87 protein-coding genes and 1 pseudogene (1 of these 88 running past the window's edge) are annotated in these 115,343 nt (G+C 72.5%); 42 read left to right on the forward strand and 46 right to left on the reverse strand.

The genetic code is table 11. The annotated features are described in order from the left end of the window. Positions 1-362: 362 nt before the first annotated feature. The 3 genes from ACIQPT_RS00005 to ACIQPT_RS00015 all read left to right on the forward strand — a co-directional run bounded on the left by ACIQPT_RS00005 (position 363) and on the right by ACIQPT_RS00015 (position 2,817). Positions 363-557, forward strand: coding sequence for an antitoxin (locus ACIQPT_RS00005; protein WP_401150607.1), 195 nt, complete (start codon positions 363-365; stop codon positions 555-557). 232 nt (positions 558-789) lie between these two features. Further along, complete coding sequence (locus ACIQPT_RS00010; RefSeq protein WP_401150609.1) at positions 790-2,403, forward strand: sigma-70 family RNA polymerase sigma factor; 1,614 nt, start codon at positions 790-792, stop codon at positions 2,401-2,403. A gap of 36 nt (positions 2,404-2,439) precedes the next feature. Further along, complete coding sequence (locus tag ACIQPT_RS00015) at positions 2,440-2,817, forward strand: VOC family protein (protein WP_401150611.1); 378 nt, start codon at positions 2,440-2,442, stop codon at positions 2,815-2,817. A 150-nt stretch (positions 2,818-2,967) separates the two neighbouring features. On the opposite strand, the gene ACIQPT_RS00020 is transcribed toward ACIQPT_RS00015, so the two are convergent. Together ACIQPT_RS00020 and ctaD are read right to left on the reverse strand one after the other, a co-directional pair. Next, on the reverse strand, positions 2,968-3,309 hold the full coding sequence (locus tag ACIQPT_RS00020; protein ID WP_401150614.1) for a hypothetical protein: 342 nt from the start codon (positions 3,307-3,309) through the stop codon (positions 2,968-2,970). A gap of 45 nt (positions 3,310-3,354) precedes the next feature. Next, complete coding sequence (gene ctaD, locus ACIQPT_RS00025; protein WP_401151560.1) at positions 3,355-5,028, reverse strand: cytochrome c oxidase subunit I; 1,674 nt, start codon at positions 5,026-5,028, stop codon at positions 3,355-3,357. A 371-nt stretch (positions 5,029-5,399) separates the two neighbouring features. Between ctaD and ACIQPT_RS00030 the strand changes: the two genes are divergently transcribed. Continuing rightward, on the forward strand, positions 5,400-6,059 hold the full coding sequence (locus ACIQPT_RS00030; RefSeq protein WP_401150617.1) for an NADPH-dependent F420 reductase: 660 nt from the start codon (positions 5,400-5,402) through the stop codon (positions 6,057-6,059). A 105-nt stretch (positions 6,060-6,164) separates the two neighbouring features. Here ACIQPT_RS00030 and ACIQPT_RS00035 read toward each other — a convergent pair whose 3' ends face one another. Genes ACIQPT_RS00035 through ACIQPT_RS00045 form a run of 3 tightly spaced genes read right to left on the reverse strand, consistent with a single transcriptional unit; the run spans position 6,165 to position 7,803 of the window. Beyond that, positions 6,165-6,503: an Asp23/Gls24 family envelope stress response protein gene (locus tag ACIQPT_RS00035; RefSeq protein WP_401150619.1), complete on the reverse strand. Its 339-nt coding sequence runs from the start codon at positions 6,501-6,503 to the stop codon at positions 6,165-6,167. Beyond that, positions 6,500-7,219: a hypothetical protein gene (locus ACIQPT_RS00040; protein WP_401150622.1), complete on the reverse strand. Its 720-nt coding sequence runs from the start codon at positions 7,217-7,219 to the stop codon at positions 6,500-6,502. The genes ACIQPT_RS00035 and ACIQPT_RS00040 overlap by 4 nt, the downstream gene beginning before the upstream one ends. Continuing rightward, entirely contained in the window at positions 7,216-7,803 is a 588-nt protein-coding gene (locus tag ACIQPT_RS00045) for an RNA polymerase sigma factor (RefSeq protein WP_401150624.1), read from the reverse strand. The genes ACIQPT_RS00040 and ACIQPT_RS00045 overlap by 4 nt, the downstream gene beginning before the upstream one ends. A 323-nt stretch (positions 7,804-8,126) precedes the next feature. Here ACIQPT_RS00045 and ACIQPT_RS00050 point away from each other — a divergent pair, with 323 nt between their 5' ends. From ACIQPT_RS00050 to ACIQPT_RS00070, 5 genes are all read left to right on the forward strand, one after another. Further along, positions 8,127-8,651, forward strand: a complete 525-nt coding sequence (locus ACIQPT_RS00050) for an Asp23/Gls24 family envelope stress response protein (RefSeq protein WP_401150626.1) — start codon at positions 8,127-8,129, stop codon at positions 8,649-8,651. Positions 8,652-8,667: 16 nt separating this feature from the next. Further along, the gene (locus ACIQPT_RS00055) at positions 8,668-8,886 is read left to right on the forward strand and encodes a hypothetical protein (protein WP_401151562.1); all 219 of its coding nucleotides are present in this window, start codon (positions 8,668-8,670) and stop codon (positions 8,884-8,886) included. After that, entirely contained in the window at positions 8,883-9,926 is a 1,044-nt protein-coding gene (locus ACIQPT_RS00060; RefSeq protein WP_401150629.1) for a DUF6286 domain-containing protein, read from the forward strand. Before ACIQPT_RS00055 ends, ACIQPT_RS00060 begins: the two co-directional genes overlap by 4 nt. 4 nt (positions 9,927-9,930) lie before the next feature. Then, a complete protein-coding gene (locus ACIQPT_RS00065) occupies positions 9,931-10,521 on the forward strand; it encodes a hypothetical protein (protein WP_401150632.1) in 591 nt (196 codons plus the stop codon). A 136-nt stretch (positions 10,522-10,657) separates the two neighbouring features. Further along, positions 10,658-11,176 carry an SRPBCC family protein gene (locus ACIQPT_RS00070; RefSeq protein WP_401150634.1) on the forward strand — a complete coding sequence of 173 codons (519 nt, stop codon included), beginning with the start codon at positions 10,658-10,660 and terminating at the stop codon, positions 11,174-11,176. Positions 11,177-11,185: 9 nt separating this feature from the next. Here the strand turns inward: ACIQPT_RS00070 and ACIQPT_RS00075 are convergent, their stop codons facing one another. After that, positions 11,186-12,028, reverse strand: a complete 843-nt coding sequence (locus ACIQPT_RS00075) for a pentapeptide repeat-containing protein (protein ID WP_401150637.1) — start codon at positions 12,026-12,028, stop codon at positions 11,186-11,188. Between the two features lie 193 nt (positions 12,029-12,221). On the opposite strand from ACIQPT_RS00075, the gene ACIQPT_RS00080 reads away from it, so the two are divergent. Together ACIQPT_RS00080 and ACIQPT_RS00085 are read left to right on the forward strand one after the other, a co-directional pair. Continuing rightward, positions 12,222-12,695 carry a hypothetical protein gene (locus ACIQPT_RS00080; protein WP_401150640.1) on the forward strand — a complete coding sequence of 158 codons (474 nt, stop codon included), beginning with the start codon at positions 12,222-12,224 and terminating at the stop codon, positions 12,693-12,695. Between the two features lie 100 nt (positions 12,696-12,795). Continuing rightward, on the forward strand, positions 12,796-13,023 hold the full coding sequence (locus tag ACIQPT_RS00085; protein ID WP_401150642.1) for a hypothetical protein: 228 nt from the start codon (positions 12,796-12,798) through the stop codon (positions 13,021-13,023). 63 nt (positions 13,024-13,086) lie between these two features. On the opposite strand, the gene ACIQPT_RS00090 is transcribed toward ACIQPT_RS00085, so the two are convergent. Next, positions 13,087-14,190 (reverse strand): enoyl-CoA hydratase/isomerase family protein, encoded by a 1,104-nt coding sequence (locus ACIQPT_RS00090; protein WP_401150645.1) that lies wholly within the window; start codon positions 14,188-14,190, stop codon positions 13,087-13,089. A gap of 216 nt (positions 14,191-14,406) precedes the next feature. Between ACIQPT_RS00090 and ACIQPT_RS00095 the strand changes: the two genes are divergently transcribed. After that, the gene (locus ACIQPT_RS00095) at positions 14,407-16,539 is read left to right on the forward strand and encodes a SpoIIE family protein phosphatase (protein ID WP_401150647.1); all 2,133 of its coding nucleotides are present in this window, start codon (positions 14,407-14,409) and stop codon (positions 16,537-16,539) included. A gap of 125 nt (positions 16,540-16,664) precedes the next feature. Here ACIQPT_RS00095 and ACIQPT_RS00100 read toward each other — a convergent pair whose 3' ends face one another. Beyond that, the gene (locus tag ACIQPT_RS00100; RefSeq protein WP_401150649.1) at positions 16,665-17,327 is read right to left on the reverse strand and encodes an LAETG motif-containing sortase-dependent surface protein; all 663 of its coding nucleotides are present in this window, start codon (positions 17,325-17,327) and stop codon (positions 16,665-16,667) included. Between the two features lie 248 nt (positions 17,328-17,575). Here ACIQPT_RS00100 and ACIQPT_RS00105 point away from each other — a divergent pair, with 248 nt between their 5' ends. Beyond that, positions 17,576-18,277 (forward strand): histidine phosphatase family protein, encoded by a 702-nt coding sequence (locus ACIQPT_RS00105; protein ID WP_401150652.1) that lies wholly within the window; start codon positions 17,576-17,578, stop codon positions 18,275-18,277. A 56-nt stretch (positions 18,278-18,333) separates the two neighbouring features. Here the strand turns inward: ACIQPT_RS00105 and ACIQPT_RS00110 are convergent, their stop codons facing one another. From ACIQPT_RS00110 to ACIQPT_RS00120, 3 genes are all read right to left on the reverse strand, one after another. After that, positions 18,334-18,822 (reverse strand): GNAT family N-acetyltransferase, encoded by a 489-nt coding sequence (locus ACIQPT_RS00110; protein ID WP_401150655.1) that lies wholly within the window; start codon positions 18,820-18,822, stop codon positions 18,334-18,336. Between the two features lie 39 nt (positions 18,823-18,861). After that, the gene (locus ACIQPT_RS00115; RefSeq protein WP_401150658.1) at positions 18,862-19,836 is read right to left on the reverse strand and encodes a DUF6397 family protein; all 975 of its coding nucleotides are present in this window, start codon (positions 19,834-19,836) and stop codon (positions 18,862-18,864) included. A 109-nt stretch (positions 19,837-19,945) separates the two neighbouring features. Next, the gene (locus ACIQPT_RS00120; RefSeq protein WP_401150660.1) at positions 19,946-20,359 is read right to left on the reverse strand and encodes a roadblock/LC7 domain-containing protein; all 414 of its coding nucleotides are present in this window, start codon (positions 20,357-20,359) and stop codon (positions 19,946-19,948) included. A 140-nt stretch (positions 20,360-20,499) separates the two neighbouring features. On the opposite strand from ACIQPT_RS00120, the gene ACIQPT_RS00125 reads away from it, so the two are divergent. Beyond that, complete coding sequence (locus tag ACIQPT_RS00125; RefSeq protein ID WP_401150662.1) at positions 20,500-20,928, forward strand: PPOX class F420-dependent oxidoreductase; 429 nt, start codon at positions 20,500-20,502, stop codon at positions 20,926-20,928. A gap of 25 nt (positions 20,929-20,953) precedes the next feature. Here the strand turns inward: ACIQPT_RS00125 and ACIQPT_RS00130 are convergent, their stop codons facing one another. Next, positions 20,954-21,610, reverse strand: a complete 657-nt coding sequence (locus tag ACIQPT_RS00130) for a GTP-binding protein (RefSeq protein ID WP_401150665.1) — start codon at positions 21,608-21,610, stop codon at positions 20,954-20,956. 297 nt (positions 21,611-21,907) lie between these two features. Between ACIQPT_RS00130 and ACIQPT_RS00135 the strand changes: the two genes are divergently transcribed. The 5 genes from ACIQPT_RS00135 to ACIQPT_RS00155 all read left to right on the forward strand — a co-directional run bounded on the left by ACIQPT_RS00135 (position 21,908) and on the right by ACIQPT_RS00155 (position 26,693). Continuing rightward, positions 21,908-22,273 carry an ArsR/SmtB family transcription factor gene (locus ACIQPT_RS00135; protein ID WP_401150668.1) on the forward strand — a complete coding sequence of 122 codons (366 nt, stop codon included), beginning with the start codon at positions 21,908-21,910 and terminating at the stop codon, positions 22,271-22,273. Next, positions 22,266-25,016 (forward strand): magnesium-translocating P-type ATPase, encoded by a 2,751-nt coding sequence (gene mgtA / locus ACIQPT_RS00140; RefSeq protein ID WP_401150670.1) that lies wholly within the window; start codon positions 22,266-22,268, stop codon positions 25,014-25,016. Before ACIQPT_RS00135 ends, mgtA begins: the two co-directional genes overlap by 8 nt. 64 nt (positions 25,017-25,080) lie before the next feature. Next, a complete protein-coding gene (gene tatA / locus ACIQPT_RS00145; RefSeq protein WP_087763773.1) occupies positions 25,081-25,245 on the forward strand; it encodes a Sec-independent protein translocase subunit TatA in 165 nt (54 codons plus the stop codon). Positions 25,246-25,458: 213 nt separating this feature from the next. Next, on the forward strand, positions 25,459-26,034 hold the full coding sequence (locus ACIQPT_RS00150) for a TerD family protein (RefSeq protein WP_401150673.1): 576 nt from the start codon (positions 25,459-25,461) through the stop codon (positions 26,032-26,034). Positions 26,035-26,093: 59 nt separating this feature from the next. Further along, on the forward strand, positions 26,094-26,693 hold the full coding sequence (locus ACIQPT_RS00155; protein ID WP_401150676.1) for a class I SAM-dependent methyltransferase: 600 nt from the start codon (positions 26,094-26,096) through the stop codon (positions 26,691-26,693). 25 nt (positions 26,694-26,718) lie between these two features. Here the strand turns inward: ACIQPT_RS00155 and ACIQPT_RS00160 are convergent, their stop codons facing one another. Beyond that, entirely contained in the window at positions 26,719-27,630 is a 912-nt protein-coding gene (locus ACIQPT_RS00160) for an oxygenase MpaB family protein (protein ID WP_401150678.1), read from the reverse strand. A gap of 195 nt (positions 27,631-27,825) precedes the next feature. Between ACIQPT_RS00160 and ACIQPT_RS00165 the strand changes: the two genes are divergently transcribed. Then, on the forward strand, positions 27,826-28,773 hold the full coding sequence (locus ACIQPT_RS00165) for a hypothetical protein (RefSeq protein WP_401150680.1): 948 nt from the start codon (positions 27,826-27,828) through the stop codon (positions 28,771-28,773). Positions 28,774-28,794: 21 nt separating this feature from the next. Here ACIQPT_RS00165 and ACIQPT_RS00170 read toward each other — a convergent pair whose 3' ends face one another. Both ACIQPT_RS00170 and ACIQPT_RS00175 read right to left on the reverse strand, forming a co-directional pair. After that, entirely contained in the window at positions 28,795-28,977 is a 183-nt protein-coding gene (locus tag ACIQPT_RS00170) for a hypothetical protein (protein ID WP_050362970.1), read from the reverse strand. 81 nt (positions 28,978-29,058) lie between these two features. Continuing rightward, complete coding sequence (locus tag ACIQPT_RS00175; protein ID WP_401150682.1) at positions 29,059-30,129, reverse strand: fatty acid desaturase family protein; 1,071 nt, start codon at positions 30,127-30,129, stop codon at positions 29,059-29,061. A 257-nt stretch (positions 30,130-30,386) separates the two neighbouring features. On the opposite strand from ACIQPT_RS00175, the gene ACIQPT_RS00180 reads away from it, so the two are divergent. The 5 genes from ACIQPT_RS00180 to ACIQPT_RS00200 all read left to right on the forward strand — a co-directional run bounded on the left by ACIQPT_RS00180 (position 30,387) and on the right by ACIQPT_RS00200 (position 39,384). Next, positions 30,387-33,347 (forward strand): DEAD/DEAH box helicase, encoded by a 2,961-nt coding sequence (locus tag ACIQPT_RS00180; protein WP_401150684.1) that lies wholly within the window; start codon positions 30,387-30,389, stop codon positions 33,345-33,347. Next, positions 33,344-34,810, forward strand: coding sequence for an SWF or SNF family helicase (locus ACIQPT_RS00185; protein WP_401150687.1), 1,467 nt, complete (start codon positions 33,344-33,346; stop codon positions 34,808-34,810). The genes ACIQPT_RS00180 and ACIQPT_RS00185 overlap by 4 nt, the downstream gene beginning before the upstream one ends. Positions 34,811-35,168: 358 nt before the next feature. After that, positions 35,169-35,753, forward strand: coding sequence for an N-acetylmuramoyl-L-alanine amidase (locus ACIQPT_RS00190; protein ID WP_401150689.1), 585 nt, complete (start codon positions 35,169-35,171; stop codon positions 35,751-35,753). Positions 35,754-35,863: 110 nt separating this feature from the next. Then, positions 35,864-37,117 (forward strand): GAF domain-containing protein, encoded by a 1,254-nt coding sequence (locus ACIQPT_RS00195; RefSeq protein WP_401150692.1) that lies wholly within the window; start codon positions 35,864-35,866, stop codon positions 37,115-37,117. Between the two features lie 743 nt (positions 37,118-37,860). After that, positions 37,861-39,384, forward strand: coding sequence for an aldehyde dehydrogenase family protein (locus ACIQPT_RS00200; RefSeq protein ID WP_401150695.1), 1,524 nt, complete (start codon positions 37,861-37,863; stop codon positions 39,382-39,384). A 132-nt stretch (positions 39,385-39,516) separates the two neighbouring features. On the opposite strand, the pseudogene ACIQPT_RS00205 reads toward ACIQPT_RS00200, so the two are convergent. The 3 genes and pseudogenes from ACIQPT_RS00205 to ACIQPT_RS00215 all read right to left on the reverse strand — a co-directional run. Continuing rightward, positions 39,517-40,113: pseudogene (locus ACIQPT_RS00205) on the reverse strand (DUF6357 family protein); the annotation flags it as partial. Between the two features lie 89 nt (positions 40,114-40,202). Then, positions 40,203-41,573 carry a serine/threonine-protein kinase gene (locus tag ACIQPT_RS00210; RefSeq protein ID WP_401150698.1) on the reverse strand — a complete coding sequence of 457 codons (1,371 nt, stop codon included), beginning with the start codon at positions 41,571-41,573 and terminating at the stop codon, positions 40,203-40,205. 187 nt (positions 41,574-41,760) lie between these two features. Continuing rightward, the gene (locus ACIQPT_RS00215; protein WP_401150700.1) at positions 41,761-42,651 is read right to left on the reverse strand and encodes a S1 family peptidase; all 891 of its coding nucleotides are present in this window, start codon (positions 42,649-42,651) and stop codon (positions 41,761-41,763) included. 664 nt (positions 42,652-43,315) lie between these two features. Between ACIQPT_RS00215 and ACIQPT_RS00220 the strand changes: the two genes are divergently transcribed. Both ACIQPT_RS00220 and ACIQPT_RS00225 read left to right on the forward strand, forming a co-directional pair. Beyond that, entirely contained in the window at positions 43,316-46,285 is a 2,970-nt protein-coding gene (locus ACIQPT_RS00220) for a family 16 glycoside hydrolase (protein ID WP_401150703.1), read from the forward strand. Between the two features lie 146 nt (positions 46,286-46,431). Continuing rightward, positions 46,432-47,940 carry a RodZ domain-containing protein gene (locus ACIQPT_RS00225; RefSeq protein ID WP_401150706.1) on the forward strand — a complete coding sequence of 503 codons (1,509 nt, stop codon included), beginning with the start codon at positions 46,432-46,434 and terminating at the stop codon, positions 47,938-47,940. Positions 47,941-47,992: 52 nt separating this feature from the next. On the opposite strand, the gene ACIQPT_RS00230 is transcribed toward ACIQPT_RS00225, so the two are convergent. Further along, positions 47,993-48,562 carry a TetR/AcrR family transcriptional regulator gene (locus ACIQPT_RS00230; RefSeq protein WP_401150709.1) on the reverse strand — a complete coding sequence of 190 codons (570 nt, stop codon included), beginning with the start codon at positions 48,560-48,562 and terminating at the stop codon, positions 47,993-47,995. 103 nt (positions 48,563-48,665) lie between these two features. Here ACIQPT_RS00230 and ACIQPT_RS00235 point away from each other — a divergent pair, with 103 nt between their 5' ends. Beyond that, a complete protein-coding gene (locus ACIQPT_RS00235) occupies positions 48,666-49,577 on the forward strand; it encodes an alpha/beta hydrolase family protein (protein ID WP_401150712.1) in 912 nt (303 codons plus the stop codon). A 16-nt stretch (positions 49,578-49,593) separates the two neighbouring features. Here the strand turns inward: ACIQPT_RS00235 and ACIQPT_RS00240 are convergent, their stop codons facing one another. Next, a complete protein-coding gene (locus ACIQPT_RS00240) occupies positions 49,594-49,905 on the reverse strand; it encodes a hypothetical protein (protein WP_401150715.1) in 312 nt (103 codons plus the stop codon). A 132-nt stretch (positions 49,906-50,037) separates the two neighbouring features. On the opposite strand from ACIQPT_RS00240, the gene ACIQPT_RS00245 reads away from it, so the two are divergent. After that, entirely contained in the window at positions 50,038-50,478 is a 441-nt protein-coding gene (locus tag ACIQPT_RS00245) for a hypothetical protein (protein WP_401150717.1), read from the forward strand. Here the strand turns inward: ACIQPT_RS00245 and ACIQPT_RS00250 are convergent. The 10 genes from ACIQPT_RS00250 to ACIQPT_RS00295 all read right to left on the reverse strand — a co-directional run bounded on the left by ACIQPT_RS00250 (position 50,453) and on the right by ACIQPT_RS00295 (position 61,788). Beyond that, a complete protein-coding gene (locus ACIQPT_RS00250; RefSeq protein WP_401150720.1) occupies positions 50,453-51,949 on the reverse strand; it encodes an ABC transporter ATP-binding protein in 1,497 nt (498 codons plus the stop codon). The genes ACIQPT_RS00245 and ACIQPT_RS00250 overlap by 26 nt on opposite strands. Next, entirely contained in the window at positions 51,946-52,731 is a 786-nt protein-coding gene (locus ACIQPT_RS00255) for an ABC transporter permease (protein ID WP_401150723.1), read from the reverse strand. The genes ACIQPT_RS00250 and ACIQPT_RS00255 overlap by 4 nt, the downstream gene beginning before the upstream one ends. Then, a complete protein-coding gene (locus ACIQPT_RS00260; protein ID WP_401150726.1) occupies positions 52,728-53,681 on the reverse strand; it encodes an ABC transporter permease in 954 nt (317 codons plus the stop codon). Before ACIQPT_RS00260 ends, ACIQPT_RS00255 begins: the two co-directional genes overlap by 4 nt. Beyond that, on the reverse strand, positions 53,678-55,273 hold the full coding sequence (locus ACIQPT_RS00265; protein WP_401150729.1) for an ABC transporter substrate-binding protein: 1,596 nt from the start codon (positions 55,271-55,273) through the stop codon (positions 53,678-53,680). Before ACIQPT_RS00265 ends, ACIQPT_RS00260 begins: the two co-directional genes overlap by 4 nt. A 181-nt stretch (positions 55,274-55,454) precedes the next feature. Next, complete coding sequence (locus ACIQPT_RS00270; protein WP_401150732.1) at positions 55,455-56,258, reverse strand: class I SAM-dependent methyltransferase; 804 nt, start codon at positions 56,256-56,258, stop codon at positions 55,455-55,457. 14 nt (positions 56,259-56,272) lie between these two features. Then, positions 56,273-57,538, reverse strand: a complete 1,266-nt coding sequence (locus tag ACIQPT_RS00275) for an MFS transporter (protein WP_401150734.1) — start codon at positions 57,536-57,538, stop codon at positions 56,273-56,275. Continuing rightward, a complete protein-coding gene (locus tag ACIQPT_RS00280; protein ID WP_401150736.1) occupies positions 57,535-58,593 on the reverse strand; it encodes a dipeptide epimerase in 1,059 nt (352 codons plus the stop codon). Before ACIQPT_RS00280 ends, ACIQPT_RS00275 begins: the two co-directional genes overlap by 4 nt. Further along, positions 58,590-59,624: a PLP-dependent cysteine synthase family protein gene (locus ACIQPT_RS00285; protein ID WP_401151564.1), complete on the reverse strand. Its 1,035-nt coding sequence runs from the start codon at positions 59,622-59,624 to the stop codon at positions 58,590-58,592. Before ACIQPT_RS00285 ends, ACIQPT_RS00280 begins: the two co-directional genes overlap by 4 nt. A gap of 77 nt (positions 59,625-59,701) precedes the next feature. Next, positions 59,702-60,535, reverse strand: a complete 834-nt coding sequence (locus ACIQPT_RS00290; RefSeq protein ID WP_401150738.1) for a Rossmann-like domain-containing protein — start codon at positions 60,533-60,535, stop codon at positions 59,702-59,704. Further along, the gene (locus ACIQPT_RS00295; RefSeq protein WP_401150740.1) at positions 60,532-61,788 is read right to left on the reverse strand and encodes an ATP-grasp domain-containing protein; all 1,257 of its coding nucleotides are present in this window, start codon (positions 61,786-61,788) and stop codon (positions 60,532-60,534) included. Before ACIQPT_RS00295 ends, ACIQPT_RS00290 begins: the two co-directional genes overlap by 4 nt. Before the next feature lie 195 nt (positions 61,789-61,983). On the opposite strand from ACIQPT_RS00295, the gene ACIQPT_RS00300 reads away from it, so the two are divergent. Then, positions 61,984-62,529: a GNAT family N-acetyltransferase gene (locus ACIQPT_RS00300; RefSeq protein ID WP_401150743.1), complete on the forward strand. Its 546-nt coding sequence runs from the start codon at positions 61,984-61,986 to the stop codon at positions 62,527-62,529. 65 nt (positions 62,530-62,594) lie between these two features. On the opposite strand, the gene ACIQPT_RS00305 is transcribed toward ACIQPT_RS00300, so the two are convergent. From ACIQPT_RS00305 to ACIQPT_RS00325, 5 genes are all read right to left on the reverse strand, one after another. Then, complete coding sequence (locus ACIQPT_RS00305) at positions 62,595-64,310, reverse strand: aldehyde dehydrogenase family protein (RefSeq protein ID WP_401150745.1); 1,716 nt, start codon at positions 64,308-64,310, stop codon at positions 62,595-62,597. 123 nt (positions 64,311-64,433) lie between these two features. Then, positions 64,434-65,732 carry an MFS transporter gene (locus ACIQPT_RS00310; RefSeq protein WP_401150748.1) on the reverse strand — a complete coding sequence of 433 codons (1,299 nt, stop codon included), beginning with the start codon at positions 65,730-65,732 and terminating at the stop codon, positions 64,434-64,436. Positions 65,733-65,852: 120 nt separating this feature from the next. Next, positions 65,853-66,788 carry a TauD/TfdA dioxygenase family protein gene (locus ACIQPT_RS00315; protein ID WP_401150750.1) on the reverse strand — a complete coding sequence of 312 codons (936 nt, stop codon included), beginning with the start codon at positions 66,786-66,788 and terminating at the stop codon, positions 65,853-65,855. 200 nt (positions 66,789-66,988) lie between these two features. Continuing rightward, positions 66,989-67,591 (reverse strand): TetR/AcrR family transcriptional regulator, encoded by a 603-nt coding sequence (locus ACIQPT_RS00320; protein ID WP_401150753.1) that lies wholly within the window; start codon positions 67,589-67,591, stop codon positions 66,989-66,991. A 110-nt stretch (positions 67,592-67,701) separates the two neighbouring features. Further along, positions 67,702-69,219: a class I adenylate-forming enzyme family protein gene (locus ACIQPT_RS00325; RefSeq protein WP_401150756.1), complete on the reverse strand. Its 1,518-nt coding sequence runs from the start codon at positions 69,217-69,219 to the stop codon at positions 67,702-67,704. A 73-nt stretch (positions 69,220-69,292) separates the two neighbouring features. Here ACIQPT_RS00325 and ACIQPT_RS00330 point away from each other — a divergent pair, with 73 nt between their 5' ends. Both ACIQPT_RS00330 and ACIQPT_RS00335 read left to right on the forward strand, forming a co-directional pair. After that, a complete protein-coding gene (locus ACIQPT_RS00330; RefSeq protein ID WP_401150759.1) occupies positions 69,293-69,898 on the forward strand; it encodes a TetR/AcrR family transcriptional regulator in 606 nt (201 codons plus the stop codon). Positions 69,899-69,971: 73 nt separating this feature from the next. After that, positions 69,972-71,630: an acyl-CoA dehydrogenase family protein gene (locus ACIQPT_RS00335; protein WP_401150762.1), complete on the forward strand. Its 1,659-nt coding sequence runs from the start codon at positions 69,972-69,974 to the stop codon at positions 71,628-71,630. A gap of 18 nt (positions 71,631-71,648) precedes the next feature. On the opposite strand, the gene ACIQPT_RS00340 is transcribed toward ACIQPT_RS00335, so the two are convergent. Continuing rightward, a complete protein-coding gene (locus ACIQPT_RS00340) occupies positions 71,649-72,428 on the reverse strand; it encodes a TioE family transcriptional regulator (protein WP_401150765.1) in 780 nt (259 codons plus the stop codon). A 59-nt stretch (positions 72,429-72,487) separates the two neighbouring features. On the opposite strand from ACIQPT_RS00340, the gene ACIQPT_RS00345 reads away from it, so the two are divergent. The 9 genes from ACIQPT_RS00345 (at position 72,488) to ACIQPT_RS00385 (ending at position 82,208) form a co-directional block, all read left to right on the forward strand. Then, entirely contained in the window at positions 72,488-73,690 is a 1,203-nt protein-coding gene (locus ACIQPT_RS00345) for an erythromycin esterase family protein (RefSeq protein WP_401150768.1), read from the forward strand. Positions 73,691-73,756: 66 nt separating this feature from the next. Then, positions 73,757-74,656, forward strand: coding sequence for a TIGR03620 family F420-dependent LLM class oxidoreductase (locus ACIQPT_RS00350; RefSeq protein WP_401150771.1), 900 nt, complete (start codon positions 73,757-73,759; stop codon positions 74,654-74,656). Positions 74,657-74,781: 125 nt separating this feature from the next. Continuing rightward, a complete protein-coding gene (locus ACIQPT_RS00355; protein ID WP_401150774.1) occupies positions 74,782-75,876 on the forward strand; it encodes a Rieske 2Fe-2S domain-containing protein in 1,095 nt (364 codons plus the stop codon). Between the two features lie 274 nt (positions 75,877-76,150). Beyond that, a complete protein-coding gene (locus ACIQPT_RS00360) occupies positions 76,151-76,912 on the forward strand; it encodes a DeoR/GlpR family DNA-binding transcription regulator (RefSeq protein ID WP_401150777.1) in 762 nt (253 codons plus the stop codon). A gap of 191 nt (positions 76,913-77,103) precedes the next feature. Beyond that, on the forward strand, positions 77,104-78,438 hold the full coding sequence (locus ACIQPT_RS00365; RefSeq protein ID WP_401150780.1) for an ABC transporter substrate-binding protein: 1,335 nt from the start codon (positions 77,104-77,106) through the stop codon (positions 78,436-78,438). Continuing rightward, positions 78,435-79,397: a carbohydrate ABC transporter permease gene (locus ACIQPT_RS00370; RefSeq protein WP_401150783.1), complete on the forward strand. Its 963-nt coding sequence runs from the start codon at positions 78,435-78,437 to the stop codon at positions 79,395-79,397. The genes ACIQPT_RS00365 and ACIQPT_RS00370 overlap by 4 nt, the downstream gene beginning before the upstream one ends. Further along, the gene (locus tag ACIQPT_RS00375) at positions 79,394-80,281 is read left to right on the forward strand and encodes a carbohydrate ABC transporter permease (protein ID WP_401150785.1); all 888 of its coding nucleotides are present in this window, start codon (positions 79,394-79,396) and stop codon (positions 80,279-80,281) included. Before ACIQPT_RS00370 ends, ACIQPT_RS00375 begins: the two co-directional genes overlap by 4 nt. Continuing rightward, on the forward strand, positions 80,278-81,267 hold the full coding sequence (locus ACIQPT_RS00380; protein WP_401150788.1) for a zinc-dependent alcohol dehydrogenase family protein: 990 nt from the start codon (positions 80,278-80,280) through the stop codon (positions 81,265-81,267). The genes ACIQPT_RS00375 and ACIQPT_RS00380 overlap by 4 nt, the downstream gene beginning before the upstream one ends. Continuing rightward, complete coding sequence (locus ACIQPT_RS00385) at positions 81,264-82,208, forward strand: carbohydrate kinase (RefSeq protein WP_401150790.1); 945 nt, start codon at positions 81,264-81,266, stop codon at positions 82,206-82,208. Before ACIQPT_RS00380 ends, ACIQPT_RS00385 begins: the two co-directional genes overlap by 4 nt. A 118-nt stretch (positions 82,209-82,326) precedes the next feature. On the opposite strand, the gene ACIQPT_RS00390 is transcribed toward ACIQPT_RS00385, so the two are convergent. The 8 genes from ACIQPT_RS00390 to ACIQPT_RS00425 form a co-directional block, all read right to left on the reverse strand. Continuing rightward, positions 82,327-82,404 carry a 50S ribosomal protein bL37 gene (locus ACIQPT_RS00390; protein ID WP_370454205.1) on the reverse strand — a complete coding sequence of 26 codons (78 nt, stop codon included), beginning with the start codon at positions 82,402-82,404 and terminating at the stop codon, positions 82,327-82,329. A 182-nt stretch (positions 82,405-82,586) separates the two neighbouring features. After that, entirely contained in the window at positions 82,587-82,973 is a 387-nt protein-coding gene (locus tag ACIQPT_RS00395; RefSeq protein ID WP_401150793.1) for a VOC family protein, read from the reverse strand. A gap of 49 nt (positions 82,974-83,022) precedes the next feature. After that, positions 83,023-83,451, reverse strand: a complete 429-nt coding sequence (locus ACIQPT_RS00400; protein WP_401150795.1) for a DUF4190 domain-containing protein — start codon at positions 83,449-83,451, stop codon at positions 83,023-83,025. An 86-nt stretch (positions 83,452-83,537) separates the two neighbouring features. Then, positions 83,538-84,095: an FABP family protein gene (locus tag ACIQPT_RS00405; RefSeq protein ID WP_401150797.1), complete on the reverse strand. Its 558-nt coding sequence runs from the start codon at positions 84,093-84,095 to the stop codon at positions 83,538-83,540. Between the two features lie 101 nt (positions 84,096-84,196). Beyond that, positions 84,197-85,918: an ABC transporter ATP-binding protein gene (locus tag ACIQPT_RS00410; protein ID WP_401150799.1), complete on the reverse strand. Its 1,722-nt coding sequence runs from the start codon at positions 85,916-85,918 to the stop codon at positions 84,197-84,199. Beyond that, positions 85,911-87,629 (reverse strand): ABC transporter ATP-binding protein, encoded by a 1,719-nt coding sequence (locus ACIQPT_RS00415; protein ID WP_401150801.1) that lies wholly within the window; start codon positions 87,627-87,629, stop codon positions 85,911-85,913. The genes ACIQPT_RS00410 and ACIQPT_RS00415 overlap by 8 nt, the downstream gene beginning before the upstream one ends. Further along, positions 87,626-88,504, reverse strand: coding sequence for an alpha/beta fold hydrolase (locus ACIQPT_RS00420; protein WP_401150804.1), 879 nt, complete (start codon positions 88,502-88,504; stop codon positions 87,626-87,628). Before ACIQPT_RS00420 ends, ACIQPT_RS00415 begins: the two co-directional genes overlap by 4 nt. An 8-nt stretch (positions 88,505-88,512) precedes the next feature. Then, positions 88,513-89,238 (reverse strand): siderophore-interacting protein, encoded by a 726-nt coding sequence (locus ACIQPT_RS00425; protein ID WP_401150807.1) that lies wholly within the window; start codon positions 89,236-89,238, stop codon positions 88,513-88,515. A gap of 312 nt (positions 89,239-89,550) precedes the next feature. Between ACIQPT_RS00425 and ACIQPT_RS00430 the strand changes: the two genes are divergently transcribed. Next, positions 89,551-90,441 carry an ABC transporter substrate-binding protein gene (locus ACIQPT_RS00430; RefSeq protein ID WP_401150810.1) on the forward strand — a complete coding sequence of 297 codons (891 nt, stop codon included), beginning with the start codon at positions 89,551-89,553 and terminating at the stop codon, positions 90,439-90,441. 94 nt (positions 90,442-90,535) lie between these two features. Here ACIQPT_RS00430 and ACIQPT_RS00435 read toward each other — a convergent pair whose 3' ends face one another. After that, a complete protein-coding gene (locus ACIQPT_RS00435; protein WP_401150812.1) occupies positions 90,536-106,060 on the reverse strand; it encodes an amino acid adenylation domain-containing protein in 15,525 nt (5,174 codons plus the stop codon). Beyond that, positions 106,057-115,343, reverse strand: partial view of an amino acid adenylation domain-containing protein gene (locus ACIQPT_RS00440; protein ID WP_401150814.1) — the 3' portion only. Its footprint extends 6,298 nt past the window's final position; the window shows 9,287 of its 15,585 coding nt (coding positions 6,299-15,585); its start codon lies off the right edge, out of view — the gene reads right to left on this strand; the stop codon is at positions 106,057-106,059. The genes ACIQPT_RS00435 and ACIQPT_RS00440 overlap by 4 nt, the downstream gene beginning before the upstream one ends.

The following is a 115,343-nucleotide window of genomic DNA, read 5'->3' on the forward strand; positions in this document are numbered from 1 at the left end:
ACCCGCTATGACAAAACCCGCGAGTCCTACCAGGCAGCCATCACCATCGCCTCAATCCTGCTCTGGATCTGACTTTTGAAGACGATCTCTAGGGCCTGGCCGGGGTCAGTAGGGCAGGGGGCGGCCGGACGGTGTGCGCAGATCGAGCGGCGGCGGCCCCGAAGGGGGCGGGGGACGACGGACGACGACTCGGATGCGGCCCATTGCCACCACCTCCTCCTGGTCAACCGGTATGTGCCCAGTCGGAGCGGCTTCACACGTCCCGCCCGCGCGCGCCCTCGCGGCCTCCCGGCGCGGATGCGGGCCGGGCCCGGTGCGGTGACCCTTGATGTGGGGGGGCGCTGAGTCGAGGAGGAGCCCGTATGTCCGCACTGGACAAGATCAAGAAGATGCTCAAGGGCCACGAGGGTCACGTCGACAAGGGCGTCGACAAGGCCGGCGACATGGTCGACGACCGTACGAAGGGCAAGTACAAGGGCCACGTCGACACCGCCCAGGACAAGCTCAAGCAGCAGTTCGGGGCGGACCGCGACCAGGACGGGCCGCCCCGCACCTGAGCCGCCCCCGCCGGGGACCGGGCGACCGCCGGCCGGTCGCCGCCCGTCCCGCACACCCGGTCCGTGCCACGGAAGGTGATCCGTGGCACGGACCGGGTGTGCGCGGATATAGGCCTTTATGGGCGGGAAGGTTTCCGGGGTTGCCCACCGGATTCTTGTTATTGTCCCGCCCGCACCCCATCTCCCGAGTGTGGGAAGTGACAGCACCCGACCCCGGAAGAGTGAGCACAGCATGGGCAAGGATCACCCGTCGGTCTTGATCGCGGCGGCGCAGGGCGGCGACCAGCAGGCCAAGGACCAGCTCGTCTCGGCGTACCTGCCGCTGCTGTACAACGTCGTCGGACGCGCGCTGGACGGTCATGCGGACGTGGACGACGTGGTGCAGGAGACGGTGCTGCGCATGCTCCGGGGCCTGCCCGAGCTGCGCGACCCGGAGCGTTTCCGTTCCTGGCTGGTGGCGATAGCCATGAACGAGATACGCACGCACTGGCGTGAGAGGCAGTCGGGGGCGATACCGGCGGACCGGCTGGACACCGCGTACGACCTGCCGGATCCCCGCGCGGACTTCGTCGAGGTGACGATCCTGGAGCTCGGCCTGACCGGTCAGCGGCGGCAGGTGGCGGAGGCGACGCGCTGGCTGGACGAGGACGACCGCGCGCTGCTGTCCCTGTGGTGGCTGGAGACCGCCGGGCATCTGTCCCGGGCGGAGGTGGCCGCCGCTCTCGAGCTCTCCCCGCAGCACACCGCCGTACGGGTGCAGCGGATGAAGGCCCAGTTGGAGGCGGCGCGGGTCGTGGTGGGCGCGCTGGCGGCCGAACCGCCGTGCGTGCTGCTGGAAGGCATCACCGCCGGCTGGGACGGCGTCCCCTCCGCGCTGTGGCGCAAGCGGCTGGCCCGCCACGCCCGCGAGTGCACGGTGTGTTCGGGGCACGGTTCGGGCCTGGTGCCCGCCGAGGGACTGCTCGTGGGCCTCGCGCTGGTCCCGGTGGCCGCGGCGGCGGGGGCGGGGGCGGGGGCCGCTCCCGATCTGCTCGCCACCGCGACGCATCTGCAGGCCCCCTGGCCGGGTGCGGACAACACCGGGGCGGGACGCGCCGAGCGCAGACGGGTGCAGGCCCGGCGCCGCCGCCGCAACTCGGCCGTCGCCGCCGTGGTCGCGGTCGCGGCGCTGGGCACGGGCGGCGCGGCGGTACACCTCTACACCGACGGCGACGAGCGGGACGCGACGACCGTCACGGCCGACGCTCCGGCGCCCCGTTCGCAGGCGGCCGCACCGGCCTCACCCACCTCGTCCCCGTCTCCCTCGGCATCCGCGTCCGCTTCGGCGTCGCCCAGCGTCTCCCCGTCGCCGAGCCCCTCGCGTACGCCCAAGGCGAAGCCGAAGAAGAGCACCCCGCCGCCCGCTCCCAGCTCCGCCGCACCGGTGCCGAAGCCGGCCCCGCCCGCGCCCGCGCCGCCCGCCCCGGCGGGGACCGCCGGGCAGGTCACGGAGCTGGTCAACGCGGAACGGGCCAAGGAGGGCTGTGGTCCGGTGACCGTCAACGACCAGCTCAACACGGCTGCGCAACGGCACTCCGCCGACATGGACGCCAACGACTACTTCTCGCACACCTCGCAGGACGGCAGGGACCCGGGCGACCGGATCACCGCCGCCGGATACCGGTGGTCCACCTACGGCGAGAACATCGCCAAGGGGCAGCGGACCCCGGCCGATGTGATGCGGTCCTGGATGGACAGTCCGGGACACCGCGCGAACATCCTCAACTGCTCCTTCAAGGAGATCGGCGTGGGGAAGGTGGATTCCGGCGGCGGTCCGGTGTGGACGCAGGTGTTCGGGGCCCGCTGAGTCCGCGTGGCACACGGCCACGCTTACGATGCGTTCATGATCGCTGAACTGGAGTGCGTGGTCCTGGACTGCCCGGACCCGAGGGAACTGGCCGGTTTCTACGCGTCGTTGCTCGGGGGCGAGGTCGACCGCCCCGACCGGCGGTGGGGGTGCGACGCGGACTGGTCCACGCTCCACACGCCCGGTGGCCTCGTCCTGGCCTTTCAGCGGGTGACCGACTACCGGCCGCCTCGCTGGCCCGGCCAGGACTCGCCCCAGCAGTCTCATCTGGACTTCGGCGTCACCGACCAGGAACGGGCCCACGACGAGGTCCTGGAGTCCGGGGCGTCACTGCTCGACGCCGGGGACGAGGGGCGCGGCTGGCGGGTGTACGCGGATCCTGCCGGGCACCCCTTCTGCCTCGTGCGCCACTGACCACCCCCGGCACCACCCCCGGCACCGCTCCCGCGTCCCGGGCTCGTCCGGTGCGGCCGCTTGTCAGCCGCACCGGAACCTCACCGGAGCCCCGTGGAAGCCCGCCGGAACCCACCGGAGCCCACCAGAGCCAGCCGGAGCCCGCCAGGGTCAGCGCAGGACCAGCGTCAGCGCCGTGCCCAGGCAGGTCGCCGCGCCCACCGCGCCGGCCGAGACGGCGACGCAGCGGGCGCGGAGCCGGGCATAGCGCCCGGTGTACTCCTCGCGGAGTTCGTCCGCGCGGTCGCGGATGCGGGTGAGCGACTCCCGGGATGCGGTGACGCGTTCGGCGATGAACACCCGCTCGACGTCCTCACGCTGCGCCGTGGTCAGCCAGGGCAGCTGGTCGGTGAATCGGCGTGCCTGCCGTCGCGCCCGCTCGACCTCGGCGTTCCACAGCAGAAAGCCCTCCAGTTGGGCCAGGCCCCGGGCACTGTCCTTGTCGGGTTCCACCCGTCCTCCTCCTCTCCGTCGGGGCCGTCCGGGCCGGGGTCGTCTTCACTCGTGCTGGTCCCCCGGGGCAATGATCGTGGAGTTCCCGGGGCGGTTGGTGGCTTCCTCCAGGGAGCGGACCGCCGGGTGGTGCAGGTCGAACGCAGGAGATTCGGAACGGATCCGCGGCAGGGTGACGAAGTTGTGCCGGGGCGGCGGGCAGGAGGTCGCCCACTCCAGCGAACGGCCGTAGCCCCATGGGTCGTCGACCTCGATCTTCTTTCCGTACTTGGCGGTCTTCCAGATGTTGTAGAAGAACGGCAGGACCGACAGTCCGAGCAGGAAGGAGGAAATGGTGGAGATCGTGTTCAGCGCGGTGAATCCGTCGGCGTCCAGATAGTCCGCGTAACGCCGCGGCATGCCCTCGGCGCCGAGCCAGTGCTGAACGAGGAACGTTCCGTGGAATCCGACGAAGAGTGTCCAGAACGTCGCCTTCCCGAGCCGTTCGTCCAGCATCTTCCCGGTGAACTTCGGCCACCAGAAGTGGAATCCGGCGAACATCGCGAACACCACCGTGCCGAACACCACGTAGTGGAAGTGGGCGACGACGAAGTACGAGTCGGAGACATGGAAGTCCATGGGCGGTGAGGCGAGGATGATTCCGGTCAGGCCGCCGAACAGGAAGGTGACCAGAAACCCGATGGCCCACAGCATCGGGGTCTCCAAGGAGATGGACCCCTTCCACATCGTGCCGATCCAGTTGAAGAACTTCACACCGGTCGGCACCGCGATGAGGAATGTCATGAACGAGAAGAACGGCAGCAACACAGCGCCCGAGACGAACATGTGGTGTGCCCATACGGTCGCGGACAGACCCGCGATGGCAATCGTGGCCGCGACCAGGCCGATGTAACCGAATACTGGTTTGCGGCTGAAGACCGGAAAGATCTCGGTGACGATGCCGAAGAACGGCAGGGCGATGATGTAGACCTCGGGGTGGCCGAAGAACCAGAACAGATGCTGCCACAGCAGTGCGCCGCCGTTGGCCGCGTCAAAGATATGTGCGCCGAATTTACGGTCGGCCTCCAGCGCCAGCAGGGCCGCGGCGAGGACCGGGAAGGCCAGCAGGACCAGGACGCCGGTCAGCAGGACGTTCCAGACGAAGATCGGCATGCGGAACATCGTCATGCCGGGTGCGCGCATGCAGATGATCGTGGTGATGAAATTGACCGAGCCGAGGATCGTTCCGAATCCGGAGAAGGCCAGACCCATGATCCACATGTCGGCGCCGATGCCCGGCGAGCGGACCGCGTCGTTGAGCGGGGCGTAGGCGAACCAGCCGAAGTCCGCGGCGCCCTGCGGGGTGAGGAAGCCCGCCACCGCGATGAGCGAGCCGAAGAGATACAGCCAGTACGCGAACATGTTCAGCCGCGGGAACGCCACGTCGGGGGCGCCGATCTGGAGCGGCATGATCCAGTTCGCGAATCCGGCGAACAGGGGCGTCGCGAACATCAGCAGCATGATCGTGCCGTGCATCGTGAACGCCTGGTTGAACTGCTCGTTCGAGAGCAGTTGGATACCGGGCCGGGCCAGTTCGGCGCGCATCACCAGGGCCAGGAGCCCTCCCACGCAGAAGAACGCGAAGGAGGTGACAAGGTAGAGCGTGCCGATCGTCTTGTGGTCCGTCGAGGTCATCCACTTGATGATGACGTTGCCGGGTTCCCCGCGTCGTACCGGCATTTCGTCCTGTTCGGCGGTATCGGTCTCCACCGGTTGCGAGATGCCCCTCGTCGTCACTACGACGCTCCTTCGATCGACGGCCCGTGTGGACTCGGCGACCAGAATGGACCCATGGCGATCGGTGCGGTGGGACATCCTTCCCCGTCCGGCGCGAGCGGCCGACAAGGACACTCAAATGGCCTACGGCGAACGCTCCGACCTCGCCCGGGGGGCAACCCGAGAACGCATGTCAACGTCCGGGGGCCGATCGGATATTCCCTCACGGAAAACGGAATAGCGCCTCTGCCCCCGGAGTTGGTGAACCGACAGAACCACTTGGCTCCCCTTCTCTCCCTCTCTCCACTCGGCAAGCTTCGGAAGGTCGGATCTCCATGAAGATCGGCATCATCGGCGCGGGCAACATCGGCGGCAACCTGACGCGGCGTCTGACCGCTCTCGGCCACGAGGTCTCCGTCGCCAACTCCCGTGGTCCCCACACACTGACGGCCCTCGCCGAAGAGACCGGAGCGAGGCCGGTGACCGCGTCGGAGGCCGCACAAGGCGCCCAGGTGGTCGTGGTCACCGTCCCCCTCAAGGCCGTGCCCGACCTGCCCGACGGATTTCTCGAGGGCGCGGCGGAGGGCGCCACGGTCATCGACACGGGCAACTACTACCCGCAGCAGCGCGACGGCCGCATCGCCGCCATCGAGGACGGCCTGCCCGAGAGCCGGTGGACGGAGCAGCAGATCGGCCACCCTGTGATCAAGGCGTTCAACGGCACATACGCCCAGGACATCCTGGACCGCGGCCGTCCGCAGGGCACTCCGGGGCGGCAGGCGGTCCCGGTGGCCGGCGACGATCCGACGTCCAAGCAGGCGGTGCGTGACCTCATCGACGAGCTGGGCTTCGACACGGTCGACAGCGGTGGCCTGGACGATTCGTGGCGCCAGCAGCCCGGTACGCCGGTGTACGGCAACCGGGGCGAGGTCGACGCCATCGTGAAGGCCCTCTCGGAGGCATCGCCGGAACGCACGGCGGAGTGGCGCGCCTGACCGCAGGCGTCATGCGGCAGGGACGACCGGGAGAAGACTCCGGCCAGGCGGGAAACGGGGGTACCCGCCCGGCCGGGTCGTCGGCCGTCCTCTGAGCGCCCCTTCTCAGACCACCCCCGTCACGGTGATCCGCACCGATACCGACGCCTCCTCGGGCAGCGCGGCGAGGACCGCGGCCCGTACGGCCCGGGTCACGTCGAGCGCCCGGTGATCGCGTTGCAGGACGAGCCGGATGTCGAGGTGCCAGCGGTCGCCCGCGTCCCGGCTGACGCGCACTCCTGGCGCCTTGTTCCCGGTCGACGGGGTGCGACGCGGGGTGCGGTCGGCGATCCGGGTGCGCAGCAGATCCGCCACGCCGGGGCGCAGGAAGGCGACGCCCGGTACACCGCGAGCGGCCTCGGCGGTCGCCCCGGCCATCCGGTCCCGGCGTGTGTCCGCGGTCATCGCGTTGCTCCCGTCCCGTGTCCGTCGGCCCGACCGTCCGCGTGATGGCCGATGGCCGTACCCGTACCGCCCTCCCCGTCGCCATTCCCGTGCCGGCGGTGCCCGTCATCCTCGTAGTGGATGTCGAGGGTGTCGAGAATGTCGACGACGAAGACGTCGGTGGTGACGAGGCGGATCCCGATGTCCCGGTCGGCGACCTCGGCGATCCGTGCGCGCACGTCGTCGGCCAGATCCGGCATGGACCGGTCGAGGCTCGCCGCGACCTCGACCCGGACATGCAGCTCGCCGGCGGGGTCCGTCGGTTCGACGGGGGCGATGCGGCAGCTTCCGGCCCGCACCCCGGGCAACCTGTCGACCGCCGCCCGCAGCATCCGGGCGACCGCGGCCTCGACCATCCAGTGGTCCTCCCCCGGTTCCCCGAGCGGCAGTGGGCGCCCCGGGCGCAGTTCGAGGCGTACGAGGTCCATGACGCGGGCCGTTATGGCCGTGGCGTCCGGTGGGCCCGGCTCCTGCGCACAGGTACGGCGCACCGCGTCGCCGAGGCCGCTGAGGTCGGCCAGGGCGGCCGAGCAGAAGGGGCAGTCCACGAAGTGGGGATCGTCCGCCGAGCGGCCGGTGTCCCAGGCCTCCCAGACATCGGTGAGGAGCCGCCCGCAGGCGAGCCGCTCGTCCTCCTCGTGCCGGCTCTCTTCCGGCCGGTCCGGATTGGCGCTCATCGCCATGCGCTCATCGCCTCCGTCAGGTAGCGGCGGGCGCGGAAGACCCGGCCGCGGACCGCCTGCAGACTGATTCCGACCGTCTCCGCGATGCTCTCGTACGACAGTCCCTGCATCTCGCGCAGCACCCAGCACACGCGTTGTTCGGGTGAGAGGCCCGCCATCGCCTCGGCCAGCGCGACTACGGCGGCCCGCGACTCCACCGCACGGGCCGGGGACGACTGGTGCTCGGGGGCGGCCTGCTCGGGCACCGAGTCGAGGTCCACCGCCGGTCTGCGGGCTCTGAGCCGGTTGAGGCAGCGGTTGGTGACGATGCGGTAGAGCCAGGTGGGGAAGGAGGCGTCCCGGCGGAACTCGGGGAGTTTGCGCCAGGCGTTCACGAAGGCGTCCTGTACGGCGTCCTCGGCGTCCGCCCGGTCGCCGAGAAGCCGTATCGCCAGGTGCAGCATCGCCGGGCCGTGCCTGCGCACCAGCACCTCAAAGGCCTCGTCGTCGCCCTCCCCGGCCCGCGCGACCAGCAGCGCCTCGTCGGACGGCACGACGTCCGGCGCGCGCTCCGTCAGCTGATTCCCGTCACCGGGCACGGACCAACTCCTTCCCCGCTCGTTTCCACGACGCTCACTCCTGTTCGGTACGCGTCCGGTGCACGGCTCTCCACGCGTCTCTCCACGTACCTCTCCATGCACATCTCCACGCGGCCTCATGACCGCTTCTCCTGGTTGGACACCTCCCGGGGCCGAATGTCACGCACTCGCCCACCTGTATGTCCGGGCACGGTGTGACGCCGCCTCCCGTCGTCCGCGTCCGGCTTCCAGGAAATATCGGCGAACCCGCGTGACGAATCGGCGGGCAGCGTGTCCAACGAAATGTCAGGCAGAACGAGCCGAGCGAGACGCGAGGAGTTTCCATGACCACCACCCAGGCTGCAGCAACCGTTCCCGCCGCGAGCGCCTCCGCGCGGACCGACGTGACGAAGCCGAGCGGTTCCGCGGGCGGGACGACCACCCTCGGCAGCGGGGCAACCGGGGCGGCCGAGCCGGCGGCGACGCGGGGCCGCACCTCCATCGCGGACACCGTCGTCGTGAAGATCGCGGGGATGGCGGCCCGGGAGATCCCGGGCGTCCACGACATGGGCGGCGGCCTCTCCCGCACCCTCGGTGCGGTCCGCGACCGGGTGCCGGGCGGCCGGCCGAACGTGGGGCGGGGTGTCAAGGTCGAGGTGGGCGAGCGCCAGACGGCCATCGACCTCGATCTCGTCGTCGAGTACGGGGTCGCGATCACCGATGTGGCGCACGACGTCCGGGAGAACGTCATCGCCGCGGTGGAGCGCACCACGGGCCTTGAGGTCGTCGAGGTCAATGTGACGGTCAACGACGTGCATCTCCCTGAGGACGACGACGAGGCCACCCCGTCCGAGACCCGCGTGGCGTGACAGCGTGAGACGGAGTATGGACGAATCCGGCGCGGCCGGCGGTGCGTCGCCGGGCCGGGGCGTGCTCGGGGCCGCGGCGGGCATGGCGCTGGGATTCGCGGGCTGGTTCGGCGGGTTCGGGGCATTCCTCGTGGTCGCGTCGCTCGGCGCGGTGGGCTGGTTCGCCGGGCACCTCGTGGACCGGGGCACCGGCTTGCGCGAGTTCCTGGACGCGGTGGCGGGGCGGCGGCCATGACGATCCCCGCCGGTGGGCGTGGCACGACGACGGTGGCTCCCCGCGCTGTCCGGCGGATCGCCGAGCGGGCGGCGGCCGAGGCGCTGCCCGACGGCGGCGCGGTGACCCGCGGTTCGGCGTCGGTGCGCGGCTCCTCCGCGCGGGTCACGGTCGGCGTGCGGCTGCCGTATCCGCTGCGGGCCGATGAGACGGCCCGGCGGATCCGTGAACGTGCGCAGACCCGGACGGCGGCCCTGACGGGCCTGTCCGTACCGCGCGCCGATATCCGGATCGACGCGCTCTCGCTGCTCCCGGTGCCACCCGGCGGGAAAGCGGACGGTGAGTTCCCGTGGGCCGACGACACGGCACGCGGGAAGGATCAGGCCGCCCCGAGCGGTGGCCGGGGCGGTCGGATCCGGGCGCAGCGCCGGATCCCCGCGACCATGACAGCGGCCGTGGGGGCCGTCGGCTGCGCGCTGCTCCTGGTGGACCTTGTCGCGGTCCGGCTCGGCGGCACGCCCGCCGCCTGGCGGACCTGGCTGGTCGACTGGGCCTCGACGCACGGCCCGGCGGAGACGGCGGTCCGGGCCGGTGGAGTGCTGGCCGCGCTGACCGGCCTCTGGCTGCTGGGGTGCGCCCTGTTGCCGGGGCTGCGGCGCGGGCTCGAGATGGCTGTGCCCGCGCCGCGGCTGCGGGCCGCGCTCGACCGTAGCGCCGCCGCCCGGGTCGTCCAGGACAGGGCCACCGGCGTACCCGGGGTGGTTCGGGCCCGGGTAAGCGTAGGGCGGCGGCGCGTGCGGGTGCTGACAGACGTGGGGTTCGGCGACCCGGAGCGGGTACGGGCCGAGGTGGTCCGGGTCGTCGACGCGGCCTTGCCGGAGCTGGGTCTGGCGCGGACGCCCACGCTGCGGGTCCGGGCCCGGGCCCGGGTCCGGCCCGAACCGCACGGGCAGCGCCCGTCCACCGAGGGACCGACGGAATCCACGGCGGCTTCGACGACAGCGGCTTCGGCTTCGGCTTCGGCTTCGGCTTCGGCTTCGGCCGAGCGGAAAGAGGTGTGAGGGGATGTCGGTGATCAGGCGTGGCATGGTCAACCGGTCGCTGCTCGGTGCCGCCGGGCTGGTGCTGGTAGCCGGCGGCGGCTGGCTGGCCATGGGCGACGGTTCGGCGTGGGGCGCGGTGGGAGACCGTGTGCCGCGCTGGTGGCCGGCGCCTGCGGCGGACGGAGTGCTGCTGGACCGAGAGCTTCCGGCACGGCTCCGGGAGAACGGCTGGTGGAGTCCCGCGATGATCGCCGGGCTCACTGTCGTACTGGCTCTGTTGGTGTGGTGGTTGGCCCGTCAGGCGCTGTCGGGCGGGCCCCGGTGGGCGGCGCTGCCGCGGACCGGGCAGGTGCTGCGCAGGCGCGCGTGGGAGCGGGCGATGACGGCGCAGATGGCGGCGTTCGACGAGGTGGCGCGTTCCCGGGTGCGTCTGGTGGGCCGACCGCTGCGGGCGGAGGTGACGGTGGTCGTGGAGCCCGGGGCCCGGCCGGCGGGAGTCATACGGGAGGTGGCCGGGGTCGTCGCGGACGCCCGGGCCGGCAGCGGCGTACAGAGCCTGTCGGCCGACGTACGGATCCGGGTCGCGAACCACCGGGAGCGGCGGACACGTTGAGCCTCCGCTGCCAAGCGCCAACCCGCCGCCCCACAGAATCTACCCAAGAGTAAGGTATGGCCTCCGGGATGTCGGCCCACGGTCCGTACGGCACCCGGGCGTGGTCCGTCGACGGCCGTGGACAAGGAGTCGCGCTATGCCCCGCACCATGTCCGTAGCGGACAGCATCATCATCGACGCCACCCCGGCACAGGTCTACGAGCAGCTCAGCGACCCCACGGCGATGGGGCGTTGGAGCCCCGAGAACCGAGGCGCGACCGTGCACGGCGATCGGCGCGGCGCCTATGTCGGCATGGTCTTCGACGGCCGGAACAAGCGCGGCGGGGGGAGCTGGACGACACGGTGCACGGTGACGGCGGCCGATCCCGGCGAGCGGTTCGCCTTCCGGGTGCACGCGATCGGTCTGCGACGCCCTCGGCTCCCGGGGCCGATCGCCACCTGGGAGTACCGTTTCGAGGCGGTGGACGGTGCGACCCGGGTCACCGAGACCTGGACCGACGACCGCCGTCGCTGGCCGGACTTCCTCGCCAACGGCTTCGACCGTGTCGCGACCGGCGGGAAGACGTTCGCGCAGTTCCAGGTCGGCAACATCCGTACGACGCTGGAGCGTCTCAAGGCGGCGCTGGAGGCAGACACTCCGGGAACCGGAAGCTAGACGCCGGTCCTAATCGGCCCAGTGAGAGGGGCGGCTCAGAGATGCGGGGAGCGCTGTCTTCGCATTGCCCTTGGCTGCGTTGAGCTGGGCCTGCGTGAGGAACAGGCTTCCTGTGAGGTCGGCGCCCGAGAGGTCGGCGTCACGGAAGTCCGCACCAATGAGGTCGGCCAGGCGGAGGTCGGCGCCGGTGAGGTCGGCGGCGATCAGATAGGCCCCGCGGAGGTCCGCTCCGCGCAGGTCGGCGCCCCGCAGCCGCGCCCCCATGAGGTCGGCGCCGCGGTGGTTGCGCTTCTTGCGGCGGGGCGCGGTGGCCCGGACGAGTTCGCTGGTGCGCAGAAGCAGTCCGGCGACCCGGTCACGGTGACCGGCGACGTCCAGTTCCGCGAAGTCGACGGCGGGGCGCGCGGTGTGCCGTTCCGTCGCTTCCAGGGCGCGGCGGAGCTCCGGATGCAGGGGACGTGCGGCCGGCAGCGTCAGGGCTTCGGTGAGGTACCACAGCAGTTCATGGAGCTGGCGCATGACGGGGAACACCTGGAACATCTGCGCGGCGAGGTCGGGGGACGAACGCCAGTCGCGGCCTCCGTAGGTCTCCTGGGAGACTTTCTGCCCGGCGCCGAAGCAGTCGTACACCGTGCAGCCGGAGAAGCCCTTCGGGCGCAGCCGGGTGTGGATGCCGCAGCGGAAGTCGTCCTGGAGGTTGGGGCAGGGCCGTCCGGCGTCCTTGTCGATGGCGAAGTCCGACGAGGCCGTCAGCGTGAGTGCGACGCAGCACAGGGCGAAACAGTTCGTGCAGTCCGCGCGCAGAGCCTCCCGTCCGTTGTCGGGCACGACGGTCGGATCGTTCTCGGGCACGGGTGGCGGGTCCTTGCGTGGATGGTGTTGCGGAAAGTACGGATGCAGAGCACACGAGTGTACCGAGGCGACGCCGGGGAGCGACGCTCCCGTCGGTCTCCGCGTCTTCTGCCGGCTTCTGTCGACTTCTGCCGCTTCTACCGGCTCTGCCGCCGGTGCACACTGGGCGCGGTACGGACGACGAGGGGAACGCATGGGCACGGAGGAGGGCACCGGGTTCGAGCCCGCGACCGGCGACGGCCCACCGGCTGCCGAACCCGCGGCGGCGCGGGCCGCTTCGGTGCGGACCGCGTTCGAGGGACTGCTGCAGATCCGTCGCCTCACCGGCGCCGGGCGGCCCGACCCCGAGGCCGCGCCTGCCCTGTGGGAACTCAACCGCCCGGTCAGAGCGGTGGCGTTGGCACTGGAGAGCTCGGGGGCGACTCCTTCGGCCGTCGACGCGTCGGGGCTCCGGGTGTCGGCCGGATACCGGGTGAGCGACGGGGAGTCGGCGGGTTCGGTACGGGTCGAGTGGACCGGGCCGCCCGGCAGCGGCGCCGCCCACGACGAGGAGGACGCGTTGGCCGGCTGCGCTTCGGCCCTGCGGGGTCTGGGCTGGACGGTGCTGCTCTACCGGGGACCCCGCAGACGGCGCTACCTGGAGGTGGAGCCGCCGAGCGGGTTGTAGGGCCGGGCAGGGTGGGCGGGCACGGCCGGGCTTGAGGAGGCGTTGTCAGACCCATGGGTGATGCTTGACGTCCAGACAGCTCTGAGAAGGAGAAGCTGAGATGGACAACGACGAGCTCGCCGCGGCGCAGGCGTACGTCCGCCTGTTGGAGGCCACCCGAGCAGCGCTCGCGGACCCCGACGACGCACCGGTCTACCTGCCGTTGCTCACCTCTCCGATGCGGGAGGCCGACCAGGCACTGCGCAGCGCCGGGCTGACAGGCAACGAGGGCCGGCTGTTCGCTCTTGTCCGGGCACTGCAGCCGAGTCTTTCCGGCAGCGACAGTTAGGAGCGTCGGCCGGCCCCGCGCCGGACGAGCCCGCCGCCGGGCGGGCCTGGCCCGGGGGCCGTCCTAGCCGGCCCGCCCCTCCCCCGTAGGAGCGTCCGTGGACACCGGTGCGAGACCGAGTTCCTGTTCGCCGGGGCCGAGCGGTGCGAAGAACCGGGCGACCTCCTGGTCGTCGACCTCGGCGAGGGAGCCCGGCTTCCACTGCGGGGCGTTGTCCTTGTCGATGATCCGGGCGCGCACCCCCTCCACGAAATCGGGGTGCTCGAACGCCCGGCAGGAGACGCGGAACTCCTGGTCGAGGACGGCTTCCAGGCTGTCGAGCCGGGCTGCCCGGCGGACGGCCGCGAGCGTGACCTTGAGCGCGAGGGGCGACTTGGTGAGGAGTTCGTCCGCCGCTGTCTCGGCTGCCGCGACGCCACTGCCGCGCAGCCGTCGGACGATCTCCTCCACGGTGTCCGCCGCGTAGCAGGCGTCGATCCAGCCGCGCTGCGCGGCGAGCTCACCCGCGGGCGGCTCGGTGGCGAACCGCTGGACGATGCCCGCGACGGGGGTGCCCTGGTCGGCGGGCTCACCCAGCGCTTCGGTCAGGGCCGGCAGGAGGCGGGCCGGGACGTGGTAATCGGCCAGACCGCAGAGAACGGCGTCGGCCGCTCCCACGGAACGACCCGTGAGCGCCAGATGTGTGCCCAGTTCGCCGGGGGCGGAGGCCAGCAGGCGGGTGCCCCCGACATCGGGCACGAAGCCGATCGCGGTCTCGGGCATGGCGACACGTGAGCGTTCGGTGACGACCCGGACTCCGGCGTGGGCCGACACCCCGACTCCGCCGCCCATCACGATGCCGTCCATCAGCGCGACGTACGGCTTGGGGAATCCGGCGATGCGGGCGTTGAGGCGGTATTCGTCGCGCCAGAACTCCAGGGACGCACGCCCCGAGGCCCGTGCGTCGTCGTGCAGGGCGCGGATGTCGCCACCGGCGCACAGGCCCCGGTCGCCCGCCCCGGACAGCAGCACCGTGTCGATCGCCTCGTCCTGTTCGGCGCGGGCCAGGGCCGCGTCGAGAAGCCCCACCATGGTGTGGCTGAGGGCGTTGAGGGCCCGGGGGCGGTTCAGTGTGATGTGCAGGCATGTGCCCCGCGTCTCCAGCAGGACGGGCCGGTCGTCGGTCATGCGTGCGCTCCGCTCGCTGTGCTCGTGGACACCTGGGACGCCTTCCATGGTCAGGGATGGTCCTCGGCCGCCATTCTGCGGCCCCCGGACCGGTCCGGTAGCGGTGGGGGGCGGTGCGGGGCGGGCCGCTGTGGCACTCCGATGGATACGGCTCGACAATTGAGGCCTACGGGGTGCGCCGACGCACGGCCCCGCCGGACGACCTCCGGAGCAGGAATGACCGACGACGAACGGCGGCAGGACGCCGAAGCATCTCCGCTCCGCCGGATCGACCGGAATACCAACGGTGAGATCCGGCCGACGGAACGCCTCGCCATGAACCGGACCGGCAGCTTCGACTGGGACCTGGACACCAGGACCCTGGACATCGACGAGGCCGGGCTCATGGTGTTCGGCGTGGATCCGACGACGTTCGACTCACGACCCGGCGCGCTGCTGGAGCACCTGGAACCGGCGGAACGGGCCCGGCTCGACGTCACGATCGACGAGGCCATCACCGGCGGCAGCACTTCCTACAGCGTCCACTTCCGCGTGCCGCTGGACGACGGGACCACGCAGTGGACCCATGTCCAGGCCCGTATCCTGCGATCGAAGGACGGAAGGGCCCACCGGATCGTGGGGATCGTCCGGGACGCGACGGCGGAGGTCACCCATTCGGCCTTCGTTCTCGATCTGGAAAAGCGGCGGCAACGCCAGACCAATATCGTTGAACGCACAACGAGTGCCATGTCCCGTGCGGTGACCGTGGACGATGTGACGGCCGCTCTCACCGGACCCGGCGGGCTGGCCCGCCTCGGCGCGGACGGTCTCGCCCTCGGGCTCGTGGAGAATTCCGCGCTGAACATCGTCGCGCTGAGCGGCGAGTCGCTCGAGGTGCTGGACGGGCTCGGCTCCGGTGACCTCGACCGCAACCTCCCCCTGGCGGACACCATCCGCAGCGGTCGCCCCCGGTTCATCACCTCCCTCGCCGCGCTGGCCCGGCGCTACCCGGAACTGGAGCCGCATCTCGGGAGGCTCAGGTTCCGGGCGGCGGCGTATCTTCCGCTGGTGGCCCAGGCACGGTCGCTCGGCGGGCTGGCCCTCTTCTACCGGGAGCGCACGGTCTTCAACGCGGACGAGCGCATTCTCTGCCTGGGCCTCGCCGCCATCGTGGCCCAGTCCCTGCAACGGGCGATGCTGTTCGACGAGGAGAGGGAGTTCGCCACCCAGCTCCAGTCCGCGATGCTCCCGCCCCGGATACAGGACGTCGAGGGCGGCGAGATCGCGGTCCGGTACCACGCCGCGTGGAGCGGCCGTCAGGTCGGCGGCGACTGGTACGACGTGATCACCCTGCCCAAGAACCGTTACGGGCTGGTCGTGGGCGACGTTCAGGGGCATGACACCCACGCGGCCGCGATCATGGGCCAGTTGCGCATCGCCCTGCGCGCGTACGCCGCCGAGGGGCACCCGCCGGCCACCGTGCTGGCGCGGGCCTCCCGCTTCCTCGCCGAGCTGGACACCGAGCGCTTCGCCACCTGCACGTACGCCCAGGTCGACCTGGCGTCCGGGGCGGTGCAGGTGGTGCGGGCCGGGCACCTAGGCCCGTTGATCCGCCACGTCGACGGGCGGGTCGGCAGTCCGCAGGTGCGCGGTGGCCTGCCGCTGGGCACCTCCACGGACCTCCAGGACGAGGAATACCCGGAGACCCGGCTCGACCTGGTGCCCGGTGAGACGTTCGTGCTGTACACGGACGGGCTGGTGGAGGAGCCGGGAGCCGACCTCGACACCGGCATCGACGCGCTGCGCAACGAGGTGAGCGCCGGGCCGGCCGGGGCCGAGGCGCTGGCCGATCATCTCTCGGAACGGCTGTGGGAACGCTGGGGGTCGGGGGACGATGTGGCGCTCCTGGTCCTGCGCCGGAGCCCGGACGTCGGGTCGTCGCACGCGCCGCGGCTCCATCAGTACATCCACCAGGCGGACCCGGAAGGGCTCTCGGACGCCCGCGCGATCGTGCGCCAGGCACTCGCCGACTGGGACATGGCCGAATTCGCCGACGACGCGGAGCTCGTGACGGGCGAGTTGTTGGTGAATGTGCTCCTGCACACCGAGGGCGGGGCCGTCCTGACACTGGAAGTGCTGCCCGAACCGGTACGGCGGATCCGGCTGTCGGTCCAGGACCGGTCCAGCGCCTGGCCCCGTCGGCGTACGCCGGGCGAGACGTCCACCTCCGGCCGGGGGCTGCTCCTGCTCGACGCGGTCGCCACGCGCTGGGGGATCGAGCCCCGCGGCGAGGGCAAGGCGGTCTGGTGCGAGATCGGCCCCACTCCCCCGCCCGCCACCGCGCCGCCGCCGACGGCCGTGGAACGGTGACGGACAAGGAGAGGTGGCGGCGGACTTAGAAGGGGTGCCGTGTCACCGCGGTGACACGGCACCCCCTCGACCACGGCTCGTACGGCCTCAGCCGCGGCTTACCGGGTCCGCTGGGCGCGGGAGCGTCAGTTCTGGACGGTACGCCGCTTGCGGACGGCCCAGAGGATGCCGCCTCCGGCCAGCAGCACCGCGACAGCGGCGCCGCCGATGACCGGCGTCGACGACGACGAGCCGGTCTCGGCCAGGTCCGGCGAGCTCGGGCTCGGAGCGGGCACGGCGGGCGCGGACTCCGAAGGCTGCTCGCTGGGGGTGGCGCTCGGCGCGGGCGGCTCGGTGGACGGCGTCTCCGACGGGGCCGGCTCGCTCGGGGCCGGCTCGCTCGGGGCCGGCTCGCTCGGGGCCGGCTCGCTCGGCGTGGGAGTGGGCTCGTCGCACACCTTCGCCGTCTCCGACTTGTCGATGGAGTGCTTGCCGTCGCCGTCGGCGTCCTTGACGACCAGTCGGACAGTCACCGGCTTGTCGTGCTCGGGAAGCGTCAGCTTCTTGTGGAACTCACGGCCGAACGTCTCGGTAGGGAGCAGGTCCTTGCCGTCCACCGTGACGGTCACCGTGTTGGGGACGTCGCTCGTGTAGTTCGTGAGGTCAACAGTCACCTCGGAGCAGGTCACGGCCCAGGTGGGGGTGTGAGCAGCGGCCGGACCGGCGGAGATGACGCCTCCGGTCAGACCGACGACCGCAGCGGCCACGAGTGCTCCCGTGCCACGCCACGATCTCCTGGGTATGGTCATGGATTCTTCCTCCAGATACTTCTCATCGCCCGAATGGCGGTGGGGCGCACAGTACTGCCATCGCCCAGGAACGGCGCAGTCGCCCCGTGCGTAGTTCCCCGCACCAACTCCCGGCATATCCCCGCTACTTACGGCAAGGCGGGCAGACCTCCTGTCGTACCGTGCTCCGGCGGTGGCCGAATGAGAGGGTGGGCCGCACATCTATCTGCCGCCGCCTGCGCGCCCGAGCCTGGAGCATGACCCGTTCTATGCGAATGCTGCTGATCCGTCACGGCCAGACACCGTCCAACCTCGGCAACTTCCTGGACACCGCGCGACCCGGCCCCGGCCTCACCGACCTGGGACTGCGGCAGGCGGCGGCGCTGCCCGGGGCGCTCACCGGAGAGAACATCGCCGCGTTGTACGTCTCCACCCTGACGCGTACGCAGCTCACGGCCGCGCCGCTGGCCGCGGAGCGGGGCCTCGAGGTCCGGATCCGTGACGGGATCCGGGAACTGTCGGCCGGTGACCTGGAGATGCAGGCCGACGAGGACGCCATCCGGCAGTATCTGACGACCGCCTTCGCCTGGTCAGCCGGAGACATCGCCCGCCGGATGCCCGGGGGCGAAAGTGGAGCGGAGGCCCTGGCCCGCTTCGACGCGGTGGTGGCCGAGGCGGCGGAGGCCGGGGAGCCCGGGACCGTGGCGCTCGTCAGTCATGGTGCCGCCATCCGTGTGTGGACGGCTTCCCGCGCGCAGAACGTCACGGTCGAGTTCGCCGCCGAACACGGCCTGGACAACACGGGCGTCGTGGTGGTCGAGGGCTCACCGGACTCGGGGTGGACGGCTCTTTCCTGGGCCGGGACGGTCGTCCCCGGGGTCACCGCGAGCGGCACGGCGGACGGTGGCCCGGCCGGGCGTACACTCCCGGGCCCGGAGCTGGGACCGACAGCTGGTCATCCCTCCGCCTGATCGCCGCGCTCGCCCCTGAGGCCGGGGAGGCAGCGCGGTGGCAGGACGCTATGGCGTCACAGGGCCTTGTGCATGATGTGCAGCCCCACATAGCCCTCGGTCGGGTGGTGGAAGCCCTCCGGGAGGGTGCCGATCACGTCGAAGCCGATCGACCGGTACAGCTTGACGGCATGGGTGTTGGTCTCGACCACCGCGTTGAACTGCATGGCCCGATACCCTTCGGCGCGAGCCCAGTCGACCGAGTGTTCGCACAGCGCGCGTCCCACTCCCCGGCCGGAGTGAGCGGGGTCGACCATATAGGTGGCGCTGGCTATGTGGGATCCGTTGCCCATGTGGTTGCGGTTCATCTTCGCCGTGCCGAGCACCGTCCCGGAATCGTCCACGGCGACGACCACCCGGCTCGGCGCCGCGACGAACCACCAGCCCTCGGCGTCCTCCTTACCAAGATCGAGCGGATAGGTGAGCGTCTCGCCCGCGGAGACGATCGCATGGAAGAACGGCCAGATGGCGGGCCAGTCCTCGGAGGTTGCTTCCCTGATCAACATCCGGACAGGATGACCTATCCGAACGGACGGCGCGAAATTTCATCCGGCGCCCCGCACACGCCGCCCCAGTCTGGCGAGGAACCCCTTTGCGGCCAGCGCACCCACCGCTGCGCACTCGGTCCGGACGGCCGGCGCCGCCCGTACTCCCCCGTCGTCCCCAGGACGCGGGGCCGGCCGGTCCTCGCGCGCCCGGTCCAGCTCCAGGGTCAGGTTGACCCGCCGCCAGAGGATTTCGTCCGGGTCGTCGGCGAGCGTCAGCTCCCCCATGGCCTCCCTCGCCGCCATCGATCCCGGACGTCCGAAGACCGGCTCCGGCCGGACCCGTACGAGATAGGCGCGTTCGTAGGGGTCGTCCACCACTTCCGCCAGCTGCACCGGATCCAGCGCCGACGCTTGGACCGCGGATCGCGCCCAGGGATCCGGCGTGCGGTTCAGCAGCCGGTCGATGCGCTGCGAACGCCAGTTGCGCGCCCGCCAGTCGGCGCCGGACTCCAGCATCGCGCGGATCCCCGGGGGCGTCCGCCCCGCCAGCAGCTCGGGCTCCCGGGCCGCGAACGCCGCGAGCTCGTCCGCGAGGTAGAGCCAGACCACCGCGCGATACCGGTTCAGGTAGAAGGTGACCGGTGAGACGCAGCCCGCCCGTGCCAGCCGGGTGAACCGTGCCGGAGCGATGTCCAGCAGGCCCGCCCCTTCCGCCGTGCCGACGGTGCGGACCCGCTCCGCCAGGCCATCGGGGAAGCCCGGCTGCTCCCGCAGGCGCGCGATCTCCTCCTCATGCACCCGTGGCCGGCCACCGCCCGGTGCACCGACGACGGCGATCAGCCCCAGGTGCACCGCCAGCTCGAACTGTGCACGCCGGAGGCCCAGTTCCTGGGCCGCGCGCCCGGCCGCGGCCGTCGCCGCCGGGGCGGCGGACGAGGTGTGCCCGCCCTCTCCCGCTGCGTCCGCGCTCAGGTGCTCGGCCCGCGCGTCCAGGGTCCCGGTGTGTGCTCGGAGCACTTCCCTGACCGTCATGACTGTCCTCCCCCGTCGACACGAATACTCTCCGTGATCACGGTAGCCCGAGGGAGTCATCATTCGTCAGCCCTGTGGATAACTCTCCACCGACGACAAAAATTGCAGGTCAGATGGGTCCGATGTCTTCGGGCCCGCCCTGGCGGACGGAGACTCCGAGGTGTTCTCCGACCCGATTGACGAGCAGGGTCATCTCGTAGGCCACCTGGCCGACGTCGGCTTCGGCCGCGGTCAGCACGCACAGGCAGCTGCCGTCGCCCGCGGCCGTCACGAAGAGCAGTGCCTCGTCGAACTCGACCATCGTCTGGCGGGCGCGGCCTGCCCGGAAGTGGCGCCCCGACCCGCGCGCCAGACTCTGCAGACCGGAGGAGACCGCCGCCAGGTGCTCCGCGTCCTCACGGGCGAGCCCGGCGCTGGCCCCGGTGACCAGTCCGTCGTTCGACAGCACCAAGGCGTGCCGTATGTACTGCACCCTGGTGGTGAGATCGTCAAGGAGCCAGTCAAGTCCCCGGTCAAGCGGCATGTGCTCGTCCTCCCCGTACCTTCGTTCCCCGTGCCCCGCTACGCGCGTAAGCCTTGCGCAACGGCCTCGTGGGGGCAAGCGCCCCTCACCGCCCGGGGTGCCGCTTCGCGCCATGCGGAGATCGGGCTCAGGATGGGCCCATGGCACACCACATGACCGATGAAGAATGGCGGGCCTTCATCTCGGAGGGCACGCGCACGGCGAAGGTTTCGACGGTGCGGGCCGACGGCAGTCCGCACATCGCACCCGTCTGGTTCCTTCTCGACGGCGATTCGGTGGTCTTCAACACCGGCAAGGAGAGTGTGAAGGGGCGCAATCTCGCACGCGACGGACGGGTCGCCCTGTGCGTGGACGACGACCGGCCTCCGTACGCGTTCGCGGTGGTGCAGGGACATGCCGAACTGAGCGAGGACCCGGGGGAACTGCTTCGCTGGGCGACGCTGATCGCCGGCCGCTACGTGGAGGCCGACGCCGCCGAGGAGTTCGGCCGGCGCAACGGCGTGCCCGGCGAACTGATCGTGCGGGTGCGGATCGACAAGGTGGTCGCGATGGCCGACATGGTCGACTGACCGACGGGACCTCGGCGCCGGGCCGTCAGCCGACGGAAGCGAGGAGCCGGGCGGTGTGCATGCGCCCGGCATACTCGACCGTACGGATCAGGACTTCTTTTCCGGAGGCCCGGTCGCGGGCGTCGCACAGCACGACCGGCGTGCCCGGGTCGAGGTCGAGCGCCTGCGCGACATCGTGCTCCGTATGGCCAGGAGCGCCGGGGAAGCGGTTGACGGCGACGACGAACGGTATCCGCCTGCGCTCGAAGTAGTCGACGGCGGCGAAACAGTCCTCCAGCCGCCGGGTGTCGGCGAGCACGATCGCCGCGAGGGCGCCCTCGCACAGCTCGTCCCACAGGAACCAGAAGCGGTCCTGGCCCGGCGTGCCGAACAGATAGAGCGACAGACCGGAGTGGACGGTGATACGGCCGAAATCCATCGCTACGGTCGTGGTCGTCTTCCGCTCCACCCCGTCGGTGTCGTGCCGGTCCCGCCCGCTCTCGCTCAGGGTCTCCTCCGAGTACAGCGGGCGGATCTCGCTGACCGCGCCGACCAGGGTCGTCTTCCCCGCCCCGAAGCCGCCTGCCACGACGATCTTCAGGGTGAGCGCGATGTCCTCTCCGATCATGCTCCTGCCGACGTTGCCGGGGGTGCGGTGGGCGGTGCGGGGGCTCTCGTCGCCGTCGCCGTGCTCGGAGGGCATGCGTCCCCTTCTTTCTCTCTTCAGGAACCGCTTCGGCTTCAGGAATCGCTTGGGCCGACAGCATGGCAACGTGTCGGCTTCATTGGTGCCGGTTGATCGTTCTTGACCGATGCGGCTTCACTGCTCGGTCATTCCTTGCCCCATCCCGACCTCATTGCCTCTCTCTTCGACGGGCCGGACGTCCCGCGCGGGCTCCGGGCCCTTCCGGTGTGGCCCCTACACTGGTCTTTTCGGTTGCCCCGAACGGGCAGCGGTGTCGGGTGCGTGTGTACGGCCCGGGGACGAGGAGATACGAGCGTGTCGACAGGTTCCGGCGGCGGTTTCCAGGATCCGCCCGCGGAGGTGCTGGCGGAGGCCGCGGCGGCGTTCGGGCTCCTGGCGACACCGGCACGGCTCCACATCGTGTGGGCGCTGGCCCAGGGCGAGAGCGATGTGACGGGGCTCGCCGAGCGGGTGGGCGGCACCCTTCCCTCGGTGAGCCAGCATCTGACGAAGCTGAAACTGGCAGGTCTCGTCCGCTCCCGCCGCGAAGGCCGACGCCAGGTCTATCTGGTCGACGATCCCGATGTGGTGACGGTCGTCCGGCTCATGGTCGGCCAATTGGCAGAACGCGCCGGGCACTCCTCCCAAGAGCCCGTCCGCCTGCGTGAGCTCGGTGCCTGAGAGCAGTTCAGCCGCGGGTCCCGGACACATCACCGCGGGCGCACCGGCCTCCGTCACACCGTTTCCGGGCACTGGCACGGATGCCGCGGCAGGAACCGGCGGGGGCCGCGCGACCGCCGCCCCGGCCTCCGGCACCGGGCCCACCTCCTTGCAGACGCTGCGCGCCCTCGACAGTGGCCCGCGCGGGCTGCTGGAGGCGGAGGCCGAGGTCCGGCTCGGCCGGACGGGCGAGAACGTACTGCCCGCCCGGCGGCCGGTGCCCTGGCCCCGGCGCTTCCTGCGCAGCCTCCGGGACCCCTTCACTTCCGTACTGCTCTGCCTCGGCCTGGTGTCGGCCCTCGTCTCCGCCTGGGGCACCGCCTGCGTCATCCTGACGCTCGTCGCGGTGAGCTGTCTGCTGCGTTCGGCCGAGGAGCACCGCGCCGACCGGTCGACCGCTGCGCTGCGGGAACTGGTGGCGACCACGGCGACCGTGGTGCGCCGCGCCTCGGACGACGCCCCTCCCCTGGAACGGGAGGTGCCGGTCGCCGACCTGGTGCCGGGGGACGTGATCCGGCTGCGGCCGGGCGATCTCGTACCCGCCGATGTGCAACTGCTGCGGACCGACGGCCTCACCGTGCATCAGTCGGCCCTGACCGGGGAGTCGGCGCCGGTGGCCAAGCAGGCCCTCGACATCCCCGACCCCGCTCTGTCCGGGGCCGGACCGTTCGCGCAGCCGCAGTGGTGCTTCCAGGGCAGCAGTGTCACTTCCGGCAGTGGTACGGCGGTGATCGTGGCCACCGGTGGGGAGACCCGGTTCGCCGCCGCCCAGGGCGGCCGGGCCGAGCAGCGGGGCGCGAGCGCCTTCGACCGGTCCGTCCAGGGGATCTCCTGGACCCTCATCCGCTTCATGCTCCTGACCCCGCCCCTGGTGCTGATGGCCAACGCGGCGCTGCGCGGCCGGGGCCTGGAGACGCTGCCGTTCGCCGTGGCCGTCGCCGTGGGGCTCACCCCGGAGATGCTGCCGGTCATCGTCACGACGACGCTCGCGCGGGGCGCCGCCCGGCTGGCGCGCACCAGCGGAGTGATCGTCAAGCGGCTCCCGGCCCTGCACGACCTGGGGGCGGTCGATGTGCTGTGCCTGGACAAGACCGGCACGCTGACCGAGGACCGGCCGGTCGTCGCCGGGGCGACCGACGGTGCGGACCGGCCCGATCCGGATGTACTGCGGTGGGCGGCGGTCAGCGCACTGTGGACGCTCCAGCTGGCGGAGCTGCCCGCCGCCGACGCGCTCGACGAGGCGGTGCTGGACGCCGCCGATGAGTGCGGTCCGTCCGCTGCCGGGGAGGTGGATCCGGACGCGTACGAGGGCGTCGCGGTGCTGCCCTTCGATCCGGTGCGCCGCGTCGCGACCGCCGTGGTGAGGCGGCCCGGCCGGCTCGGCGTCCACACCCTGGTCACCAAGGGCGCCGTCGAGGCCGTGCTCGACCGGTGTGCCATGGACCCGGACGAGCGCGACCGGCTGCGCGCCCTGGCGGACCGGAAGGCCGGGACCGGACTGCGCCTGCTCGCCGTGGCCCGTGCCGACCGGGCGGCCCGGACGGGCGCGTACACCCCTGCGGACGAGCGGGGTCTGACCTTCCTGGGCCTGGTGGCGCTGCGGGACGTTCCGGCCCCGAGCGCGGCCGACGCGCTCGGGGTCCTCGCGCGGCGGGGCGTGAGCGTCAAGGTGCTCACCGGCGACCATCCGGGCACGGCCGCCCGGGTGTGCGCGGACCTCGGACTGCGTCCGGAGGGGCGTCCCGGCCCCGACGACGTGGTGACGGCCGAGCTGGTGGACAGCCTGTCGGACGCGGAGCTGGTCCGGGTGGCGGACCGGGCCACGGTGTTCGCGCGCTGCACCCCCGAGCACAAGGCCCGGATCGTCTCGGCCCTGCGCGCCGGAGGTCACACGACCGGCTACCTCGGGGACGGCGTCAACGACCTGCCCGCCCTGCACGCCGCCGATGTCGGCATCTGCCCGCGCAACGCCGTCGATGTGGCCCGGGAAGCGGCCGACGTCGTCCTGGCGGAGAAGGACCTCACCGCGATCGACCGTGCGGTGCTGGCGGGCCGGCGCAGCAGCGGAAACATCGCCACCTATCTGCGGATCACCCTCTCGTCGAACCTCGGCAATGTCATCGCCATGCTGACGGCCGGGCTGCTGCTGCCCTTCCTTCCCATGCTCCCGGCACAGGTGCTGGTGCAGAACCTCTGCTTCGACGCGGCACAGCTGGCGTTCGCGTTCGACCGCCCGGCGGCGTCGGTCCTGCGCCGCCCCACCGTGCTGCGACCGCGCGACTTCCTGCGCTTCATCACGGGTTTCGGCCTGCTCAACGCGGCCGCCGACCTCGCTACCTTCGGGGTGCTCGCACTCGCCCTCCACAACGCGGCCGGGGACGGGGAGGCGGCGTTCCACGCCGGGTGGTTCACGGAGAACCTGCTCACCCAGGCCCTCGTGATGATCCTGCTGCGGACCGGTCGCAGTGCCGCCGAACGCCGGGCGGGCGGGCCTCTGCGGGCCGCCGCCGGGGGGCTCGCCGCTGTCGGCGTCGCCCTTCCGCTCACCCCGCTCGGGCCGTTGCTGGGCATGAGCGCCCTGCCACCCCTCTACTACCTGTTGCTCGGCTCGGTCCTGGGGCTGTACGCCATCGGGCTCACGGCGGCCCGCCGCCGCTACGAGCGTCGCCACTTGGCGAGGGGCGCCGGTTCCCACACCCAGTGACAGTTGTACAGTTGCGCAATGTGGCAACTGTTGCCGCGCGAACGGAGAGAAGGGCGGGACCAGAATGTTGCGCAACGGCCTGGAACCCTGGCACCTGCTGATCCTGGCGGTCATCGTGATCGTCGTCTTCGGCTCGAAGAAGCTGCCGGACACCGCCCGCGCGTTGGGGAAGTCCCTGCGCATCCTCAAGAGCGAGGCCAAGGCGATGAAGGACGAGAACGCCCGCTGACGTGCCCGAGGCCGGGCGACGGCCGGGCCTTCCCCGCCACCGCTCATTTCATGGCTTGCGCAATCCGGGAACCCGGAGCGTCGTGCCGAGCGTTCGTACTGGTAGCGGCCACAAGAGTGACAGCAGAACAGCACTGATCACCGGACCCGTACGCGGTGAAGCCGCGGGGTCCCGGATCCCATGTGCGGACCGACGGAACACTGGAGGAAATTCATGGGTGTGACCCTGGCCAAGGGCGGCAACGTCTCCCTGTCGAAGGAGGCCCCCGGCCTCACCGCCGTAACGGTCGGGCTCGGCTGGGACGTGCGGACCACGACCGGCGCCGATCACGACCTGGATGCCAGTGCGCTGCTGTGCTCCGAGGCGGGCAAGGTCCTCTCCGACAGCCACTTCGTCTTCTACAACAACCTCAACAGCCCCGACGGTTCCGTCCGCCACACCGGTGACAACCTGACGGGTGAGGGCGAGGGCGACGACGAGTCGGTCGAGGTCGACCTGTCGTCGGTTCCCGCCGAGATCGCGAAGATCGTGTTCCCCGTCTCGATCCACGATGCCCAGAGCCGGGGGCAGAGCTTCGGTCAGGTGCGCAACGCGTTCATCCGCGTGGTGAACCGGGCCAACGGCGTCGAGCTCGCCCGTTACGACCTGAGCGAGGACGCCTCCACCGAGACCGCGATGGTCTTCGGCGAGCTGTACCGGCACGGCACCGAGTGGAAGTTCCGGGCCGTCGGCCAGGGGTACGCGTCGGGCCTGGCGGGCATCGCATCGGACTACGGCGTCAACGTCTGACCGGACACATCGGCTTCGGGTGATCGCGCGGCCCGAGCAGGTTGCGCGATCATGTCCGCATGGCCGACGACCACACTCATGTCCTGGACTTCTTCACGCCGCGTGCGGCCGGCTGGGACAGCCGGTTCCCCGACGACGGTCCCGCGTACACCACCGCGGCCGGAATGCTGGGGCTGCGCCCCGGCGATGCCGTGCTCGACGCGGGCTGCGGGACGGGACGTGCGCTGCCCGCGCTGCGGGCGGTGGTCGGGCCGCGGGGCACGGTGCTGGGCGCCGATCTCACTCCGGCCATGCTGGAGGAAGCGGCACGGGCGGGACGCGGGGACAGCGGGGCACTGCTCCGTGCCGACGTCGCGCGACTGCCGCTGCGCGACGGAGCCCTGGACGCGGTGTTCGGAGCCGGGCTGATCTCGCACCTGGCCCGCCCCGGGGCCGATCTGACGGAACTGGCCCGGGTGGTCCGGCCGGGCGGGGTCCTGGCTCTGTTCCATCCGATCGGCCGGGCCGCCCTCGCCGCGCGTCATGGACGCACCCTCACCGACGACGATCTGCGGGCCGAGCCCAGGCTGCGTGAGCTGCTGGCCGGTGCGGGGTGGCGGCTGGAGTCCTACACCGACGAGGACGACCGCTTTCTCGCCCTCGCGGTCAGGCAGACCTGAGGCCGGGGCGGGGCGGTAGGTCTCATCACTCGGCGGGCGACGGCGACGGCGACGCCCCGCGGCCGGGAACCGGGCAGCCACGGACACCCGGCGTGGGGAACGTGCCGAGCCCCGCGATCTCGTACCCGTCCGGATATCCCTTGATCTCGGGGTTCTGGCGCGCGTAGTGGGGCGTCCGCCGGGGCGGCAGGAGCCGGACGGCACGGGCCCGGAGGCGGAGCGCGCCCCTGGTCAGTCCGCGGGCGACCGGCCCCGGGCGGCGGTAGCGGAACGCCCTGAGCAGCGAGTCGTCCAGGAGCGCGAGGCTGGCGCCGCGCACCACCGGGGCGAGGGGGGCCGGATACCAGGATCCCATCAGCGCCAGGGTGGCGTCCGAGACCCGGCGGGCCCCTTCGTCCCAGCCGAAATGCTCGTCCTCGTAGGCGTCGAGAGTGCGCTCGAAGTCCTCGTAGCTCCCCGGAAGGTCCTTGATCCCCATGCGGGCGCCGAGCGTGCGGTAATAGGCGGCGAAGGCGCCCAGCTCGTGGCAGCAGAGCCGCCGCCAGCCGAAGTTGTCCAGCCAGCGCTTCGGGGTGACGACGAACGTGCACAGGACATAGCGCATGTCGTCGTTGCTGATGTCGTAGCTGCGGTGCATCTGGTTGATCCGGCGGACGGCCGTGCGGCCTTCGTCGGTGTCGAAGCCGTGCTCCACCACCGTGTCGAGCAGCAGGGCGGTGTCGTCGTAGCGTTTCTGGGAGCGCTCCGTCAACTCCGCCGTCTCGTCGAGGAGTCGGCCGATGCTGGGCACGGCATAGGTGCGGTAGAGGGCCAGTTCGAGGGCGCGGGTGATGTCCCAGGGGAACTCGAAGCTGACGGTGAGGCGGTAGATCTCCAGGAAGTCCCGCTCGGGGTCAAGCCGCTGAATCTCTTTCAGCCGGTCGTACCGCTCCACCATGCTGTCCCCTCGTTTCGGCCGGATGTCCAAGCTTACGCGGAGGTCTCCCGCGCGACCGGGCCTCCGGCCTCCCCGCACCCGGACGGGATGGGCGCGGCCCCGGTTCGGCGCTGCTCGTCAGGGCCTCGACGAGGGGGTTACCGAGTAGTTAGGGTGCGCCGACGGACCAAGGGACGAGCGATGGGCTGGTGGGCGATGAGCGATGGGGAGGACACCATGGCCGGTGCGGACGATGCGGTCGCCGACGACGCGCTGCTGGTACTGACCGCGATGCTGCTGACGCCCGCGCGGTTCCCCAGCGTGCTGGGGGACGACTACGTGGCCGCGTGCGAGGCGCTCGCGCTCGAACCGTTCGAGGAGGGCTACGGCCTCGTCCTCGGGCAGGACGGCGAGGGGGCCCGGTGGACCGTGGTCGTGGATGACGCCTCCCAGGTGGCCGTCGCCATCGCCGCGTGGGACTGCGGCATGGAGCACGACCTCTCCCCCGACGAGCGTTCCATGGTGTGCGCCCTGCCGGGCTGGCCGATGGACCTGGCCGTCTCGGCGCCCGGTGTCCCGGATCCGCACGACCCGGAGACAGAAGGGGAGGGCCCCGCCCCGCTGGCCCCTCCCGACGCGGAGGCCTGGGGGCCGGCGCAGCGGCGACTCGGAGCGGACGAGATCGCCGCGCAGTGGTCGGTGTGGCGCGAGCAGATCGACGACGCGCAGTTCCCGCGGCCGGGGAGCGAAGGGGCGCCGAAGAACGACACGGAAGGTGAGCCGGAGTCCCACACGGAGCGTGTGGGGCCGGAGAACCACACGGAGCGTGTGGGGCCGGAGAACCACACGGAGCGTGCGGAGGGTGTGCCGGAGAGCGGTCACTCCCCGTCCCCCCGGCACCCCGGTGTCCGCAGGGCGCTGTCGGAGGCGGACGGCTATACGAAGGCTCCGCCGCCACCCGGGCGGATCCGTTCCTCGTACGCCTCGGCCGACGCACGCACGCTGCGCGTCGACGGTCCGGGGTGGTCGATGGTGGCCCGGACCGACGACATCGCGCTGTTCCTGCTGGACGAGGAGCCGGGCACGGTCATCCCCGTCGGCCGTGGAGCCGCGCTGCCCGGCCTGCTCAGCGCCCTGGAGGAGCTGGCCGTCCACCCCACGTGACACCCGCGGGAGTGGCCGCGCTCAGCGGCCGATCTCCTTGCGGTTGATCCTGCGGAGCCTGCGCCGCTGGGACGGGTCCAGCAGCAGATAGCCCGCCACGGGAACTCCGATCACGATCAGCAGCGCCCACCAGAATCCGATCAGGGGCCACAGGATGGCCGCCGCGAGCACTCCCCCGATAGCGACCTTCGCACCATTCGACATGGTCCACGCCTCCTTCGCGGCCGGCGCCGCTCCTGCTTGTAAGAACGCGTCCGCGTTCCCTTACGTTCCCCATCGGCCGCGCTATCGCAGCGGCTCGCCCACCTCGTGCATGTGCGACAGCGCCTGCCGGTAGGACTCGATCAGTCCGGTCTCCGCGTACGGCATGCCGATCCCGGCGCAGTGCGCCTTGACCAGGGGCTGGGCGAGCCGCAGGTTGGGGCGCGGCATGCTCGGGAAGAGGTGGTGCTCGATCTGGTAGTTCAGCCCGCCGAGGAACCAGTCCGTCAGGATCGCGCCGCGTACGTTGCGCGAGGTCAGGACCTGCCGCTGGAGGTGGCCCCAGCGCTCGCCGTCGGGGTCGGGCATCTCCATGCCCTTGTGGTTCGGGGCGAAGGCCATGCCCAGGTGGAGGCCGAACAGCGCGTGGAGCAGCAGAGCGAAGACGATCGCCTTGCCCGGGGACAGGGTGCTCAGCAGCAGCGTCGCGTAGAGGGCCATGTGCGCGGTCAGCAACAGCGCCGAGACGGTCCGCTCCCGCAGGGGCTGACGGCGCAGGAACTGGAATCCGTAGATCTTCAGCGCGATGCCCTCGAGCAACAGCATGGGGAAGAACAGCCGGGCCTGGTTCCTGGTCAGCCAGCGGGCGAATCCCTCACGCTGTGCCGCCTGCTTCTGGGTCCAGACCAGGGCGCCCACTCCGACATCGGGATCCTTGTCGATGTGGTTGGGGTTGGCGTGGTGACGTACGTGCTTGTCGTTCCACCACGCCTCGTTCATGCCGAGGAGCAGATTGGCGTGCAGGAGGCCGATCAGCCTGCTCGTCCTGCGGTCGCCGGATATCTGCGCATGTCCCGCGTCATGGGCGACGAAGGCCGTGCGGGTCCACAGGACCGCCAGCGGCAGGGTGAGGAACAGGCTCCACCAGGTGTCGCCCAGCAGGACGAAGCCGGTGATCAGCGCACCGAGGGCCGTCAGATTGGCGGCGATGCCGAGCACATACCGGTCCGTGCGGCGCTCCAGCAGGCCCTGGTCCCGTACGAGACGCAGCAGCGGGGCGAAGTCGCTTCCGGCCGCCGCACCGCGGGCACCCGCCGGGCTGTCCGGGCTGCTTTCGTCGGCGGGATCCGCAACAGTGGCTGTCGCCTGGGGCATGACGTCTCCGGTCTCTGGAACATATGCGCTGGCCTCGTCGAACGTACGGACCGGGGGCCGGTGGGGGCCATGGCGTCACCACCCCGGTTCCCCGGGGGCAGACCCCCGTGCCCGATGGTGGGGCTGGCTGCACCATCAAGGCCGGAACGAGAGAAGGAGTGACGCATGCCACACAGATGTACGGCCTGTCGTCGCACGGAGTGGAGTACCCTCGGCGACTCCGCCCACTAGTCAAATTTGAGGAATCTGACATCGCTGTGCACAGGCACCCCGCGGCAACGCCCTCCGAGATCGCCGAACTGTCCCGCTGCTCCGCGGTCTTCATGCCCGCGGATCCGGCCCGTACCGGCAGGATCGCGTTCTGGAATCCGGACGGTAGCACCCCTTCCGACACTCCCGGGACTTCGTCGGAACTGACCGTGGTCGGAGCCGACCTCCGACCCCGTACGGTTTCGGCGCTGTGCCTGCCCGTGCGGGACGCCCTTCCGGTGCTGACCCGGGCGCGCGCTGTCGCGCAGGCCTCCCCGGCCACCGCCTTCTGGGGCGCCGCCGCGCTGCTGGCCCTCCAGTTCGTCGCCCGTGGCCTGCTGCTGCCGGGGCTGAGTTCCACCGACCACGACGCCTGGCGGATCGGGCCGTTGGGCGCCGAGGATCTCGAACGGATCCGGGAACTGGCGGCGTCGATGCCGCCGACCGCCCACGCGACTCCCGTTCCCGTTCCTGAGGGGGCCGACGGCGAACCGCTGCTGCCCGAACCGGAGCGCCTGCTCCGTGCGTTCCTCGATGCCGTGGCCGACGCGATGCCCCGTACACCGGCTGCCGGTTTCGCCGCCGCCGGGCCCGCGTTCACCGCCCAGCAGCCGCAGCGTCTGCCCCAGGGGCGGGCCTGGGCGGCCGATGTGGCGGCCGGTCACGACGCGGGCGTACGACTCTCGTTGCGTATCGAGGTCGTGGGCGTGACCTCGGGCAGGAGCGGCACGGAGGCGGCCCCCGAGGCCGCGCCGGGAGCGGTGGGGCCGGGGGGCGGTCCGGACGTGATGGCTCCGTCGTTCCGGGCCGTGCTGCAGATCCACAGTGTCAGTGATCCCTCCCTGGTCGCCGATGCGGCCGAGGTGTGGGCGGGCGGCTCGCGGACCGCCGCCGCGTTCGGGCCGCGGGCCCGGATGGACGCCCTGCTCACCCTGCGGCGGGCCGCCCGCGCCTGGCCCCCGCTGGCTCCGTTGCTCTCCGCCGCGGTGCCGGACTCGGTCGAACCGGCCGACGAGGAGATCGCCGAGCTGCTCGGGTCCGCCTCGCGCGCCTTGGCCGCCGCCGGTGTTCAGGTGCACTGGCCCAGGGATTTGAGCAGGAAGCTCACCGCGCGCGCGGTGATCGGGCCGGACGACACGGCCTCCCCGGACCGGGAGGCCGACGGGTCGGAGGCCGGACGGCAGGGGCGTACCACGGCGGACACGCCCTCGTTCCTCTCCGCCGACGCCCTGCTGTCGTTCGACTGGCGGTTCGCCCTGGGCGACCGGAAGCTGACCCGCGAGGAGCTGGACCGGCTCGCCGAGTCCACCAGGCCCATCGTGCGGCTGCGCGACCAATGGGTGCTCATCGACCCCGAGGAGGCGCGCCGGGCCCGGGAGACCCAGGACCGCAAGGTCACCCCGATCGACGCGCTCGGCGCGGTGCTGACCGGTTCGACGGAGGTGAACGGCCGGCGCGTCGAGGTGGCGGCGACCGGCTGGCTCCAGCGGCTGCGGGACCGGCTGGCCGATCCTGAGTCCGCCGCCCACCAGACGATCGGGCAGCCCGAGGCGCTCACCGCGACCCTGCGCGACTACCAGGTGCGCGGTCTGAACTGGCTGAACACGATGACCTCGCTCGGCCTCGGCGCCTGCCTCGCGGACGATATGGGCCTCGGCAAGACGATCACACTCATCGCCCTGCATCTGCACCGGCAGGGCGACCCCGACGCGGCAGGCCCGACGCTGGTGGTGTGTCCGACGTCGTTGATGGGCAACTGGCAGCGGGAGATCGAGCGGTTCGCACCGGGCACCCCCGTCCGCCGCTTCCACGGCGCGTCGCGCTCCCTGGAAGGCCTGGTGGACGGCGAGTTCGTCCTGACGACGTACGGCACGATGCGTCTCGACGCGCCCCGGCTCGCCGCCGTGTCCTGGGGCATGGTCGTCATCGATGAGGCGCAGCACGTCAAGAACCCGCACTCGGCGACGGCCAAGCAGTTGCGCACCCTCGGGGCCCGTGCCCGTGTCGCGCTCACCGGCACCCCCGTCGAGAACAACCTCTCCGAGCTGTGGGCGATCCTGGACTGGACGACACCCGGTCTGCTCGGCCGGCTCGGCGCCTTCCGCACGCGGTACGCCGCAGCGGTCGAGGGCGGCAACGACCCGGGTGCCGCCGAGCGGCTCGCGGCGCTGGTGCGGCCGTTCCTGCTGCGCCGCAGGAAGTCCGACCCGGGGATCGCGCCCGAACTGCCGCCGAAGACCGAGACCGACCGGGCCGTGTCCCTGACACCGGAGCAGACCGGCCTGTACGAGGCGGTGGTCCGCGAGACCCTGGCGGAGATCTCCGCCGCCGACGGCTTCGAGCGGCGGGGGCTCGTGATGAAGCTGCTGACGGCGCTCAAGCAGATCTGCAACCACCCGGCGCAGTACCTCAAGGAGGAGCAGCCGCGGATCGCGGACCGGTCGGGGAAGGTCGAACTGCTGGACGAACTCCTGGACACGATCCTGGCCGAGCGGGGTTCGGTGCTGGTCTTCACGCAGTACGTGCAGATGGCCCGGCTGCTGGAGGAACATCTGGCCGCGCGCGGGGTGGGCACGCAGTTCCTGCACGGCGGTACGCCGGTGGCCCGGCGCGAGGAGATGGTGGCCCGCTTCCAGGCGGGCGAGGCGCCGGTGTTCCTGCTGTCCCTCAAGGCGGCGGGCACCGGACTCAATCTCACCCGGGCCGGTCATGTCGTGCACTTCGACCGCTGGTGGAATCCGGCGGTCGAGGCGCAGGCGACGGACCGGGCGTACCGGATCGGCCAGACGCAGCCGGTGCAGGTGCACCGGCTGATCGCCGAGGGCACGATCGAGGACCGGATCGCCGAGATGCTCGCCCGTAAGCAGGGCCTCGCGGACGCGGTGCTCGGCTCCGGCGAGGCGGCGCTGACCGAACTGACCGATGCGGAACTGGCCGACCTGGTCGAGCTGCGAGGGGGCGCACGATGAGCGACGCATACGAGGACGACCACGAGTACGAGTACGACGACGCGTACGGGGCGGAGTCCGGGGCGGGCGACGCGGACGCGTCCAGCTCCTCGGACGGGGGCGACGACGGGGACGACGACGGGCCTTCGCGGGACGGCCAGAGCGGACCGGAGCGTACGTTCGCGGCGCTTCCCCCGGCGCACGGCCGGGGTTTCGCCACCTCCTGGTGGGGCCGGGCGTGGCTCAAGGCTCTGGAGGACACGGCTCTTGACGGTCAACAGCTCAAGCAGGGAAGGCGGCTGGCCCGGGAGGGCAGGGTCGGGGCGGTCTCCGTACGGCCGGGGCGGATCACTGCGGTGGTGCGGGACCCCGACGGCACGGCCTACCGCAGCGACGTCCTGCTCCAGCAGCTCGGCTCGGGCGCCTGGGACCGGTTCCTGGACATGGCGGTGGACCGGGCCGGGCACATCGCGGCGCTGCTGGACCGGGAGATGCCGCCGCACCTGGTCGAGGACGCGGCAAGCGCCGGGGTCGATCTGCTGCCCGGCATCGGGGATCTGGAGCCGGAGTGCACCTGCGGGGCCTGGGACCACTGCCCGCACTCGGGCGCTCTCTGCTACCAGGTGGCGCGCCTGCTGGACGAGGATCCGTTCGTTCTGCTGCTGATGCGGGGGCGCGACGAGCGGCGGCTGCTGGACGAGCTCCAGGTACGCAGCACCGCCCGCGCGGTCCGGGCGGGGGACTGCGGGGCGCGGGAGGACGCCGGTGACGTGGAGCGGGAGGTTCGCGGGGTCCCTGCCGGGGAAGCGTTCGCGGCCGCCGGGATCCTGCCGCCGCTTCCCGCTCCCCCGCCCGCCCCCGACGAGCCGGGGACCGGGCCGTCGCTGGACACGGAGACCGGCCCCGTGCCCGGGATCGACCCGGCGGCCCTGGAGGTGCTGGCGGCCGACAGTGCGGTGCGGGCCCGCCGGATGCTGCTGGACGCCCTGGCCCCGGGGCACGGAGAGCAGCCGCTCCCGCTGGAGCTGACGCCGCAGCAGGACGCGGTGCGGCTGGCCGCTGACGCCCGGCCGGAGCCGCGGATCGGGGCCCGCCTGGCCACGGGGTCCGGCCGTCCGCCCGCGGACCTGGACGCGGCGGTCCGCGCCTGGCGGTACGGCGGGGTCGCGGCGCTCGCCGTGCTGGACAAGGAGTGGACGCCGGATCCGGAGCACCTGGAGCGGGCCCGCGCCCGGCTCGGCGAGGCGTGGGAGACGGGCGAGCGGCCGACGCTGCGGGCGAGCGGCCGGGCCCGCTGGACGGTGGTGGGCGCCGACGTCCAGCTCCGGTTCGACCGGGACGGACGCTGGTGGCCCTACCGCAAGGAGCGCGGTCGTTGGGTGCCTGCCGGGCCGGCGGACGACGACCCGGCAGGAGCGCTGGCGGGATCCGCCGGCGGGGCGGCGGCGTCGGACGGAGTGGACGTGGCGGCCTCGGCGGTCTGAATTCCCCCGGGCCGGGCTGCTGGGCTGCTGGGCTGCTGGGCCGGGCTGCGGGGCTGCGGAGCTGCGGGGCTGCCGGACCGGGGCTCATGGTGGAATCCGGTGTGCCCGGCGAGCACAACGCCCCGCCGGGAAGGGACACTTCCGGGCGCGTGGGAGGCGGACGCGCGTCCGGAAAGGCGGATGTGGGGAACCGGATGTCCGGCAGGATCGTCATCCGCATCGACGGAGGAGGTGACCCACGGCCGGGGAACCTCAACGCCTCAGCTCGGCACCTCCGTCAGCTCCGTACACCCCCGTCAGCTCCGTACACCCCCGGTCCCGTCCCGGCCCCTCCCCAGGCCCCGCCTCAGGAGTGCTGTTGCACCGCAGAAGGATCATCCAGGGCGCCGCCGCAACGCTGGCGGCCGCTGTCCTGCCGGCCTCCGCCCGGGCGATGGCGGCGCCGCGGGGTTCCACCGACTACGCGACGGCCCTCTGGGCCCCGGCCGCCCCCGCCAACTACACCGTTCCCGCCCGCCCTTCGGACCGCCGGATCGACCGCGTCGTCATCCATGTCGCCCAGCAACTGTTCACACCGACCACGGGCATCTTCCGGAACCCCGCCAAGCAGGTGTCCGCCCACTACGTGGTGCGCTCGGGCGACGGCCATGTCGCCCAGTGCGTACGCGAGAAGGACATCGCCTGGCACGCGGGCAACTGGAGCTGGAACACCCGGAGCATCGGCATCGAACACGAAGGATGGGTGGACCGCCCGGAGTTCTTCACCGACGTCATGTACCTGCGGTCCGCCAGGCTCACCGCGGACATCTGCGAGCGCCACGGCATCCCCAAGGACCGGGAGCACATCGTCGGCCATCACGAGGTGCCGGGCAGCGACCACACCGATCCGGGCGTCCACTGGGACTGGGAGCGCTACCTCCGGCTCATCGGCGACGTCACCTGAGGCCACTCCCCCGCCGTCCGTCCTGATGACTCTCCGCACCGAGGTTGTCGCGGAGACCGACGGCGACGACGATGGGAGGGCACGACGGCCCTTGGACGGGAGGGTTTGAGTTGACGGATCCTTGGGTGGCCCTGGCGACGGACACCGATCCCGGCGAACGGAGCGGCGCGCTGCGCCGCGCCCACGACGCGTTCACCTCGGCGGGACGGCTGGAGCGGCCGGTCCGTGCGGTGGTCGGCGCCTCCTGGCGCCGCTCGGCACGGGCGCGGGTCAGTCCGGACGACGCCCCGGCGGTGGAGCTCGGCCCGGACGAGCTGGGCCCCTACCGGGCGGCGCATCCCCTGGCGCGTGCGATGCCCGTGATCCGCGAGCTGATGGGCGCGTACGCGACGGACGGGGAACATCTGCTGGCCGTCTGCGACGCCCACGGCCGCCTCCTGTGGGTGGAGGGCCACAAGACGGCGCGGCGGCGGGCCGGGCTGATGAACTTCGTGGAGGGCGCCCGCTGGGCCGAGTCCGTGGCGGGGACGAACGCTCCGGGAACGGCGATCGCGGTGGACCGCCCGGTGCAGGTCTTCGCGGCCGAGCACTTCCTGCGGCCGGTCCAGCAGTGGACGTGTGCGGCGGCGCCGTTGCACGACCCGCACACCGGCCGGGTGCTGGGGGCCGTGGACATCACGGGCGGCGACCGTCTCGCCCATCCGCACAGTCTGGCGTTCGTCCAGGCGGTGGCCCGGGCCGCCGAGTCACAGCTCGCGCTGCTGGCCCCGCCGCCGGACGTCGAGGCGGTGCGGCTGGGCGCGCTGGGCAGGGACGAGGCACTGCTGGTGGCGCGGGGACGGCGACTGCGGCTGAGCCGGCGGCACAGCGAGATCCTGGTCGCCCTGGCCCGTCGGCCGGAGGGTCTGAGCGGCGACGAGCTGTTGATCGAGCTGTACGAGGACGAGTCGGTGACCCCGGTGACGCTGCGGGCCGAACTCTCCCGGCTCCGGCGGCTGCTGGGACCCGATCTGCTGGGCTCGCGCCCGTACCGGCTGGCCGTCCCGGTGGACGCCGACTTCGACACGGTGACGCGCCGACTGGCCTCGGGCGCGGTGGCGGCGGCGCTGGACGCGTACACCGGCCCGCTGCTGCCGGGCTCCCGGGCCCCGGCCGTCGTACGGCTGCGGCGGCGGATCACGGAGCAGCTGCGGGCCGCGCTGATCGCCCGGGGTGATCCGGGGCTGCTCGCCGACTGGGCGTACAGCCCGTGGGGCGAGGAGGACCTCCCGGTGTGGAGCGCGCTGGCCGGGGCGGTTCCGGCGGAGCAGCGGGCGGCGTTGCTGGCCCGGGTCCGGGGGCTGGACGCCGAGCAGCGCGGCTAGGGGGTGTCCGACCATTCCCCTCTCCCGCGCGACGGGACCGGTCGGACAGACGGGTCGGGAACGTGGGAACGGAAGGCCTGCTCGCTCGGGTAGGACACGAACTGCTGTGGTGGTGGACCGAGGAGGCCCGCGGCCTGTTCAGCGACGGCGCGCCGGACCCGGCCGCACTTCAGCATCGCCCCACCCCGGCGTGACGGGATGCGCCCTATTCAGCTCGGCTGCCGCGCAAGGCTGTGAGCACGTGATCCAACTCATTCGGCATCACAGCGACAAGGACGGTCCCCTCGGCAGACGTGCACTCAACGATGGTGGACCTACCGTTGATCTTCATCGACTCACGCCAGGACGGTGACCGCATGCCGACCTGCCGCACATCGTCCGGGAGGGACACTGCCGCACCGGCCTTGGTCCGCGGCTCCCAGCCCATTCCGGCGGGGCCAGTCACCAGCCGCCCCCGCAGCCATCGCCCTGCGAGCGAAGGATGTCGGAGCAGGCAGGGAACCTTGATCTCATGCCCCTGAGCGGCACTGTCCGCTCGCTGCTTCACTCTGCGGCGGAACAACCACGCCGTCAGCCCTGCCGCCGCCAGGGCAACCACCAGTTCGATCACTGGAGCAGTCAAGCAGCGCCGAACCTGCGTGCCCAGCCCGCGCCGGTGCAACGCCCCTGCAACGTCCCCGTCCCTAGCCTCGCGCCGAGGGCCGTCCAACGGCGGGCGGCACCGGATCCGGGAGGCCACAGAGATGACCCGTTACGCTGCGCCGGGCACCGAGGGCGCGATCGTCACGTACGCGTCCCGCTACGACCACTGGATCGGCGGGGAGTACGTCCCGCCGGCCCGGGGGCAGTACTTCGAGAATCCGAGCCCCGTCAACGGCCGCCCGTTCACGGAGATCGCGCGCGGCACGTCCGAGGACGTCGAACTGGCGCTGGACGCCGCCCATGCGGCGGCGCCGGGCTGGGGCGCCACGTCCGCCGGGGACCGGGCGTCGGTGCTGAACAGGATCGCCGACCGGATGGAAGCCCATCTGGAGGAGCTGGCGGTCGCCGAGAGCTGGGAGAACGGCAAGCCGGTGCGGGAGACGCTGGCGGCGGACATCCCGCTGGCCATCGACCACTTCCGGTATTTCGCGGGGGCTCTGCGCGCGCAGGAGGGTTCGCTCAGCGAGATCGACGACGACACCGTGGCGTACCACTTCCACGAGCCGCTGGGCGTGGTCGGCCAGATCATCCCGTGGAACTTCCCCATCCTGATGGCCACATGGAAGCTCGCCCCGGCGCTCGCGGCGGGCAACGCGGTGGTCCTCAAGCCGGCCGAGCAGACGCCCGCCTCGATCCACTACTGGCTGAGCCTGGTGGCGGATCTGCTTCCGCCGGGCGTCGTCAACATCGTCAACGGCTTCGGAGCGGAGGCCGGCAAGCCGCTCGCCTCCAGCCCGCGCGTCGCGAAGATCGCCTTCACGGGCGAGACCACGACGGGGCGGCTGATCATGCAGTACGCCTCCGAGAACATCAAGCCGGTGACGTTGGAGCTGGGCGGCAAGTCGCCGAACATCTTCTTCGACGACGTCTCGCGCGCCGACGACGACTTCCTCGACAAGGCCCTCGAAGGGTTCACCATGTTCGCCCTCAACCAGGGCGAGGTGTGTACGTGCCCGTCGCGTGCCCTCATCCAGCGCGGCCACTACGGCGCGTTCCTGGAGGCGGGCATCGCCCGGACGGAACAGATCGTGCCGGGTCACCCGCTGGACACCGACACGATGATCGGCGCCCAGGCCTCCAACGACCAGCTGCAGAAGATCCTTTCGTACTTGGACATCGGGCAGCAGGAGGGCGCGAAGATCCTGACGGGAGGTCAGCGCATCGAGCACGGCGGTGAGCTGGAGGGCGGCTATTACGTCCAGCCGACGGTCTTCGAGGGCGACAACCGGATGCGGGTCTTCCAGGAGGAGATCTTCGGCCCGGTCGTGGCCGTGACGTCCTTCACGGACTTCGACGACGCCATCAGCACGGCGAACGACACGCTGTACGGGCTGGGGGCCGGAGTCTGGACCCGCGACGTCAACACGGCGTACCGGGCGGGTCGCGCGATCAAGGCGGGCCGGGTCTGGACGAACTGCTACCACGCCTACCCGGCCCACGCCGCGTTCGGCGGCTACAAGCAGTCGGGCATCGGCAGGGAGAACCACAAGATGATGCTGGAGCACTACCAGCAGACGAAGAATCTCCTGGTGTCGTACGCGCCGAAGAAGCTGGGCTTCTTCTAGACGCAAGCGGAAAAGACGCCCGCCGCAGGGCCGCGACCGGGACGGGGTCGGTCGCGGCTTCGCGTCGACCAGTTCTTCCTGTTGTTTCCGGACGAGCCGACCACCGGGCTCGCCCCCGAAGCCGGGGATGGCGGCAGAGCGATCGCCGACGTATTCCCAGAACTCCGCGGTGGCGGTACGAGGACCGGTCGAGAGCCACTTCTGCTCGGCTCCCTTGTCGTCGGTGAACGACAGAGCCGTCTTCCTCGCACTACCGCCGGCGTCGGCACGGTCTCCGGCAGCCTCCTCGTCATCCTCGATGGGCGTGCTCCTGGAGCGGTCCGCGGCCTCCGAGCACATCAGGAAGCTCACAGAACGCACCGCGTCGTCGACGAGCTCCGGGTGTGCCCGGCGCACGGCCGCGTCGACCGTCGTCGCCGTCCGGTCCCGGTCGCGCTGGTCCGTGGCGCGCCTTCCCCGTCGTGGATCGCGGCCGATCCGCGTCCCGGCGCACGCCTGCTCCGCGGTGGCGATCACACGCATGACCTCCGGCAGCAGCGCGGGGTCGACGGCGTCGGGCGACCGTCCCGGAACCGTCGCACGGTGCGGGTACTGGCCCGTGTACCTCAGAATCGCGACGTCGAGCGGACCGAGCACTGTTCCGCGGTCGGCGCGGCGCCGGTTCGCGTGGTACTCCTGAGCTCGGTTCTCGTCGGACGTTCCCGTCGCCACGCGCAGGGCCGCGCAGACCGGACGAGGCGTGCAGGATCGTCCGATCGAGTCGGACACGGAGGGGGCCGGGCCCCCGGGACACGGCATGGATCCTGGCATCCTCGACTTCACAGGAGGCCGGGGATGCGCAGATGCAGATCGCTGACCGGTGCGACGCGCAGGTGCCAGAGCAGCATGAAGACGTTGACGGAGAAAGCAACCGTCAGCGCCGAGGCGAGGTACGGTCCCGGGCGGCCGTGTGCACGGTGGGCAACCGGCAGGGCCAGAGCTGCTCCCAAGGCGGCCATGATGACTCCGTGGGGCCGAATGCTGTCGGTCCACGCGATACCGAGCGACTCCTCCACCGCTGGATCGCTGATGGCCAGGGCCATGACAGCAAGCAGGATCGACAGGATGAGCCGCAGGACACGCCACGGAGGGACGCCCGGCCTGCGCTGCGGGCTGTACGACACCGGGGCGTACGCCGGCACAGGGGGCTGCGCCGGGTGAGTCGGGGCGGCGTGGGGCGGGGCGGCGTGGGGCGGGGCGGCGTGGGGCGGGGCGGAATCCAGGGCGGTCGGCGTCCGGACTGCGATCTGTGAGGGGCCGAAGTCCAGCAACTGCGCGGCATGACGGCCCAGTTGCGCCAAGACTTTCCCCGGCAGCCAGGTCGTCGGCTCGGCGGTCGCCGTGCGCTCGGCGATCTGCTGGGGTGTGGGCCGCTTGGCCGGGTCCTTGTCGAGGCATTCCCGGATGAGCAGGAGCAGCCCTTCGGGGACGCCTTCCAGGTCGGGGTCTTCCTGGACGACCCGGAAGATCTGGGCATGCGGCCCGGAGTCCGTCGAGCCGAAGGGCAGGCGCCCGGTGGCCGCGTGGGCGAGCACCGCGCCCAGGCAGAACACATCGGACGCCGGGCCGAGTTCGAGGCCGCGCACCTGCTCCGGCGACATGAAGCCGGGTGAGCCGATCAGCATCCCGGTGCGCGTCCGCAGGCTGTCCCCGGCGATGCCGCCCAGTGCCCGCGCGATGCCGAAGTCGATGACTCGTGGCCCGTCCACGGTGACGAGGACGTTCGACGGTTTGAGATCGCGGTGGATCAGCCCGGCCGCGTGAATGTCGCCGAGCGCTTGTGCCAGGCCGTGCGCGAGGACGCGTACAGAAGGCTCGGGCAACGGCCCGAAGTCCTCGGTCACCAAGGTGTGCAGGTCGAGGCCGGGCACGTACTGCGTGGCGACCCAAGGAACCCGGGCGTCGGTGTCGGCGCCGAGCACGGCCGCCGTCCATGTCCCGCCCACTCGGCGGGCCGCGACCACTTCGCGGGCGAAGCGCTTGCGGAACTCCGGGTGCCCGGCGTACTCGGGCTGCACCACCTTCACCGCGACCGTCCGCCCGGCCTCGGACCTGGCCAGGTACACGCGCCCCATCCCGCCCGCGCCGAGTCGGGCGATGAGGCGGTAGGGGCCTATGTGCGTCGGGTCTTCCGGGCTCAACTGATCCACAGGAAGAAGGTAGCCGAACCGGCACCGCTCTCCGATGGGCGTCAGCGCGGAGGCGGTCGGACGGCCGGCGGTTCCCTCGACGGGGACGATGGTGACGTCGTCCCGGAACGAGCACTGTCCCCGCCCGGTTCACCGGGCGGGGACAGTGTTCAGGGCCGATGGCCGAAGACCCTGGTCGGCGCGTGAATCAGATGATGCTCACGCCGTAGGCGCTGAGCGCCTCGGTGACGGGCTGGAAGAACGTGGTGCCACCGGAGGAGCAGTTGCCGCTGCCGCCGGAGGTGAGGCCGAGCGCGGTGGTCCCGGAGAAGAGCGCGCCGCCGCTGTCGCCCGGCTCGGCGCAGACGTTGGTCTGGATCAGACCGGAGACGATGCCGTCGGCACCGTAGTTGACAGTGGCGTTGAGACCGGTGACCGAGCCGCCGTGCAGGCCGGTGGTGCTGCCGCTGCGCTGGACGGACTGGCCGACCGAGGGGTCCGCGGCGCCGGTGATCTCCTGGTAGCTGCCGTTGTAGAGGGAGACACGACCGTCGGCCGCGCCGGGGTCGGAGTGCCGGATGATGCCGTAGTCGTTGCCGGGGAAGCTGGATCCGGTGGTGGTGCCGATGGACCACGAGCTGCCGATGTTGGTGCAGTGACCGGCGGTCAGGGCGAACTTGGTGCCCGCGCTGTCCTGCACGTTGAAGCCCAGGGAGCACCGGGCTCCGCCGGTGGTGATGGCCTCGCCACCCGCGATGAGCTTCGAGAACGTACCGGGAGTGTGCTTGACCACGAGAGCGTCGGCGTTCGCGCCGGCCTGGTTCTCGATCTTGGCGATCTCGGCCTGGCTGACCGTGCTGTCGACGGTGACGACGACCTTGCCCGACTCGGCATCGACATACCAAGCGGTGCCGCCTACGTCGGCGGTGCGCACGGAGTCGGCCGTCCGGTTGAGCTCGGCGGCGCTGAACGTCTTCGGGACCGGCTGGGCGGACGCGGTGGCGGCGGGGACGGCAAGTGCCGCGGCGGCGGCGAGGCCGGTTGCCCCGGCGATGAGTCGTGCTCGTCTCGAAAGGCCGTGGGGGTGAGAGAGTCGCACTGTAGTCCTCCAGATCGTGGGGGGGGAACGCGGGGCGTTGGGTGGACGCCCATGACACGTCACCAGGAACATGGCTTGACTTCGACGTGTCCCTGACAACGTTGTTCAATGCTGGACAGGCCGGCGCATCCGCACAAGACCCCCCGGGGCGCGACTGGCCGACAAGTAGCCATTCGGCGAGATCCAGACACCACCAAACCGGCGGATTGGCGACTGCCAGAAGAAGGGGGATGACGGAAAACGAGCGAAGCGGGCGCGGCCGAGCCAGGCGACACCGCAGCGCATCACCTCGCGGACGTCGACCCGAGGTCCAGCGGCATGCGGGCTCAAGGTGTCGCGCCGGTGGTGACGAAAATGAGAGCGCTTCCCACAGACGCCCCCCTTGATGCGCGCCCGGCCCCTCGACCTCGGCGAAGCCGTCGCGTCCGACACGAAAGGGCAGCGCACAGCGCGGAACAGCAGGGCACGGCGACACCCATCCCCCGCGCGGCGGAACCGAGGCGCGACCCCGGTGGCCGCCCGCACATCACCCCAGCTTTGCAACGATAAAATAGAAAGCGCTTACCGACCTGTTGCCTTTCCTGCGAGGGCTGCCCTTCACTGTGAACGGCAGCCCGTCAGCCATCGGACCGCCGGCTGCCTCGGCCCTCAAGGAGGAAGGCCCATGCGGCGTTTGGCCGTACTCGTCTCAGCCCTGTTCCTCGTGTCCCTCACCCAGGGACAGGCCGCCGCCCAGCCCCCCGACATACCGCCCCAGGAACCGGGCGTGACCATGCGGGTGTTCGACGTACAGGTGCCTCTGGACGACTTCTGCGAGCTCAAGCCCGGGCAGACGCCCAACATCGACGAGTTGAAGCCGACGATCGACTGGACCACCCCCGAGGACTTCGGGCTGAGTGGAAAGTTCGTCACCGAGGTCACGGCGTACCTGAACGTCGAGTCGGCCGGGACGTACGACTTCCGCATCACCAGCGACGACGGATCCCGGCTGATCATCGACGGCACGGAGGTCATCGACAACGGCGGCAAGCACGGCGCCCAGCCCAAGGAAGGCTCGGCCGAGCTGACCGACGGCCACCACGCACTGCGCATCGACCACTGGGACGGCGAGTACGACCAGCGCCTCCTGCTGGAGTGGCGGCCGCCCGGGTCGGACGCGTACGCCGTCGTCCCCACCTCGGTGCTGAGCACCGACGCCGACGTCACCCGGGTCACCTCTCCGGGCCGCAAGCTGTGCGAGGGCGTCGACGAGTCACCGGGCGACGGACTTCCGCTGGCCGGGGTCCACCCCGACTACACGCTGACCGATCTGCGCCCCGAGGGATTCGAACCGCAGGTCACCGGCATGGACTGGCTGCCGGACGGGCGGTTGGCCGTCAGCACGTGGGGCGGCAGCAGGGAGAGCGAGCTCGGGCAGGTGTATCTGCTCGACAACGTCACCGGCGCCACCGACCCGTCAAAGGTGACCAAGAAGCTGGTCGCCGAGAACCTGCTGGAGCCGATGGGTCTCACCTACGTCGACGGCACCCTCTACGTGTCGGAGAAGGACGGTCTGACCGCGCTGGTCGACAAGGACGGTGACGAGGTCACCGACGAGTACCGGCAGATCGCGACCTGGCCGTTCGGCGGGAACTACCACGAGTTCGCGTTCGGGCTGCTGTACGAGAAGGGGCACTTCTACGTCAGCACGGGCATCGCCATGGTTCCCGGGGGTACGACGCAGGACCCGCAGAACGTGCCCAACCGGGGGTCCACCCTCAAGATCAACAAGAAGACCGGCAAGGTGTCCTACGTGGCCGGGGGGCTGCGCACGCCGAACGGCCTCGGCCGGGGCCCGGGGGGCGACCTCTTCGCCACCGACAACCAGGGCTCGTACGTGCCGACGTCGAAGCTGGTGCGGATCAAGCAGGGCGCCTTCTACAACCACCACACCAACCCGGACGGCGTCTACGACGACCAGCCGGTGACCGAGCCCGTCCTCTGGCTGCCGCACGGTGAGATCTCCAACTCGCCGAGCAACCCCCTCCTCCTGCCCGAAGGGCCCTTCGCCGGGCAGATGGTGTTCGGCGACGTGACCTACGGCGGCCTTCAGCGGGCGTTCCTGGAGAAGGTCGGCGGCGAGTACCAGGGCGCGGTGTTCCGGATGACGCAGGGCCTGGAGGCCGGGGTCAACCGGATCAGCCTCGGCCCGGACGGGGCGATCTACGCCGGCGGCATCGGCGACTCGGGGAACTGGGGCCAGGAGGGCAAGCTCAAGTTCGGCCTGCAGAAGCTCTCGCTCAGCGGTGACGACGCCTTCGACATGCGCGCCATGCGGGCGATCGACGGCGGCTTCGAGATCGAGTACACGCAGCCGTTGTCCGAGGAGACCGCCGAGGACCTGGCTTCCAAGTACACCGCCCAGCAGTGGCGTTACGTGGCGACCCCGAGGTACGGCGGCCCGAAGGTCGACGAGGAGACCCTCGACGTCACCTCGGCGACGCTGTCCGATGACCGCACGACCGTGACGCTGAAGGTGGACGACCTGCGCCCCGGCAGGGTGGTGCACGTGCAGTCCCCCCGCCCGTTCGCGGCGGAGTCCGGAGCGGAACTGTGGAGCACCGAGGCGTGGTACAGCCTGAACACGCTGCCGGACGGGTCGAAGCCGCCGCCCGTGTACGAGGCGGAGTCCGCATCGCTGGACGGCGGCACCAAGTTCAACGACAACCACTCCGGCTTCTCCGGAGCGGGCTTCATCGACAACAACTGGGAGCCGGGCTCCCGCACCACCTTCGCCGTACGCGCCGACAAGAAGGGGAAACACGACCTCGCCCTGCGGTACGCGAACGGGCAGAACTCCGACCCGGAACCCACCCCCAGGTCGATGACCCTGTACGTCAACGGCGAGCGCCACAAGCAGATCTGGCTGGACTCCACCGTCGCCTGGGACAAGTGGGCGACCCACGTCGAGTCGGTGCCCCTGCGGAAGGGCGCGAACACGATCGCCTACGCCTACGAGCCCGAGGACGACGGCCATGTGAACCTCGACAACCTCACCGTCACCCCGACGCAGCGCACCACCCTCTTCGACGGCACGAGCCTCGACGCCTGGGAGTCGAACGACGGCAGTCCGGCGAAGTGGCCGGTGGCGGACGGCTCCATGGAATCCCTCGGCGGAGACATCCGTACGAAGGAGAAGTTCGGAGACTTCCGGATGCACGCCGAGTGGTACCAGCCCGACTACCCGCCGGACGTCACCGGGCAGGCGCGGGGCAACAGCGGGGTCTACATCCAGGAGCGCTACGAACTGCAGGTGCTGGAGTCCTTCGGGGTCGACGTACCCGCCAAGGACGACGCCGGTGCGATCTACCTGCGCAAGGCCCCCGACGTCAACGCGGCTACCCCGCCCGGCACGTGGCAGAGCTATGACATCGAGTTCCGGGCGGCTCGCTTCGACAGCGACGGCAAGAAGGTGGAGGACGCGCGGGTGAGCCTTCGATGGAACGGCAAGCTGGTGCACGACGACGTGGCCATCGCCGGCCCTACCGGGGCGGGCCGGCCGGAGGGCCCCGCCCCGGGCCATATCAAGCTGCAGGACCACGGGGACCCCGGTGAGAACCCGAGGTTCCGCAACATCTGGATCGAACGGCTCTGACATCCGCGTCATCGACGCGTTCGGTGCGAAGACTTCGCTGATCGCGTCGGTGAGGACGTTCGTCAGGGCACGGTCCGCGAGCTCACCTACGCTGGTGTGGCGCGCGCCGGGCACACCGGCGCGCGCCACATCGCGTAGGGGGAGCCGTGCAGCAGAGGGAACCCGGGGCAGGCATCCCGGGGAGTATCGGCGTCTATACCGTGGAGCGTGAGCTGGGCGCCGGCGGCATGGGAACGGTGTATCTGGCACGGTCGCGTGGCGGCCGGCCCGTCGCCGTCAAGGTGGCACGTCCCGAACTGGCGGCCGATCCTCAGTTCCGCGAGCGTTTCCGCGCCGAGATCGATGCCGCGCGCAGGGTCGGCGGCTTCCACACAGCCTCGGTGGTGGATGCCGACCCGGACGCGTCGGCCCCGTGGCTGGCGACGGCGTACATCTCCGGCCCCACGCTCGCCGAACTCCTCGCGGCACACGGGCCGATGGACGAAAGTCGCCTGCGGCTGCTGGGCGCCGCCCTGGCCGAGGCGCTCCAGGCCATTCACGCGTGCGGCCTCGTGCACCGCGATCTCAAGCCCGGCAACATCATCATGGCCTCGGACGGCCCCCGGGTCCTCGACTTCGGTATCGCGCGGGCTGTGGAATCGACTCGGCTGACATCCACCGGAGCGGCCTTCGGCACACCGGGATTCCTCGCACCCGAGCAAGCGGAGGGTCTTGAAGTCGACGGCAGCGCCGACGTGTTCGCGCTCGGCGCGGTGCTGATCGCGGCGGCGGGCGGCAGCGCGTTCGGCGTCGGCACGCCGATGGGGATGATGTACCGCTCGGTGCACAAACCGGCGGACCTGTCCGCGGTGCCACCGGGCCTGCACGCCGTGATCGCGGCCTGCCTGTCGAAGGAGCCCGCCCGGCGGCCCACGCCCGCAGCGCTCACCGAGCTGTTCGTGCCCGGTCCGGCGCCGCACACACCCACGGTGATCTCCACGGCGCAGCAGGCCCCGGCCGGACCCGGGAGCGACCGGACGATGCCCGATGGGAGCGACGGGAGTGACGGCGGAGGAACGGTCGAGCCCGCTCCTGGCCTCGCGGGCGGGGGCGTGCCGCACCACGAGGCCGTGACGATCGATGCCGCCGGCCGTGGCACTCCGGCCGCCCACGCGGAAAGCGGTACCGGCCGCCCCGCGCCGGCCGGGCGCTCACGCGGTCGCGTCCTCGCGGCTGTCCTCGTGGCCACAGTCGCGATCGCGGCACTCGCCGGGGGCGCGCTTCTGCTCCTGCCGGACGATGACCGCGACGACGACCCCTCCACGGCCGCACCCGGACCCAGCTACGCGTCCTCGGCCGCTGTCCCCTCCTCCGCGTCGCCTCCCCCGATGCCCACCACGCCGGACGCCGCTGTGTCTCGGCCCGCCGGGAAGGTCACGGTGATGGTCGGCGTCGAGGGCCAGACGTCCTGGGTCGACGCCAAGGGCTCCGACGGACGCCGCATCTTCGACGGGAGCGTCCCGGCGGGGACGACCAAGACCTTCACGGACGAGGAGAGGATCGACCTCGTCCTGAGCAACGGAAGCGCCATCCGGCTCGTCGTCAACGGCCGGCGCATCGAGGATTCGTTCCAGCCCGGCGAGGTGGTGCGTCTGACCTACACGAAGGACGACTGAGCTCTCCAGCCGGCCCACCCTGCACTGCGGCAGCCCTCTCGCCGTCATGCCGTCACCCCGCGCGACGGCATCCGGCGAGGAGGGTTGCGACCATGTGCTGGGCGTCGGCCCGGTCGTAGTCGGGGCCGGTGATGCAGAGGTTGCCGATGGCGCGCATCAGTGTGTAGGCGGTGATGCCGGGGCGGAGTTCGTCGGCGGCGGCGCAGGCGTCGAGCAGCGTTGCGCAGGCCGGGACCAGGGTGTCGAGCATGAGGGCGTGGAGGTTCTCCAGGCCCGGGTCGCCGGACCCCAGGGCGGCGCCGAGGCCGTGCTTGGTCACCAGGAACTCCACGAACGCGTCCGCCCAGCGGGTCAGGGCGGTGAACGGGGAGCCTGATTCCGCCAGGAGCCGGGGCGCGAGTGCGGTGCAGGTGTCGATCTGGTGCCGGTAGACGGCGGTGACGAGGTCCGCCCGGGTCGGGAAGTTCCGGTAGATCGTGCCGACGCCGACACCGGCGCGCTCGGCGATGTCGCGGATGGGGGCCTGGACGCCCTGGTCCACAAAAACCGCCGCCGCGGCCGCCAGCACGCCGCTGCGGGTGCGCTGCGCCTGTGCTTGACGTACTCCGACCGACTCCGGCACGGGACCCTCCCTTTACTCGCGGAACAATGTTCCGCTAATTTGGCGGAACGACGCTCCGCCAAATTATGGCAGAGCGGTCCCCTGGAGAAAGCGCAGGTTCCCCATGTCTTCCAGCCGTCTCGACCAGCGGATCGTCGCGGTCAAGCCCATCACCGTTCCCGCGCCCGGCCGCGGCGTCGACCTCCAGGTGAAGGTCACCGCCCCGCTCTCGGGCCGGAACCTTCCCGTCATCGTGTTCTCCCACGGCAACGGATGGTCCCTGGACGGATACGAACCCCTCGTCGACCGGTGGGCAGCCGCCGGATTCATCGTCGTGCAGCCCACCCACCTGGACTCCCGGCGCAACGGCATCGGGTGGGACGACCCGCGCTTCGCCACCATCTGGCGGGTCCGGATCGCCGACCTCCACGCGATCCTCGACAGCCTCGGCGACATCCTTCTCCGGGCCGGCGGCCCGGACGCCCGCGTCGACCACGAGCGCGTCGCGGTCGTCGGCCACTCCTGGGGCGCCCAGACCGCAGGCGTGATCCTCGGTGCGCGGGTGTTCGGCGCCGACGGGGTCCCCGGAGAGGACTTCTCCCACTCCGCCGTCTCGGCCGGCGCGCTGATCGCCGCGACCGGAACCGGCGACACCCTCACTCCGTTCGCCGCCGAACACCTTCCGTTCATGAGGCCGGACTACTCCACGATGACCACCCCGGCCCTGGTCGTCGCGGGCGGCAAGGATCGGTCCCAGCTCTCCACCCGGGGACCGGAGTGGTTCACCGACGCCTACCACCTCAGCCCGTCCCCGAAGAGCCTGCTCACCATCGCCGAGGGCGAGCACACCCTGGGCGGCCTCGCCGGTGAAATGGCAGCCGAGACCACCGACGAGGAGCCCGCCCGCGTCGCCCTCGTCGCCGACGCGATCTCCGCCTACCTCCTCGACGCCTTCAAGCTCGGCGACGCGGCCTGGAACGAACTCGGCGACGCCGCTGCGGCCGGCGACGGCACGTGGAGCATCGCCGGCAAGTGAACCCGGCGGGCACAGCTCACCGGTTGCGGCGGAAGCGGTCGCGGAGCTCGTCGCGGCAGTCCTCGTCGGTGCCGCCCCGGACTCGTGAGAAGGCGAGCAGTACGTCGCCCTCGCCCTTCTGCTCGGCCTCGGCCTCGGCCTCGGCCTCGGCCAGCTGCGTCTCGATGTACGCGATGTACGCGCGGCACTCGGCGCTGACCGGCTTCGCGGGCCGCGGACCCGGTGTCGAGGAGGCCTTCAGTCCGGCGGTGCCGGCGAGACCTGCCGCGCACAGCACGGCCCACGCGGCCATCCATCTGCGGCGACTCATCCGTATCGGCCTGGGCATCCGGTCATCCTACGAGCGCCGCCGCGGGCTGTCGCCGAATCAACGCTTCTTCGTCGACGCGTGCGACGCCGACGTCGGCCGGCATCGTGCCCTGGTGCACGGGGTGGCTGCCGAAGGGACTAGTTTGCTCGGATGAGCCTTCTCGATGATGTGGCCGAGCGCGATGGCCGGCGATGCTGGGTATGTGACGAACCTGTCGACCTCGACAAGTCGGTGAACGATCCGCAGGGGCCAAGTGTCGACAGCCGGACCGCCGACCGGAAGGCCAAGGTCGCCGAGCGGCTCGCGCACCGCGGGTGCAACTCCCGCAAGGGCGCGGTCCAGGTGGTCATCGCCTGGCCGGACCGCCTGTACGTGGTCGAACCCGCGCCGCTGATCGCTGTCGCCGCCCGGCTGGAGCGCAAGGGGGGCCGTGAGATGGTGGGCCGTTGTCCGACCAGGCAGGACGCGCAGGAGGCGGCGGACTGGCTGGTGGACCGGTTCTCCCGGCTCGTACCGGGGCTGCCGGTGACCGCCGCCGTCGAGCCGGGCGGCGGCCAGTTCCTCGTCATCCTTGCCGCCGGCCGCCGCTGAGCGGAGCGGTGAGCGGCTCCCGTGCCGGTGTCTCCTCGACGAGGGCGCCAGCCTCCAGCACGGCGGTACGGGTGGCCAGTGCGGCCGTGGTGAGGTCGTGGGTGATCAGCACCAGGGACAGGTCGCCCCGCTCGCGTACCAGCCCGGCGAGCGTGTCGAGGATGGACCGGCGGGTGACCGTGTCGAGGCCGGAGGTGATCTCGTCGCAGATCAGCACGCGCGGGTGGGCCAGCAGGGCGCGGGCCAGTGCGGCGCGTTGGAGTTCGCCGCCGGACAGACGGTCCGGGCGGCGGTGTACGAGGGCGTCGGCGACGCCGAGGCCGACGAGCGTGGCACGGGCTTCGGCCAGGGCGTCGGCCTCGGTCGTCCCGCGTAGCCGTACCGCCGTCCGGGCCACCTGATGCAGCACCGGCCGGTGTTCGTCGAAGGACGCCCGGGCGTCCTGGAAGACGTACTGGACTGCCGCGAGTTGTCGACGCGTACGGTCTCTCAGGCTGCGCGGCAGCGGGGCGCCGTCGAGGTGGATCGCGCCGTCGTGATTCCGGTGCAGGCCGGCCAGGCAGCGGGCCAGGGTGGTCTTTCCGCTGCCCGAGCGGCCGAGGACGGCGAGACATTGGCCCGCGTGGAGGGTGAGTTCGGGTATGCGGAGCACCGCGGTCCGGCCGTGGTGGGCCGTCAGCGGGCCGACGCGGAGGACCTCGGCGCCCTCGGAGGCCGGCTCGATACGGGCGGGCGGGGCCTCGGACGCCAGGAGTTCGGTGGTCCAGGGGTGCCGTGGTGCGCGCCCCAGGCGTTCGGCCGGTCCGGACTCCACCACCTGCCCGTCGCGCATGACCAGGACCTCGTCGGCGAGTGCGCGCACGACGTCCAGGTCATGGCTGAGCAGGACGACGCCGATGCCCGCCCGGGAGACGGCGGCGAGCTGCTCGACGATGCCCCGCTTGGTCAGCTCGTCCTGACCGGTGGTCGGCTCGTCGGCCACCACCACCTCGGCGCCGAGCAGCAACGCCTGCGCGAGGACGACGCGTTGCTGCTGACCGCCCGACAGCTGGTGGGGAAAGCGGCGCAGCATCGCCGTCGCGTCGGGGAGCTGGGCCAGCGCCAGGGCCCGCAGGACCCGCACACGGACGGCGGCCCGGCGGTCCCGCCGCGGCAGGTGGCGTACCTGTGTGCGGGCGATGTCCCGCAGCAGGGCGCCGATGCGGCGTGCGGGGTTGAGTACGGCGCCCGGGTGCTGCGGTACGTAGCCGACCGGGCCGTCCGATACGCGTACGGCACCGCTCACGCGTGCGCCGGCCGGATACTCCCCGAGCAGCGCGAGACCGGTGGTCGTCTTGCCGCTGCCGGACGCGCCCACGAGGGCGGTGATCCGGCCGGGGAGCACCCGGAGGTGCACTCCGTCGACGATCGCCCGGTCGCCGACGACCACCCGCAGGTTCTCGATCTCGGCGACCGCCTTCACGGGGTTCACATCCGCTTCCTCTTCTTCAGTCCGGCATCGACGAGCAGGTTGGTCCCCATGGTGAGGGCGATGATGAGCAGGGCGGGCACGACCACGGCCCAGGGCTGGACGTACAGTCCGGTGCGGTTGCGGTCCACCATCACCGCCCAGTCGGCCGCGTCCGGCTCGACGCCGACGCCGAGGAACGCCGCGGTGGCGACGAGGTAGAGCACTCCGGTCAGCCGTACGCCCGCGTCGGCGGCGAGCGTACGGGTGAGGGATCTGCCGACGTAGCCGACAGCCGTGCGCCACCAGGTCTCCCCCTGCATGCGCAGTGCTTCGACCGCCGGGCGCGACGCGGCATCCGCCGCCGCGGCCCGGACGATCCGGGCGGCGTCGGGGATGTTGACGAGGGCCACCAGCAGGGTGAGCCCGACGGCCCCCGGGGCGAGGACGGCGGCGGCGAGCAGGATCATCAGCAGCGACGGCACGGCGAGGAGGACGTCGAGGGGCCGCATCAGCAGTTCTTCGAGCCAGGTGCGGTGGGTGAGGGCGCTGAGGAGCCCGACGGGGAACGCCATGAGGTAGGCGAGGGCGGTCGCGGCCAGCGCCACGAGTACCACCGAGCGCCCTCCGAGCAGAACCTGGCGCCAGACGTCCCGGCCGACGAAGTCGGTGCCGAGCCAGTGCCCGTCGCCGAGGGTGAACGAGGCGGCGCGAGGTCCGGGCCCCCCGGCGAACACCGGTCCCAGGAGGGCCAGGGCGAGGGGAATCCCGACGACGACGGCGCCGAGTGCGTAACGGGACTTCACGCGGCCACCTCCGATCGGGGGGCGAGGCGGCGCGCGACCAGGTCGGCGCCGAGGTTGAGCACGACCGTGGCGACGCCGAAGACGACGGCGAGTCCCTGGACCACGGGCACGTCGCGTTCGGCGACGGCGTTCATGAGGACGGTGCCGAGCCCGGGGATCACGTACAGCGCCTCCACGACGATGACTCCGCACAGCAGCCAGTCGATGGTCCGCGCCAGTTGCTGGGTGGCGGGCGCCATGGCGTTGGGCAGGGCGTGCCCGTACCGGACGCGGAAGCCGGGGATGCCGTAGCGGCGGGCGTGTGCGGCGTACGGCGAGTCCAGCGCGTCGATCATGCCGGCCCGTACGAGGCGGGCGAGCGAACACACCGGGCGGGAGAGCAGCACGAGGACGGGCAGCACGAGAGCGGTCGGATGGGCGAGGAGGTCGGTGCCGTATCCGACGGCGGTCGGCGGGAGCCAGCCCAGGCGCAGCGCGAGGACGGTCACCAGCAGCACGCCGAGGGCGAACTCGGGCACGGCGTACACGCCGAGCGTCACCGAGCTGACCAGCCGGTCCACGGGTCCGCCCTCGTGGCGGGCGGCGAGGACCCCGAGGCCGACGCCGATCGGGACCAGGAGCACGACCGTCAGGGCGGCGAGCAGCAGGGTCGGCCCGAAGCCGTCCGCCAGATACGTGCTGACGGGCCGCCCGGAGGCCAGGGAGGTGCCGAAGTCCCCGTGCAGCAGCCCGGCGGCCCAGGCGGCCAGGCGTTCGTGGGCGGGCCGGTCGAGGTCCATCGCCTCGCGGATGGCGGCGATGCGCTCCGGGTCCGGCTGGTCGCCGGCGAGGGCGACGGCCGCGTCGCCCGGCAGCGCCTCGGTGAGGGCGAAGACGAGCAGCACGACGGCCGCCGTCTGCGCCACGCCGAGAAGCAGCCGCCCGGCGATCCAGGTACGGGGTCCGCTCACGCGAGCCAGACCTTGTCGAAGCGCGCCCAGTCGAGGGAGTTGGCCGGCGCCTTGGTCTCGACGCCCCGGACGTTACGGGCGGTGCCGAGGATCCAGTCGGCGAAGCCCCAGATCAGGAAGCCGCCCTCGGAGTGCAGGCGGCGCTGCATGCGCTCGTACACGGCGGCGCGGGCTGTCTTGTCCCTGGTGGACTGCGCCTGCTGATAGAGGGCGTCGAAGTCCTTGTGGTGCCACGCGGTGGCGTTGGTGGTGGAGCCGGTGAGCAGGCGCTGGGAGAGGTGGGCCTCGATGGGCATGGCGCCCGAGCGGTAGGAGCAGAGGGTGCCGGAGTCGAGGATGTCCTTCCAGTAGCTGTCCTTGCTGCCGGTTTTGACGTTGATGGTGACGCCCGCCTTTGCGGCCTGGTCGCGGAAGATGGTGGCGGCCTCGGTGAATCCGGCCGCGACGGGCGAGGTGTCGAGGGTGACTTCGAGGCCCTCGGCCCCGGCCTCCTTGAGCAGTGCCCTGGCCCGGTCGAGGTCCTGTTCGCGCTGGGGCAGGCTCGCGGCGTAGTACTCGTAGCCCTTGCCGAACAGGTCGTTGCCGACCTCTCCGGCACCGGACAGGGCGCCGTCCACCAGCTCCTTGCGGTCGGCGATCAGGAAGAACGCCTCCCGTACCCGCTTGTCGTCGAAGGGCGGACGGTCGGTCTTCATCGCGAACGACTGCATGGCGCTGTTGCGGAGCCGGACGATCTCGATCTGCCCCTTGTCCTCGTGGGCGCGGGCAGTGGCCGGGTTGAGTTCGTGCGCGTACTCGATCTGGCCGCCGAGGAGGGCGTTGACGCGGGCGGACTCCTCGTTGGCGACGACGAACTCCAGCTCGTCCAGGTGGGGGGCGCCGTCCCAGTGGTCCTCGTTGCGCTTGAATACGGCGGATTTCCCCGGGGCGAAGGAGACGAAGCGGAAGGGGCCGCTGCCGACGGGGCTCCGGTCGAAGTCCTGCTCGCCCTCCGGCACGATGTACGCGCCGAACGCGGCGAGCACATTGGGGAATTCGGCGGTCGGGCGCTTGAGGACGAACTCGACGGTCTGGTCGTCCGGTGCCCGGCTGGCTTCGAGGTCGATGGGTTCCAGGGAGGCCTTGGCGCGGAACGCCTTCTTCGGGTCGGTGATGCGCCGGTAGCTGTACAGGACGTCCTTCGCGGTGACCGGCCTGCCGTCGTGGAAGCGTGCTTCGCGCAGCGTGACCTTCCAGCGGTCCAGGCCGGCGTTGGGCTCCCACGCGGCGGCCAGGCGCGGCCGGGCGGACAGGTCGGGGCCGTAGTCGGCGAGCTTGTCGAAGAGGGCCTTGGCACGGGCCACGTCGGCGAAGAGGTTGGCGAGGTGCGGGTCGAGCGTCTCGCTCGCGCCGCCGCCGGCGAACGCGGCGCGCAGCCGTCCGCCGCGCCGGGGCTTGCCGTCTCCCCCGGCCTTGTCGGCGGCCGGACCGGTGCCCGCACAGCCTGCGAGGGTGAGGGCACCGAAGCCGACGGTACCGCCGGCGGCGGCGAGAAAGCCCCGGCGGCGCAGGCCGGGGAAGCCGGGGCCGCCGTTCGCGGATGCTGGGGGCATGGCGGCTGCGTTCGCTGCGGCTTCGTGCACGGGGACTTCGCCCGTGGCGGCTTCGTTCATGGCCGCTGCGTTCACGGGGACGTCGTTCCTGGCGGCTGCGTTCACTGGAGCTTCGTTCCTGGCGGCTTCGTTCATGGCGGTGTTCCTTGCTGCGCTGCTGGGTGGATGGAGGCGTGGGGGCTCAGGGACGGGGGGCGGGCGCGAGACGGGCGACCAAGTGCAGCCGGTCGCCGTCGGCCGTCCCGGTGGGCAGGTCGCCCTCCTGCCAGGGCGGTTCGGTGCGCGGGCCCGGCCCGTCGTGCAGGGCGAGCACCTCGAAGCCGTGGGCCGCGAGGACGTGGCGCAGCTCCTGGGGGAAGAGCAGGCGCCATGCGGAGCGCTGCTCGGCCGGCGGAGAGCCGTCGTCGGCCGTCCACACCCGCGAGCGGCGCAGCAACTGGGCGGCTCTGTCCACGGACAGGATGGTGGTGGAGCGGTAGGCGGTGCCCTGCCAGCTGAATCCGTTGACGGCCGGGGTGTCGAGGAGGTCCGTACGGCCCAGGAAGTAGGCGCCGTTGCGCATTTCGGCGACGAGCAGGCCGCCGGGCGCCAGTGACCGGCGGCAGGACGTCAGGAAGCCGTCGAGCTGGTCGTTCGTGTGGCAGTACAGCAGGGCGCTGTCCAGGCACACCACCGCGTCGAAGGCACGCTCCCCCGCGTCGAATCCGTGCAGGTCGGCCCGGATGTAGCGGGGGCCGGGGTGCTGGACGCGGGCGTACGCCAGCATCGCGTCGGACAGGTCGGCGCCGGTGACCGCCCGTCCGGAGCGGTGCAGGTGGGCGGCGTCGCGGCCGGTGCCGCAGCCGATGTCCAGGACGCGGGGGCCGGGGGCCCCGTAACGGCGGAGGCAGTCCTCCGTCCAGCGCCCGGCCGTGCGTCCGGGGTCGGGGAAGCGGGCCTCGTACAGTGCGGGGTTGTCGGTGAGGAGGTTCGTGGTGGCGGTCATGGGTGGCGTGCTCCTCATGCTGCCGCGGGTGCGGATGTGGGTGCGGGGCGGGCGGGAAGGACCCGGCGACGGTGCAGCCGGGCGACGCCGGCGGCGGAGGTGAGGCCGACGGCCAGGCAGCACGCCCACGGCAGCCACGGCGTGTCCGCGCGCTCGCCCGCGTCCATGGCCCAGCCGACGAGGGCGTTGCCGACGGCGGCGGCGATGCCGGAGACCACGTAGAAGAGGCCGAAGTAGGTGCCGGTGAGTTCGGGCCGGCCGAAGCCGGGGATCAGTTCCATCACGAACGGCTGGGCCGTCATCACGCCCAGGTGGAGCAGTACGGCACCGGCCAGGACGGGTAGGGCGCGCCAGGCTGCCTCCGCGAGTCCGGCGGGGGGCGTGCCGAGTCCGGATACGGCCATCGGCGGGACGAACGCGAGGGCCATCAGCGCGAGTCCGGCGCTGATCCAGCGCCCCCTGCTCCCCCGCCCCTTCAGTGCGCGGGTGATGCGCAGCTGGAGTCCGAGGTGGGCGAGGGTGCCGACGAGGAAGACGAGTCCGGCCGCGCCTTCCCAGCCGGTCGCCCGCCGGGCCCCGTCGGGCAGCAGCAGGTACAGCTGGTTCTCCAGGGTGAACATGCCGACCATGGCCAGGGCGAAGGCGAGGAAGCCCCGGTTGCCGGTCACCTCTCGCCAGTCGGCCAGGACGCTGTTCCCGGTCGGCGCGACGTGCCGGGCCGGGAGCACCAGGGCCTGGGCGACGGTGAGCACCGCGAAGATTCCTGCCGCGGTGAGCGCCGATGCGCGGAAGTCGACCAGCAGCAGGGCGCTGCCGAGCAGCGGCCCGATCAGCGCGCCGGTGGTGGCGAACACGTTGAACAGGGCGAACGCCTCCGCCCTGCGCTCCCCCGCCTCCAGGGTGAGATAGGCGCGTACGGCCGGGTTGAAGAGCGCCCCGGCCAGGCCACTGAGCACGGAGGCGGCGAGGAGCACGGGCAGTCCGTCGCCGAGTGCGAACAGGGCGAAGCCGACGGTGCGCAGGGCGCATCCGGTGATGATGACGCCGCGCGCTCCGAGCCGGTCGGATGCCGTTCCGCCGATGAGGAACAGCCCTTGCTGGCTGAGGTTGCGCACGCCGAGCACGATGCCGACGACGGCCGCAGACATCCCGAGGTTCTCGCCCATGTGCAGGGCGAGGTACGGGATCAGCAGGTAGAAGCCGGTGTTGACGCCCAGTTGGTTGACCAGGAGGAGCCGTATCGCGAGCGGGAAGCCGCGTATCTCGTGCCACACCTTCATGCCGGAGCCTCCTCGGCTCCGCTCCGGCGCACCCCGAGGCCCGGGCCTCGGCCGGCGCGTACCGTGCCGTCGCCGCCGCCGATGCCCGTCCATGGGTCGGCGGCGAGCAGCAGGTGACCGTCGAGGTCGACCCAGCGGGCGCGGTCGGCGAGGTGGACGGCGGGGGCGATGCCGAGGGTGCTGGCGGTCAGGCAGCCGAGCATCAGCTCGGTTCCGGTGCCGGCGATCAGTTCGGCGATGCGGAGGGCGGCTCCGACGCCGCCGCACTTGGCGAGTTTGACGTTGATTCCCTGAACGCGTCCGGCGAGGCGGCGGGCGTCCTCGAAGCCGATCGCGTCCTCGTCGGCGATGACCGGCAGCGGCGAGCGCTCCGCCAGGTGTGCCAGCGCCTCGGGGTCGCCGGGGGCCAGGGGCTGTTCGACGGCCTCGACGCCCAGCTCGGCGTAGAGCGGCAGCAGTCGCTCGGACTCCCGGACGGTCCACGCGCCGTTGGGGTCCAGCAGCAGCCGGGCGTGGGGGGCGGCGGCGCGGACGGCCCGTACGCGGGCCAGGTCCTCGGCCGGATCCGGTGCGCCGGCCTTGAGCTTCAGGATCGAGAATCCGTCCCGTACGAGGCGTCCCGCCTGGTGTACGGCGCGTTCCGGTGTGGTGATGCCGATGGTGCGGGCGGTCGCGGCGGAGGGTGGTGTTCCGTGCGGGTTCAGGAGCCGGTGGACGGGGAGGCCCGCGCGCTTGCCGACGAGGTCGAGCAGGGCCGCTTCGACGGCTGCCGTCACGGCCGGTGGGGCGGTGGTCCTCCCGGTGCCGGACCGGAGGGCCTCCAGGGCGGTCTCGGGGTCGGCGAAGCGGGCCGACCACAGGGCCTCCGCGTGCAGCAGCCGCCCGAGCGTCTCGGCGTCCAGGCCGTAGTACACGCTGGTGACGGCCTCTCCGTGACCGCGCAGTCCCTCGTGCTCGATGGTCAGCCAGACGGCTTCGCGGGCCGCCATCGTGGAGCGGGATATGCGCAGCGGCTCGGTGAGTTCGAGGCGCACAGTGCGCTGTGCCGCCTTCACGGGGTCTCTTCCGGGGGCGCGGCGACCGGATCGGTGACCGTGCCGCATCGGGCCCAGCCGGTGGCCTCCACGGCCTGGGGGTGCGGTATCTCGACGGGGCGCGTGGCGGCGGTGGCCGGGTCGATGCCGTGGGTGGCGGTGAAGTCGTCGTCGAACACGCTGCCGAGGTAGCGGTGCGGCCCGTCGGGGAAGACCGTGGCGACGACCGCGCCCGGGTGGACGCGGGCGGCCCAGGCGGCGACGAGGGCGACGGCGCCGGTGCTCCAGCCTCCGCTGACGAAGGAGGAGCGGGCCAGCCGTCGGCAGGCGTCGGCGGCCTCGGCGGGGCCGACCCAGTGGACCTCGTCGAAGGCGTCGTAGGCGACGTTGCGCGGATGGATGCTGCTGCCCAGGCCCCGCATCAACCGGGGGCGGGCAGGCTGGCCGAAGATCGTCGAGCCGGTGGCGTCCACGCCGATGAGCCGCAGGCGGGGCCAGTGGCGGCGCAGCGGGCCGATGATTCCGGCGCTGTGGCCGCCGGTTCCGACACTGCACACCAGGACGTCGAGGTGGTCAAGCCGGTCGACCAGTTCGGCGGCGAGGGAGGCGTAACCGGCGGTGTTGTCGGGGTTGTTGTACTGGTCGGGCCAGTACGCGTCCGGGAGCCGCGTCAGCAGTTCGCGCAGCCGGGCCAGCCGGGCGGCCTGCCAGCCGCCCTCGGCCGCCGGACGGTCGACGAGCTCCAGGCGGACCCCGTGGGCGCGCAGCAGTCGCCGCATCGAGGGCTCCAGCTCGATGTCGCCGACGAGCACGACCGGGTGGCCGAGGGCCTGTCCGGCGAAGGCCAGTCCGATGCCGAGCGTCCCGGAGGTGGACTCCACCACGGGTGCGCCCGGGCGCAGTTCGCCGCGCTTCTCGGCGCCCAGGAGCATGGAGACGGCGGCGCGTGCCTTCATGCCGCCGACGCCGAGCCCTTCGAGTTTGGCCCAGAAGCCGGGCTGCGGGCACGGCAGGTCGGCGGTGACACGGGCGAGCGGGGTGCGGCCGAGCAGGTCGAGGAGTTCGCGGTTGCCCGTGGTCCCCGCGGTCCGGTTGCCGGTGGTCGCCGCGGTTGCGAGAACTGCCGTGGTCACAGGGTGCTCCCGTAGCGGTGGATGGTCCCCGGGCCGCCGTCCAGCCAGAAGAAGGGGTACGGCTCCGCGCACACGGCGCTGACGCCGGAGCCGATCAGGCGGGGCAGGACGGCGCTGCCGGTCTGCGCGAACATCACCAGGGGTGTGCCGTGGTGCCGGGCGCGCTGCCGCAGCGGTTCGAAGCTGCCGTTGCCGAGGACCATGCCGGAGGCGAGGACCGCGTCGCAGCGCTCCAGCTCCGCCAGGGCGTCGGTGCGTACGGGCTCGCCCCATTCGGTCGTGCCGCCCTTGAGGTCGCAGGGGATGTACGCGAGGCCGCGCGACCGCAGGGCCTCCAGCAGCGAGTTGACGACGCCGACCACGAGCACGGTGGCTCCGGGCGCGGCGTCGATCAGCTCGACCACGGCCCCGGCCCGCGCCCGGGACTTCTCCAGGGACGTACCGGCGGGCAGTCGGCAGGGGTGTGCGCCGTGGGCGGGGGTGTGCGGCAGCGTGTGCATGAGGTAGGCGTCGAGGGCGGCGACGCGGACCGGGGTCAGCTCGTGAGCCAGCAGGCCGGCGATGTCCGCGCCGACGCAGTCCTCGACGGCGCCGTCGGGCAGCTCTCCGGGCTCGACGGCGCAGGAGCCCACGGCTTCGGCGAGGCGCAGGCTGAGCACTTCGTTGCGGTAGCCGGAACCGCGGCCCTCGTGCCGGACCGCCTGCCGGGTGGTGAAGGCCACCGAGATCCGCAGGGTGCGTGGGTCGGGGCCGAGGTGACCGGCCAGGACGCGCTCCTCGAGGTCGTCGTACGAGGTGGCGAGCGGGCCGGCGGCGGTGACGGCGGTCATCGGGTCACCACCCGGGGGCGGAGCTGCGTGAGGAGGGCTTCGACGCTCGCGCGGGCGCCCGGGCCCCGGGCGTCGCCGGCCATCACATGGCCGAGGTATTCGTTGTTGCTGCCGGCTGCCGTGACGGCCTTGCCGGGGTCGGCGAGCTGGAGTTCGAGCAGGCCCCCCGCCGCGCGGACCGCGTCCGCGCCGTCGACGGTCTCCAGGACTCCGTCCCGGTCCGGCACCAGGAAGCCGATGGCCGCGCTGGTCAGTCCGGTGGCGCGGCGGCGCAGGTCCGGCTCGCGGCCGAGGGCCACGTCCACGCAGGCGGCGGCGAGGTCGATGCCGCTCACGTGCCGGACGAGCTCGGTGATGCGGTTGCCGGCCGGCCTGGGGTTGACCTCGACCAGGCGTGGTCCGTCGGACGTCAGTTTGATCTCGGTGTGGGCGACGACCTCGTCCAGGCCGAGTGCCTCGAGTGCCCGGCGCGCGGTCTCCTCCGCGGCCGCGGTGTCCGCGGCGTCCAGGGCGGCCGGGAACATGTGTCCGGTCTCGATGAACGCGGGTGCGCCGCCGACGCTCTTGTCGGTGACGCCGATGATGTGCACGGCCCCGTCGAACGACACGGTCTCGACGCTCACCTCCGGTCCGTCGAGGAGCTCTTCGATCAGCACCACGGGGGCACGGCGCTGCCCGCGCGCGTTGACGGGGAAGGCGGCGAGCGCGCGGTAGGCGTGCGCCAGCGCGGCCTCGTCGTCGACCCGGCGGACGAACATCCCGGCGCAGAGATCCACGGGCTTGAGCACCAGCGGGTAGCCGATGTCGCGGGCTTCGGCGGCGGTTTCGGCCCAGTCCGCGCACACCGCGAAGCGCGGTCCCGGCACGCCCGCCCCGGCCAGGACTCGGCGGGTCGTGTCCTTGCGGCACGCGTTCCCGACCGCCTCGGGGGTGGGGCCGGGCAGCCCCAGCAGCCCGGCGATCCGGGCGGCCGTCGGGAGGTAGTAGTCGCACGAGGTGATCACGCCGTCGAAGCGCAGCGCCTGGTGGGCCTGCTCGACGAAGGGCAGCAGCGCGTCGGTGTCGTTGGTCTCCGCGGTGAGCACATGGCGGGCCGCGAGGAGCGGGTGTGCGGTGCCCTCGGGGGCGGTACGCAGGTAGTGGTGCAGGTCACGGGTCAGGAAGGTGAACTCGTGACCGGCCTCGCGCACGGCCCGTGGCAGCAGTCTGCTCATGGATCCGACCCAGCTCTCGACCATCAGCAGATGAGCCACGTTCTCCCCTTACACACAGCGCGGTTGAGGCATCTCGTGGTCAGGGCGACCGTGTCGTCGCTTGACCAAGCAGGACACTATCGATAATCGTTTTCATTGTCACCTAGCGAAGTGGGGTTCTCGCCCCGCACCGCTCCGGATGCCGGAAGCCGACGCCGTCCCTCCGCACAACCGCGGTCGTTCACAGGAGAGCCCATGCACCACCCCCCGCACCCGTACACCGTGCGCCCCGCCACCTCGGCCGACGCCGAGGGCGCCCGCCGGGTCATGCTCGACACCTTCTACCGGGACTTCGGCTACGGCTACGTGCCCGCGTGGCACCAGGACGTCATCGACCTCGAGAGCACCTATCTGGACGACCCGCGCCATGTGTTGATGGTCGCCCTGCACGACGGGGAGGTCGTCGCCACGACGGGCGTCCGGTCGGCGGGGCCGACCCATCCGCCGCACCCCCGTTGGCTCGCCGAGCGCTATCCGTCGGGCACCACCGCACAGCTCGTCCGGGTCTATGTCCACCCGGATCACCGGCGGCACGGGCTGGCTCGCACCCTCGTGGACCGGGCCTGCGCCTTCGCCGCCCGGACGCCCGGCTACGACTGCGTCTACCTGCACACCAACGTCGACGTCGCGGGCGCCGAGGCGTTCTGGCGCAGCATGGCGAAGGAGATCTTCGACGCCCGCACGACCGGGGAGCACGGGCCCGGTGTGGCCACCGTGCATTTCGAGATTCCGCTGCCGTAGCGCGGGACGGCGAAGCCCCGGCCCTCCGCGGACACGGAGGGCCGGGGCTCATGGGGCGCTGTGTGTCAGCCGCGCAGTGCCGAGGCGAAGATGCCCGACAGCTTCGCCGGGGACGGGGCCGTGGTGTAGTCGGTGAGGCGCTTCATCGTCGTACGGCCGGTGCGGTTGGTGACGTAGTACGGCGGGCGCGGGGACAGCGAGGGGGACCCGGTGAGCAGACCGCGCGGGAACGGCGCGAACGGCGCCCGCAGTACCGTCTTCTCGATGTTCTCCAGCATGAAGGCGTTGTGCACGAACCCGACGCCGCTGCCGATCTCCTGGCGGGTGTGGCCGGGGAAGGCGCCCCACGGTGTGTAGCCGAGCAGGAAGCCGAACGCCGACCAGCAGTTGACGCCGAGCGTGCCGTAGCGCAGCGCGGTGACGGCCTCCTCGACGGCGGCGCGGTGGGTACGTTCGGTCCTCGGGTGGACGAGCAGGGTGGCGCCGAGGGTGCCGGGCAGCCTGTCGTTGGCGAACTCCGTGGCGGCCCGCAGGAATCCGGGCGCGTCGGTGCCGGGCAGCCGGACCACGCCGAGGGCGCCGGCGAACACCTCGTCGGTGAGCATGACATCGTCCATGCCCTCGATCTCGGGCACGAGGACACGACAGGACCCGTCGTCGCCGAACGTCTCGGCCCCCGGGTGGTTCGCGAGGACCTTGCCCGTACGGTCGGCGGCGCCCGGGTAGTAGCCGGTGCGGGGCGGCAGGGCGCGCAGCACCCCGCGGATCTCGTCGAGCAGCCGCTCGGTGCCGTCCCAGTCGCCGGGTACGACCAGGATCTGTGTGGCGACGCAGTTGTGTCCGGAGTTGTTCAGCTTGCTGGTGACGATGTGCTCGGCCTGGAAGCGGAAGTCCGCCGCGCTCCAGGGGCCGGGGGTCACGATGCAGGGGCTGACCCCGCCCAGTTCGCTGGTGAACGGCTTGTCGTTGAGCGGGGTGTTGTCGCGGCGGCGTTTCGCGGCCTGCTCGTCGGTGCCCCACACGATGGCGTCGTGCGTGCGTTCGCTGCCGGTGACGTGGATGGAGTCGATGCCGTCGTGGCCGGTGAGGTAGGCGCCCTCGGCGGCGCCGCCGTCGACGAAGCGGACCCAGCCGTTCTCCACGAACTCCGCGAACACCCGCTCGAAGTGCGGGCGCAGATAGGCGTTGACGGGGTTCATCTTGGCCAGGACGACCTCGCCCTCCGCGTACAGCTTGTGGAGGATGTCGAGCGGGGTGATCGCGGCGACGTTGCCCGCGCCGAGGACCAGCGAGACGCCGGGCCCACCGGGCCGGCCCCGGTACTCCCCCGCCGCGCGCGCTGGCACCTGCTCGCGGGTGGTGCCGGGCAGGGTCCACACCTGTGCGGTGAAGCCGTTGAGGAGCAGGCGGTCGGAGAGGGTGGCGGGGAAGACGTCGACGACGGTGCGGTCCGCCCGGCTGTGGACGGCCCCAGGGGCCACCGGGGGGTGTCCGGCGGCCACGCGACGCAGGACGTGCAACTGGGCGCGGACCGCCTGGGCCAGGGCCCAGGGTGCCGTGGTCCAGTCCTCGGCGGCCCATGCGGAGGCCTCGGTGTAGCCCTTGGCGCGGGCCGCGTCGGCGACCATGGGTTCGGCGGCCTCGGCTATCCGGGGCAGGGTGCGCTCCAGGAGGGCGATCCGCTCGGGCAGGGGGGTCTTGGTCCAGGCCCCGGCGTTCTCGCGCAGTGCGCGTACGGCCCGGTCCAGCGGAACGGTGTCGGCTGCTGCGGTGGTGCTCACGGTCACTCCTCGGGCTCTGCGGGTGAGGGGAAGTAAGTCGTCGGATGCGCGCCGGTCGTCCCGGAGTCGCTCCGGTTGTCGTGGGGCGGTGCCCCGGCACGGGCACTGCGGGCCGGGCGTCGGTCAGCGGTGGAGCCGGGCTCTGTCACGCTCCGGGTCGATCAGGGCGAACGCGACGGCGGAGCCGATCGCGATCAGCGCGCCGGACAGCAGCACGGCGTGCTCGTAGCCGGCGTCGCCCTGGGAGTCGACGAGCGCTCCGACGACCGCGGGCGCGAGCAGCCCGGCCACGGTGACCAGGGCGTTCATCAGGCCGAGCGCGCCGCCGCTGCGGGAGGGCGGGGCGAGTTCCGCGACGGTCGTCGCGGCCACGGTGGCGTAGGAGCCGCCGAAGCCGAACCCGCAGGCGATCAGCACCGTCCGGGCCACGACCGAGTCCGTCAGCGGCACCGCCAGACAGCAGATGGCGCCGACCGCGAGCAGCCCGCCGCCGACCCATCCGCGGGCCCGTCGGCTGCTGACGCCCCGGCGCATCAGCCGGCCCGTCAGCCACGCCTGGCCGAACAGAACGGCGGCTCCGACCGCCCAGGGCGCGACGACGACGATGCCGGCGGTGTCGGCCGAGTAGTCCAGGGCGTTACGCAGGTAGGACGGCAGCCAGACGAGCATCAGGGCGACGACCCAGTAGCTGGTGAAGTAGGCCAGGGTGGTGCCGATCCAGGTGCGGCTGGCGAAGATCCGGCGGTACGGGACCGCCGGACCGCCGCCGTACCCCTGCGCGCCGGCTCCCTCGCCCCGGCCGCGGGGGCTGTCGGCGCCCAGCACCGCCCAGGCCAGGGCCCATACGACGCCGATGGCGGCGAGCACCCACAGGGCCGAGCGCCAGCCGTGGTTCTGGATCACCCAGGTGAGGCTCGGCGCGGAGATGATCACGCCGAGGGTGATGCCGATGGTGATCAGCGCGCCGGGCAGGTTGCGCTTCTCGTTGGGGAACCACGACAGGGTGGCCTGCTGGGCGACGGGGAAGGCGGGTCCTTCCGCCGCGCCGAGGAACACCCGCGAGGCCACGAGTACGGCGAGTCCTCCGCCGATGGCCGCCGGCACCTGTGCCACCGACCACAGCAGTGCCATGACCAGGAGCAGCATCTTGGGCGACACCCGGTCGGCGGCCATCCCCACGACGACGGCCGCGACGGAGAAGAGCAGGAAGAACGCGCTGTTGGCGAGCCCGAACTGGGTGGCGCTGAGGCCGAGGTCCGCGCGGATCTCGTCCGCGGCCAGGCCCAGGACGGACTTGTCGGCGAAGTTGATCATCATGAAGACCACCAGCAGCCCGGTCACCGTCCACGCGCGGACGCTGGTGCTGCGGGGTGCCGCGGTGGTTCCAGCCGGGTGCTGGGGCGCGGTCGGTGCCGCGGTCATGGTCGCTCCTGAGGGAAATCCGGGGAAAAGGGGGGCCTGAGGCGTGTCCGGGAGGGCGAAGGGGGGGCGGCCGGAAACGGCCCGCATCGCCGTCGGCGGGAGGTGCGGGCCGGTCGCGGATCAGGCCAGGGGGACGCCGGCGATGGCGATGCGCTCCATCACCCGGCGCTGCGGGAAGTAGTCGTTGATCGCGTAGTGCTGGACGGCGATGTTGTCCCAGACGGCGATCGAGCCGGGCTCCCAGTGGAAGCGGATCTGGTACTCCGGGATGCGCGCCTGCAGCACCAGGATGTCGAGCAGTTCACGGCTCTCGGCGTCGGAAAGCCCCTTGATGTACCGGGTGAACGGCTCGTTGACGTACAGCGTCCTGCGGCCGCTGCGCGGGTGGCGCACGACGACGGGGTGCTCGACCTGGGGCCAGTTCCGGCGGAAGGCGGCCTTCTGCTCTTCGTTCATGAGGGCGCCCCAGCTGGCCTCCCAGTCATGGACCGCGGTGAGGTTCTCGATCCGCTCCTTGAGGTCCTCGGGCAGGTTGTCGTAGGCCGCTGCCATGTCGGCCCACATCGTGTCGCCGCCCGCGGCGGGCACCTCAACGGCTCGCAGGACCGCGCCGAGTGACGGGTTCGCCATGAACGAGTGGTCGCTGTGCCAGATGTTCTTGTTACCGGCGGCCTTGGCGTCCTTGGCCAGCCGGGAGATGCCGGCGGTGCCGGTCTTCGCGAAGAACGGGTTGGGCTCCGGCGGGCCCCAGAGGGCGGACAGGGCGAGCTGGTGGTCCGGGGTGAAGCCGGTCTGCCCCCGGAAGAAGATCACCTTCCACTCCAGCAGGGCCTGGCGCAGCTCGTCGGCGAGGGCGTCGGAGATCGGCCGGGTCAGGTCGACGCCGCCGAGTACGGCACCGAAGTGCGGCGTGAGCGGATCGACCTGGATCAGCCGGTAGTCGGGCCGCTCCGCCCCGGGGGCGAGGCGGTCGAGAACACGGCTCCCGTAGTGCATGAGGGGCTTGTCCAGGATCGGCTCGGGCTTCTCGACGGAGTTGGTCGCGAGGTCGTGCATGGGGGTTCCTCCCAGCCACAGGCGTTAATTACGTAACTCGCAGTATCGATATTGACCGACGCTGGGACAAGGGGTCGGAGCGCGTCGATTTCCTGGATGTTCCGCGACCTGCCGCGCCGCCTCGGGCGCATGCCGAAAGGCGCGCCGAGCAGGGGTTTCCGCTCGGCGCGCCGACGTTATGACGTGGTGTCAGGCAGGGTTCACGGCCGCGTCGCGACCGCTCGGCCGATCAGCTCCACCACGGACTCGACCAGGGCCTCGTCCGGCATCCTCTGTTCGGCGACGAGACGGAAGAGGAGCGACGAGGCGACGAGCGTCACCGTGGCCGCCACATCGACGTCCGCGCGTACGTCACCCCGCGCGACGCCACGTTCCAGGACGTGCCGCGTCTCACGCGTGACCCGCGCCGCGTAGGCGCCGAACGCCTCACGCACCGCGCCCTCCTCCGCCGCCGCGCCGATCACGCCCGCGAGCAGCCGGTCGATGCCGGGCTGCCGGTACGCCTCCATGCGCGCCGTCAGGACGGCACGCAGTTCGGCCCGGAAGTCGCCCAGGTCCGCCACGTCGAGCGGCCCGATCCGGGACTCGGCCGCGGCGATGACCAGGTCCTGCTTGGTGGACCAACGCCGGTACACGGCAGGCTTGCTCACTCCGGCGCGCGCGGCCACGGCGTCCATGGTCAGCGCGCCCATGCCGCTCTCCGACACCAGGTCGACGACGGCGTCGAGGACGGCACGGGTGACATGCTCCTGCCGCGGCCGCCCCGGTCCCCTGCGCTCGTGCCGCGCCTGCTCATCGCCCATACCGCCGACCCTACGCGCAGCCTCGGCCGGGCCCGCGCGGGGGCGGAACAGGCGGGGGCGGAACGGACGGGGGCGGAACGGACGTGGGCTGGGCTCATCGCCCCGGCGCCTCAGGCCAGTTCGGCCCGGAGCACATGCTTGGTGATCTTTCCCGACGCGGTGCGCGGCAGCTCGTCGCGGAGCACCAGCTCACGCGGGAACTTGTAGCGGGCGATCCGCGTCCCGAGCCACTCCCGTACGTCCTCCAGGTCCAGCCGCGCTCCCCCGCGCGGCACCACGACGGCCACCACGGTCTCGCCCCACTGGTCGTGCGGCCGGCCGACGACGGCGACGTCCAGGATGTCCGGGTGGCCGCGCAGCGCCCCCTCGACCTCCTGCGAGGCGACGTTCTCACCGCCCGTGATGATCACGTCCTTCATCCGGTCCACGACGGTGACGAAGCCGTCCTCGTCGATCCGCCCGAGGTCGCCCGAGCGGTACCAGTCACCGGTGAAGACCTCCGCGGTGGCCGCTTCGTCGTCGAGGTAGCCGACCATCCGGGTGTCCGAGCGCAGCCAGATCTCGCCCGTCTCGCCGGCCTCGGCGTCAATGCCGTCGGGGCGTACGACCCGCAGGTCCACCCCGGGCATGCCACCGCGCCCGATCGCGCCGGCCTTCTCCACCTGCTCGGCCGGGGAGAGCGAGGCTCCGACGGGGCCCATCTCGCTCATCCCGTACACCTGGTGGAAGTTCTCCGATCCGTACGCCTTCATCAGATGGCGGGCGGTCTCGGCGTCCAGCGGTCCCGCGCCGTAGATCCACGCCCGGACGGAGGTCAGGTCGAAGTCGGCGAAGTCCGCGACGGCCCGCGGCGGGGCGATCAGGGCGATCGGCGCGCCGAACATGGCCGTGACCCGCTCGCGCTGGATCGTCTCCAGCATGGCGCGGGGCTCGTACTCGCGTTGCAGGACGACCGTGGCGCCCAGCAGCAGCGTGCCCAGGGCCCAGTTGTTGAGCGGGGACGCGTGCCATATCGGCATGCAGATCAGGAACCGCTCGTCGCGGCGGAGCGGGATCGCGGCGGCCGTGTACGTCGCGGTCAGCGCGATCGTCCGGTGCGTGTGGACGCAGCCCTTGGGCCTGCCGGAGGTGCCGGAGGTGTACAGGATCTGCGCGATGCCGCTGTCCGGCCCCGGCTCACCGGCCCACGGCCGGGCCCCCGCCACCAGCGCCTCGAAGGAGTCGGCGGGGAGCAGGTCCGGCGCGGTGTCCGGGTGGCTGACCAGCCAGCGCACCTCCGCCTCCGCGGCCGTCGCGCGGTCACCGATCTCCGCGTCGACGACCGCGAGACGGGCGCCGCAGTGCCGCAGCTGATGCGTGACCTCCGCGGTCTGGAGCTTGTGGTTGACCGGCACCAGCGTGGCGCCGACGTACCAGGCGCCGAACGCGGCGAACAGGAAGGCCGGGGTGTTGTACGTCATCACGGCGAGCCGGTCGCCGGGCCGCAGGCCCGCATCGCTCAGCGCGGTCGCGGCGCGACGGGCCGCGTCGGCGAACTCCTGGTAGCTCCACCGCTGTCCGCGGTAGATCACGGCCTCTTCGGGGCCGGACGAGCGGGCCACACTGTCCAGCAGAGCACTGAGGTGCATCACGTTCTCCTGACGAGCCGGGCCGGGGGAACCGGCCGTGGCGGGAAACTCTGAATGATGGTTCACTTCTTTCATGGCCTACCGCAAGACCCCAGCCGAAATTCGTCGGCTCGAAATCGCCCGTGAGCATCTCGTCGTCCGCGCCACCGAGGTCGTGGCCGATGTCGGCTGGGCGCAGGCGTCGGTGACGGCTGTCGCCGACGCGGCCGGGATCGCCGCCGGCTCCGTCTACCAGCACTTCTCGTCCAAGTCCGCGCTCGCCGTGGAGGTCTTCCGGCGTGCCGCGCAGCGCGAGGTGGACGTGCTGGGCGAGGTGCTGGAGGGCGACGGCGATCCGGCCGGGCGGCTGCGCCGGGGCGTGGAGGTGTTCGCCCGCCGCGCCCTGGAGAACCACGGCCTGGCGTACGCGCTGCTCGCGGCGCCCGCCGAGCCGGCGGTCGGCGCGGAGCGGCTCGCTTTCCGGCGCCGCTACCGGGCGCTGTTCGCGGCCGTGATCGACGAGGGGATCTCCGCCGGCCTGCTGCCCGCCCAGGACACGGAGATCACCGCCGCCGCACTCACCGGCGCCATCGGCGAGGTCCTCGTGTATCCGCTGAGCACCTCGGCCGCGCACGACACGGACCGGCTCATCGCCTCCCTGACCGCCGTCGCCCTGCGCTGCGCGGGCGCGGCCCCCTGACCCGCTCCGCGCGCCCTTCGTCCCCGTACTTCGTCTGTCCCATCCAGCTGTTCCGCCTCCCGGAGGAGATTCGATGCCCACGCCCACCGCACCACGCAGCAACCCGACCGCCGTGACGCACGAGGTGACGAACCAGCCGCCTCCGCTGACCGGTCACGACGCCGCCGACGACGCGGTCCTCCTCGAAGGGATACGCCGCGAGGGCGCCGAGTGGCACCTGGACGAACTGCACCGTTTCGGCCGCTACGTGGGCAGCGAGGAGGCGCAGCACTGGGCCGACCAGGCCAACCGCCACGAGCCGGAGCTGCGTACCCACGACCGTTTCGGCCACCGGATCGACGAGGTCGAGTTCCACCCCGCCTACCACTCCCTCATGGACGCCTCGGTGCGTGCGGGTCTCGCGGGCGCCGCCTGGGCCGACGAGCGCCCCGGGGCCCATGTCGCCCGCGCCGGCGGGTTCATGCTGGCCACGATGTTGGAGCAGGGACACCTGTGCCCGGTCTCGATGACGTACGCCGTCGTCCCGGCGCTGCGCCGCTCCCCCGACCTCGCCAAGACGTACGAGCCGCTGCTGACCAGCCGGGTGTACGAGCCCGGGCTGAGCGCCCCCGCCGCCAAGCGCGGCCTGCTGGCCGGTATGGGCATGACGGAGAAGCAGGGCGGCACCGATGTGCGGGCCAACAGCACGGCCGCCGTCGAGCAGGCCGACGGAACCTGGCGGCTGCGGGGGCACAAGTGGTTCACCAGTGCGCCGATGAACGACCTCTTTCTGGTGCTCGCCCAGTCGCCCGGCGGCCTGTCGTGCTTCCTGGTGCCGCGGGTGCTGCCGGACGGGAGCCGCAACACCTTCCGCATCCAGCGGCTCAAGGACAAGCTCGGCAACCGCTCCAACGCTTCCAGCGAGCCCGAGTTCGACGACACCGTGGCCTGGCTCGTGGGTGACGAGGGCAAGGGTGTGCGCACCATCATCGACATGGTGACGATGACCCGGCTCGACTGCGTGCTCGGTTCCGCCGCGGGTACCCGTGCCGCGCTCGCGCAGGCGGCCCACCACGCGCGCCACCGCTCGGTGTTCGGCGCGAAGCTGATCGACCAGCCCCTGATGCGCAACGTCCTGGCGGACCTGTCCCTGGAGTCCGAGGCCGCCACGACCCTGGCCCTGCGTCTGGCGGGGGCCGCCGACCGCGCGCACCGGGGCGACGGCCAGGAGCGCGCCTTCCTGCGGCTGGCCACGGCCATCGGCAAGTACTGGGTGTGCAAGCGGCAGCCCGTCGCGGTCGCGGAGGCCCTGGAGTGCCTCGGCGGCAACGGTTACGACGAGGCGTCCGGCATGCCGCGGCTGTACCGCGAGGCCCCGCTCAACGGCATCTGGGAGGGCTCCGGCAACGTCAACGCCCTCGACATGCTGCGGGCGTTGACGCGTGAACCCGAGTCCCTGGCGGCCTTCCACACCGAGATCGAGGCGGCGGCCGGTGCGGACGCGCGCCTCGATGCGGCCTGGCGGGAGCTGCGGGCCGAGCTGGCCCGCCCGGAGGACGCCCAGCTCCGGGCCCGCCGGGTCGTCGAGCGGGCCGCGCTCGTGCTGCAGGGCTCCCTCCTGGTGCGGCACGCACCGGGGGCGGTGGCCGACGCGTTCTGCGCGTCCCGGCTGGCCGGGGACCGGGGGCTGGCCTTCGGCACCCTCCCCGCGGGCACGGACTTCGCGGCCCTGCTGGGGCGGCTGCCCGCCTGACCGTTCCGCTCACGTCGCTCAGGCCACTCGCGGACCGGGCGCGCCCGGCGGCCGTCCCGGTCCGTCACAGTCGCGGTCACGGAGGCAGGCGTCCAGCTCGGCGGCCCCGGCCAGCATCGCGCGTCCGCGGGCGGCCAGCCGGGCGTGCCAGTCGTGCAGGGCGGCGGCCAGCGGCTCCAGGCCGCCGGCCGCCCGGACCTGGGCGATCAGCGGTGCGATCCGGTCCAGCCGGTAGCCGCCGCGCCTGAGCTGATGGGCCAGGCCGGCGTCCCGTACGTCGGCCCCGGTGTACACCCGGTACCCGGTTCGCGGGTCGCGGCGCGGGGTCACGAGCCCGGCGCGCTCCCACGTACGGAGTGTGGCGGGCCTGATGCCCAGCTTTCCCGCCAGCGCTCCCACGAACATGTCGCCGGGGCCCGACGCGTCGCCGGGTGCGGGCCCCGCGCCGGGTCCCAGGTCGCGGAGGGCCCTCTCGACGGCGTGCAGGGTCCGCCGGTCCTCCAGGAGCTGGGCGTGGCTCTCGTCGATGAGGCGGAACGCCTCCTCCGGTTCGTCGCGGTTCACCGCCCGCATGATCGCCGTCGCGGTCCCGTGCCCATGGCCGGGGACCAGCGCGAGGAACGCGTCGAGGGCGTGCGCGTGCAGCGCTGTGTAGGTGCGGTAGCCATGGGGGGTGCGCCCGGCGGCCGGGAGGATGCCCGCCGCCTCGTAGTTCCTGACGGCCTGCGTCGACAATCCGTGCCGGCGGGCCAGGTCGACGGGCCGCAGGCGTCCGGCTGTTTGAGGGTTCTGCCGCATGAACCCCACGGTATAGCGGAAAAAGTCTCAACCGAGGGTTCAACGATACGGTTGAAGCCATGGCCAACGACATCAAGGACATCGCCCACGCCGTCGAGGCGTCCGCCGTCATGGGGCTGTTCGCCTCTCCGCCCCGGATGCTGACTCTGGGCGAGCCCACCCACGAGGTGGACGCCCCGCTCCGCCTGCGCAACGCGCTCTTCGGGCAGCTGGTCGAGCGGGAGGGCTACCGGACGATCGCCATCGAGAGCGACTGCGTGGCGGGGCAACTGGTGGACGACTATGTGACGACGGGCGCGGGCACCCTCGACGAGGTGCTGGAGCGGGGGTTCAGCCACGGCCTCGGGGCCTCCGCCGCCAACGGTGAACTGGTGCGCTGGATGCGCGCGTTCAACGAGGGCCGGCCCGTGTCCGACCGGGTCCGGTTCGCCGGCTTCGACGGCCCGCTGGAGATGGCGTACGCCGCGAGCCCCCGGGAGACCCTCACCTCGCTCCATCGCTGTCTCGCGGACCACGTGGACCCGGACCTGCTCCCCTGCACCGCCGAGACGCTCGACCGGCTGCTCGGTGCGGACGACCGGTGGACCGACCCCGCGGCGATGCTGGATCCGTCCGCGTCCTTCGGCCGGTCGGCCGAGGCCGGGGAGCTGCGGCTGCTCGCCGATGATCTGGGGGCGCTGCTCGACGCGTGGACGCCGCACCTCATCGCGGTGACCTCGCGGGACGCGTTCGACCGGGCGCTCCTGCACGCGCGGGCCGCCTCGGGTCTGCTGCGGTACCACTCCTGGATGGCCGACACCTCGCCGAGCCGCCTGGCCCGGCTGACGGGCCTGCGGGACCAGATGATGGCCGGCAATCTCCTCGCGCTCGCCGAACGGGGGCGCGTCCTGGTACACGCCCACAACGGCCATCTCCAGCGGGACATGAGCTCGATGCGGATGGGTGGCCTGCCGCTGGAGTGGTGGAGCGCGGGCTCCATCGTGAACGCCCGCCTGGGCGAGGAGTACGCCTTCCTGGCCACCGCCTTCGGCACGATGCGGCACCAGGGGGTCGACACTCCGCCGCCGGACACCCTCGAAGGCATCCTGTACGCGCTCCCGGACGAGCCTCTCCTGATGGACGCCTCCGAGCTGGCCGCCGCCGTCCGCGCCACGGACCCCGTACGGCGCGCGTCCGCGTACTTCGGCTACGCGCCGCTCGACCCGGCACACCTGCCCCGCATCGACGGAGTCGTGTTCATGAAGGACGTTCCGGAGGACTGAGCACGCCCGGACAGGTGAATCCCGTCCGGTCAGGAATAGGTGGACCGGGCCGTTGTTGATCACACCATGACTTCTGAGATTTCCGGGACGGGCAGGACCTTCGGACGCGTGGGGATCTGGAGCAGCGCCCTGCACGCTTCACGGGTGGACGACGCGGGCGGGGCGGCGCTCGCGGAAGCGCTCGCCGAGCTCGAGGAGCTGGGGTACGGCACCGTCTGGATCGGGGGCAGTCCGACGCCCCGGGACGCCGCCGCCGTCGTGGCCGCCACCCGCTCGATCACCGTGGCCACCGGCATCCTGAGCATCTGGAACCACACGGCCGAGGAGGTGGCGGCCGGGATCGCGGCGATCGATCCGCACGCGCGCCGTCGCTTCGTCCTGGGTCTCGGCGTCAGCCACGGACCGATGGTGCCGCAGTACGCGAAGCCGTACAGCGCGATGGTGGCCTACCTCGACGCTCTCGACGCCACCGAACCGTCCGTGGGCTCCGGGCATCGGGTCCTGGCGGCGCTCGGGCCGAAGATGCTGAAGCTCGCGGCCGGGCGGTCGCTGGGGGCACACCCCTACCTCGTCACCACCGAGCACACCGCGGAGGCCCGTGAGGCGCTCGGCCCCGACGCGCTGCTCGCCCCGGAGCTGAGCGTGGTGCTGGACACCGACCTCGACCGGGCCCGCACCACCGCGCGGACGATGCTGGGGATGTATCTCCGACTGCCCAACTACACCGACAATCTGGTGCGCCTGGGCTTCACGGAAGGCGACTTCGAGGGCGGCGGGAGCGTCCGTCTGCTCGACGCCCTCTTCGCGCTGGGCGACGCCGAGCACGTGGTGCGCCGGACCCAGGAGTACCTCGACGCCGGGGCGGACCACGTGGCGTTGCAGGTGCTCACCGCGGAGGAGGGCGGGGGCGGGCTGCCGCGTGCCGCGTGGCGTGAGCTGGCCGGGGCTTTCGGCGGCAGGCTCTGACGGCCCCGGACCCCATCGGTCAACACGTCGCACACATCGTCCCGTTCGAGTGATGTGCGGCGTGTCGTGGGGATCCCCGCGCGGCTCTGGGCAGCCTCCGTGCGACCGATCGTGGAGGGGGAGCCGTGGGAGTGTCACGCGAGTACGGGCGCACCATCAGTGAGGGTCCGACGCCGGCCGACGCGGCAGGGGCGCCTGCTCTGCCCTACCCGAGCGGCTGGTCCGCGCTGGCCTTCTCGCACGAGCTGCGGCCGGGCACGGTGCTCACCCGGCCGCTCGCGGGGCGCGACGTCGTCCTGTACCGCACCGGCACGGGTACGCTCCGCGCCGTCCGTCCGTACTGCCCGCACCTGGGTGCCCATCTCGGTCTGGCCAAGGTCGAGGGGGAGAATCTCACCTGCCCCTTCCACTTCTTCTCGTTCGGCCCCGACGGTACGTGTGTGCGCACGGGATACGGCACGCCGCCGCCCCGTTCACTCCTGACGCGGTTACCCGTCCACGAGGTGAACGGGGGCGTCTTCGTCTGGCGGCACCACGACGGCCGGGATCCGGACTGGTCCGTCCCGCGGTGGCACGAGATCGGGCACCGGCCCGCGCGTACGGCCGCCTGGGAATTGGCAGGCAACGTCCAGGAGGTCATCGAGAACTCGGTCGACCTCGGGCACTTCGCCACCCTGCACGGCTGGGCGAAGGCCGAGATCGACGGCCCCGTGGCGTACGACGACGCGACGTTCCATGTCTCCATGCGGGCCCACGAGTCGGCGCCGCTCGTGGGCGACTTCACCGTCGATGTGAACGTGGACGGCTACGGCCTCGGCTGTCTGCACGCCGACGTCCACACGCCGCGCTTCGGGCTGCGGATGTGCACGATGGTGATGCCGACGGCCGTCGGGCCCAACCGGATGCAGTTCCGGCAACTGAACCGCATCTCCTTCGACGAGCCGGGTCGGCTGCCGCCCCGGCTGGCCCGGATCGTCAGCCGCACCGCGGCCCGGCTCCTGGACCGCCCCGTCTTCCGGTCCAGTTGCGAGTTCACCGCCGCCGATTTCCCGATCTGGCATCACAAGCAGTACCAGCAGCCGCCCCGGCTGGCTTCCGGCGACGGGCCGATCGGACCGTTCCGGCGGTGGGCCAAGCGGTTCTATCCGGAGACGCCCGGCAGGGGTGCGACGCCCCGGCCGCATCGCGGTGAGGGCGAGGACAGCGCCGTGCTCTCCTGACCTGCCCCGCTCCGCCCCGGGCCCCCGGCTCCGCGGTTCGGGCGCCATTCGGGCAGCGGTCCCGGGAAAGCGGGCGGCCCGATCGACCGGATCGGCGGCCGTCCTGGGTGTGACCAGCGGCGTCACACCCGGGAAACGGGCACGAACGGGCCGAGGGGATCTGGTGAAGCGGCTGGTCGCACCCCTGGAACTGCTTGTACAAACGACACATGAGCCCGAACGGACAAGCGGGCTCCGCCCGCAACGGGCCCAGCAGCGACCAGGGAAGTGCGCCGTGGACACCGAGGAACGCCGTCGGGGAATTCTGGAGACGGCCCGGCGGGAGGGGTCGGTCGGGGTGAACGCCCTCGCGGACCTGTTCAAGGTGGCCAAGGAGACCGTCCGCCGCGATCTGCATGTGCTGGAGGAGCACGGGCTCGTCCGACGGACCCACGGCGGCGCCTACCCGGTGGAGTCGGCCGGTTTCGAGACCACGCTCGCCGTCCGCACCACCCGTAACGTTCCGCAGAAGTCGAGGATCGCGGCCGCCGCCGCCGATCTGCTCGGCGACGCCGAGACGGTCTTCGTCGACGAGGGCTTCACCCCGCAGCTCGTCGCCGAGGCGCTTCCCCAGGACCGGCCGCTGACCGTGGTCACCGCTTCCCTGGCCGTCGCCACCTCCCTCGCCGGGGCGGAGAAGACCTCGGTGCTGCTGCTGGGCGGCCGGGTGCGCGGCTCGACGATGGCGACCGTCGACCACTGGGCCTCCCGGATGCTCGCGGACTTCGTCATCGACCTCGCGTATCTCGGGGCCAACGGCATCTCCCGCGAGTACGGCCTCACCACCCCGGACCCCGCCGTCGCCGAGGTGAAGGCCCAGGCGCTGCGCAGCTCGCGGCGCAGGATCTTCGCCGGGATCCACAGCAAGTTCGGGGCGGTGAGCTTCTGCCGGTTCGCCGGGGTCGGCGACTTCGAAGCGATCGTCACCGACGCCGGGCTCCCCTCGGCCGAGGCTCAGCGCTACTCCCTCCTGGGCCCCCAGGTCATCCGCGTCTGACCGGCCGGCCACCGAGCCGGCCGCCCGTACCGCCCTCCGCAAGGCTCCCGCACACCCGCTCCACCCTCACCGCCGGGGCCTGGCTCGCCATGCCCGCAACGACCCGATCACCGAGCCGCTACGACTGATCAGGAGCCCCCATGCCTCATCCGCCTCACCCGCCTCATCGAGGACGCCGCCGCCGGCCACGTATGCGTGGCCGGGCCTGCGCGGTGACCGCCGCCCTGGCCCTGCTCGCCACCGGCTGCGCCGGAGCGGGCGGGACCGCCTTCGGGGGCGGCGACGCGCTGAACGTACTGATGGTGAACAACCCGCAGATGGTCGAACTGCAGAAGCTGACCGCAAAGCACTTCACGAAGGAGACCGGCATCAAGGTCCACTTCACGGTGCTGCCGGAGAACGACGTACGGGACAAGATCAGCCAGGACTTCTCCAACCAGGCCGGTCAGTACGACGTCGCCACCATCAGCAACTTCGAGCTGCCCTTCTTCGCCAAGAACGGCTGGCTGCACCCCCTCGACGACTACGCGGAGGCCGACACCGCCTTCGACCAGAAGGACATCCTGCGACCGCTGCGGGAATCGCTGACCGCCGAGGACGGCAAGCTCTACGCCCAGCCCTTCTACGGCGAGTCGTCCTTCCTGATGTACCGCAAGGACGTCTTCGAGAAGCAGGGCCTCACCATGCCCGACAAGCCGACCTGGGAGCAGGTGGCGAAGCTCGCCGAGCGGACGGACGGGGCGGAGCGCGGGATGAAGGGCATCTGCCTGCGCGGACTGCCCGGCTGGGGCGAGGTGATCGCCCCGCTCACCACGGTCGTCAACACGATGGGCGGCACCTGGTTCACCGAGGACTGGGAACCCCGGCTGACCGCACCGGAGTTCACGAAGGCGACGAAGTTCTACGTGGACCTCGTGCGGAAGCACGGTGAGCTCGGCGCGCCGCAGTCCGGGTACGCCGAGTGCCTGAACAACATGACCCAGGGCAAGACGGCCATGTGGTACGACGCCACCGCGGGCGCCGGGTCCCTGGAGGCGAAGGGCTCCCCGGTGAAGGGGAAGATCGGTTACGTCCCCGCCCCCGTCGAGCGGACCAAGAGCTCCGGCTGGCTCTACACCTGGGCCTGGGGTTTGCAGAAGGCGTCCAAGAAGGCCGACGACGCCTGGAAGTTCGTGTCCTGGGCCTCCGGCAAGGAGTACGAGGAGCTCGTCGGCGCCACCAGCGGCTGGTCCAACGTGCCCGCCGGCAAACGGGCCTCCACCTACGCCAACCCCGACTACCGGGCGGAGGCGGGCGCGTTCGCCGATGTCACCGAGCGGGCCATCTCCGAGGCCGATCCGAGGAATCCGGGCACCCAGCCCCGCCCGACGGCGGGCATCCAGTTCGTCGGCGTACCGGAGTTCACCGATCTGGGCACCCGGGTGGCGCAGGAAATCAGCGCCGCCATCGCGGGCCGCCAGTCGGTGGACGCCGCGCTCGCCGCCTCCCAGAAGCTGGCCGAGAAGGTCGCGGAGGAGTACCGATGACCGTCACCGCAACGAGAGAGACCACGTCCCCACCGGTCCCGGCGAAGAAGCCGGGGGCCGGCAACAGGCGGCGCGCCTGGGCGACCCGCGCTCCCCTGCTGCCCGCGCTGATCTTCCTGATCGCCGTCACCCAACTGCCCTTCGTGGCGACCCTGGTGATCTCGCTCTTCGACTGGAACTCCCTCAAGCCGGAGAAGCGCCACTTCACCGGTCTTTCCAACTACGCGTCCGTCTTCACCGACGAGGCTTTGCGCGAATCGGTCGTGACGACCGTCGTCCTGACCGCGTCCGTCGTGATCGTCAGCGTCGTGCTGGGCCTCGCCTTCGCCCTGCTCCTGGACCGCGCCTTCTTCGGCCGGGGGTTCGTACGCACCCTGCTGATCACCCCGTTCCTGCTGGTGCCGGTCTCCGCCGCACTGCTGTGGAAGCACGCGCTCTACAACCCGGAGTACGGGCTGTTCAACGGGGCGCTCACCTGGTTCGGCGAACTGTTCGGCATCGAATCCATCGCGCAGCCGGAGTGGACGTCCGAAATGCCGCTGATCGCCATCGAGGCGTCGCTCGTGTGGCAGTGGACGCCGTTCATGATGCTGATCCTGCTGGCCGGGCTGCAGAGCAGGCCGACCGAGATCATGGAGGCCGCACGGCTGGACGGGGCCGGGCCCTGGCAGATATTCCGCTATCTGACCCTGCCGCATCTGCGCCGCTACCTCGAACTCGGCATCCTGCTCGGGTCGGTGTACATCGTGCAGAACTTCGACGCGGTGTTCACGATCACCTCCGGTGGTCTCGGCACCGCCAACCTCCCGTACACCGTCTACGAGACCTTCTACCGGGCCCATGAGTACGGGCTGGCGTCCGCCGCCGGTGTGGTCGTGGTGATCGGCACGATCATCATCGCCACCTTCGCGCTCCGGGTGGTCTCCTCCCTCTTCCGTGAGGAGGCGAGCCGCGCATGAGCGCCTCGACCGTGACATCCGCTTCCGTCGGCACCGCTAGCCATAACCCTTCCACGCGCAAGGCCCGGCGGCGCTCGGCCGCCCTGGGCGTGGTCGCCTGGGCCGTCGGGATCGTCTTCTGTCTGCCCGCCCTGTGGATGGTGCTGACGTCCTTCCACGCGGAGGCCGACGCGGCGACCAACCCGCCGTCGCTCGCCGCCGCGCTGACGCTGGACGGCTACCGCACGTTCTTCGGCGGCGGGGGCGGCCCGACGCCGTGGCCCCCGCTGGTCAACTCGCTGGCGGCCTCGTTCTTCTCGACGGTGCTGGTGCTGCTGCTCGCGCTTCCGGCGGCGTACGCGCTGTCCATCCGGCGGGTGCGCAAGTGGACGGACGTGATGTTCTTCTTCCTGTCCACCAAGATGCTGCCGGTGGTGGCCGGGCTGCTGCCGGTGTACCTGTTCGCGAAGAACACGGGGCTGCTGGACAACATCTGGCTGCTGGTCCTGCTCTACACCTCGATGAACCTGCCGATCGCGGTGTGGATGATGCAGTCCTTCCTCGCGGACGTCCCCGTCTCCATCATCGAGGCGGCGCAGGTAGACGGGGCCCGGCTGCCGACGGTGCTGCGCCGGGTCGTCGCCCCGGTCGCCGGTCCCGGTATCGCCGCGACCGCCCTGATCTGCTTCATCTTCAGCTGGAACGAGCTGTTGTTCGCCCGGGTGCTGACCGGCGTGGTCGCCGGGACCGCACCCGTGCATCTGACCACCTTCGTCACCAGCCAGGGCCTCTTCCTCGCCCAGCTGTGCGCGGCGTCCGTGGTCGTGTCCCTGCCGGTGCTCGTCGCCGGCTACGCCGCCCAGGACAAACTCGTCCAGGGCCTCTCCTTGGGAGCAGTCAAATGAGGGCAGCCATCGTCGAAGCCCCCGGCAAGGTCTCCGTGACCACCGTCCCGGACCCCACGCCCGGCCCGCGCGACGTGGTCGTCAAGGTGGCGTCGTGCGGGCTGTGCGGCACCGATCTCCACATCCTCCAGGGGGAGTTCGCGCCGACCCTGCCGATCGTGCCCGGTCATGAGTTCGCCGGGGAGGTCGTCGGCCTCGGTGCGGACGTCACGGAACTGTCCGTCGGCGACCTGGTGGCCGTGGACCCCTCGCTGCACTGCCACGAGTGCCGCTACTGCCGTTCGGGCCGGGGCAACCTCTGTGACAACTGGGCGGCGATCGGCGTCACCGTACCCGGGGGCGCGGCCGAGTTCGCGGTGGCTCCGGTCGCCAACTGCGTACGCCTGTCGGAGCACATCGACGTGCGGGACGCGGCGCTGATCGAGCCGCTGTCCTGCGCGGTGCGCGGGTACGACGTGCTCAACGGCAATCTCGGGGCCCAGGTGCTGATCTACGGGTCCGGGACCATGGGGCTGATGATGCTGGAGCTGGCCAAGCGCACCGGCGCCGCGTCGGTGGACATGCTGGACGTCAACGCCCAGCGGCTGGCCACCGCGACGACGCTCGGCTGCACGGGCGCCGCCGCCCGTGCCGAGGAGCTGGACCGGCCGGGCGGCTGGGACGTCGTCATCGACGCCACGGGCAACGCCGGGGCGATCCAGGACGGTCTGGGGAGGGTCGCCAAGGGCGGCACGTTCCTCCAGTTCGGGGTCTCCGACTACGCCACCACCGCGGTGATCGAGCCGTACCGGATCTACAACCAGGAGATCACCATCACCGGTTCGATGGCGGTCCTGCACAGCTACGAGCGGGCTGCCGCGCTCTTCGCGAGCGGGGTGCTGGACGCGTCGGTGTTCATCAGCGACCGGCTGCCGCTGGAGCAGTACCCGCAGGCGATCGAGCGTTTCCGGGCGGGGATCGGCCGCAAGATCGTGGTGGAGCCGTGACGGACACGCCGTCCTCGGGGCCCGGCTCCGTCCGGCGCCCCGGCTCCGTCCTGGTGCTCGGTGAGGCGCTGGTGGATCTGGTGCCGGCCGGCGGTGAGGCCGGGGTTCTGGCGGCCCAGCCGGGTGGCGCGCCCGCGAACGTCGCGGTGGGTCTTGCCCGGCTCGGCGGGCGGCCGTCCTTCGTGGGCGGGCTCGGCGACGACGCCTTCGGTCGCCGTATCGAGGCGTGGCTGTCCGGTGCGGGCGTCGATCTCGCACTGAGCGCCCGGCCGGCGCTGCCCACGGCGCTCGCGGTGGCCGACCCGGGCGAGCGGGGGAACACGTACCACTTCCATCTCGGGGACACGGCGACCTTCCGGCTGCCGGACCGGGCACCGGAGGCGGCGCGCTTCGGCGCGGTGTACGTGGGCGGGCTCGCCGCGGTGGTGGAGCCGGCGGCCCGGGTCGTGGCGGCCACCGCGCGGGCGGCCGCCCGTATGGGGCTGCTCGTGGTGGATCCGAATGTGCGCGAGGACCGCACGATCGATCCCGTACGGAGTCTGGAGCGGCTGCGTGAGCTGTGCTCTCTCGCGCACGTCGTGAAGGCGAGCGACGAGGATCTGGTGCGGCTGTGGCCGGACGCGGCCCCGGAGGCGAGCTGCCGCAGGCTCGCCGGTCAGGGGCGGCTGGTGGTGATGACCCGGGGTGCGCGGGGGGCCGTCGCGTACGTCCATGACGCCCCGGCGGTCTCCGTCCCGGCCCTGCCGGTGCGGGTGGTGAACACGATCGGGGCGGGCGACGCGTTCATGGCGGGGATGCTGACCTGGCTCGGGACGGAGGCGGGCTGGGATCCGGCGCTGTCCGCCGGTCGGACGGAGGCGATGCTGGAGTACGCGGTCGGGACGGCCGCGTCGGTCTGTGCCCGGGCGGGAACGGAACCCACGGCCCCGCTTGGGGTGTGAACCCGTCGCCCATCGGGCATCACCATCGGGACCCGAGTTCCGCACGGCCTTCCCCCGGCCCACGGAAACCGCCGCGGCCCCACCGGGCTCCTCCGCCCGGTGGGGCCGCGGCGCGGTCTCAGCTCTGGGGACGCTTGCCGTGGTTCGCGCCGTTCTTGCGGCGGGCCTTCTTCTTACGACGTCGCTTCGAGGACATCGACCCCTCCATCTCTCTGCTGTGTGCTTCCGTTGCGGGCGGTCGGCGGACGGGTGGCCCGGAGATCACCGGGACGCCTGCCCAGGGACACCGTGGCAAACCCGCGGTGCGCACGCAACCGGCGGTGCGCACCGGGCGGGTGTGGACAGGTGTGCGGAGGCCGCCGGCCGGGATTCCGGCGCTCAGGGCCGGTAGCGCAGCGGGTGGTCGTCCGGCACCTCGACGACGGCGATCCGCACCCCGTCGGGGTCCTCGATCCACATCTCGACCAGGCCCCAGGGTTCGCGCCTCGGCGGTCGCAGGACGGTCACGTCCTTCGCCCGCAGCTCGTCGTGGGCGGCCTCGGCGTCTTCGACCTGGAGCCAGATCCGCACGGCCGACGAGGGCGGCTCCTCGCCCCGGCCGGAGACCTCCAGGAACCCGCCGCCGAGGAAGTAGACCGTGCCGCGCTCGGGGCCCGTACCGAACTCGCGGTAGACGGCGAGGCCCAGGGCCTCGCCGTAGAAGGCGCGGGAACGCTCGGGGTCGGTGGGGTGCAGCAGAATCCTGCTGCCCAGTACGTGCACCATGGGCCGAGCGTACGCCTTCGGCCCCGACGGGCGGGCTCCCCGGGACCGGTCAGTTGCCCAGGTCGTCGATGAAGTCGTCCGTGCACCGGTTCTCGGCCGCCTGGCCACTGGCCCGGTTCAGACAGTCCTCGAAGTTCTTGAACTCCTGGGAGTCCAGGACGGAGATGGCCAGCACGAGGACGACCGCGGAACCGATGAGCCCGAGCGCCCCGAACGCGGCGCCGACTATCGCCATCACCCGGCGCGGCGCGCGGCCCTGGCGGGTGCGGAGCGCGGCGATGATGCCGAAGACGATGGCGAGCAGGCCGAGGAGCAGCCCGCCCACCACGGTCCAGAAGGACAGGCAGGCGATGATGCCGAGAACGAGGGCGGCGACCGCGAACCCGTTCGTCGGTGCGGGCCCCTGGGCGGCGTAGGGGTCGGGACCGGCGGTGGGCTGACCCGGGTACGAAGGATCCGGGTACGAGGGAAGGGACATCGGGGAGGTGCTCCTGTTCTCCTGGCTTTTCGTCCACCTGCCCCGTGGCCCGGTCTCCATGCGCCGGTTTGGTCACGCTCCGGCAACTAAATGCGCTGGCCAGGGGCGTCTCGGCGGAGCTGCGCCGACAGGTGGTGCTGCAGCGGCCGGCCGATCGCGGCGAGGTCGTGGACGAAGCTGAGCGTGTCCGGGGCCGTCAGGGTGTAGCGGCGGCGGGTGGCATCGACGTCCTTCGCCGTGGGGGCGAGGGACACCCGCTCGGTGGCGAGGTCCACCGAGCCGTCGCGGGCGTGGCCGACCGAGATCTCCGCGATGCCGGTGGGCTGGGTGATCAGGGCCTCCACCCGCCCGTCGGGCTGCAGGCGCCACCACCCGCTCTCCCGGGCGGACGGCCGCAGGGGGTGCCCGTCGGCGTCGAGCAGCCAGGCCCGCGCCTCGTACGCGAGGAAGGGCCGGCCGTCGTGGCTGAAGGTGACTTCCTGCGCATACGTGAAGTCCGCCTCCAGCGTCGGATACCCGCCGCGGCCGGTGCCCCGCCAGGTGCCGAGATACCCGGTCACCGGGGCGAGCAGGGGGTGCGGCGCGGGGGACGCGTCGGGGCGGAGGGCGTCGGGGAAGGGGAGTTGGCGGACGGGGTCGTGCATGGGTGGGTGCGCTCCTGGGTCGGGTCGGTCCGGCTCGGAGTCGCAGCCTAGGGGACGACGGCAGCCCCGCAGGGGTGTGCGGGGCTGCCGTCGGCGGGAGTTCAGTTGTGGGCGAGCAGGGCGTTCTCGTCGAGGCGGATGATGCGGGGAAGCCGTTTGATGGTGGCTTCGCGGTGGGCGATGACGATGAGGGTGCGGTCCGCCCTGAGGGTGTCGATCGCGGTTTCCAGGGTGCGTGCCGTGTCGGGGTCGATGTCGGCGGTGGCCTCGTCGAGGACGAGGACCGCCGGGTCCAGGAGTGCCGCGCGGACCAGGCCGATCAGTTGGAGTTCACCGGCCGAGAGCCGGCCGGTGCCGCGGCCGAGGTCGGTGTGCAGCCCCTCGTCGAGCGAGCTGATCCACCCGGTGAGGCCCAGGTGTTCGACGGCCTCGGCGATGCTCTGTTCGTCGGGGTCGCCGGGCACCAGTCGGAGGTTGTCGAGGAGGGTTCCCTCGATCATGTGGACGCGCTGCGGGATCAGGACGATCCGGCGGCGCAGTTCGGCGGGGGCGAGGGCGGCAAGGTCGTGGCCGTCGTAGCGGACAGTGCCGCTGTCGGGGGCGTAGAGGCCGGTGACGATCTTGGCGAGGGTGGTCTTGCCGGAGCCGGTGGGGCCGACGAGGCCGACGCGCTCGCCCGCCTCCACCCGTACGGAGAGCCCGCCCAGGACCTCGGTGCCCGCCACGTAGGAGTAGTGGAGGTCCTCGATGTCCAGGGCGCCGCGTTCGGCGGTGACCGGGCTCCGCGCCGCGGCGTCGTCCGGTGCGGGCCGGGGGGCGTGGATCCCGGCGCGGGGGGCCGTGGTGGTGAGGAGGTCGAGCAGCCGGGCGAGGCCGACGAGGGAGATCTGCACCTGTCCGACGAGGTTGGACGCCTGGGTGGCGGAGTCGAACAGCTGGCGGGTGGCGAGGATGAAGACGACGACCGTGCCGACGCTGATGGAGCCCCGGGCGGCGAGCCAGCCGCCGACCAGGAGGAGCACGGCCGTGGTGAGGCTCTGGACGATGCGGGCGAGGCTGATCAGGAACAGGCTGCGCTGGCTGCGCCGGGCCGCGCGGTAGCGGCGTTCGTTGTCCGCGAGGAACCGCTCGCGCCAGAAGCCGATGCCGCCGCCGGTCTGGAGCATCTCGCGGGACTGGACGAGCTCGCGGTAGGTCGTGGCGACGGTGCCGGCGGCGGCGGCCTCGGCGGCGAAGGCCGGGTTGGCGGCCTTCTTGAAGAGCCGCAGGACGGTGACGATGGCGGGGACGAACACCACGGCCAGGGCGAGGGTCAGCAGCGGCGAGTAGGTGAGCAGCAGGACGGTGGTGAAGAGGAGGTACGCGGCGACGGTGAGGACGTCGGGGAGCTGGCTGCGGACGAAGTTGGCGAGGTCGGCGATCTCGGTGGTGGTGCGTCGGAGCAGGTCGCCCGAGGGGTGGGCTTCGAGGAAGCGGAGCGGGGCCCGGGAGAGCCGGGTGACGGCGAGTTCGCGCAGGGCGCGGACGACGCGTTCGCCGACGGCGATGAGGAGCAGTTCGGACTGGCGGAACAGGAACAGCCGCAGCAGCGCCAGTACGGTGAGGGCGGCGACGGCGGTGAAGAGGCCGGAGCGGTCCCGCTCCAGGATCTCGTCGACGCCCGCGCCGATGACGGCGGGCACGGCGACGGTGGTGGCGGTCGCGGCGGCTCCGGCCAGCAGCGCGAGGGTGATGCCCCGGCGCTCGGGCCGCATGTGCGGCCAGGCTCTGCGCAGTACGCGGCGCTGGTCGGGGGTCGCGGTCAGGCGCTGGTGCTCAGCCACCGGTGGTCACCCGCTCTTCCGTGTCGTCGGGGGCGGCCGCCTCGGCCGGGGCGAGGGTCAGGGTGCGGTCGGCCGCGTCGAGGAAGCCGCCGCGGTGGGTGGCGCAGACGATCGCGGTCCCGCCGGACCAGGCGCGCAGCCTTTCCAGCAGGGTGCGTTCGGTGGCCGTGTCGATCGCGGAGGTGATGTCGTCGAGGAGGAGGACGGGAGGCTTGCGCAGGACGGCGCGGGCGAGGGCCAGCCGTTGGAGCTGGCCGCCGGAGAGGGTGCTGCCGCGTTCGCCGACGAGGGTGTCGAGGCCGTCGGGGGCCGTGTCGAGGTAGTCGTCGAGGGCGGCGGTTCGGCAGGCATGGCGCAGTTCGTCGTCGGTGTGGGCGGAGCCGAGGCGGAGGTTGTCGGCGAGGGTTCCGCTGACGGTGACGGGGCGCTGCGGTACGTAGCCGAGCCGGGCGTGGACCTCGGCGGTGTCGGCCTCCTCCAGTGGGCGGCCGCCGAAGCGCACGGTGCCGGTGGTGGGCGGGAGGAGTCCGGCGAGGATCCTCAGCAGCGTCGTCTTGCCGGAGCCGGTGGGGCCGGTGACGGCGACCAGTTCGCCGGGGCGCACGGTGAGGTCGACCGGGGCGAGGATCCGGTGGCCGTCGGCGCTGTGGGCGACGCCCTCGGCGGTGAGGTCACCGGTCGCGGGCAGCGCCGCCGTTCCCGGGGCCCGGTCCGTGGGGTGCGGCAGCAGGACGTCCTGGAGGCGTCGGGCCGCGGTGGTGGCCTGGCTGAGCTGGCTGATCCGCAGGGTGATGACGCCGACCCAGAGGACGAGCATGCTCATCCAGCTGGTGAAGGCGACGATGCCGCCGACGGACATGGTGCCGCGCAGTACGGCGACGCCGCCGAGGCCGAGGCCGGCGCCGATGGCGAGGGCGGGCACGAAGGGCGAGAGGGCGGCCCACCCGGCGGAGACCCGGCCGGTGATCAGGGTGTGTTCGGTGACCGTGGCGCTGCGCTCGTGGTGGCGTCGCACCAGGGCGGGTTCACCGCCGAGGCCGCGGACGGCGGCGCTGGCGGAGAGCAGTTCCTCGACGGCGTCGGCGCGGCTGCCGTGGGCGGCGGAGAGCGCGGTGTTGGCCGCGCCGAACCGCTTGGGGAACCAGTAGGTGTTGATCCACACCAGGGGCGGTACGCACAGGAGGCAGATCAGGGCCAGGAGCGGGTCGAGCCGCATGATCGCGACGATCATGACGATGAATCCGGTGACGCCCGTGAGGAACGAGGCGACGCCGGAGAGCCAGCCGCGGACCAGGTCCACGTCGCGGGTGCCGCGCATGCCGAGGTCGCCCTCCCCGTACCGGGCGAGGGTCCGGGTGTCGAGGCGGGAGACGCGGTCGGCCAGGGCGATGTAGAGGCGGTTGCCCTGGGTGGTGGCGAGGAGGGTGGAGTACCAGCCGAGGACCATTTCCGCGAGGGCGGCGAGGATGCCGGCGCCGACGATGACCAGGGCCCAGTGGAGGAGGGCGGAGCGGTCCTCGTGGACGATGCCCTGGTCGACGGCGCGTTCGATGAACCAGGGCAGGGCGATCAGGGCGAGCTGGTAGACGAGTCCGCCGAGGACCGCGAGGCCGGCGAGGCCGGGGCGGTCGCGGAGGCAGCCCGTGAGGAGTCTCAGCCCGTCGCGGGTGGTGGGTTCGTACGGCCGCTGCTTCTCGGTCGTGGCGTTCACGCTCCACCCCGTCCGGATGCGGGTGCGGACGCGACGCGACCGGGGACGGCGGGGCTCGCGCCCTCGGGGCGGCGGGCGAAGAAGTCGAGCATGGCGGCGTTGACCTCCGCGGGGCGTTCGAGGTGGCCGTAGTGGCCGCAGCGTTCGATCTCGGTGTAGCGGGCTCCGGGGACGGTGTCGGCGATCTCCCGGGTGGCCGCCGCCGGGATCATGACGTCGTCGGCGAAGCCGATGCACAGGAGCGGTACGTCGAGGGTGGCGTACCGGGGCAGTTGGTCGATGCCGCGCATGACCTCGTACTGGGCGCGGACGCCCGGGCCCGTCGCTCCGCCCGCGTAGGTGAAGATGTCGAGCCAGTCCCGTACGGCGCCGGGGTCGCGCAGGGTGTGGGGCGACAGGTAGCACAGGGCCTGGAAGACGGCCCGGTGCGAGGCGGGGACGGCGGCTCCGCTGTCGTGCAGGTCGGCGGCCGCGCCGGAGACGGCGGAGCCGAAGGTGTCGAGGCGGGCCCGGCCGGCCATCAGCACGGCCTGGCTGACGAGTTCGGGCCGGGTGAGGAGGAGTTCGCCGACGATGGACGCGCCGAGGGAGAAGCCGACGACGCGGCAGGGCGGGAGGGAAAGGTGCTCGATCAGGGCGGCCAGGTCCGCGGCCATGGTGTCCAGGGTGATGCCGCCGGGAGGTAAGGCGTTCGGCGGGATGCCGCGGTTGTCCGGGGCGATGACCCGGTAGCCCGCGGCCACCAGGGCGGGGGTCTGGTGGGCGCGCCAGGCGGTGCGGGTGGCGCCGGTGCCGTTGACGAGCACCACGGGCTCTCCGTCGCCGCCGGTGTCGTCGTGGACGAGGTCGATGCCGTTGAGGGATACGGAAGGCATGGTGGGGGTCAGACCTCGCTGTCCTGGGTTTCGCCCTGGGTCCAGTAGGCGGTCAGGTGGGTGTCGGCGCGGTCGAGGCCGCGGACCTGGACGAAGTGGTGGCGCAGCTCCCGCATGACACCGCGTTCCGCGCCGCCCCACACCCGCCCCTGCCCGTCCGGGAGTTGGAGGGCCGTGGCGTGTTCGCGCAGGGGGTCGCCGTGGGCGCGGTCGTGGCGGTGGAGCCAGGTGACCGTGGCGTCGGCGCGGGTGGGCAGGGGCTGTTCCTCGGCCCGGTCGGCGACCTCGACGACGGCCAGGACACGGTGGTCCGGGGGGAGTTCCTCGAGGATCGCGCCGATGGCGGGGAGCGCCGTCTCGTCGCCCAGGAGGAGGGTCCAGTCGGTGACGGGAGCCACCGGGTAGGCGGGGCTCGGTCCGAACCAGATCACCTCGTCCCCCGGCTCGACGTTCTCGGCCCATCCGGAGGCGAGCTGGTCGGGGCCGTGCAGCACGAAGTCCATGTCGACCTCGTGGAGTTCGGGGCGGTGGTCGCGGATGGTGTAGCGGCGCAGGCGCGGTTTGGCGGTGGGCAGGAGCGCCCGGGCCGCGTCGGTGGTGAAGGGCCGGGGCAGTTCGACGCCGGGCTCGTAGAAATAGAGGGCGACATGCTGATCACTCCCATTGCTGCTGAAGTCCGACAGATCGTCACCTCCCAGGGTCAGCCGGACCATGCGGGGGGTGATGCGTCGCATTCTGCGCACGGTCGTCACATGTATGCGCCCTGGCCTGCGGTTTCGGTGCTCTTCGGTCGCGGCCGTGCTCATGGTGTGCGAACTCCTCGTTGCTGATCGGGACGGTCGGCTCCCTGAATCCTGCCCGGAAGCGATAGGTTAGGCATACCTTACTTCTGGCGGCCTCCTGATGCGGCCGGAAGATCTCTCTGTTTTCTCGACGAAGGAGTGAACATGGCACGTTCACGTGTCTTGTCCGGCCCGGTGGGGCGCAGGCGCGTCCTCGGCGGACTCACGGGTGCCGCGGCGGCGTTAGGGCTGACGGCCTGTGGCGTGAGCGAGTCCGACGACAAGGTCTCGGACGGCGGATCCAAGGAGCCGTCCGGCGCGGCGACGCGCAGCCTGGAGACGGACAACGGGACCGTGAAGGTCCCGGAGAGCCCCCAGCGGGTGGTGGTTCTGGAGAACTACGACGCGCTGATGCTCCTCGACCTCGGAATCGTTCCCGTCGGCATCCCCGACGGGGCGGCCAACCCCCAGTTGCTCCCCAAGGACAGCTACGAGCAGCTCAAGGACGTCGCCACGATCGGCGCGTCGGGTACCCCCAACTCCCAGGCCATCGCGGCTCTCAAGCCTGATCTGATCATCGATCAGTTCTACAAGGAGAAGTCGGCTCCGCTCAAGACCATCGCGCCGGTGGCCTACTTCGACTGGCACACCAGCGGGGCGTTCTGGAACGAGCAGATCGCCAAACTGGCGAAGGCGGTCAACCGCGAGAGCCAACTGGCCGAGAGGAAGAAGGAGTACGAGGGCCGGCTCGCGGAGGTGAAAACCGCCTACCGCAAGCAGATCGAGACCACCACCTGGGCTCCGTTGAGCGGCGGCCCGAACGGCAAGTTCTTCCTGGGGACGCCGCTGGTCACCGTGATGCGCGATGTCGGTCTGCGGATCGGGGCGGGGCTGCCCGAGAAGGAGGCGGGCTTCGTGCCGAAGAGTTACGAGGAGATGGACGTCCTCAAGGACTGCGACGCGCTGATCTACTCGGTGCAGGCCGACGGTAAGGCGACGCCCACGACCCAGCAGTTGCTGGACCACAAACTGTGGAAGGGCGTGCCCGCCGTCAAGGCCGGACGGGCCTTCCCCTCGCGGCACTTCGTGATGGCCAACTACAGCTTCGCCATCGCCACGGTCGACGAGATCGAGGCCATGCTCAAGAAGATGTAGCGGGCCGCGGGGCCGAGCCGTGCCCTCGGCCCGTGGGGCGCACCCGAGGGGGATCCGGTCGGTGCCGGATCCCCCTCGGGCGTGTGACGACCGTTCAGTCACCGGCGCGCCCGTCGGCAGCAAACGCGCTCGTGCCCTGGCGTCGCAGTCCGGCGGCGAGGCCGGCGGCCGTGCGGTGCCGGAAGACCTCCCTGGGGGCGGCCTCCCAGCCCCCGGCCCGCAGGACCCCGGCCAGCCGCACCGTGATGACGCTGTCGCCGCCCAGGGCGAAGAAGTCGTCGTCGGCGCCGACCCTCGGGAGCGAGAGCACCTCGGCCATGGCGGCGCACACCGCGCTCTCCCGCTCCCCCACCGGCTCCCGGCCGCCGACCGCCGCGCCGAAGTCGGGGGCGGGCAGCCGGTCCCGGTCCAGCTTGGCGTTGGCGGTCGTGGGCAGCGCCGCCAGCAGCACGACCGCCGCCGGGACGAGATGCGCGGGCAGCCGCTCACCGAGCCAGGCCCGCAGCGCGACCGGGTCGGGGGCGGCACCCGGCCGGGGCACCCCGTACGCGACCAGGCGGCGCACCCCGTCGTCCTCCCGGGCGGTGACGACGACCCGGGTGAGGTCCGGGTGGGCGGCGGCGACCGTCTCGATCTCGCCCGGCTCGATCCGGAAGCCCCGGATCTTCACCTGGTCGTCGGCCCGGCCGAGGAACTCCACCGCCCCGTCCTCCGTCCAGCGCGCCAGGTCCCCGGTCCGGTAGAGCCGGCTGCCGTCGCCGGCGAACGGGTCCGCGACGAAGCGTGTCGAGGTGAGCGCGGACCGGCCCCGGTAGCCACGGGCCAGTCCGGCTCCCGCGAGGTACATCTCCCCCGGCACCCCCGGCGGCACGGGCCGCAGTCCCGCGTCCAGCAGATGGATCCGGGCGTTGTCCACCGGCCGGCCGATCATCTGGCGTTCACTGTCGCGGACATGGGCGACCAGAGCGTCCACGGTGCCTTCGGTGGGACCGTACAGGTTGACCACGTCGGTGCCGGGCAGCTCGCGCAGCCGGGCCCACTGGCTGTCGGGGACGGCTTCGCCGCCGACGCCGAGCAGCGGCAGCGGGCAGCTCCCGCCCTCGGTCAGTCCGGCCTGTTCCAACTGGGCGAGCACGGTGGGGGCGACCTCGATGAAGTCGATGGTGTGGTCCCGCAGATAGCGGTGCAGCTGCTCCGGGTCGCGCTGGATGTCCTCGGCCAGCACATGGACGCAGTGCCCGTGGAACATCCACAACTGGGGCTGCCAGGAGGCGTCGAAGGAGAACGACCAGGCGTGGCCCACGCGCAGCCGGGAGCGGCCGGTGCGCTCGACGACCGGCTCGTACAGGGCCCGGCGGTGGCTGTGGAAGAGATTGGCCACACCCCGGTGGGTGATCACGACCCCCTTGGGGGTGCCGGTGGAACCGGAGGTGTAGATGAGATACGCCGGGTTCTCCGGGCGCAGCGGCCGCAACCGGTCGGCGTCGGTGGGCGGTTGGGCCGGCCGCGCGGCGAGGACGGCTCCCGTCCCGGGGTCGTCGAGCAGCACGGTGGCCGGGTGCCCGGTCCGTCCGGCGAGGGCGGTGGTGGTGAGTAGGAGGGCGGGCGAGGCGTCGGCGAGCATGAACGCGAGCCGTTCGGCCGGGTAGTCGGGGTCGAGCGGCAGATAGGCGGCTCCGGCCTGGTGCACGGCCAGGATGCTGATGAACATCTCCTCGGTGCGCGGCAGCATCAGCGCTACGAGGTCCTCCGGCCCGACGCCCCGGGCGATGAGCTCGTGCGCGAGACGGGCGGCGCGCGCCGCGACTTCGCGGAAGCTCAGGGTCGTGTCGCCGCAGACCAGGGCCGGGGCCTCGGGGTCGGTGGCGGCCGCCTCGGCGAACAGGTCGGGCAGGGTCTGCTCCGGGTGCGGCAGCGGGGCGGGGTTCCACTCCTCCAGGACGCGGCGGCGTTCGTCCGGTGCGAGGGCCTGGAGGCGGTGGACGCGGGTGTCGGGGCGGCTGCTCACCTCGGCGAGCAGGTGGGTGAGCCGCCCCAGCAGGGCGGCCGCCTGTTCCGGACCGAAGAGGTCGGGCCGGTATTCGAGGGTGAGGTGTCCGCCGGGGACGACGGCGAGGGTCAGCGGGTAGTGGGTGGCGTCGGTGTGCTCGCTGCCGGTGACGGTGAGTTCCCCGGACCGCTCCGCGCGGCGCAGCCCTTCCCCGTCGACGAAGTAGTTCTCGAACACCAGGAGTGTGTCGAAGAGTTCGCCGGCTCCCGCGCTCCGCTGGATGTCGGCAAGACCCAGGTGCTGGTGGGCGGTGAGCTTCGCCTGTTCCGCCTGGAGCCGGGCCAGCGCCTGGCGTACGGTGCCGCCCGGCCGCAGGTCGACGCGGGCCGGCAGGGTGTTGATGAAGAGGCCCGTCATGGTCTCGACGTCCTCGATCTCCGGCGGCCGGCCCGAGACGGTGGCTCCGATGACGACGTCCTGGCGCCCGGTGTGGCGGGCCAGCAGCAGCCCCCAGGCGAACTGGATCACCGTGTTGAGGGTGACGTCGGCGCTCCTGGCGAGGGCCTGGAGGCGTTCGCGCAGCGCCTCGTCGAGCTGGTGCGGGATCCGCTCGGAGAGGGCGGGACGCCTGCCGGGGTCGGCGGGGGCGATGAGGGTCGGTTCCGTGATCCCGTCCAGGGCCGCCCGCCAGGCGTCCCGGGCCGCCTCCTCGTCCTGGGTGGTGCGCCAGGCCAGGAAGTCCCTGAACGGCCGTCGCGAGGCCGGGGGTTCGGCGGGGCCGGTGAGGGAGGCGTACAACGACAGCAGTTCCTGGATCAGGACGGGCACGGACCAGCCGTCGAGGATCGCGTGGTGGTTGGTGACGAGCAGGGCGTGTTCCCGCTCCCCCAGTCGCACCAGCCGCAGGCGCAGCAGCGGTGGCGCGGTGAGGTCGAAGGGCCGGGTGCGGTCGTCTTCGGCGAGGGCCCGCAGTGCGTCCTCGCGTGCGTCGGCGGGTTCGGCGCGCAGGTCGTTCTCGGTCCAGTCGGGGGTCACGTCGTCGAGCACGATCTGTACGGGCCGGCTTCCCGCGCTGACGAAGGCGGTGCGCAGAGCGGGGTTGCGGTCGAGCAGTCCGGCGGCGGCGCGGCGCAGGGCGGCCGGGTCGAGGTCGCCGGAGAGGCGCAGGGCGAGCTGCATGGTGTAGACGTCGATGTCGTCGCCCGCCAGGTGGGTGAGGGCGTACAGCCCTTCCTGGAGCGGGGTGAGCGGCCAGACGTCGCCGAGCGCGGGCGACCGCGCCTGGAGCGCGTCGACCTGGCCCTGGTCGAGTCGTACGAGGGGGAAGTCGGACGGGGTGTGGACCGGGTCGGCCGGGGCGTCGGCGAGGGTGTGCAGCGCCTCGCACCACAGGTCCAGCAGGCGTTCGGTGCCGGCGGCGTCGAGGATGCCGCTGGCGTACGTCCACCGGGTGGCGAGCCTCGGTCCGTCCGGGCCGTCGACCGTGGAGGAGATGATCTCCAGCGGGAAGAGCACGGGGACGGTGTTGTGTTCCGGGCGCAGGGCGGGGAGCGCCTCGGGGGCGGGCGACCACGCGGCCGGTTCGGCGTCGGCGGCCGTGTCCCCGGGTCCGGTAAAGCGCCCGAGGTAGTTGAGCACGATCTCCGGGGTGCTGGTGGGTCCTGCCGGGTCGTCCAGGTGGTGCAGCAGCCCGTGTCCGATCCCCTGGTCGGGGGTCTCCCGCAGGTGTTCCTTGACGGCCATCAGGGCGCGGCGGGCCTCGTCGCCGGGTGCCCCGGCCGCTACGGAGAGGTCCGGCGCGACCGGGTACCAACTGGTGAACCAGCCCACCGTGGTGGACAGTTCGGCACCGGGCACGACGTTCTCCTCTCGCCCGTGTCCCTCGACGGCGATCACATCGTGCCCCGGGAGCTCGCCACGTTCCTCGCGCCAGCGGGCCAGGGCGAGGGCGGTGGCGGCCACGAGGACGTCGTGGACGGATCCGTGGACGGCGGCGGGGACGCGGGTGATCAGGGCCAGGGTGAGGTCGGGGTCCAGGGTGCGTTCGAGGTGGGCGACGGTCTCCTGGGTGTCGAGGGCCGGGTCGAGGGGGCGGGCCCCGAGGGCGGGGGCGTCGCGTTCCTCGCGGGCCCGCCAGGCGGGGGCCTCGGCGCGGCGGGCCGGGGCGGTCGCGGCGTCGGCGAGCCCGAGGGCCCACTGCCGGAAGGAGGTGGAGTCGCCGGGCGGGGCGGGCGGGCTTCCGGCGAGGACGTCGTCGTGGGCGGCGGCCAGGTCGGCGGTGAGGATCCGCCAGGAGACCCCGTCGACGGCGAGGTGGTGGATGACCAGGACCAGACGTCCGCTGCGGCCGGGGCCCCGGTCGCACCAGACGGCCCGGACCAACTCACCTTCCGAGGGATCCAGTTGGTCGACGGCTTCGGCGGCGAGAGCGGCGGTCAGCTCGGCCGCCCGTTCCGGTGCCTCCTCCCCCGCGTCCACGTGGAGCAGCACGGGTCCGGCGGGCCGGTCAGCGGGCCCGGGAATGTGCAGGGCCTGATGACCCGGCTCCCCCACCAGAGCGGCCCGGAGCATCGGATGACGGTCCATCAGCCTGCTGAGGGCGGCGGTCAGGGTGTCCCGTGTGGCCTCGGGCGGGGTGACGAGATGGGCGTACTGATGGAGTCCGTCGATCGGTCCGTGCTGGAGCGCCCACCGCATGATCGGGGTGAGCGGGGCCCGCCCGGCGGGGTCCAGCCGGGGTACGGCGGTGGGACCTGCGGTCGCGGCGGCGCGGGCGAGCGCGGCGGGCGTCTTGTACTCGAAGACGTCCCGGGGGGTGAGGGTCATGCCGGCCTTGCGGGCGCGGGCGACCAGTTGGATGGAGAGGATGCTGTCGCCGCCGAGGGCGAAGAAGCTGTCCTCGGCCCCGGCCGCCGGAATGCCGAGGAGTTCGGCGAAGAGCGCCGTGAGTACGGCTTCCCGGATGCCGCGCGGGGCGATGGCGGTGGCCGTGGCGGCGAGGTCGGGGGCGGGCAGGGAAGCGCGGTCGAGCTTGCCGCTGGGGGTGAGCGGCAGGGCGGCCAGGGTGACTAGGGCGGTGGGCACCATGTGGTCGGGCAGCCGCCGGGCGATGCGTTCGGTGATCTCCCCGGTGTCGGGGGCCGAACCGGTGGCGGGGACGAGGTAGCCGGTGAGCACCGGCCGCCCGGGGGTGTCCTCGCGCAGGACGACGGCCGCGGCGGCGACCTGCCGGTCCTCCGCGATGACGGCCTCGATCTCGCCGAGTTCGACGCGCAGACCGCGCAGCTTGATCTGGCCGTCGGTGCGGCCGACGTAGACGAGTGCGCCGTCCGTTCGCCGTCGTACGAGGTCGCCGGTGCGGTAGAGGCGTTCCCCGGGTACGCCGAACGGGTGGGCGACGAAGCGGTCGGCGGTGAGGGCGGGCCGGCCGAGGTAACCGCGGGCCAGTTGCGGGCCGCTCAGGTACAGCTCGCCGGTGACGCCGTCCGGGACGGGGCGCAGTCCGGCGTCGAGGACGTACGTACCGGTGTTGTGGACGGGGCGGCCGATGGGCACGGTCCCGCCCGGCTCCCCGGTGGCCTCCCAGGCGGTGACGTCGATGGCCGCCTCGGTGGGCCCGTACAGGTTGTGCAGGCCCGCACCGGGCAGGACGTCGCGCACCGTCCGGGCCAGGGAGGCGGACAGGGCCTCGCCGCTGGCGATGATCCGGTGCAGTCCGGTGCAGTCGGCGGCGCGGGGTTCGGCGGCGAAGGCGGCCAGCATGGAGGGGACGAAGTGCACGGTGGTGACGCCGTGCCGGATGACCGCCTCCGCGACCTCGGCGGGGTCGCGGTGGAGCCCGTCGGGCAGCACGACGAGGGTCGACCCGGTGAGCGTCGGCAGGAAGAACTCCCATACGGAGACGTCGAATCCGGCCGGGGTCTTCTGCAGGACTCGGTCCTCGGGCCCGAACGGGAAGTGGTCGGCCATCCAGCGGAGCCGGTTGACGAGGGCCGCATGGGTGATGACGACGGCCTTGGGGCGGCCGGTGGAGCCGGAGGTGTAGAGGACGTACGCGGCGTGCTCGGGGCGCAGGGCGGGGTGGACGCCTGCCGGGACGGCCGCCTCCCGTTCTTCCCGTACGTCCGGGGCGTCCAGCTCCAGCACGTCGAGGCCCTCGGGCACGGGCAGCTTCTCCCGCAGAGCGGTCAGGGTGATGAGGAGGCGGGGGTCGGCGTCGGTGAGCATGTGGGCGACGCGGTCGGCCGGGTACTCCGGGTCGACGGGCACATAGGCGCCGCCCGCACGCTGGACGGCGTGCAGGGCCACGACCAGGTCGGTGCTCCGGGGCAGCGCCACGGCGACGCGTGCCTCGGGGCCGACGCCCCGGTCCCGCAGGAGCGCGGCGAGCCGCCCCACGCGCCGGTCGAACTCCTCGTACGAGAGGGAGTTCTCGCCCTCGATCAGGGCGGGTACGGACGCCTGGGCCGCGTACCGCTCGGCGAGCAGGTGCGGCAGGGACACGTCCGGCAGGGGGCGTTCCTCGCCGGTGGAGGCGGCGAGGACCCGGGCCCGTTGCGCGGTGCTGAGCACGGCGGCGCGGTGGACGGGGAGTTCGGGGCGGGCGACCAGGGCGGCGAGGAGGGTGACGTAACGGTCGGCCAGGGCCTGGGCGGTGGCGTGGTCGAACAGGCTGGTCTGGTAGATCAGCATGCCGTTGATGCCGGCCCCGTCGGGCCGCTCGGCCAGGGTGAACTGGAGGTCCAGCTTGGCGACTCCGGGGTCCGCGCTGACCGGGGTGACGTCGAGCCCCGGCAGGGTGAAGGTGTCGTCGGAGACGTGTCGGAAGACCAGCAGGACCTGGAAGAGCGGGTTGCGGGCGAGGGTGCGCTCCGGGGCGACGATGTCGACGAGCTGCTCGAAGGGCAGGTCGGCGTGGTCGAAGGCGGCCAGGTCGGTGTCCCGGACCCGGGCGAGCAGTTCGTGGAACGTGGGACGGCCGCTCAGGTCGGTGCGCAGGACGAGGGTGTTGACGAAGAAGCCGATGAGGTCGTCGAACTTCTCGTCGGTGCGACCGGCCACCGGGGTGCCGAGGGGGATGTCGGTGCCCGCCCCGTGCGCGGAGAGGAGGACGGCCAGGGCCGCCTGGACGGCCATGAAGACGCTGGTGCCGTTGCGGGCGGCCAGCGTCCGCAGGTCCGCGTGGACCGCCGGGTCGACGGCGAAGGTGACGGTGGCGCCCTCGTGGGTCTCCTCGGCGGGGCGCGGGCGGTCGTAGGGCAGGGCGAGTTCGTCGGGCGATCCGGCGAGCGTCCGCTCCCAGAACGCGGCCTGGCGCGCGGCCTGGCTGGTGGGGTCGCTCACCTCGCCGAGGACGTCGCGCTGCCAGAGCGCGTAGTCGGCGTAGTCGACCGGGAGCGGCTGCCAGTCGGGGTCGGTGCCGGTGACGCGTGCGGTGTAGGCGGTGCGCAGATCGTCGACGAGGGGGCGCATCGACCATTCGTCACCGGCGATGTGATGGAGGGTCAGGGCGAGGACGTGGTCGGTCTCGGTGCGCAGCAGCTGGGCCCTGAGCGGGATCTCCTCGATGATGTCGATGGGCTGGGTCACCCGGGCCCTCAACGCAGCTTCGAGATCCGCCTCGGCGACCTCGGTGGCGTCGGCGAGGGCTCGGTCGCAGACGGCGCGGGCGCTCTCCTCCTCGAGGATGTACTGATGGGGCAGCCCGTCCGCGTCCGGATAGACGGTGCGCAGGCTCTCGTGGCGGGTGACGACATCGCCGACGGCCAGCCGCAGCGCCTCCCGGTCCGGTTCCCCGCCGAGGCGGACCACGATGAACAGGTTGTAGGTGGCGCTGGGGCCGTCCAGGCGATGCAGGAACCACAGCCGGCTCTGCGCGAACGACAGCGGGATCGTCTCGCCGGGGCGGCGCTCCCGTCGTACGGGAGCGGTGCGGGCGACCGGGCGCGGCAGCACGGTCCGGGCGAGGGCGGCGGGGGTGGGGTGCTCGAAGATGTCGCGCAGGGCGACCTCGACGCCGAGGGTGGTGCGGAGCCGGTTGGCGAGCTGCATGGCGAGCAGCGAGTGACCGCCGAGGTGGAAGAAGTCGTCGTCGGGCCCCGTGCGGTCGAGGCCGAGGACATCGGCGAAGAGCTCCCCGAGGACGGCCTCCCGGGCGTCCCGGGGCGCGCGGGCCCGCTCCCCTCCGGAGGCCTGGGGTGCGGGCAGGGCCGCCCGGTCGACCTTGCCGTTGGGGGTCAGCGGCAGGGCGGGCAGCCGCATGACGACGGAGGGGACGAGGTGCTCGGGCAGCCGTTCGGCCAGGTAGGGCCGCACGTCCGTGGCGGTGGCGGTTCCGGTGACATAGGCGACGAGGCGCACCGCGCCGCTCGGGTCGGGGAGGCCGACGACCACGGCGTCGGTGACCTCGGGGTGGCTGCGCAGGACGGCCTCGATCTCGCCGGGCTCGACGCGGTGGCCGCGGACCTTCAGCTGGTGGTCGGTGCGGCCGAGGACGGACAGGGTGCCGTCGTCCTGGAGGCGGGCCAGGTCACCGGTGCGGTACATCCGGCTGCCGGGTGTGCCGTACGGGTCGGCGGTGAACCGGGAGGCGGTGAGCGCGCCCCGGCCGAGGTAGCCGCGGGCGAGCCCCGCGCCGCCGATGTACAGCTCACCGGGCACGCCGGGCGGGACCGGCCGCAGCCAGGGGTCCAGGACGCGCAGGGTGGTGTTGTGCAGGGCGTGTCCGACGTGCGGGGTGCCGCCGTCGGGGGCGAGGTCGGCGACGGTGGACCAGATGGTGGTCTCGGTCGGCCCGTAGAGGTTGAGCAGCCGCGCTCCCCCGGTGGCGAGGCGTTCGGCGAGGTCGGCGGGGAGCGGCTCGCCGCCGCTCAGGACGCAGAGGCCGTCCAGCAGCTCCGGTGCGGCGTCGATGATGCCGCGCCACAGCGACGGGGTGGCCTGGAGGTGGGTGGCTCCGGTGCGCTCGGCGAGGGCGGACAGCAGCAGCGGGTCGAGGACTTCCTCCCGCTGGGCGAGGACGACGGCGGCCCCGGTGACGAGGGGCACGAAGAGTTCCAGGGCCGCGATGTCGAAGCTGACGGTGGTGACGGCCAGGAGCCGGTGGCCGGGCCCGGCGTCGAGGCTCTCCGCGACCGCGTCGAGGAGGTTGGCGAGGGCCCGGTGGGTGACGACGACGCCCTTGGGGTTCCCGGTGGAGCCCGAGGTGTGGATGACGTACGCGGTCGCCTCGGGCGCGGGTGCGGTGCCGGGCAGTTCGGTGAGGGGGCCGTCGTACGGGCCCGGGGCCAGGACCGGGTGGTCGGGGCGGATCACCAGCAGCGGGTCGGAGTCCGCCAGCAGATAGGCGACGCGGTCGGCCGGGAAGTCCGGGTCGACGGGGACGTAGGCGGCTCCGGTGGCGGAGACCGCGAGCAGCACGGCGACCAGGTCGGCGCTCCGGGGCAGCGCGACGGCGATCAGCCGCTCGGGCCCGGCTCCGAGGTCGCGCAGCCGCCCGGCGACGGCGGTGACCCGGTCGGCGAGGTGGGCGTAGCTCCACTCCTCGTCGCCCGCGATCAGCGCGGTCGCGTCGGATGTCTCGGCGGCCCGGCGCAGGAAGCGTCCGGCGAGGCCGAGCCGGCTGATGTCGTGGGAGGGCCCGTCGAGGCGGGCCGGCTCGGCGAGACCGGGCAGGACGGCGGCGGCGGTGCTGTCGGGGTGGTCGACGAGCTGTTCCAGGACGGCGAGCAGCTGTGCGCCGATGGTGGCGACCTGGTCGGCGGTGAGGAGTTCGGGGCGGTGATCGAGGGCGAGGGCGAGGCGGTCGCGGCCGGGCAGGGCGACCAGGACCAGCGGGTAGTGGGTGGCGTCGTGGCCGCGTGCTCCGGTGACGAGCAGTCCGGCCCGCTCCTCGGTGCGGCGCAACTGTTCGGCGTCGACCGGGAAGTTCTCGAAGAGGACGAGGGTGTCGAAGAGTTCGCGGTGTCCGGCGAGGCGCTGGAGCTCGGCGAGCGGCTCGTACTGATGATCCATCAGCACGGCTTGCCGCTCGCCCAGTTGCTGCACGAGGGCGGCGAGGGTCTGGGCGGGGCGCGGGGTGACCCGGGTGGGCACGGTGTTGATGAACAGGCCGATCATGTCGTGCGAGCCGTCGAGGTCGGCGGGGCGTCCGGAGACGGTGACGCCGAACGTCACGTCGGTGCGGCCGGTGAGCCGGCCCAGCAGCAGGCCCCAGGCGCTCTGGAGGACGGTGCTGACGGTGACGTCGTGGGCGCGGGCGAAGGCGTGGACGCGGGCCACCAGGTCGTCGGGGAGCGGGACGTCGACGCGTTCGGGCGTGCCCGCGGGCATCGCGGCGGCTTCCGGGACGAGCCGGGTGGGGCCGTCGATCCCGGCGAGCGCCTCCTGCCACAGGCCTTGCGTGGTGGCGCGGTCGCGGTCCTTCAGCCAGAGCAGGTAGTCGCGGTAGGGGCGGGGGGCGGGTCCGGGCGTGCCCCGGTAGAGGGCGAGCAGGTCCCGCACGAGCAGAGGTCCCGACCAGCCGTCGAGGAGGATGTGGTGGGAGGTGACGGCGAGCAGGTGGCGGCGTTCCCCGAGCCGGACGACGGTGAGCCGCAGCAGCGGCGGGGCGGTCAGGTCGAAGCCCTGTCGCCGGTCGGCGGCCAGGATGTTCTGCGCCCTGCCCTGCCGCCGCCCCTCGGACAGGTCGGGTGAGGTCAGGTCGTAGGCGTGTACGGGGATCTCGGCCTCGGCGGGGACGACCTGGAGCGGGTCGGCTCCCCGGCGGCCGTGGAATCCGGCGCGGAGGTTGGGGTGGCGGGCGAGGAGGGCGCGTCCGGCGCGGCGGAGCCGCTCGGTGTCGAGGTCGCCCTCGATGTCGAGGGCGGTCTGGGTGGTGTAGACGTCGGGCCCGTCGCCCTCCGCGCCGAAGCCGGTGAGGAAGTACAGCCCGGCCTGGAGCGGAGAGAGCGGCAGCAGGTCGGCGAGAGGGGTGCGGGCCTCCAGGGTGTCGATCTCCGGCTGGTCGACCTCGACGAGCGGGAAGTCGCCGGGGGTGTGTCCGCCGGCCGCCGGGTCGTCCAGCAGGCGGGTCAGGTTGCGCAGGGCGGTGGTCCAGAGGGCGGCGAGGCGCTCGACCTCCGCGGCCTCCAGCAGCCGGCCGGGGAAGCTGAAGCCTGCCTGGAGGGCGGGCCCCTGGGGTCCGTCCACGACGGAGGCGTTGAGGGTGAGGGTGTGCGAGGCGGGCAGTGCGTCGTCCGCTCCCCCGCCCAGGGATCCGGTCAGGGCCGGGCTCCAGGGCGCGGGCGGACCGGGTTGCGCGGCGGTACCCGAACTCCCGAAGCGGCCCAGGTAGTTGTAGGCGATGCGCGGTTCGGGCAGGGCGGCCAGGCGGTCGCGCAGCTCGGGGTTCAGGTGCCGCAGCAGGCCGAAGCCGAGCCCGTTGTCGGGTGCGGCCCCCAGCAGTTCCTTGATCCGCTTGACCGCGCCCGCCAGCTCGTCGCCGCTCGGCGAGCCGAGGCCGCCGTGGCCGCCCAGGTCCAGGCGTACGGGGTGGACGGCGGTGAACCAGCCGACGGTACGCGACAGTTCGGCGTCGGGCACCAGGTGGTCGGCGCGGCCGTGGCCCTCGATGTCGACGACCACCGGTTCGGTGTCGCCGCGCCAGGCCGCGAGGGCCAGGGCGAGGGCGGTGACCAGGAAGGTGTCGGGGCCCGCGTGGAAGCGTTCGGGCAGGTCGGTGAGGAGGGGCAGGGTGTGCTCGGGCGCGAGTTCGACGGGGACCGTCGTCACGGTGGCGAGGGTGTCCAGGGTCGGGTCGAGGGCGGGCAGAGCCGGTCCCGGGGCGGGCAGAGCCGACCCTCGGGCGGGCGGAGCCGCTTCTCCGCCGTCGCCGAGTACGGCGGTCCAGTGCGCGGCCTCGGCGGCACGCTCGGGGGCCAGCGCTGCCTGCTCAAGCCCCTGGGCCCAGTCGGCGAAGGAGGTTTCCACGGGCGGGAGTTCGACGGTGCGGCCGTGGCGTTCGGCTTCGAGGGAGGTGGCGAGGTCCTGGGTGAGGATGCGCCAGGAGACCCCGTCGACGACCGCGTGGTGGATGAGCAGGGCGAGCAGTCCGCCCCGGTCGGGGCCGGCGTCCAGCCAGACGGCCCGGACCATGGATCCGGCGTACGGGTCGAGCAGCCTGGAGGCTTCGCGGGCCCGGGCGCGCAGGGTGGGCAGCAGGTCCTCGTCGGCCGTCTCGACAGCGTCGATCCGGGTCAGCGGCGTCGGCCGGGGGTCGTCGCCGGGGGCGGGGATCTCCAGGGTGCGGTCGGTGAGCCGGGCCCGCAGCACATCGTGGTGGCCGCGGACGCGGCCCAGTCCGGCGGAGAGCTGTTCGGCGGTCGCGCCGGCCGGGGTGTGGAGGACGGTGGACTGATGGTAGTCGGCGATGGGCCCGCCGCGTTCCACGAGCCACCGCAGGATGGGGGTGAGGGGCGCGCTGCGTGCGGTGCGTTCGGCGGGGGCGGCCGTGTCGTCCACCGTGCGGGCAAGGGCGGCGAGTTGCTCGACCGTACGCCGTTCGAAGACATCGCGGGGGCTGAGCTTGAGGCCTCGGCGGCGGGCGGCCCCGACGAGCTGGATGGCGGAGATGGAGTCGCCGCCGAGGGCGAAGAAGCTGTCCTCGACGCCGACTTCGGGCAGGTGGAGGATCTCGGCGAAGAGAGCGGCCAGTTCCTTCTCGCGGTCGGTGCGCGGGGCGGTGCCGCCGCCGGTGGCGGTGAAGTCGGGTGCGGGCAGAGCGGTTCGGTCGGTCTTGTTGGCCGCGGTGAGCGGCAGCGCGTCGAGGAGGACGACCGCCGCCGGGACCATGTGGTCGGGCAGGGTCTCGGCGGCCCAGGCGACGATGTCCGCCGGTCGCGGGTCGCCGCCGGGTACGGGGACGGCGTGGGCGACGAGCCTGCGGACGCCCCGGTGGTCGGTGTGGCCGGTGACGACGGCCTGGGCGAGAGCCGGGTGGGCGGTGAGGCGGGCCTCGACCTCGCCGGGTTCGACGCGGAAGCCGCGGATCTTCAGCTGGTGGTCGGTGCGGCCCGCGTACTCCAGCTCGCCCCGCTCGTTCCAGCGGGCCAGGTCCCCGGTGCGGTACATGCGGGTGCCGGGTGGGCCGTAGGGGTCGGCGACGAAACGGTCGGCGGTGATCGGCGGGCGGCCGAGGTAGCCGCGGGCGAGGCCGGGTCCGCCGATGTACAGCTCGCCCAGGACGCCGGGGGCGACCGGGCGCAGCGCGGTGTCGAGGACGTAGGCGCGCTTGTTGACGTCCGGCGGGCCGATCGGCACGGGTCCGCCGGTCCACTCGGCCGGGACCTCCCAGGTGGCGGAGTTCACCACGGCTTCGGTGGGCCCGTAGGCGTTGAAGAGGCGGTGGCGGCCCGCCCAGGCGCGGACGGTCTCCGGGGGCAGCGCCTCGGTGCCGACGATCAGACTCATGCCCTCGGGGAGCAGCGCGCCCGGCGGCAGGGAGGCGACGACGGTCGGCGGGATCACGGCCAGGGTGACGGCGGCCCGGTTCAGGAAGTCGGCGAGCGGGGCCCCGGCCCGCTCCTCCTCCGGGACGATCACCAGAGTCGCCCCGGAGAAGAGGGAGTTGGCGAGTTCGCAGAAGGTGACGTCGAAGCTGGGGGACGCGAACTGGGTGACCCGGTCGCCGGGCCGGGTGGCGAAGCAGGCGTGCGCCCAGGCGATGAGGTCGACGAGCGGCCGGTGTTCGACGAGGACGCCCTTGGGCCGGCCCGTGGAGCCGGAGGTGTAGATGAGGTAGGCCCCGTTGTGCAGCCGCAGCGGGGCCCGGCGGTCGGCGTCGGTGGGATCGTGGTCGGGCAGACCGTCGGGCAGCCGGTCGGTCGTGATGACGGTCGTGTCGCCGGACCAGGCGGTGTGGTCGGTGCCGGAGTGGGCGAGGACGACGGCCGCCCCGCTGTCGGCGATCAGGCCGGTGAGGCGGTCGGCGGGCTGGTCCGGGTCGAGCGGGGCGAAGACGCCGCCCGCCTTGCCGACGGCGAGCTGCGCGACGTACACGTCGGCTCCCCGGCGCAGGGCGACGCCGACGACGTCCTCGGGGCCGGTGCCCGCCGCGATGAGGGCGTGGGCGAGCCGGTTGGCGCGGGTGTTCAGCTCGGCGTACGTGAGGACGCGTCCGGCGTCGTCGACGGCGGGCCGGTCGGGGTGCGCTGCGGCCTGCCGCTGGAAGAGGACGGGGAGGGTGGCGGGCTCGACGTCGACGGTGTCGGCGTTGAAGGCGTTCAGGACCTGGTCGCGTTCCTCCGGGGTGAGGAGGTCGGTGCGGGGCAGCGGGCGGTGCGGGTCGGCGGTGAACTCCTCGACGGCGCGCCGGAGTCGGGCGGCGACGCGGGCGGCGTCGGCCGCGCTCAGGGCGTCGGCGCGGTAGCGCAGCCGCAGGACCGGGCCTCCGTCGGCCCCGGGGGCGGCGACCAGGGTGAGCGGGTAGTGGGTGGCGTCCCGACCGGTGACGGCCTCGACGCGCAGCCCGGCGAACTCCTTGGCCCCGGCTGCCGTTTGGTCGTCGGCCCCGGTGTCGACGAGGTAGTTCTCGAACACGCACAGGGTGTCGAACAGGGGGCCGCCGGTGTCGGTGAGCTTCTGGATCCGGGCGAGCGCGACATGGTGGTGCGCCAGGAGGGCGGCCTGTTCGGCGGCGGTGCGCCGGACGAGTTCGGCGAGGGTCTCGTCGTGCCGGATCCGGACCCGCACCGGAAGGGTGTTGATGAAGAGCCCCACCATGGACGCGGCCCCGGCCAGCTCGGCGGGCCTGCCGGACACGGTGGTGCCCGACACGATGTCCCGACGCCCGGTCGTATCGGCCAGGACGAGGGACCACAGGGTCTGTACGACGACGGGCACGGTGACGTCCAGCGCCCGGGCGGCGGCGACCAGGGCGGCTGCGAATTCGGGAGCCAACTCCACATCATGTGTGGCTGGTTCGGCCTGCGGCTGGCCGTCCAGGCCGGGTGCGATGACGGTCGGGCCGTCGAGGCCGGCCAGCGCCTCGCGCCAGGCGCGCTCGTCGGCGGCGGTGTCCTGGGCGGCGGCCCAGGCCAGGTAGTCGCGGTACGGGCGGACCTCGGGCAGGGCGGTGGGCGCGCCGTCGGCCGCGTACAGGGCGAAGAGCTCCTGGACGACGCGGGCGGTGGACCAGCCGTCCAGCAGCAGATGGTGGTGGGTGAAGAGCAGCCGGTGGCGTTCGGGGGCCAGGCGGATCGCGGTGAAGCGGATCAGGGGCGGCCGGGCCAGGTCGAAGCGGGTGTGCCGGTCGGCGTCGGTGAGGCGGAGCACCCGCCGGTCGCGTTCGGCGGGGTCGAGGCCGGAGAGGTCGGCGTCCTGCCAGGGAATGTCCACCGTGTGCGGGACGACGGTGACCGGGTCGCCGTTGCGGCGGGTGCGGAAGGCGGCCTTGAGGTTGGGGTGGCGGGTCAGGAGGGCCTCGGCGGCGCGGCGCAGGCGGTCCGTGTCGAGCGGTCCCGTCAGGTCCAGGCCGAGCTGCACGTTGTAGACGTCCAGCGCGCTGTCGTCGTAGGACGACAGGAAGTAGAGCCCCTGTTGGAGCGGGGACAGCGGGAGTATGTCCTGCAGTCCCTGGGGTGCGCCGGTCACGTGGTCCTCCACTCGTCTTCGAACTCATCGATTTCGTCCTGGCTCAGCGTCAGCAGGCCGAGGTCGGACGGGGTGTGCCCGGCGGCCTGGGTGCGGGCGGCCGCGACCAGGGTCTCCAGGGCGGTGCGCCACCAGCGGTCCAGGACCGCGATCTCCTCGTCGCTCACGAGCCGGCTCGCGTGGTGCCAGCTGACGGAGAGCTCGGTGCCCGAGGGGCGGCGCAGTGCGGTGATGTCGAGGTCCACCGCGGTGTGGACGCCGAGCGCGGGGGCCGGACGCCATACGGCGGCCGACTCGGGGCTGGGGGTCCAGGGTTCGGGTGCTGCGGCACCGGCGTCGCCGACGTCGTAGCGGCCCAGGTAGTTGAAGCCGGTCAGGGGTTCCGGGCGGGCGGCGAGCGTGGCCTCGGATTCGGCATCCAGGTGGCGCAGTTGGCCGTATCCGATGCCGTGGTCGGGGACGGCGCGCAGTTGCTCCTTGATCTGCTTGAGGAGCCGTCCGGCCGCGTTCGGGTCCGCGATGGTGGTGTCGGGACCTGCCTCTGTGAGCCGCCCCCGGAACGGGTACTGGCTGGTGAACCAGCCCACCGTCCGGGCGGGGGCGGCGACTTCGGGGAGCGCGCCGTCGCGGCCGTGCCCTTCGAGCAGCAGGAGGGTGCTGTCCTCGCTGCGCCAGCGGCTGTGGGCGAGGACGAACGCGGTGAGCAGGACGTCCTGTTCGGTGCAGTGGAACGCCGCGGTCACCTCGTTGAGGGCGGGTTCGGCCAGGTCGGCGGGGACGGTGGTGGTCAGCCGGTGGACGGTGTCCGGGGTGTCCGTGGCGGGGTCGGGTGCGCGGCCGTACGGGGCGGGCCCGTGGTCGCCCAGCACCTCGCTCCAGTAGGGGAGTTCGGCTCGCCGGTCGGGAGCGGTGCCGGTGAGGGCCCGGGACCAGGTGCGGAAGGAGGTCTCCACCGGGGGCAGCGGCGCGTCCGGGTCGGCGCACAGCTGGGCGAGGTCGGGGAGCAGGATCCGCCAGGACACCGCGTCGACCACCAGGTGATGGGCGACGAGCAGGAGCCGGCCGGGTTCCCCGTCGCCGGGGTCGAGGAAGGCGGCGCGCAGCATGTGGCCGGTGTGCGGCTCGAGTTCGCCGACGGCGGCGCGCGCGGTCGCGGTGATCGCGTCCGTGAGCGATGCGCCCGTGCTCGCACGCACCTCCACATGGTGCAGCACGTCGTCCGTGAGGGCCGGGCCCTCGGGGACGTGCAGGGTCCACGCTTCGCTCTCCGCGCCGTCCAGCCGGGCGGCGAGGACGGGGTGATGGGCGACGAGGCTCCCGAGTGCCCGGCGCAGCCGCTCGGCGGTGAGACCGGGCGGGGTCGTGACCAGGAGGGACTGGTGGAAGGTGCGGTGGTCGCCGCCGCGCCGGCGCAGCGCGTGCATGACGGGTGTGAGCGGGACGGGCCCGGCCCCCGGGTCGTGGACCAGGGCGGCGGTCTCCTCCCGCCGGGCGACCCGGGCGAGGGCGGACACCGTGCGTTGTTCGAAGACGTCCCGGGGGCTGAGCACGAGCCCGCGTCGCCGGGCGGCGCTGACCAGCACGATGGAGGTGATGCTGTCGCCGCCGAGGCCGAAGAAGCTGTCGTGCCGTCCGACGGCGGGCAACTTCAGCAGGTCGGCGATCAGTTCGGCGAGGATCCGCTCGGTGGCGTCCTCCGGAAGCTCCGCGCCCGAAGGGTCCGCGATGGCGGGCGCGGGGAGCGCGGAGCGGTCCACCTTGCCGCTCACGGTGAGCGGGAAGCGGTCCAGGACGACGACGTCGGAGGGGACGAGGGCCCCGGGCAGGAGGGCGGCGCTGTGCGTGATCAGGTCGGCGGGGAGCGGTGGCGTGGACGGGTCGTCGGGGGTGACGTAACCGACGAGCCGGGCCGCTCCTGGCAGGTCGTCGCGTACGAGGACGAGGGCGTCTCGGACGCCCGGGTGGCCGAGCAGGGCGGTCCGCACCTCCGCCGGCTCGATGCGTACGCCGCGCAGCTTCACCTGGTCGTCGGCGCGGCGCAGATACTCCAGCTCGCCGCGTACGTTCCAGCGGGCCAGGTCGCCGGTGCGGTAGAGCCGCTCCCCCGGCGCGCCGAACGGGTCGGCGACGAAGCGTTCGGCGGTCCCCGCACCCCGGCCGAGATAGCCGAGCGCCAACTGCGCCCCGCCCAGATACAGTTCGCCGCTCACCCCGGGCGGCACGGGCCGCAGGGCCGCGTCCAGGACGTAGGCGCGGGTGCCGGCTCCCGGGGTGCCGAGCGGGACGAGGGGCTGCTCACCGGGCACGGCGGTGCGGGCGGTGACGTCGACGGCCGCCTCGGTCGGCCCGTACTGGTTGACGACGGGGGCGGCGCACACCTCGGCGCAGCGCCGCACCAGCTCGTCGGTGAGGGCTTCGCCACCGCTGAAGATCCACCGCAGCGAGGTGCAGTGTGCCGCCTCGGGTTCGGCGGCGAACAGGGCGAGCATCGAGGGCACGAAGTGGACGGCGTGGACGCCGTGTTCGCGGATCAGCCGGGCGAGGTGGGCGGGGTCGCGGTGCCCGTCGGGTCCGGCGAGGACGACGGCGGCTCCGGTGAGCAGCGGCCCGGTCAGCTCCCAGACGGAGACGTCGAAGCCGGGGGCGGCCTTGGCCAGCATGCGGTCCCCCGGCCCGAGGGGGAAGCGCCGCTGCGTCCAGGCGAGCCGGTTGGCGAGCGCCCCGTGCGGCACGACGACGGCCTTGGGGCGGCCGGTGGAACCGGAGGTGTGCAGGATGTACGCGGGCTGCCTGGGATGGGGTTCGGCGGGGGCGAGGCCTGCGGGGGCCGCCGGGCGCGGGTCGTCGAGGAGCAGGACCGGCCGGTCGAACCCGTCGGGCACCAGGCCCCGGTGGGCGCGGTCGGTGAGCAGTACTGCGGGCGGGTTGTCGCCGAGCATGGCGGAGAGCCGGGCGGCCGGGTGGTCCGGGTCCAGGGGCAGATACGCCCCGCCCGCCTGGAGCACGGCGTGTGCGGCGGTGACGAGCTCCGTCGAGCGGGGCTGGAGTACGGCGACGGCTTCGCCGCGGCCCACCCCGTGCTCACGGAGGAGGGCGGCGAGTGACCGGGCGTCGCCCAGGAGTTCGCCGTACGGGACGGTGCGGTCGCCGTCGATCACGGCGGGGGCATCGGGCATGCGGGCGGCCTGCTCGGCAAACTCCCGGGCGATGCAAGGCGGTTGTACGGGCTCCTCGGCGCTGTTCCAGGCGGTGAGGAGCTGGTGGTGTTCGGCGTCGGTGAGCAGGCGGAGGCCTCCGACGGGCCGGTCGGGACGCTCCGCGAAGGCGGCCAGGACGCGTCCGTACCAGTCGGCGATCCTGCGTACCGTCGCCGCGTCGAAGAGCCCGGTGCGGTAGGTGATGCCGCCGTTCAACGCGCCGTCGGCTCCCGGTTCCTGGACCAGGGTGACGGTGAGGTCGAACTTGGCGGTGCGGGTGTGCACCGCGACGGGTTCGCTGGCCCGGCCTCCGAGTTCCGGTCCTTCGGCGGTACGTGTCTGGTAGTTCAGCATCACTTGGAACAACGGGTGCCGTTCCAGGGAGCGTTCGACGTCGAGCAGGTCCACCAGCCGTTCGAAGGGGACATCGGCGTGGTCGAGTGCGTCGAGCGTGGCGGCCCTGGCGCGGGCCACGAGCCGGGCCGGGGTCGGGTCGCCACCGACATCGGTGCGCAGGACGAGAGTGTTGACGAAGAACCCGACGAGGTCGTGCACCGTGGCGTCGTCGCGGCCGGCGACGAGGGTTCCCACGGGGACGTCGTCGGTGCCGCCGAGCCGGTGGAGCAGGACGGCGAGCGCCGCGTGGGCGACCATGAACGGGGTGGCGCCGGTGCGGGAGGCGAGCTTCCGCAGCCCGGCGGTGACCTCCGGCGGAAGGCCGAATTCGACGATGCCTCCGTCGTGTCCGGTGTCCGGCCGGCGCGGGCGGTCCAGGGGGAGGGGCAGTTCCGCCAGGAGTCCGGCCAGTTGGTCCTTCCAGTAGCGGACCTGTCGGCTGATCTCGCTGTCCTCGTCGGTCTCGTCGCCGAGCAGGTCCCGCTGCCGCAGGGTGTGGTCGGCGTACTGGAGGGGCAGCGGCGCCCACGCGGGGGCCCGGCCGCCCGAGCGGGCGGCGAGGGCGGTGGCCAGATCGTCGAGCAGCGGGCGCACCGACCACTCGTCCCCGGCGATGTGGTGCAGGACGAGGAGCAGCACGTCGTGGTGCGGGCCTGTGCCGCCTTCCGGGGCCACCCGGAACAGCCCGGCGCGCAGCGGTGTCTCCCGGTCCAGGGCGAAGGGCCGGCTCGCGGCCTCGGACAGCGCGGCGTCCAGGGCGTCCGGCGTGACCGTGCGGACGGTGAGGGGTACGGGGGCGTCGCCCGGGTCGAGGATGCGCTGCACGGCGCGCCCCTCGCGCTCGGGGAATACCGTGCGCAGCACCTCGTGGCGGGTCGTGAGGTCGGCGAGCGCCGACTCCAGCGCCGGTGCGTCGAGTGTGCCGGTGAGCCGGAGGGCGATGGGCACGTTGTAGGCGGCGGTGGGTTCCTCCTCCAGCCGGTGGAGGAACCAGAGGCGTTGCTGGGCGGCGGACAGCGGCGGTTCGGCGGGGCGCGGCCGGTCGACGGGCTCCACCGGTCGGGCGGTCCCGCGTGTCCCGCGTGTTCCGCGCAGCAGGGCGGCGGTGGCCGCCGGGGTGCGGGCGGTGAACAGGTCGCCGACGGACAGGTCCGCGTCGAGGACCGCCCGGGCGCGGCCCACCAGGCTCATCGCGGACAGCGAGTGCCCGCCGTGCTCGAAGAAATCCTCGTACGGGCCGAAGCCGGGCAGCCCGAGGGCGTCCGCGAAGATCCGGCAGAGGAGTTCGGTGCGCTGGTCCTGCGGCGGCCGGCGGCCGGGGTCCGCCGGGGCGGCGGCTTCCGGGGCAGGCAGGGCCGCGCGGTCGATCTTGCCGTTCTCGGTGAGCGGGAACGCCTGGAGAGCGACGAGGCGGGCCGGGACCTGGTAGTCGGGCAGGCGGGCGGCGAGGCGTTCGCGCAGTGCTTCGGGGTCCAGGGCGGTGTCCGGTTCGGGGACGGCGTATCCGACGAGGGCGGGGCCGCCCGGGAGGTCGGTGCGCAGGACCACGACGGCGCGGGCGACACCCGGCTCGGCGAGGAGGGCCGCTTCGCTCTCTCCGGGTTCGACGCGGTGGCCGCGCAGTTTGATCTGGTCGTCGGTGCGGCCGAGGAAGTCCAGGGCACCGTCGGGCCGGATGCGCACCAGGTCGCCGGTGCGGTACAGCCGCTCCCCCGGTCGCCCGTGGGGGTCGGCGACGAAGCGTTCGGCGGTGCGGCCGGGGCGGCCGTGGTAGCCGCGGGCGAGGCCGGTCCCGCCGATGTACAGCTCGCCGGGGACGCCGGGCAGGGCGGGCCGCAGGGCGGTGTCGAGCACCCGGAGGGTCATGCCGTCGAGCGGTCGTCCGATGGGCAGCGGGCCGCCGTCGGGTGCGTCGAGGTCGAGGGTGTGGGCGGTGGCGAAGGTGGTGGTCTCGGTGGGGCCGTAGCCGTTGACGACGCGGAGGTGCGGGGCGGCGGCGTGTGCGGCGGCCACGGCTCCGGGGGCCACGACGTCGCCGCCGGTCCACACCTCGCGCAGGGCGGTGAACGTCTCGGGGGCGTCCTGGGCGAGGAGGGCGAACAGTCCGGCGGTGAACCAGGCGCTGCCCGCTCCCCCGCTCCGGGTCTCGCCACCGGTCAGGAGCGTGCGCCAGCGGTCCGGATCGAGGGGTGCGTCGGGCGCGAGGAGCAGTTCGCCGCCGCGCAGCAGGGTGCCCCACACCTCGTGGGTGGCCGCGTCGAAGGAGTGCGGCGAGTGGACGAGGACCCGGCGGTGGGCGTCACCGGCGAACCGGCTGTCCGAGGCGAGGGCGAGGACCGCGCTCTCCGGGACGGCGACGCCCTTGGGCTCGCCGGTGGAGCCGGAGGTGTACATGACGTAGGCGAGCCGGTGCGGGGCGGCCGCCGCGGGACCCGTGCCGCTCGGCCCGGCCGCCGCGTCCTCGACCGGCGGGTGCAGCACCGGTACGGGGCCGTACGGGACGGTGTCGGTGCCGGGGAGGCAGACGAGGGCGACCGCGTCGGCCGCGCCGAGGACGGTGCGGATGCGCTCGGCGGGCCAGTCGGGGTGCAGCGGCAGATAGGCGGCGCCGGACCAGGCCACGGCGAGTTCGGCGACGACCAGGTCCACGGAGCGGGGCAGCAGGAGCGCGACCACGGTTTCGGGTCCGGCCCCCGCCTCCCGCAGCCGGTCCGCGAACAGACTTGCTCGCGCGACGAGTTGCCGGTAGGTCACCGGCTGCCCGCCGTCGAGCGGCCGTACGGCGATGGTGTCCGGGCGTTCGGCGGCGACGGCCGCGACCGTGCCGGCGCAGCCCAGGGCCGCGACGGTGCCCGGCCGGCCGGTGAGTCCGGCCGAGGCCTCCGGTGCGAGGTCCACCTGTCCGGCGGGGAGGTCCGGCCGGTGGGCGAGGTGGTCCAGGGCGCGGGTCAGCCGGTCGAGGACGGCCCGGGCGGCCGGGGCGTCGTAGAGGTCGGGGCGGTGCTTGAGGACGAGCCGCAGCCGGCCGCCCTGGAGGGTGATCGCGAGGGTCAGCGGGTAGTGGGTGGCGTCCCGGCCGCCGACGCCGCGTACGTCGAGCCCGGCGGCGCGTTCGCTGCCGGTGAGCGCCTCGTCGTCGAAGGGGTAGTTCTCGAAGACGGTCATGGTGTCCAGCAGCGCGGGCATGCCGACGAGTCGCTGGATGTCGGCGAGTCCGAGGTGCTGGTGGTCGAGCAGGGCGACCTGGCGCGCGTGCAGGTCGGCGACCGCGTCGCCCAGGGTGCGGGCGGGAGCGGTCCGTACCCGGGTGGGCAGGGTGTTGACGAAGAGCCCCAGCATCCCTTCCACACCGTCGAGTTCGGCGGGACGGCCGGAGACCGCGCTGCCGAAGACCACGTCGTCGCGTCCGGTGAGCCGGGACAGGACGAGCCCCCAGCCGGTCTGGACGACGGTGTTCAGGGTGGTGCCCGCGGTGCGGGCCCGGTCCTGGAGCGCGGCGGTGAGGGCGGGGTCGAGGACGGTTGCGGTCTCCTCGGGGACCAGGGCGGTGGACGGGGTGTCGGCGGGGGTGATGAGGGTGGGTTCGGTGATGCCGTCCAAGGCGGTGCGCCAGGCGGCCTCGGCGGCCGGGCGGTCGCGGTCGGCCAGCCAGCGCGCGTAGTCGGCGAAGGGGCGGCGGCGGGCCGGGGGGCGTCCGGCGTAGGCGTCGAACAGGTCGGTGAGCAGGAGCGGCGCCGACCAGCCGTCGAGCAGCAGGTGGTGGCTGGTGAACAGCAGCCGCCACCGGTCGTCGGCGGTGCGGATCAGCGTGAACCGCAGCAACGGCGGCCGGTCCGGGGCGAAGGGGCGGGTGCGATCGTCGGCAACGAGAGAGGTGAGGGCGTCCGGGCGGGCGCGCAGGTCGTGTTCGGTCCACTCCGGCGGGGCGTCGGCGGTCGTGTACTGCACCAGGCGGCCGGTGGTGAGGCGACGGAATCCGGCGCGGAGGTTGGCGTGCCGGTCCACGACGGCCCGGGCGGCCCCGCGCAGCCGGCCGGGGTCGAGCGGCCCGGTGAGCTCCAGCTCCAGTTGGACGACGTAGGGATCGGTTCCGGTCTCCTCGGTCAGCGCGTGGTAGGCGAGGCCGTGTTGGAGGGGTGTCAGGGGCAGTACGCCGTCGAGTGCGGGGACCGCCGCTTCCAGCTCGGTGATCTCGTGCTGGTCGAGGGCCACCGGGAAGTCGCCGGGGCTGTGTCCCGCGAAGCCGGGTTCGTCGCGGCGGCGGACGAGCTCGGTGAGGGCGGCGGTGAACCGGTCGGCGAGGGTGCGGATCCGCTCGGGGCCGATGACATCGGCGGCGTACGTCCAGCGGACGGTCAGCACGGGGCCCTCGGGGCCGTCCAGGGCGGAGGCGTTGAGGTCCAGGACGTGTCCGTCGAGGAGGACCGGCTGCGGTCCCGGGTGGACCGCGTCGGATTCGGGTGCGGGGACCCAGTGCCCGTCCGGGGTGTCGGCGGTGAACCGGCCCAGGTAGTTGAAGGCGACCTGGGCGCCGCTGGGAGCCTGCGCGTGCAGCGCACCGTAGCCGGTGCCCCGGCCGGGAACGGCCGCGAGCCGCTCCCGGACGCGCTTGACGTCCTGGCCGACGGCTCCGCCTCCGGTGCCGGGGTCCAGCCGGACGGGGTACTGGGTGGTGAACCAGCCGACGGTACGGGAGAGGTCGGCTCCGGGGGCCAACTCCTCGTGGCGGCCGTGGGATTCCAGGTCGACCAGGACCGGGGAGTCGCCGCCGACGGCGTGGACGAGTGCGGCCAGGAGCAGTTCGTCGGGGCGGGCGTGGAACGCGGCGGCGGTGGCGGTGAGCAGGGGGGCGGTGAGGTCGGGGGCGAGTTCGGTGCGCAGTTCGCCCGGGGTGTGCGGAGCGTTCGCCGCGTCGTGGGGGGCGAGCGGGGCGGGCGGGTCCGCCAGGACGCCGTCCCAGTAGGGGCGCTCGGCGGCGAAGCGCTCGGCGTCCTCGTGGAGTGCGCCCGCCCAGTGGGCGAAGGAGGTGGAGGGGCGGTCCGGGGGTGTTCCGGTGGCGACGGCGTGCGCGAGGTCGGGCAGCAGGATCCGCCAGGACACGCCGTCCACGGCGAGGTGATGGACGAGCAGCAGCAGTCGGCCGTCCCGGCCGGGCCCGCGCGGGAACCAGACGGCACGCACCAACGCGCCCTGTGACGGTTCGAGTTCGTCCGCACGGGCACGCGACTGGGCGTCGACCGCCCGGCGCAGCTCGGCCTCGTCGCCGGTGGCCGGGACGACGGTGAGGAGGGTCGCCGGGTCGGGTGTGGTGTCGGCGGGTGTGAGCCGGGGCCGGCCGTCGGGGTGGTCGGTGGTGACGCGGGCGCGCAGCAGGTCGTGGGTGGCCAGGAGGTGTCCGAGGGCGGTCCGCAGGCGGTCCTCGGTGAGCGTGGACGCCACGGTGACCAGCATCGACTGGTGGAACGCGCCCCAGTGGTCCGGGCTCCGGCGCAGCCAGTGCATGAGCGGGGTGAACAGGGCCGGGGCGTTGTGGCCGCTGTCGGCGGGCCGGGGCTCGGCATCGGCGTACGGAGTGGACACCTCCCCGAGCACCTCCGCGAGGGCGCGCGGGGTGGGGTGTTCGAAGATCTGCCGGGCGCTGATCGCCAGGCCCGACTTCCGTGCGCGGGAGACGAGTTGGATGGAGGAGA

This window comes from Streptomyces sp. NPDC091289 (genome assembly GCF_044757365.1).
In the GTDB taxonomy this organism is placed as follows: domain Bacteria; phylum Actinomycetota; class Actinomycetes; order Streptomycetales; family Streptomycetaceae; genus Streptomyces.

Bases quoted from the DNA above. Each gene is read 5' to 3' on its own strand.
- ACIQPT_RS00005 (WP_401150607.1), top strand. From the start codon at position 363: ATGTCCGCACTGGACAAGATCAAGAAGATGCTCAAGGGCCACGAGGGT.
- ACIQPT_RS00010 (WP_401150609.1), top strand. From the start codon at position 790: ATGGGCAAGGATCACCCGTCGGTCTTGATCGCGGCGGCGCAGGGCGGC.
- ACIQPT_RS00015 (WP_401150611.1), top strand. From the start codon at position 2,440: ATGATCGCTGAACTGGAGTGCGTGGTCCTGGACTGCCCGGACCCGAGG.
- ctaD (WP_401151560.1), bottom strand. From the start codon at position 5,028: ATGCCGGTACGACGCGGGGAACCCGGCAACGTCATCATCAAGTGGATG.
- ACIQPT_RS00030 (WP_401150617.1), top strand. From the start codon at position 5,400: ATGAAGATCGGCATCATCGGCGCGGGCAACATCGGCGGCAACCTGACG.
- ACIQPT_RS00035 (WP_401150619.1), bottom strand. From the start codon at position 6,503: ATGACCGCGGACACACGCCGGGACCGGATGGCCGGGGCGACCGCCGAG.
- ACIQPT_RS00040 (WP_401150622.1), bottom strand. From the start codon at position 7,219: ATGAGCGCCAATCCGGACCGGCCGGAAGAGAGCCGGCACGAGGAGGAC.
- ACIQPT_RS00050 (WP_401150626.1), top strand. From the start codon at position 8,127: ATGACCACCACCCAGGCTGCAGCAACCGTTCCCGCCGCGAGCGCCTCC.
- ACIQPT_RS00055 (WP_401151562.1), top strand. From the start codon at position 8,668: ATGGACGAATCCGGCGCGGCCGGCGGTGCGTCGCCGGGCCGGGGCGTG.
- ACIQPT_RS00060 (WP_401150629.1), top strand. From the start codon at position 8,883: ATGACGATCCCCGCCGGTGGGCGTGGCACGACGACGGTGGCTCCCCGC.
- ACIQPT_RS00065 (WP_401150632.1), top strand. From the start codon at position 9,931: ATGTCGGTGATCAGGCGTGGCATGGTCAACCGGTCGCTGCTCGGTGCC.
- ACIQPT_RS00070 (WP_401150634.1), top strand. From the start codon at position 10,658: ATGCCCCGCACCATGTCCGTAGCGGACAGCATCATCATCGACGCCACC.
- ACIQPT_RS00080 (WP_401150640.1), top strand. From the start codon at position 12,222: ATGGGCACGGAGGAGGGCACCGGGTTCGAGCCCGCGACCGGCGACGGC.
- ACIQPT_RS00085 (WP_401150642.1), top strand. From the start codon at position 12,796: ATGGACAACGACGAGCTCGCCGCGGCGCAGGCGTACGTCCGCCTGTTG.
- ACIQPT_RS00090 (WP_401150645.1), bottom strand. From the start codon at position 14,190: ATGACCGACGACCGGCCCGTCCTGCTGGAGACGCGGGGCACATGCCTG.
- ACIQPT_RS00095 (WP_401150647.1), top strand. From the start codon at position 14,407: ATGACCGACGACGAACGGCGGCAGGACGCCGAAGCATCTCCGCTCCGC.
- ACIQPT_RS00100 (WP_401150649.1), bottom strand. From the start codon at position 17,327: ATGACCATACCCAGGAGATCGTGGCGTGGCACGGGAGCACTCGTGGCC.
- ACIQPT_RS00105 (WP_401150652.1), top strand. From the start codon at position 17,576: ATGCGAATGCTGCTGATCCGTCACGGCCAGACACCGTCCAACCTCGGC.
- ACIQPT_RS00110 (WP_401150655.1), bottom strand. From the start codon at position 18,822: ATGTTGATCAGGGAAGCAACCTCCGAGGACTGGCCCGCCATCTGGCCG.
- ACIQPT_RS00115 (WP_401150658.1), bottom strand. From the start codon at position 19,836: ATGACGGTCAGGGAAGTGCTCCGAGCACACACCGGGACCCTGGACGCG.
- ACIQPT_RS00120 (WP_401150660.1), bottom strand. From the start codon at position 20,359: ATGCCGCTTGACCGGGGACTTGACTGGCTCCTTGACGATCTCACCACC.
- ACIQPT_RS00125 (WP_401150662.1), top strand. From the start codon at position 20,500: ATGGCACACCACATGACCGATGAAGAATGGCGGGCCTTCATCTCGGAG.
- ACIQPT_RS00130 (WP_401150665.1), bottom strand. From the start codon at position 21,610: ATGCCCTCCGAGCACGGCGACGGCGACGAGAGCCCCCGCACCGCCCAC.
- tatA (WP_087763773.1), top strand. From the start codon at position 25,081: ATGTTGCGCAACGGCCTGGAACCCTGGCACCTGCTGATCCTGGCGGTC.
- ACIQPT_RS00150 (WP_401150673.1), top strand. From the start codon at position 25,459: ATGGGTGTGACCCTGGCCAAGGGCGGCAACGTCTCCCTGTCGAAGGAG.
- ACIQPT_RS00155 (WP_401150676.1), top strand. From the start codon at position 26,094: ATGGCCGACGACCACACTCATGTCCTGGACTTCTTCACGCCGCGTGCG.
- ACIQPT_RS00160 (WP_401150678.1), bottom strand. From the start codon at position 27,630: ATGGTGGAGCGGTACGACCGGCTGAAAGAGATTCAGCGGCTTGACCCC.
- ACIQPT_RS00165 (WP_401150680.1), top strand. From the start codon at position 27,826: ATGAGCGATGGGGAGGACACCATGGCCGGTGCGGACGATGCGGTCGCC.
- ACIQPT_RS00170 (WP_050362970.1), bottom strand. From the start codon at position 28,977: ATGTCGAATGGTGCGAAGGTCGCTATCGGGGGAGTGCTCGCGGCGGCC.
- ACIQPT_RS00175 (WP_401150682.1), bottom strand. From the start codon at position 30,129: ATGCCCCAGGCGACAGCCACTGTTGCGGATCCCGCCGACGAAAGCAGC.
- ACIQPT_RS00185 (WP_401150687.1), top strand. From the start codon at position 33,344: ATGAGCGACGCATACGAGGACGACCACGAGTACGAGTACGACGACGCG.
- ACIQPT_RS00200 (WP_401150695.1), top strand. From the start codon at position 37,861: ATGACCCGTTACGCTGCGCCGGGCACCGAGGGCGCGATCGTCACGTAC.
- ACIQPT_RS00220 (WP_401150703.1), top strand. From the start codon at position 43,316: ATGCGGCGTTTGGCCGTACTCGTCTCAGCCCTGTTCCTCGTGTCCCTC.
- ACIQPT_RS00235 (WP_401150712.1), top strand. From the start codon at position 48,666: ATGTCTTCCAGCCGTCTCGACCAGCGGATCGTCGCGGTCAAGCCCATC.
- ACIQPT_RS00240 (WP_401150715.1), bottom strand. From the start codon at position 49,905: ATGCCCAGGCCGATACGGATGAGTCGCCGCAGATGGATGGCCGCGTGG.
- ACIQPT_RS00245 (WP_401150717.1), top strand. From the start codon at position 50,038: ATGAGCCTTCTCGATGATGTGGCCGAGCGCGATGGCCGGCGATGCTGG.
- ACIQPT_RS00265 (WP_401150729.1), bottom strand. From the start codon at position 55,273: ATGCCCCCAGCATCCGCGAACGGCGGCCCCGGCTTCCCCGGCCTGCGC.
- ACIQPT_RS00270 (WP_401150732.1), bottom strand. From the start codon at position 56,258: ATGACCGCCACCACGAACCTCCTCACCGACAACCCCGCACTGTACGAG.
- ACIQPT_RS00275 (WP_401150734.1), bottom strand. From the start codon at position 57,538: ATGAAGGTGTGGCACGAGATACGCGGCTTCCCGCTCGCGATACGGCTC.
- ACIQPT_RS00290 (WP_401150738.1), bottom strand. From the start codon at position 60,535: ATGACCGCCGTCACCGCCGCCGGCCCGCTCGCCACCTCGTACGACGAC.
- ACIQPT_RS00300 (WP_401150743.1), top strand. From the start codon at position 61,984: ATGCACCACCCCCCGCACCCGTACACCGTGCGCCCCGCCACCTCGGCC.
- ACIQPT_RS00310 (WP_401150748.1), bottom strand. From the start codon at position 65,732: ATGACCGCGGCACCGACCGCGCCCCAGCACCCGGCTGGAACCACCGCG.
- ACIQPT_RS00315 (WP_401150750.1), bottom strand. From the start codon at position 66,788: ATGCACGACCTCGCGACCAACTCCGTCGAGAAGCCCGAGCCGATCCTG.
- ACIQPT_RS00320 (WP_401150753.1), bottom strand. From the start codon at position 67,591: ATGGGCGATGAGCAGGCGCGGCACGAGCGCAGGGGACCGGGGCGGCCG.
- ACIQPT_RS00325 (WP_401150756.1), bottom strand. From the start codon at position 69,219: ATGCACCTCAGTGCTCTGCTGGACAGTGTGGCCCGCTCGTCCGGCCCC.
- ACIQPT_RS00330 (WP_401150759.1), top strand. From the start codon at position 69,293: ATGGCCTACCGCAAGACCCCAGCCGAAATTCGTCGGCTCGAAATCGCC.
- ACIQPT_RS00335 (WP_401150762.1), top strand. From the start codon at position 69,972: ATGCCCACGCCCACCGCACCACGCAGCAACCCGACCGCCGTGACGCAC.
- ACIQPT_RS00340 (WP_401150765.1), bottom strand. From the start codon at position 72,428: ATGCGGCAGAACCCTCAAACAGCCGGACGCCTGCGGCCCGTCGACCTG.
- ACIQPT_RS00345 (WP_401150768.1), top strand. From the start codon at position 72,488: ATGGCCAACGACATCAAGGACATCGCCCACGCCGTCGAGGCGTCCGCC.
- ACIQPT_RS00350 (WP_401150771.1), top strand. From the start codon at position 73,757: ATGACTTCTGAGATTTCCGGGACGGGCAGGACCTTCGGACGCGTGGGG.
- ACIQPT_RS00365 (WP_401150780.1), top strand. From the start codon at position 77,104: ATGCGTGGCCGGGCCTGCGCGGTGACCGCCGCCCTGGCCCTGCTCGCC.
- ACIQPT_RS00370 (WP_401150783.1), top strand. From the start codon at position 78,435: ATGACCGTCACCGCAACGAGAGAGACCACGTCCCCACCGGTCCCGGCG.
- ACIQPT_RS00375 (WP_401150785.1), top strand. From the start codon at position 79,394: ATGAGCGCCTCGACCGTGACATCCGCTTCCGTCGGCACCGCTAGCCAT.
- ACIQPT_RS00380 (WP_401150788.1), top strand. From the start codon at position 80,278: ATGAGGGCAGCCATCGTCGAAGCCCCCGGCAAGGTCTCCGTGACCACC.
- ACIQPT_RS00390 (WP_370454205.1), bottom strand. From the start codon at position 82,404: ATGTCCTCGAAGCGACGTCGTAAGAAGAAGGCCCGCCGCAAGAACGGC.
- ACIQPT_RS00395 (WP_401150793.1), bottom strand. From the start codon at position 82,973: ATGGTGCACGTACTGGGCAGCAGGATTCTGCTGCACCCCACCGACCCC.
- ACIQPT_RS00400 (WP_401150795.1), bottom strand. From the start codon at position 83,451: ATGTCCCTTCCCTCGTACCCGGATCCTTCGTACCCGGGTCAGCCCACC.
- ACIQPT_RS00405 (WP_401150797.1), bottom strand. From the start codon at position 84,095: ATGCACGACCCCGTCCGCCAACTCCCCTTCCCCGACGCCCTCCGCCCC.
- ACIQPT_RS00420 (WP_401150804.1), bottom strand. From the start codon at position 88,504: ATGCCTTCCGTATCCCTCAACGGCATCGACCTCGTCCACGACGACACC.
- ACIQPT_RS00425 (WP_401150807.1), bottom strand. From the start codon at position 89,238: ATGCGACGCATCACCCCCCGCATGGTCCGGCTGACCCTGGGAGGTGAC.